The organism is Actinoallomurus rhizosphaericola, from assembly GCF_024055675.1.
Classification (GTDB): domain Bacteria; phylum Actinomycetota; class Actinomycetes; order Streptosporangiales; family Streptosporangiaceae; genus Actinoallomurus; species Actinoallomurus soli.
The window spans coordinates 1-112,441 of record NZ_JAMXMW010000016.1; the positions used below are offsets into that span (position 1 = coordinate 1).

Annotated in this window: 109 protein-coding genes (1 of these 109 cut by a window edge); 60 read left to right on the top strand and 49 right to left on the bottom strand. The window is 71.8% G+C overall.

Going from position 1 to position 112,441, the window contains the following annotated elements:
* Positions 1-89: 89 nt before the first annotated feature.
* The 10 genes from NE234_RS30280 to NE234_RS30320 all read left to right on the top strand — a co-directional run bounded on the left by NE234_RS30280 (position 90) and on the right by NE234_RS30320 (position 16,959).
* The gene (locus tag NE234_RS30280) at positions 90-1,484 is read left to right on the top strand and encodes a cryptochrome/photolyase family protein (RefSeq protein WP_252784183.1); all 1,395 of its coding nucleotides are present in this window, start codon (positions 90-92) and stop codon (positions 1,482-1,484) included.
* Between the two features lie 9 nt (positions 1,485-1,493).
* The gene (locus NE234_RS30285; protein WP_252784185.1) at positions 1,494-2,276 is read left to right on the top strand and encodes an EI24 domain-containing protein; all 783 of its coding nucleotides are present in this window, start codon (positions 1,494-1,496) and stop codon (positions 2,274-2,276) included.
* Positions 2,277-2,378: 102 nt separating this feature from the next.
* Entirely contained in the window at positions 2,379-4,442 is a 2,064-nt protein-coding gene (locus NE234_RS30290; RefSeq protein ID WP_252784186.1) for a hypothetical protein, read from the top strand.
* Positions 4,443-4,552: 110 nt separating this feature from the next.
* Positions 4,553-6,754, top strand: a complete 2,202-nt coding sequence (locus tag NE234_RS30295) for an acyl-CoA dehydrogenase (protein ID WP_252784188.1) — start codon at positions 4,553-4,555, stop codon at positions 6,752-6,754.
* 18 nt (positions 6,755-6,772) lie between these two features.
* The gene (locus NE234_RS30300; protein WP_252784189.1) at positions 6,773-9,046 is read left to right on the top strand and encodes an acyl-CoA dehydrogenase; all 2,274 of its coding nucleotides are present in this window, start codon (positions 6,773-6,775) and stop codon (positions 9,044-9,046) included.
* A gap of 3 nt (positions 9,047-9,049) precedes the next feature.
* Entirely contained in the window at positions 9,050-10,807 is a 1,758-nt protein-coding gene (locus NE234_RS30305) for a hypothetical protein (RefSeq protein ID WP_252784190.1), read from the top strand.
* Positions 10,807-10,938, top strand: coding sequence for a hypothetical protein (locus NE234_RS44600; RefSeq protein ID WP_256513956.1), 132 nt, complete (start codon positions 10,807-10,809; stop codon positions 10,936-10,938). The genes NE234_RS30305 and NE234_RS44600 overlap by 1 nt, the downstream gene beginning before the upstream one ends.
* Positions 10,939-10,941: 3 nt before the next feature.
* The gene (locus NE234_RS30310; protein WP_252784191.1) at positions 10,942-11,715 is read left to right on the top strand and encodes a glycosyltransferase; all 774 of its coding nucleotides are present in this window, start codon (positions 10,942-10,944) and stop codon (positions 11,713-11,715) included.
* Positions 11,716-11,773: 58 nt separating this feature from the next.
* Complete coding sequence (locus tag NE234_RS30315; protein ID WP_252784193.1) at positions 11,774-12,895, top strand: glycosyltransferase family 4 protein; 1,122 nt, start codon at positions 11,774-11,776, stop codon at positions 12,893-12,895.
* A complete protein-coding gene (locus NE234_RS30320; RefSeq protein WP_252784195.1) occupies positions 12,883-16,959 on the top strand; it encodes an alpha-(1->3)-arabinofuranosyltransferase domain-containing protein in 4,077 nt (1,358 codons plus the stop codon). The genes NE234_RS30315 and NE234_RS30320 overlap by 13 nt, the downstream gene beginning before the upstream one ends.
* Here NE234_RS30320 and NE234_RS30325 read toward each other — a convergent pair.
* Positions 16,928-17,854, bottom strand: coding sequence for an MBL fold metallo-hydrolase (locus tag NE234_RS30325; RefSeq protein ID WP_252784196.1), 927 nt, complete (start codon positions 17,852-17,854; stop codon positions 16,928-16,930). The genes NE234_RS30320 and NE234_RS30325 overlap by 32 nt on opposite strands.
* A gap of 79 nt (positions 17,855-17,933) precedes the next feature.
* Between NE234_RS30325 and NE234_RS30330 the strand changes: the two genes are divergently transcribed.
* Positions 17,934-18,605: a TetR/AcrR family transcriptional regulator gene (locus tag NE234_RS30330; RefSeq protein WP_252784198.1), complete on the top strand. Its 672-nt coding sequence runs from the start codon at positions 17,934-17,936 to the stop codon at positions 18,603-18,605.
* Here the strand turns inward: NE234_RS30330 and NE234_RS30335 are convergent.
* On the bottom strand, positions 18,557-19,630 hold the full coding sequence (locus NE234_RS30335; protein ID WP_252784200.1) for an oxidoreductase: 1,074 nt from the start codon (positions 19,628-19,630) through the stop codon (positions 18,557-18,559). The two genes, NE234_RS30330 and NE234_RS30335, sit on opposite strands and share 49 nt — an antisense overlap.
* A 74-nt stretch (positions 19,631-19,704) precedes the next feature.
* Here NE234_RS30335 and NE234_RS30340 point away from each other — a divergent pair, with 74 nt between their 5' ends.
* The gene (locus NE234_RS30340; RefSeq protein WP_252784202.1) at positions 19,705-20,589 is read left to right on the top strand and encodes a sigma-70 family RNA polymerase sigma factor; all 885 of its coding nucleotides are present in this window, start codon (positions 19,705-19,707) and stop codon (positions 20,587-20,589) included.
* Here the strand turns inward: NE234_RS30340 and NE234_RS30345 are convergent.
* The 5 genes from NE234_RS30345 to NE234_RS30365 all read right to left on the bottom strand — a co-directional run bounded on the left by NE234_RS30345 (position 20,558) and on the right by NE234_RS30365 (position 24,950).
* Positions 20,558-21,787: an FAD-dependent oxidoreductase gene (locus tag NE234_RS30345; RefSeq protein ID WP_252784204.1), complete on the bottom strand. Its 1,230-nt coding sequence runs from the start codon at positions 21,785-21,787 to the stop codon at positions 20,558-20,560. The genes NE234_RS30340 and NE234_RS30345 overlap by 32 nt on opposite strands.
* Positions 21,788-21,990: 203 nt before the next feature.
* Positions 21,991-22,641, bottom strand: a complete 651-nt coding sequence (locus tag NE234_RS30350) for a PadR family transcriptional regulator (protein WP_252784206.1) — start codon at positions 22,639-22,641, stop codon at positions 21,991-21,993.
* 307 nt (positions 22,642-22,948) lie between these two features.
* A complete protein-coding gene (locus tag NE234_RS30355; protein ID WP_252784207.1) occupies positions 22,949-23,419 on the bottom strand; it encodes an SgcJ/EcaC family oxidoreductase in 471 nt (156 codons plus the stop codon).
* Positions 23,409-24,353, bottom strand: a complete 945-nt coding sequence (locus NE234_RS30360; RefSeq protein ID WP_252784208.1) for a helix-turn-helix domain-containing protein — start codon at positions 24,351-24,353, stop codon at positions 23,409-23,411. The genes NE234_RS30355 and NE234_RS30360 overlap by 11 nt, the downstream gene beginning before the upstream one ends.
* 213 nt (positions 24,354-24,566) lie before the next feature.
* Positions 24,567-24,950 (bottom strand): ATP-binding protein, encoded by a 384-nt coding sequence (locus NE234_RS30365; protein WP_252784209.1) that lies wholly within the window; start codon positions 24,948-24,950, stop codon positions 24,567-24,569.
* 142 nt (positions 24,951-25,092) lie between these two features.
* Here NE234_RS30365 and NE234_RS30370 point away from each other — a divergent pair, with 142 nt between their 5' ends.
* Both NE234_RS30370 and NE234_RS46110 read left to right on the top strand, forming a co-directional pair.
* Positions 25,093-25,902, top strand: coding sequence for a helix-turn-helix domain-containing protein (locus NE234_RS30370; RefSeq protein ID WP_252784211.1), 810 nt, complete (start codon positions 25,093-25,095; stop codon positions 25,900-25,902).
* 5 nt (positions 25,903-25,907) lie between these two features.
* The gene (locus NE234_RS46110) at positions 25,908-26,015 is read left to right on the top strand and encodes a DUF397 domain-containing protein (RefSeq protein WP_406567094.1); all 108 of its coding nucleotides are present in this window, start codon (positions 25,908-25,910) and stop codon (positions 26,013-26,015) included.
* 36 nt (positions 26,016-26,051) lie between these two features.
* Here NE234_RS46110 and NE234_RS30375 read toward each other — a convergent pair whose 3' ends face one another.
* Positions 26,052-27,008 carry an NAD-dependent epimerase/dehydratase family protein gene (locus tag NE234_RS30375; protein ID WP_252784212.1) on the bottom strand — a complete coding sequence of 319 codons (957 nt, stop codon included), beginning with the start codon at positions 27,006-27,008 and terminating at the stop codon, positions 26,052-26,054.
* Positions 27,009-27,094: 86 nt separating this feature from the next.
* On the opposite strand from NE234_RS30375, the gene NE234_RS30380 reads away from it, so the two are divergent.
* Positions 27,095-27,544, top strand: coding sequence for a MarR family winged helix-turn-helix transcriptional regulator (locus tag NE234_RS30380; RefSeq protein ID WP_252784214.1), 450 nt, complete (start codon positions 27,095-27,097; stop codon positions 27,542-27,544).
* Between the two features lie 56 nt (positions 27,545-27,600).
* Here NE234_RS30380 and NE234_RS30385 read toward each other — a convergent pair whose 3' ends face one another.
* Both NE234_RS30385 and NE234_RS30390 read right to left on the bottom strand, forming a co-directional pair.
* Positions 27,601-28,608 (bottom strand): CU044_5270 family protein, encoded by a 1,008-nt coding sequence (locus NE234_RS30385; RefSeq protein ID WP_252784216.1) that lies wholly within the window; start codon positions 28,606-28,608, stop codon positions 27,601-27,603.
* The gene (locus NE234_RS30390) at positions 28,601-29,098 is read right to left on the bottom strand and encodes an RNA polymerase sigma factor (protein WP_252784217.1); all 498 of its coding nucleotides are present in this window, start codon (positions 29,096-29,098) and stop codon (positions 28,601-28,603) included. Before NE234_RS30390 ends, NE234_RS30385 begins: the two co-directional genes overlap by 8 nt.
* Positions 29,099-29,375: 277 nt before the next feature.
* Here NE234_RS30390 and NE234_RS30395 point away from each other — a divergent pair, with 277 nt between their 5' ends.
* Positions 29,376-31,040, top strand: a complete 1,665-nt coding sequence (locus NE234_RS30395; protein ID WP_252784218.1) for a hypothetical protein — start codon at positions 29,376-29,378, stop codon at positions 31,038-31,040.
* A 96-nt stretch (positions 31,041-31,136) separates the two neighbouring features.
* Here the strand turns inward: NE234_RS30395 and NE234_RS30400 are convergent, their stop codons facing one another.
* The gene (locus NE234_RS30400) at positions 31,137-32,123 is read right to left on the bottom strand and encodes an SMP-30/gluconolactonase/LRE family protein (RefSeq protein WP_252784220.1); all 987 of its coding nucleotides are present in this window, start codon (positions 32,121-32,123) and stop codon (positions 31,137-31,139) included.
* 73 nt (positions 32,124-32,196) lie between these two features.
* Positions 32,197-33,054, bottom strand: coding sequence for an SDR family oxidoreductase (locus tag NE234_RS30405; RefSeq protein ID WP_252784221.1), 858 nt, complete (start codon positions 33,052-33,054; stop codon positions 32,197-32,199).
* A 127-nt stretch (positions 33,055-33,181) separates the two neighbouring features.
* Here NE234_RS30405 and NE234_RS30410 point away from each other — a divergent pair, with 127 nt between their 5' ends.
* Positions 33,182-33,586 carry a winged helix-turn-helix transcriptional regulator gene (locus tag NE234_RS30410; RefSeq protein ID WP_252784223.1) on the top strand — a complete coding sequence of 135 codons (405 nt, stop codon included), beginning with the start codon at positions 33,182-33,184 and terminating at the stop codon, positions 33,584-33,586.
* A 93-nt stretch (positions 33,587-33,679) separates the two neighbouring features.
* On the opposite strand, the gene NE234_RS30415 is transcribed toward NE234_RS30410, so the two are convergent.
* Entirely contained in the window at positions 33,680-34,261 is a 582-nt protein-coding gene (locus NE234_RS30415; RefSeq protein WP_252784225.1) for an SMI1/KNR4 family protein, read from the bottom strand.
* Positions 34,262-34,385: 124 nt separating this feature from the next.
* Positions 34,386-34,961 carry a TetR/AcrR family transcriptional regulator gene (locus NE234_RS30420; RefSeq protein WP_252784227.1) on the bottom strand — a complete coding sequence of 192 codons (576 nt, stop codon included), beginning with the start codon at positions 34,959-34,961 and terminating at the stop codon, positions 34,386-34,388.
* A 113-nt stretch (positions 34,962-35,074) separates the two neighbouring features.
* On the opposite strand from NE234_RS30420, the gene NE234_RS30425 reads away from it, so the two are divergent.
* Complete coding sequence (locus NE234_RS30425; protein WP_252784229.1) at positions 35,075-35,587, top strand: cupin domain-containing protein; 513 nt, start codon at positions 35,075-35,077, stop codon at positions 35,585-35,587.
* 30 nt (positions 35,588-35,617) lie between these two features.
* Here the strand turns inward: NE234_RS30425 and NE234_RS30430 are convergent, their stop codons facing one another.
* Together NE234_RS30430 and NE234_RS30435 are read right to left on the bottom strand one after the other, a co-directional pair.
* Positions 35,618-36,862: an acyltransferase family protein gene (locus NE234_RS30430; RefSeq protein ID WP_252784231.1), complete on the bottom strand. Its 1,245-nt coding sequence runs from the start codon at positions 36,860-36,862 to the stop codon at positions 35,618-35,620.
* Positions 36,859-37,596: a class I SAM-dependent methyltransferase gene (locus NE234_RS30435; RefSeq protein WP_252784232.1), complete on the bottom strand. Its 738-nt coding sequence runs from the start codon at positions 37,594-37,596 to the stop codon at positions 36,859-36,861. The genes NE234_RS30430 and NE234_RS30435 overlap by 4 nt, the downstream gene beginning before the upstream one ends.
* A gap of 131 nt (positions 37,597-37,727) precedes the next feature.
* Here NE234_RS30435 and NE234_RS30440 point away from each other — a divergent pair, with 131 nt between their 5' ends.
* On the top strand, positions 37,728-38,771 hold the full coding sequence (locus tag NE234_RS30440; RefSeq protein ID WP_252784233.1) for a DUF3068 domain-containing protein: 1,044 nt from the start codon (positions 37,728-37,730) through the stop codon (positions 38,769-38,771).
* A gap of 4 nt (positions 38,772-38,775) precedes the next feature.
* Here NE234_RS30440 and NE234_RS30445 read toward each other — a convergent pair whose 3' ends face one another.
* The 3 genes from NE234_RS30445 to NE234_RS30455 form a co-directional block, all read right to left on the bottom strand.
* Positions 38,776-40,149, bottom strand: coding sequence for a M1 family metallopeptidase (locus tag NE234_RS30445; protein WP_252784234.1), 1,374 nt, complete (start codon positions 40,147-40,149; stop codon positions 38,776-38,778).
* A 63-nt stretch (positions 40,150-40,212) separates the two neighbouring features.
* Positions 40,213-42,687, bottom strand: a complete 2,475-nt coding sequence (locus NE234_RS30450; protein ID WP_252784236.1) for a M4 family metallopeptidase — start codon at positions 42,685-42,687, stop codon at positions 40,213-40,215.
* A gap of 156 nt (positions 42,688-42,843) precedes the next feature.
* Positions 42,844-45,591 carry an AAA family ATPase gene (locus tag NE234_RS30455; RefSeq protein ID WP_252784237.1) on the bottom strand — a complete coding sequence of 916 codons (2,748 nt, stop codon included), beginning with the start codon at positions 45,589-45,591 and terminating at the stop codon, positions 42,844-42,846.
* 381 nt (positions 45,592-45,972) lie between these two features.
* On the opposite strand from NE234_RS30455, the gene NE234_RS30460 reads away from it, so the two are divergent.
* A complete protein-coding gene (locus NE234_RS30460; RefSeq protein WP_252784239.1) occupies positions 45,973-47,085 on the top strand; it encodes an NAD(P)H-dependent flavin oxidoreductase in 1,113 nt (370 codons plus the stop codon).
* A gap of 59 nt (positions 47,086-47,144) precedes the next feature.
* On the opposite strand, the gene add is transcribed toward NE234_RS30460, so the two are convergent.
* Entirely contained in the window at positions 47,145-48,158 is a 1,014-nt protein-coding gene (gene add, locus NE234_RS30465) for an adenosine deaminase (protein WP_252784241.1), read from the bottom strand.
* A gap of 130 nt (positions 48,159-48,288) precedes the next feature.
* Complete coding sequence (locus NE234_RS30470) at positions 48,289-48,678, bottom strand: hypothetical protein (protein WP_252784242.1); 390 nt, start codon at positions 48,676-48,678, stop codon at positions 48,289-48,291.
* A gap of 185 nt (positions 48,679-48,863) precedes the next feature.
* Between NE234_RS30470 and NE234_RS30475 the strand changes: the two genes are divergently transcribed.
* From NE234_RS30475 to NE234_RS30490, 4 genes are all read left to right on the top strand, one after another.
* Positions 48,864-49,433 (top strand): hypothetical protein, encoded by a 570-nt coding sequence (locus NE234_RS30475; RefSeq protein ID WP_252784244.1) that lies wholly within the window; start codon positions 48,864-48,866, stop codon positions 49,431-49,433.
* 275 nt (positions 49,434-49,708) lie between these two features.
* A complete protein-coding gene (locus NE234_RS30480; RefSeq protein WP_308206948.1) occupies positions 49,709-51,766 on the top strand; it encodes a protein kinase domain-containing protein in 2,058 nt (685 codons plus the stop codon).
* A 142-nt stretch (positions 51,767-51,908) separates the two neighbouring features.
* Positions 51,909-52,085, top strand: a complete 177-nt coding sequence (locus NE234_RS30485) for a hypothetical protein (RefSeq protein WP_252784248.1) — start codon at positions 51,909-51,911, stop codon at positions 52,083-52,085.
* Positions 52,086-52,271: 186 nt separating this feature from the next.
* Positions 52,272-52,970 (top strand): aspartate/glutamate racemase family protein, encoded by a 699-nt coding sequence (locus NE234_RS30490; RefSeq protein ID WP_252784250.1) that lies wholly within the window; start codon positions 52,272-52,274, stop codon positions 52,968-52,970.
* A gap of 87 nt (positions 52,971-53,057) precedes the next feature.
* Here NE234_RS30490 and NE234_RS30495 read toward each other — a convergent pair whose 3' ends face one another.
* Positions 53,058-54,617, bottom strand: a complete 1,560-nt coding sequence (locus NE234_RS30495; RefSeq protein WP_252784251.1) for an OmpA family protein — start codon at positions 54,615-54,617, stop codon at positions 53,058-53,060.
* 75 nt (positions 54,618-54,692) lie between these two features.
* Complete coding sequence (locus NE234_RS30500) at positions 54,693-55,505, bottom strand: crotonase/enoyl-CoA hydratase family protein (protein ID WP_252784252.1); 813 nt, start codon at positions 55,503-55,505, stop codon at positions 54,693-54,695.
* Between the two features lie 170 nt (positions 55,506-55,675).
* Here NE234_RS30500 and NE234_RS30505 point away from each other — a divergent pair, with 170 nt between their 5' ends.
* The 8 genes from NE234_RS30505 to NE234_RS30535 all read left to right on the top strand — a co-directional run bounded on the left by NE234_RS30505 (position 55,676) and on the right by NE234_RS30535 (position 64,037).
* On the top strand, positions 55,676-57,226 hold the full coding sequence (locus NE234_RS30505) for an acyl-CoA synthetase (protein ID WP_252784254.1): 1,551 nt from the start codon (positions 55,676-55,678) through the stop codon (positions 57,224-57,226).
* A 78-nt stretch (positions 57,227-57,304) separates the two neighbouring features.
* The gene (locus NE234_RS30510) at positions 57,305-58,240 is read left to right on the top strand and encodes a Zn-ribbon domain-containing OB-fold protein (protein ID WP_252784256.1); all 936 of its coding nucleotides are present in this window, start codon (positions 57,305-57,307) and stop codon (positions 58,238-58,240) included.
* Positions 58,237-59,262, top strand: coding sequence for a thiolase domain-containing protein (locus NE234_RS30515; RefSeq protein WP_252784258.1), 1,026 nt, complete (start codon positions 58,237-58,239; stop codon positions 59,260-59,262). The genes NE234_RS30510 and NE234_RS30515 overlap by 4 nt, the downstream gene beginning before the upstream one ends.
* A gap of 3 nt (positions 59,263-59,265) precedes the next feature.
* On the top strand, positions 59,266-60,423 hold the full coding sequence (locus NE234_RS30520; RefSeq protein ID WP_252784260.1) for a thiolase domain-containing protein: 1,158 nt from the start codon (positions 59,266-59,268) through the stop codon (positions 60,421-60,423).
* Between the two features lie 31 nt (positions 60,424-60,454).
* The gene (locus NE234_RS30525) at positions 60,455-62,047 is read left to right on the top strand and encodes an acyl-CoA synthetase (RefSeq protein WP_252784262.1); all 1,593 of its coding nucleotides are present in this window, start codon (positions 60,455-60,457) and stop codon (positions 62,045-62,047) included.
* A gap of 175 nt (positions 62,048-62,222) precedes the next feature.
* Complete coding sequence (locus tag NE234_RS30530; protein ID WP_252784264.1) at positions 62,223-62,696, top strand: MarR family winged helix-turn-helix transcriptional regulator; 474 nt, start codon at positions 62,223-62,225, stop codon at positions 62,694-62,696.
* A gap of 218 nt (positions 62,697-62,914) precedes the next feature.
* Positions 62,915-63,019 (top strand): DUF397 domain-containing protein, encoded by a 105-nt coding sequence (locus NE234_RS46115; RefSeq protein ID WP_406567092.1) that lies wholly within the window; start codon positions 62,915-62,917, stop codon positions 63,017-63,019.
* Between the two features lie 526 nt (positions 63,020-63,545).
* Positions 63,546-64,037 carry a hypothetical protein gene (locus tag NE234_RS30535; protein WP_252784265.1) on the top strand — a complete coding sequence of 164 codons (492 nt, stop codon included), beginning with the start codon at positions 63,546-63,548 and terminating at the stop codon, positions 64,035-64,037.
* Between the two features lie 259 nt (positions 64,038-64,296).
* Here NE234_RS30535 and NE234_RS30540 read toward each other — a convergent pair whose 3' ends face one another.
* Positions 64,297-64,494, bottom strand: coding sequence for a hypothetical protein (locus NE234_RS30540; RefSeq protein ID WP_252784266.1), 198 nt, complete (start codon positions 64,492-64,494; stop codon positions 64,297-64,299).
* 31 nt (positions 64,495-64,525) lie between these two features.
* Positions 64,526-65,575: an NAD(P)-dependent alcohol dehydrogenase gene (locus NE234_RS30545; protein WP_252784268.1), complete on the bottom strand. Its 1,050-nt coding sequence runs from the start codon at positions 65,573-65,575 to the stop codon at positions 64,526-64,528.
* A 93-nt stretch (positions 65,576-65,668) separates the two neighbouring features.
* On the opposite strand from NE234_RS30545, the gene NE234_RS30550 reads away from it, so the two are divergent.
* Entirely contained in the window at positions 65,669-66,247 is a 579-nt protein-coding gene (locus tag NE234_RS30550; protein WP_252784269.1) for a TetR family transcriptional regulator, read from the top strand.
* A gap of 143 nt (positions 66,248-66,390) precedes the next feature.
* On the opposite strand, the gene NE234_RS30555 is transcribed toward NE234_RS30550, so the two are convergent.
* A complete protein-coding gene (locus NE234_RS30555; protein WP_252784271.1) occupies positions 66,391-67,290 on the bottom strand; it encodes a LysR family transcriptional regulator in 900 nt (299 codons plus the stop codon).
* A gap of 103 nt (positions 67,291-67,393) precedes the next feature.
* Between NE234_RS30555 and NE234_RS30560 the strand changes: the two genes are divergently transcribed.
* Positions 67,394-67,930: a cysteine dioxygenase family protein gene (locus tag NE234_RS30560; protein WP_252784272.1), complete on the top strand. Its 537-nt coding sequence runs from the start codon at positions 67,394-67,396 to the stop codon at positions 67,928-67,930.
* A 22-nt stretch (positions 67,931-67,952) separates the two neighbouring features.
* Here NE234_RS30560 and NE234_RS30565 read toward each other — a convergent pair whose 3' ends face one another.
* Positions 67,953-68,480, bottom strand: coding sequence for a hypothetical protein (locus tag NE234_RS30565; protein WP_252784274.1), 528 nt, complete (start codon positions 68,478-68,480; stop codon positions 67,953-67,955).
* A 65-nt stretch (positions 68,481-68,545) separates the two neighbouring features.
* On the opposite strand from NE234_RS30565, the gene NE234_RS30570 reads away from it, so the two are divergent.
* On the top strand, positions 68,546-69,151 hold the full coding sequence (locus NE234_RS30570) for a TetR/AcrR family transcriptional regulator (RefSeq protein WP_252784275.1): 606 nt from the start codon (positions 68,546-68,548) through the stop codon (positions 69,149-69,151).
* A 10-nt stretch (positions 69,152-69,161) separates the two neighbouring features.
* Here the strand turns inward: NE234_RS30570 and menC are convergent, their stop codons facing one another.
* From menC to NE234_RS30600, 6 genes are all read right to left on the bottom strand, one after another.
* A complete protein-coding gene (menC, locus tag NE234_RS30575) occupies positions 69,162-70,262 on the bottom strand; it encodes an o-succinylbenzoate synthase (RefSeq protein WP_252784276.1) in 1,101 nt (366 codons plus the stop codon).
* A complete protein-coding gene (locus NE234_RS30580) occupies positions 70,259-71,026 on the bottom strand; it encodes a GNAT family N-acetyltransferase (RefSeq protein ID WP_252784277.1) in 768 nt (255 codons plus the stop codon). Before NE234_RS30580 ends, menC begins: the two co-directional genes overlap by 4 nt.
* A 49-nt stretch (positions 71,027-71,075) precedes the next feature.
* A complete protein-coding gene (locus tag NE234_RS30585) occupies positions 71,076-72,233 on the bottom strand; it encodes an MCE family protein (RefSeq protein ID WP_252784278.1) in 1,158 nt (385 codons plus the stop codon).
* A gap of 251 nt (positions 72,234-72,484) precedes the next feature.
* Entirely contained in the window at positions 72,485-73,642 is a 1,158-nt protein-coding gene (locus NE234_RS30590; RefSeq protein ID WP_252784495.1) for a lipid-transfer protein, read from the bottom strand.
* A 41-nt stretch (positions 73,643-73,683) separates the two neighbouring features.
* On the bottom strand, positions 73,684-74,097 hold the full coding sequence (locus NE234_RS30595) for a Zn-ribbon domain-containing OB-fold protein (RefSeq protein ID WP_252784279.1): 414 nt from the start codon (positions 74,095-74,097) through the stop codon (positions 73,684-73,686).
* Positions 74,098-74,199: 102 nt separating this feature from the next.
* Positions 74,200-75,420, bottom strand: a complete 1,221-nt coding sequence (locus NE234_RS30600; protein WP_252784281.1) for an MFS transporter — start codon at positions 75,418-75,420, stop codon at positions 74,200-74,202.
* 71 nt (positions 75,421-75,491) lie between these two features.
* Between NE234_RS30600 and NE234_RS30605 the strand changes: the two genes are divergently transcribed.
* A complete protein-coding gene (locus tag NE234_RS30605; protein ID WP_252784284.1) occupies positions 75,492-76,352 on the top strand; it encodes a LysR family transcriptional regulator in 861 nt (286 codons plus the stop codon).
* Positions 76,353-76,421: 69 nt separating this feature from the next.
* Here the strand turns inward: NE234_RS30605 and NE234_RS30610 are convergent, their stop codons facing one another.
* Positions 76,422-77,204, bottom strand: coding sequence for an SDR family oxidoreductase (locus NE234_RS30610; protein WP_252784286.1), 783 nt, complete (start codon positions 77,202-77,204; stop codon positions 76,422-76,424).
* 83 nt (positions 77,205-77,287) lie between these two features.
* Here NE234_RS30610 and NE234_RS30615 point away from each other — a divergent pair, with 83 nt between their 5' ends.
* The 3 genes from NE234_RS30615 to NE234_RS30625 are packed head-to-tail and all read left to right on the top strand — an operon-like array spanning position 77,288 to position 79,429.
* The gene (locus tag NE234_RS30615) at positions 77,288-78,061 is read left to right on the top strand and encodes an SDR family oxidoreductase (RefSeq protein WP_252784287.1); all 774 of its coding nucleotides are present in this window, start codon (positions 77,288-77,290) and stop codon (positions 78,059-78,061) included.
* Positions 78,062-78,072: 11 nt separating this feature from the next.
* Complete coding sequence (locus NE234_RS30620) at positions 78,073-79,017, top strand: LLM class F420-dependent oxidoreductase (protein WP_252784288.1); 945 nt, start codon at positions 78,073-78,075, stop codon at positions 79,015-79,017.
* 25 nt (positions 79,018-79,042) lie between these two features.
* The gene (locus NE234_RS30625; protein ID WP_252784289.1) at positions 79,043-79,429 is read left to right on the top strand and encodes an iron-sulfur cluster assembly accessory protein; all 387 of its coding nucleotides are present in this window, start codon (positions 79,043-79,045) and stop codon (positions 79,427-79,429) included.
* Positions 79,430-79,486: 57 nt separating this feature from the next.
* Here NE234_RS30625 and NE234_RS30630 read toward each other — a convergent pair whose 3' ends face one another.
* The 4 genes from NE234_RS30630 to NE234_RS30645 all read right to left on the bottom strand — a co-directional run bounded on the left by NE234_RS30630 (position 79,487) and on the right by NE234_RS30645 (position 83,054).
* Positions 79,487-79,924, bottom strand: coding sequence for a hypothetical protein (locus NE234_RS30630; RefSeq protein WP_252784290.1), 438 nt, complete (start codon positions 79,922-79,924; stop codon positions 79,487-79,489).
* A gap of 135 nt (positions 79,925-80,059) precedes the next feature.
* Positions 80,060-80,743 carry a maleylpyruvate isomerase N-terminal domain-containing protein gene (locus NE234_RS30635; RefSeq protein WP_252784292.1) on the bottom strand — a complete coding sequence of 228 codons (684 nt, stop codon included), beginning with the start codon at positions 80,741-80,743 and terminating at the stop codon, positions 80,060-80,062.
* Positions 80,744-80,856: 113 nt separating this feature from the next.
* Positions 80,857-81,957: a hypothetical protein gene (locus NE234_RS30640; RefSeq protein WP_252784293.1), complete on the bottom strand. Its 1,101-nt coding sequence runs from the start codon at positions 81,955-81,957 to the stop codon at positions 80,857-80,859.
* The gene (locus NE234_RS30645; RefSeq protein ID WP_252784295.1) at positions 81,954-83,054 is read right to left on the bottom strand and encodes a phosphotransferase family protein; all 1,101 of its coding nucleotides are present in this window, start codon (positions 83,052-83,054) and stop codon (positions 81,954-81,956) included. Before NE234_RS30645 ends, NE234_RS30640 begins: the two co-directional genes overlap by 4 nt.
* 131 nt (positions 83,055-83,185) lie before the next feature.
* On the opposite strand from NE234_RS30645, the gene NE234_RS30650 reads away from it, so the two are divergent.
* Both NE234_RS30650 and NE234_RS30655 read left to right on the top strand, forming a co-directional pair.
* The gene (locus NE234_RS30650) at positions 83,186-83,824 is read left to right on the top strand and encodes an MBL fold metallo-hydrolase (RefSeq protein WP_252784297.1); all 639 of its coding nucleotides are present in this window, start codon (positions 83,186-83,188) and stop codon (positions 83,822-83,824) included.
* A 128-nt stretch (positions 83,825-83,952) separates the two neighbouring features.
* Positions 83,953-84,132 (top strand): PspC domain-containing protein, encoded by a 180-nt coding sequence (locus NE234_RS30655; RefSeq protein WP_252784298.1) that lies wholly within the window; start codon positions 83,953-83,955, stop codon positions 84,130-84,132.
* Here NE234_RS30655 and NE234_RS30660 read toward each other — a convergent pair.
* The 3 genes from NE234_RS30660 to NE234_RS30670 form a co-directional block, all read right to left on the bottom strand.
* Positions 84,113-84,718: a hypothetical protein gene (locus NE234_RS30660; RefSeq protein WP_252784300.1), complete on the bottom strand. Its 606-nt coding sequence runs from the start codon at positions 84,716-84,718 to the stop codon at positions 84,113-84,115. The two genes, NE234_RS30655 and NE234_RS30660, sit on opposite strands and share 20 nt — an antisense overlap.
* A gap of 184 nt (positions 84,719-84,902) precedes the next feature.
* On the bottom strand, positions 84,903-85,217 hold the full coding sequence (locus NE234_RS30665) for an L-rhamnose mutarotase (RefSeq protein ID WP_252784301.1): 315 nt from the start codon (positions 85,215-85,217) through the stop codon (positions 84,903-84,905).
* Between the two features lie 2 nt (positions 85,218-85,219).
* A complete protein-coding gene (locus NE234_RS30670; RefSeq protein ID WP_252784303.1) occupies positions 85,220-85,927 on the bottom strand; it encodes a FadR/GntR family transcriptional regulator in 708 nt (235 codons plus the stop codon).
* Between the two features lie 190 nt (positions 85,928-86,117).
* On the opposite strand from NE234_RS30670, the gene NE234_RS30675 reads away from it, so the two are divergent.
* Genes NE234_RS30675 through NE234_RS30725 form a run of 11 tightly spaced genes read left to right on the top strand, consistent with a single transcriptional unit; the run spans position 86,118 to position 97,167 of the window.
* Complete coding sequence (locus tag NE234_RS30675) at positions 86,118-86,957, top strand: fumarylacetoacetate hydrolase family protein (RefSeq protein WP_252784304.1); 840 nt, start codon at positions 86,118-86,120, stop codon at positions 86,955-86,957.
* On the top strand, positions 86,954-88,237 hold the full coding sequence (locus tag NE234_RS30680) for an enolase C-terminal domain-like protein (RefSeq protein ID WP_252784305.1): 1,284 nt from the start codon (positions 86,954-86,956) through the stop codon (positions 88,235-88,237). Before NE234_RS30675 ends, NE234_RS30680 begins: the two co-directional genes overlap by 4 nt.
* On the top strand, positions 88,238-88,981 hold the full coding sequence (locus NE234_RS30685; protein WP_252784306.1) for an SDR family NAD(P)-dependent oxidoreductase: 744 nt from the start codon (positions 88,238-88,240) through the stop codon (positions 88,979-88,981).
* 7 nt (positions 88,982-88,988) lie between these two features.
* On the top strand, positions 88,989-90,038 hold the full coding sequence (locus tag NE234_RS30690; protein WP_252784308.1) for a sugar ABC transporter substrate-binding protein: 1,050 nt from the start codon (positions 88,989-88,991) through the stop codon (positions 90,036-90,038).
* On the top strand, positions 90,035-91,552 hold the full coding sequence (locus tag NE234_RS30695; protein ID WP_252784309.1) for a sugar ABC transporter ATP-binding protein: 1,518 nt from the start codon (positions 90,035-90,037) through the stop codon (positions 91,550-91,552). Before NE234_RS30690 ends, NE234_RS30695 begins: the two co-directional genes overlap by 4 nt.
* Positions 91,545-92,558, top strand: a complete 1,014-nt coding sequence (locus NE234_RS30700; RefSeq protein WP_252784311.1) for an ABC transporter permease — start codon at positions 91,545-91,547, stop codon at positions 92,556-92,558. Before NE234_RS30695 ends, NE234_RS30700 begins: the two co-directional genes overlap by 8 nt.
* A 2-nt stretch (positions 92,559-92,560) precedes the next feature.
* Entirely contained in the window at positions 92,561-93,559 is a 999-nt protein-coding gene (locus NE234_RS30705; protein WP_252784313.1) for an aldo/keto reductase, read from the top strand.
* Positions 93,556-94,425, top strand: coding sequence for an amidohydrolase family protein (locus NE234_RS30710; protein WP_252784315.1), 870 nt, complete (start codon positions 93,556-93,558; stop codon positions 94,423-94,425). The genes NE234_RS30705 and NE234_RS30710 overlap by 4 nt, the downstream gene beginning before the upstream one ends.
* A gap of 5 nt (positions 94,426-94,430) precedes the next feature.
* A complete protein-coding gene (locus tag NE234_RS30715) occupies positions 94,431-95,129 on the top strand; it encodes a (Fe-S)-binding protein (RefSeq protein WP_252784317.1) in 699 nt (232 codons plus the stop codon).
* A 2-nt stretch (positions 95,130-95,131) separates the two neighbouring features.
* Positions 95,132-96,547 carry a lactate utilization protein B gene (locus tag NE234_RS30720; protein ID WP_252784319.1) on the top strand — a complete coding sequence of 472 codons (1,416 nt, stop codon included), beginning with the start codon at positions 95,132-95,134 and terminating at the stop codon, positions 96,545-96,547.
* On the top strand, positions 96,544-97,167 hold the full coding sequence (locus NE234_RS30725; protein ID WP_252784322.1) for a LutC/YkgG family protein: 624 nt from the start codon (positions 96,544-96,546) through the stop codon (positions 97,165-97,167). Before NE234_RS30720 ends, NE234_RS30725 begins: the two co-directional genes overlap by 4 nt.
* A gap of 15 nt (positions 97,168-97,182) precedes the next feature.
* On the opposite strand, the gene NE234_RS30730 is transcribed toward NE234_RS30725, so the two are convergent.
* The 3 genes from NE234_RS30730 to NE234_RS30740 all read right to left on the bottom strand — a co-directional run bounded on the left by NE234_RS30730 (position 97,183) and on the right by NE234_RS30740 (position 99,658).
* Positions 97,183-98,121 carry an SDR family oxidoreductase gene (locus NE234_RS30730; RefSeq protein ID WP_252784323.1) on the bottom strand — a complete coding sequence of 313 codons (939 nt, stop codon included), beginning with the start codon at positions 98,119-98,121 and terminating at the stop codon, positions 97,183-97,185.
* Between the two features lie 135 nt (positions 98,122-98,256).
* Positions 98,257-99,096: a helix-turn-helix transcriptional regulator gene (locus NE234_RS30735; protein WP_252784325.1), complete on the bottom strand. Its 840-nt coding sequence runs from the start codon at positions 99,094-99,096 to the stop codon at positions 98,257-98,259.
* Between the two features lie 88 nt (positions 99,097-99,184).
* Positions 99,185-99,658, bottom strand: a complete 474-nt coding sequence (locus NE234_RS30740) for a MarR family winged helix-turn-helix transcriptional regulator (RefSeq protein ID WP_252784326.1) — start codon at positions 99,656-99,658, stop codon at positions 99,185-99,187.
* A 121-nt stretch (positions 99,659-99,779) separates the two neighbouring features.
* On the opposite strand from NE234_RS30740, the gene NE234_RS30745 reads away from it, so the two are divergent.
* Both NE234_RS30745 and NE234_RS30750 read left to right on the top strand, forming a co-directional pair.
* Complete coding sequence (locus NE234_RS30745; protein ID WP_252784329.1) at positions 99,780-100,676, top strand: DODA-type extradiol aromatic ring-opening family dioxygenase; 897 nt, start codon at positions 99,780-99,782, stop codon at positions 100,674-100,676.
* A 76-nt stretch (positions 100,677-100,752) separates the two neighbouring features.
* On the top strand, positions 100,753-101,688 hold the full coding sequence (locus NE234_RS30750) for an NADP-dependent oxidoreductase (protein WP_252784331.1): 936 nt from the start codon (positions 100,753-100,755) through the stop codon (positions 101,686-101,688).
* A 168-nt stretch (positions 101,689-101,856) separates the two neighbouring features.
* Here NE234_RS30750 and NE234_RS30755 read toward each other — a convergent pair whose 3' ends face one another.
* Entirely contained in the window at positions 101,857-103,920 is a 2,064-nt protein-coding gene (locus tag NE234_RS30755) for a cellulose binding domain-containing protein (RefSeq protein ID WP_252784333.1), read from the bottom strand.
* Positions 103,921-104,291: 371 nt separating this feature from the next.
* Between NE234_RS30755 and NE234_RS30760 the strand changes: the two genes are divergently transcribed.
* Complete coding sequence (locus NE234_RS30760; protein WP_252784335.1) at positions 104,292-105,602, top strand: extracellular catalytic domain type 1 short-chain-length polyhydroxyalkanoate depolymerase; 1,311 nt, start codon at positions 104,292-104,294, stop codon at positions 105,600-105,602.
* A 330-nt stretch (positions 105,603-105,932) separates the two neighbouring features.
* On the opposite strand, the gene NE234_RS30765 is transcribed toward NE234_RS30760, so the two are convergent.
* A complete protein-coding gene (locus NE234_RS30765) occupies positions 105,933-106,802 on the bottom strand; it encodes a helix-turn-helix domain-containing protein (protein ID WP_252784337.1) in 870 nt (289 codons plus the stop codon).
* A 76-nt stretch (positions 106,803-106,878) separates the two neighbouring features.
* On the opposite strand from NE234_RS30765, the gene NE234_RS30770 reads away from it, so the two are divergent.
* Positions 106,879-107,148 carry a hypothetical protein gene (locus tag NE234_RS30770; protein ID WP_252784338.1) on the top strand — a complete coding sequence of 90 codons (270 nt, stop codon included), beginning with the start codon at positions 106,879-106,881 and terminating at the stop codon, positions 107,146-107,148.
* The gene (locus tag NE234_RS30775) at positions 107,133-107,582 is read left to right on the top strand and encodes an ATP-binding protein (protein WP_252784340.1); all 450 of its coding nucleotides are present in this window, start codon (positions 107,133-107,135) and stop codon (positions 107,580-107,582) included. Before NE234_RS30770 ends, NE234_RS30775 begins: the two co-directional genes overlap by 16 nt.
* Here NE234_RS30775 and NE234_RS30780 read toward each other — a convergent pair.
* The 3 genes from NE234_RS30780 to NE234_RS30790 are packed head-to-tail and all read right to left on the bottom strand — an operon-like array spanning position 107,533 to position 109,163.
* Positions 107,533-108,273: a DUF6082 family protein gene (locus tag NE234_RS30780; protein WP_252784342.1), complete on the bottom strand. Its 741-nt coding sequence runs from the start codon at positions 108,271-108,273 to the stop codon at positions 107,533-107,535. The genes NE234_RS30775 and NE234_RS30780 overlap by 50 nt on opposite strands.
* Before the next feature lie 22 nt (positions 108,274-108,295).
* Positions 108,296-108,901, bottom strand: a complete 606-nt coding sequence (locus NE234_RS30785; RefSeq protein ID WP_252784344.1) for a DUF6879 family protein — start codon at positions 108,899-108,901, stop codon at positions 108,296-108,298.
* Positions 108,894-109,163 (bottom strand): hypothetical protein, encoded by a 270-nt coding sequence (locus NE234_RS30790; RefSeq protein ID WP_252784346.1) that lies wholly within the window; start codon positions 109,161-109,163, stop codon positions 108,894-108,896. The genes NE234_RS30785 and NE234_RS30790 overlap by 8 nt, the downstream gene beginning before the upstream one ends.
* A gap of 461 nt (positions 109,164-109,624) precedes the next feature.
* Between NE234_RS30790 and NE234_RS30795 the strand changes: the two genes are divergently transcribed.
* The 3 genes from NE234_RS30795 to NE234_RS30805 form a co-directional block, all read left to right on the top strand.
* Positions 109,625-110,368, top strand: coding sequence for a C39 family peptidase (locus NE234_RS30795; protein ID WP_252784349.1), 744 nt, complete (start codon positions 109,625-109,627; stop codon positions 110,366-110,368).
* 113 nt (positions 110,369-110,481) lie between these two features.
* Positions 110,482-111,147, top strand: a complete 666-nt coding sequence (locus tag NE234_RS30800; protein WP_252784351.1) for a GOLPH3/VPS74 family protein — start codon at positions 110,482-110,484, stop codon at positions 111,145-111,147.
* Positions 111,148-111,258: 111 nt separating this feature from the next.
* Positions 111,259-112,441, top strand: partial view of a TIGR02679 family protein gene (locus tag NE234_RS30805; RefSeq protein ID WP_252784353.1) — the 5' portion only. 14 nt of this gene lie beyond the right edge of the window; 1,183 of the gene's 1,197 nt are visible here — the first part of the coding sequence; its start codon is at positions 111,259-111,261; its stop codon lies beyond the right edge, outside the window.

Sequence of the window (112,441 nt, forward strand, 5' to 3'; positions counted from 1 at the left end):
CCCTACACCCCCCTGACGGTGGCTGTTGGTTGTCGCTGGGCTCTCTGCCGGTGGTGTTCGGCTTGGCTGGGTGGGCATGGCCTCGGGTGATGACGGTTGCGATCTGTCTCTTCACGGGTGACCTGCGGGTTCACGACAATCCGGTGTTGCGTGCGGCGCTGAGGGCGGCGGATCAGGTGGTGCCGCTGTTCGTCGTCGACGACGGGGTGCGGGCGGCCGGCTTCGCGGTGCCCAATCGGGCGGCCTTTCTGGCCGACTGTCTCGCGGATCTGGACGGCGCGCTGCGTGGCCGGGGCGGTCGTCTCGTCGTGCGCCGTGGGGACGTCGTCGACGAGGTCGCCCGGGTCGCCGAGGAGACCGGGGCCGGCGAGGTGCACCTGGCGCGGGACGTCAGCGCGTTCGCGCAGCGGCGTGAGGCGCGGCTGAGACGGATGCTGGAGGGCTCCCGCCGGCGACTGTGCGTGCATGACTCCGTGACCTTCGTGGTCCCGCCGGGCGCGCTCACTCCGGGGTCCCGCGGCCATTTCGCGGTCTTCACCCCCTACTACCGGAAGTGGGGCGACGTCCCCGTACGGGAGCCGCTGGCCGCTCCGGGCACGGTGCCGGTCCCGGCCGTACGGTCCGAGCGCCTGCCGTCGGGCGCGGAGCTCGCCGACGGCGATCCGTCGCCCGTACTGCCGCGAGGCGGCGAGGACGAGGGGCGGCGGCGTGCGGCCGCCTGGCTGGACGGGCCGATCACGCGCTACGCCGACCGCCACGACGATCTCGCCGGGGACGCCACGTCCCGGCTGTCGCCGTACCTTCACTTCGGATGCCTGTCCGCCGTCGAGCTGACGCGCCGGGCCACCGCGGTGGGCGGCCCCGGCGCCGAGGCGTTCGTACGGCAGCTGGCCTGGCGGGATTTCAACCGGCAGCTGCTCGCGGATCGGCCGGAGGTGGCGCGCGAGGACTACCGGCCCCGGAACGACCGCTGGCGGACCGACGAGGCGCTCGTCGCGGCCTGGCGGGAGGGACGTACCGGATATCCCCTCGTCGACGCGGCGATGCGGCAGATGGCGCGGGAAGGCTGGATGCACAATCGCGGGCGGCTGGTCACCGCGAGCTTCCTGACCAAGATCCTCTATGTCGACTGGCGGGTGGGGGCGCGGCACTTCCTCGACCTCCTGGTCGACGGGGACATCGCGAACAACCAGCTGAACTGGCAGTGGGTGGCCGGAACGGGCGCCAGCACCCGGCCCAACCAGGTGATCGACCCGCTCGTGCAGGCCCGGCGGTTCGACGGGCGCGGTGACTACGTGCGCCGGTGGGTACCGGAGCTCGCCGAGGTCGAGGGGGCCGCCGTGCACCGCCCGTGGCTGCTGCCCGCGGAGGTCCGCCGGCGCCTGGACTACCCGGATCCCGTGATCGGTCTCGACGAGGGCCGCGAGCGGTTCCACCGGGCCCGGGCCGGGAGATCAGAGCCTCAGACCCTGTTCGAGCTCTAATGTGGGCGCGTGCGAGATTCGATCACCGGCGTCCGGTATTTCCTGCGGGGCATGGCATGGGTCGCGCGGCGGCCGCGGCAGTGGCTGTTCGGCCTGATTCCGGCTTTGATCGTCCTCGCGGTCTACGTCGTCGCCCTCGTGTTCCTGGCCAATTACGACTGGGACCTGGCGAAGGCGATGAGCCCGTTCGCCGATCACTGGTCGAAGGGCGCCCGGGACGCCACACGCGGGCTGATCGCCGTCCTCCTGTTCGGGGCCGCGGTCATGATCGCGATCGTCACGTTCACCGCGGTGACCCTGATCGTGGGCGATCCCTTCTACGAGAGCCTGTCCGGGAGGGTGGAGGAGAGCGAGGGCGGGCTGCCGCCGGAGGTCCGGGTGCCGCTCCTGCGGCAACTCACGCGCGCGATCGCCGACGGGCTCGTCGTCGGGGCGGTGACCACGCTGTTCGCCGTGCTGTTCTTCGTCCTGGGCCTTCTTCCGGCCGTCGGCCAGACGGTCGTCCCGGTCATCGCGGCGTTCGTGTCGGGCTACTTCCTGACGTTCGAGCTGACGTCGATCGCGCTGGAGCGGCGCGGCGTACGGCGGCGCGAGCGTTTCGCCCTCCTGCGCCGCCATCGGGGGCTGTCTCTGGGTTTTGGAGTTTCCGTATTCGTGACCTTCCTCATTCCGCTCGGTTCCGTGTTGGCGATGCCCGGTGCGGTCGCCGGCGGTACGCTGCTGGCGCGCGAAAGGCTTGTCGGGCCGGGGATTCCGCCAGATCAGGGCGCTATTGCCGGCACTCCGGCCTGAGACGGACGTCACGCCGTCGCCATGCCGCGGCTAACAAGCTGTGGCCTGAGCGTAATTAGCGTCCGAAGCGAGAAATGTTGATCTTCACGTAACCTGTGCGGCATGTCTGATCAGGGGAGCGCCGGGCAGTGGCGTCCGGCGAACAGCCACAGCGGCCCGTACTCCGAACCGGATGAGCCGACAGGCCCGCTTCCCGAAGTCAGCGGACAGGACTCCGCGGCGTCGGGTGGCCCGCCTGCGAACGGCCGGTCCGGTTCCTGGTCCAGTGACGACGACGCGCCGACGGGCGGGTTCCCCGCGGTCTCGGCGCAGGAGCAGGCTCCGAACGCGACCCGCCGGGAGCGCGCCCCGTTCGAGCCCGCCGATCCGGGGGCCGGTTCCGCCGACGTTCCCGCCGGGCCCGGTGCGCCCGCCGGTTACGACGGCTTCGGCGCGCCCGCCGAGTACGGCAACGGCGCGCCCGGTGAATACGGGGCCGGCCCGTCCGGTGGGTACGGCAACGGTGCGGCCGGTGAGTACGGCGCCGGGTCCTCCGCGGGGCCGCGCGGTTCGTCCGCCGAGACCAGCGGTTCGTTCCCGGCCCCGGGGTCGTTCGGCGCCGAGCCGCAGGACGATCCGGAGATCTCGTTCCAGCGGACCACGGCGTTCCCGTCCGTGCCGGTGCCGGAGGAGGAGACCCCCTCGTTCGGCCGCGGGACGGCGGAGACGTTCTCCGGCGCGGCCGAGCCCGAGTTCCCCGGCACGACGCCGCCCTTCGAGTCCGAGGCCCCCAACGTCGCTCCGTACGACGCGCGGGACGCGGCCTACGGGTACGAGGTGGCGGACCCGTCGTTCGGCTACGGGGCCGCGCATCCGGCTCGGGAGGCCGACACCGGATCCGATGCGCCGGCCGTGAGCCCGGGGCCGGCGTCCGAGCCCTACTCCTTCGAGTCCCTGCTCGGTCCGGCGGACGGCGTCGCCGGTCCGGAGGCGCCGGGTGGTCCCCAGGCGTACGGTGACGCGGCCCCGCCCCGCCCCTACGGCGACGCGGCCCAGGCGCAGCCTTATGGTGACGCGGCCCCGTCCGGGCCTTACGGTGACGCGGCCCAGCCGCAGCCGTACGGCGATCCGGCCCCGACCGGGCCTTACGGCGGGGCGGTGCCGCCGCAGCCGTACGGCGGTCCGGGGGCGTTCGGCGGTGCGCCGGGAGGCATGCCTCCCGCGGGCGGGCCGGTGCCGGCCGAGGACCAGGCCGCCGAGAACGACTTCTTCTCCCACGACGACGACCCGGCGCTGTGGAACAAGCCGCTCGGCCCGACCGGCCCGGTGCAGCCCGGCAAGCCGAGCAGCGGCAACCTGCGGCTGCCGGAGTGGATGCGCGAGCAGGAGGGCGGCGACGGCCACGGGGGACTGACGGCTCCGCCGAACGACGGCTTCGAGGACGAGGGCCGGTCGAAGCGGCCGCTGCTGGCCGGGCTGGGCGTGCTCGTCGTCGGCCTGCTCGCGGCGGGCGGCGCCTACTTCCTGAGTTCGCACGGCGGTTCGGACAAGCACGCCGAGGCCGGGTCGGGCCACACGAAGACCTCCCCGACGAAGGGGACGTCGAAGACGAAGACGGGTCAGCCGGCGGAGTCTCAGCAAGAGAAGCCCCTCCCGCAGTTCAAGGGCGCCCACACGAAGCCGGTGGGGCGCATCGCCGACGCGCACGCCGGCCTGTCGTACCCGAAGCTCGGCAAGCCGTGGCAGATGCAGACCCAGAAGGGCGCCATGGCCGAGCTCGGGTTCAGCGCCGGGCAGTACGCGGTGTCCGAGCCCAAGCGCTGGGGCCGGCTGCTGAGCGCGCAGCTGGGCGGCGCGAACAAGGACGCCTACACCGGGCCGGGCAGCGAGCGCGCCGCCGCGACGCAGGTCGCCGACTACTACGAGAAGCGGATGTACGGCTACACCCACAAGAAGAGGGTGCTGGCCTCGCAGTCGCTGACCGTCGGCGGCCACAAGGGATGGCTGGTCGGCTACTACCTGACCTACCACCAGTCGAAGGTGAAGACGACCGGGGAGATCTTCACGGTCGCGGTGGTCGACACGGGCAAGAAGGCCCCCGGCGTGGTGCTGATGTCGGTGCCGAACACCGCCAAGAAGCTCTGGCCCGACGTCGACTACGTCATGCACTCGATCAAGGTGTCCTGATCCGGTCCTCGGTCCCCGAGAGCCGTGTCACATACCGAATCCCATTCCAATTGGCGTCCGCGGCCATCTAAGGTAGGCCGCAACGGGACGTTGCGGGATGAGGTGGGGACATGGCGATCGGGCTGACCGAGGAGCACGAGGCGCTCGCCGACGCGGTGCGCGGCTGGGCGGAGCGGTACGCGTCCGTCGGCGTCGTACGCGCGACGCTCGACGCCGAGGAGGAGGGCCGTCCGTCCTTCTGGGCCGGCCTCGCCGAGCAGGGCCTGCTCGGCCTGCACGTGCCCGAGGAGCACGGCGGGCAGGGCGCCGGGCTGCTGGAGCTCGCGGTCGCCCTGGAGGCCCTCGGCCGCGCCGTCGTCCCCGGCCCGTTCCTGCCGACCGTGCTGGCCAGCGCCGCGCTGCTGCGCGCCGGGCAGGCGGGCAAGGCGCACTCCGAGCTGCTGCCGGGCCTCGCCGACGGCTCCCTGATCGGCGCCCTGTCCCTCACGGGCGGCCTCACCGGCCGCCGTACGGACGACGGCCTGACGATCAGCGGCACCGTCGAGCCGGTCCTGGGCGCGGGGCTCGCCGACGTCATCGTGCTGCCGGTGGCGGTCGACGACGGCGAGGAGTGGGTGGCCGTCGACGCCGCCGGCCTCACCGTCACGCCCGTCAAGAGCCTGGACCGGACCCGCCGCGTCGCCCGGGTGTCCGCGAAGGACGTCGCCGTTCCGGCCGACCGCGTCCTGACCGGCCTCACCGGCCCGGAGGTCCGCGACCTGGCCGCGCTGCTGCTCGGTGCCGAGGCCGCCGGTCTCGCCGACTGGTGCGTGACCACCGCCGCGGAGTACGCAAAGGTCCGCGAGCAGTTCGGCCGCCCGATCGGGCAGTTCCAGGGCGTCAAGCACAAGTGCGCCCGGATGCTGATCGAGCTGGAGAAGGCCCGCGCCGCCGTCTGGGACGCCGCCCGCGCCGCCGACGACCCCGCCGAGGAGGCCGGCTTCGCGGCGGGCGTCGCCGCCGTGATCGCGCCGGACGCGGCGCTGCGCTGCGCCCGCGACTGCATCCAGGTGCTCGGCGGCATCGGCTTCACCTGGGAGCACGAGGCCCACCTGTACCTCCGCCGCGCCTCGACGCTGCGCGTCCTGCTCGGCCCCGGGAAGGAGTGGGCCGGTCAGGTGGCGCGGCAGGCGCTCGACGGCGTGCGCCGCGCCGTCGAGGTCGAGCTGGACGAGGACACCGAGCCGCTGCGCAACCGCATCCGCGCGGAGGTCGAGGAGCTTGCCGCGATCACCGACGACGGGGCACGCAACGCGAAGATGGGCGACGAGGGCTGGGTGTTCCCGCACCTGCCCGAGCCGTGGGGCAAGGCCGCCTCCCCGGTGGAGCAGGTGCTGATCCTCCAGGAGCTGCGCGCCGCCAAGGTGAAGGGACCGCAGCTCGGCATCGGCGCGTGGGTGGTGCCCTCGCTGGTCACGTACGGCACGCCGGAGCAGCAGGAGCGGTGGCTCGCACCGACGCTGCGCGGCGAGATCGTGTGGTGCCAGCTGTTCAGCGAGCCCGGCGCGGGCTCCGACCTGGCCTCGCTGCAGATGCGGGCCGAGCGGGTCGAGGGCGGCTGGCGGCTCACCGGCCAGAAGATCTGGACGTCCCTGGCCCAGCACGCCAAGTGGGCGATCTGCGTCGCCCGCACCTCCGTCGAGCCGCGCAAGCACGACGGCATCACGTACTTCCTCGTCGACATGAAGGCCGAGGGCGTCGACGTGCGGCCGCTGCGCGAGCTGACCGGCGACGCGATGTTCAATGAGGTGTTCCTCGACGGCGTGTTCGTGCCCGACGACCAGGTCGTCGGCGAGGTCGGCCAGGGCTGGAAGGTCGCCCGCAACACCCTCAGCAACGAGCGCGTGCAGCTGTCCAGTGGGCAGGGCCTCGGTGCCGGCACGCGGGAGCTCCTGAACTCCTTCCAGGGCAAGGACCTCATCACCCCGCCCACCCTGATCGAGCTCGGCCGGCTGCTCTGCGAGGGCCAGGCCATCGACCTGCTCGGCCTGCGCCTCACCCTCAAGCAGATCTCCGGGCACGAGCCGGGCGCGGAGGCCAGCGTCCGCAAGCTGCTCGGCGTGCAGTTCAACCAGGAGGTCGCGGACTTCATCTGGGAGTCGCAGGGCGCCGTGGCGGTCGAGGAGGAGCCCGGCCAGGCGACCGGCATCTGGGCCCGGTACATGCTGTTCAGCCGCTCGATGACCATCTACGGCGGCACGACCGAGGTGCAGCTCAACGTCATCGCCGAACGCATGCTCGGCCTGCCGCGCGACCCGGAGCCGGGCAAGTAGCGGTACGGGGAGCGTCCGGTGGGGATCGGGCTGACCGAGGAGCACGAGGAGCTGGCCGCGAGCGTGCGCCGTTTCGCCGAGCGGCACGCGCCCCGGACGGTGGTCCGGGACGCCGTCGCGGACGAGCAGGGGGTGGTGGGGCGAAGCCACGGGGGTGGAGAGCAGGGGGTGGTGGGGCGAAGCCACGAAGGTGGAGAGCAGGCTCGGCCCGCGTACTGGGCGGAGCTCGCCGGGCAGGGGCTGCTCGGGCTGCACCTGCCGGAGGAGCACGGCGGGCAGGGCTTCTCGGTCCTGGAGCTCGCGGTGGCCGTCGAGGAGATGGGCCGGGCGCTGGTCCCGGGGCCGTACGTCCCGACCGTGCTGGCAAGCGCGGTCATCGCCGCCGCCGACGTACCCCCGGCCCATCGGGAGCTGCTGCCCGGCCTCGCCGAAGGCACCCTGACGGGTGCGGTGTGCCTCGCCGCCGGGCTGACCGGGCGGCGGACGGACGACGGCCTGGTCGTGGGCGGCGGCGCGGGGCCGGTCCTCGGCGGCCCGGCGGCCGGCGTCCTCGTGGCGCCGGTGACCCTCGACGACGGCGGTGAGACGTGGGTCGTGCTGCGCCGCCGGGAGTTCGAAACGGAGGCGCCGGACGCCCTGGACGCGGTACGCGGGGCGGCACGCGTCGCGTCACAGGACGCGGTCGTGCCGGCCGGCCGCGTGCTGACCGGGCTCACCGCACGGGACGTACGGGCCCTCGCGGCGGTCATCCTCGGGGCCGAGGCGTGCGGGGTGGCCGCGTGGGCGGTCGAGACGGCGGCGTCGTACGCCCGGACCCGCGAGCAGTTCGGGCGGCCGATCGGGCAGTTCCAGGGCGTCAAGCACCGGTGCGCCCGGATGCTGATCGAGCTGGAGAAGGCCCGCGCCGCCGTCTGGGACGCCGCCCAGGCCGTCACCGCCGGGGACCAGGTCCCGTACGCCACCGGCGTCGCGGCCGTCGTCGCCCCCGACGCGGCCGTGTTCTGTGCGCAGGACTGCATCCAGGTGCACGGCGGCATCGGGTACACCTTCGAGCACGACGCCCACCTGTACTACCGGCGCGCGTTGACGCTGCGGGCGGTGCTGGGCCGCGCGGCGGACCACCGGGCGTCCGTCGCCGACCTGGCCATGGCCGGGGAGACGCGGGAGCGCGACCTGGACCTGCCGCCCGAGGCCGAGCCGCTGCGGCGGGAGATCCGGGCGCGCGTCGCCGAGCTGGCCGCGCTCGACGGGCCCGAGCGGATCGGGGAGCTCGCCGCCGGCGGCTGGGTGCAGCCGCACCTGCCCCGGCCGTGGGGCCGGGACGCCTCCCCCCTGGAGCAGGTCGTCATCCACCGGGAGCTGCGGGCCGCCGCGATCGAGGGCCCCTGGCTCGGCATCGGCGCGTGGGTCGCGCCGTCGCTGGCCGCGTACGGCACGCCGGAGCAGCAGGAGCGCTTCCTGCCCGCGACGCTGCGCGGCGAGATCGTCTGGTGCCAGCTGTTCAGCGAGCCGGGCGCGGGCTCGGACCTGGCCGGCCTGCGTACCCGCGCCGAACGTTGCGACGGCGGCTGGCGCATCTCCGGGCAGAAGATCTGGACCTCGCTGGCCCAGCACGCCCAGTGGGGGATCTGCCTCGCCCGCACCGACCCGGACGCGCCCAAGCGCGAGGGCATCACCTACTTCCTGGTCGACATGGCCGCGCCCGGCGTGCAGGTGCGGCCGCTGAGGGACCTCACCGGCGCGGAGGTCTTCAACGAGGTGTTCCTCGACGAGGTCTTCGTGCCCGACTCCCTCGTGGTCGGCCCGGTGAACGCGGGCTGGCGGGTCGCGCGGGTCACGCTCACCGCCGAACGCGTCAACCTGTCCACCGGCTGGCAGCTCGGCGCGGACGTGCCCCGGCTCCTGGACCTGGTCCGCGACCTCGGCCTCGCCGGCGACCCGGTCGTCCGCGACGGGGTGGGCGGGCTGGTCGCCGACGCGCACGTGTTCGCGCTGCTCGGCCTGCGCGCCACGCTCAAGCGGCTGTCCGGCGTGGACGCCGGCGCCACCGCGAACGTCAGCAAGCTCGTCGGCATGGAGCACGGCCAGCGGGTCACCGAGTACGGCTTCGGGCTGCTGGACGCCGAGGGCGCGCTGATCGGCCCGCCCGGCGCGGGCCCGCGCGCGGAGTGGACCAGGCTGCTGCTGGCCTCCCGCGCGATGACCATCGGCGGGGGCACCACCGAGGTCAACCTCAACGTGATCGCCGAACGCCTCCTCGGGCTGCCCCGGGACCCCGAACCAGGGCGTTAGCGCGTGACCCGCGGCTCGGTCGTCGCCGCCGGGACGGGGCTGGTCCTGGGGCTGCTCGCGCTCGGGCCCGCGCTGGCCCCGGGGTTCACCCTCGCGTACGACATGGTCTTCGTGCCGCATCCGGTGTTCGACCGGGAGACGTTCGGGCTGGCCGGGATGCTGCCGCGGCACGTGCCGAGCGACGCGGTGGTGACGGCGCTGGCCCAGGTCGTGCCCGCGGATCTCGTGCAGAAGACGATCCTGCTGGCGATCCTCGTGATCGCCTGCGCGTCCGCCGCCGCGCTCGTCCCCTCCGAACGGCTCACGGCCCGGCTGGCCGGGGGCGTCGTCTACGCCTGGAACCCCTTCGTCGCCGAACGGCTGCTGCTCGGCCAGTGGGCGCTGCTCCTCGGGTACGCCGCGCTGCCCTGGGTGGTCCGGGCCGCCGCGCGCGGGGAGCCCCGGCGGCTGCTCCTGGCGCTGGTGCCGGCGGCGATCGGCGGGTTCGCCGCGATGGCCGTGTCCGGGCTGGTCGTCCTCGTCATCGGCCTGCACCGCCCGCGTCCCGGGAGGTCGGTCGGGGTCGGTCGGTCGGGGGCCGGGAGGTCGGTCGGGGTCGGTCGGTCGGGGGCCGGGAGGTCGGTCGGGGTCGGTTGGTCGGGGCGGAAGGGCCTGCCGTGGTCGATCGCGGCGCTCCTCGTGATGAGCCTGCCGTGGCTCGTGCCGTCCGTCGCCCGGTTCTCCGGGGTCCCGGTGGACCCGGCCGGGGTGGCGGCGTTCGCCGCCCGCGCGGACACGCCGTTCGGCGCGGTCGGCAGCCTGCTGCTGCTCGGCGGCGGCTGGAACGCCGAGACCGTGCCGCCCGGGTACGGCGCCGCCGTCACCGCCGTGCCCTGGCTGTGCGTCGTCCTGCTCGCTCTGGTCGCGTACGCGCGCGGCGGCCGGGCGGCCGGGACGCGGGGCCTGGGCGTCGCCGCGCTCGCCGGCCTGGCCCTCGCCTCTCTCGGCGTGGTCGTCCCCGGCCCGCTGCGGTGGGCGATCGGGCTGTGGCCGGGGTTCGCGGTGCTGCGGGACGGCCAGCAGTACGTCGGGCCGCTCGCCGTCGTCGTCGCGGTCGGGGTCGGCCTGGTCGTCGACCGCGTCGCGGGAAGGCGCCCGGAGCTCGCGGCCCTGGCCCTCCTGGTCCCGGTGGCGCTGCTGCCCGGCCTGGCGTGGGGCGCGGGCGGCCGGCTCGCGGCGGTGCGTTATCCGGCCGACTGGTCGCGGGCGCGCGCCGTCGTGGCGGCCGCGCCCGGTGACGTGCTGGTCCTGCCGTGGGAGGCGTACCGGACCTACGCCTGGAACGGCGGGCGCCGGGTGCTCGATCCGCTGCCCCGCCTCCTGCCCGGCCGGGTGATCCTGAACGACGCCGTACGGGTCGGGACGGGCGGGCGGCGGGACCTCCGGATGGCGGTGGAGGACCCGAGGGCACGGGCGCTCGACCCCCTCGTCCGCTCCGGCGCGCCGCTCACCGGCGCGCTGCGCGCCCGCGGCGTCCGGTACGTCGCCGTTGACGCGCCGGAGGAGTTCGCGGCCTGGGCGGGTCGCCTGCCCGGCGCGGAGCCCGTCGTCGCAGGACCGGACCTCGTCCTCTACCGCATCCCCGGTGCCGCGGGGAGCAGAGAGACGCCGATTTCGCAATGGCCTATTGCAATAGCCTGGTTCACTACTTTTGCGGCACTTGTCTGGTCAATCCGGCTACCGGTCGGTAGCCTCTTCGCACTGTCGTCCAAGGAGCCATGATGCGGATCGCCGTCGCCATGCTGGCCGGAATCGTGCTGGCCCTCCTCACCTCGTTCGGCGTCGTGCGCGTCATCACGACCTCCCAGCAGGACCCGGTCGTCAAGCCGCTGTACAACTACGGCACCCGGTGAGCCGTGCACCCGGAGTGCCCGCCCGCCCCCGCGCTGGACGTCGTCATCCCCGCGCGCAACGAGGCGGGGCGGCTCCCGTACGGCCTGGAACGGCTGTCCGCGAAGCTGGCCGGACTGCCGATGTGCGCTTCGATCGTCGTGGTGGACAACGCCAGCACTGATGCCACCGCGCTGATCGCCGCCACCTGGTCCGGGCCGGTGCCCGTGCGCCTCCTCCACTGCCCGGTGCCCGGCAAGGGCGCGGCGGTCCGGTCCGGGCTGCTGGCCACCACCGCCCCGTACGTCGGGTTCTGCGACGCGGACATGGCCACCGACCTGGCCGCCCTCGACCGGGCGCTGGCCCTCCTGCGGGCGGGACGCCAGGTCGTCATCGGCTCGCGGCGGCATCCGGGCTCGACCGTCGAGGTGTACGGGCATCCGCTGCGCCGCGTCGGCGCCCTCGCCTTCAACCGCCTCGTCCGCGACCTCACCGGAGGCGTCGCCGACACCCAGTGCGGGTTCAAGTTCTTCACCGGCCCGCTGGCCCGGGCCGCCGCCGCCGACCTCCGCACGCCCGGCTTCGCCTTCGACGTGGAGCTGCTGCTGCACTGCCGGCGCCGGGGCGCCGATCCCGTGGAGATCCCCGTGATGTGGCGGGACGTCCCGGGCTCGACGTTCTCCGTGCGGCGGCACGCGGCCGGCTGCCTGCGCGACCTGGCCCGCATCCACGCCGACGCCCGGCACCTCACGGCGGCACGACGCCCCCGCGCCGTCGCCGACGAGCTCGGAGCGGGATGAGCGGGCCTGAGCGGGGGCGCGGATGACCGCCGGGCGGGAACTGCGTACGCTCGCGATCGTGAACTGGCGCGACCCCTGGCACCCGGAGGCCGGCGGGGCGGAGCGCTACGCCTGGGAGATGGCGCGGTGGTTCACCGCGCGCGGGACGCGGGTGCGCTTCGTCACCGGGCGGGGCCCCGGCCAGGCCCGGCGCGAGCGGATCGAGGACGTCGAGGTCGTGCGCCTGGGCGGCCGGTTCGGCGTCTATCCGCGCGTGCTGGCCTGGACGCTGTCGCGCCGGCGGGCGTTCGACGCCGTGCTCGACTGCCAGAACGGCATCCCCTTCTTCACCCCGTGGGTGCTGCCGCGCCGTGTACCGGTGCTGTGCGTCGTCCACCACGTGCACGACGAGCAGTTCGGCGTCTACTTCCCGGCGTGGCTGGCGCGGGTCGGCCGGTTCCTCGAAGGGCCGGTGGCCCGGTGGACGTACCGGCGGCACGCCTGCGTCGCGGTGTCCGCGTCGACGGTGACCGCCATGCGGGAACGCCTCGCCTGGACCGGCCCCATCCACGTCGTCCCGAACGGCGTCACGCCGCCGGAGACGATCCCGGAGCCCGGGGACGGCGAGCCGGCGCTGGTGTGCGTGAGCAGGCTCGTCCCGCACAAGCGCGTCGACCGGATCCTCGACGTCGCCGAACGCCTCCGCGTCCGGATCCACGTCATCGGGCGCGGGCCCGAGGAGGCCCGGCTGCGGGCCCGGATCGCCGTGCGCGGCCTCTCCGACCTGGTCGTCCTGCACGGCTACCTGCCGGAGGAGGACAAGAACGCGCTCGTCGCCCGCGCCCGGCTGCACCTCAGCGCCTCCCGCGGTGAGGGCTGGGGCCTCAGCGTGATGGAGGCGGCGGCGCTCGGTGTGCCGACCGTCGCGTACGACGTCGACGGGCTGCGCGACGCCGTGGTCGACGGCGTGACCGGCCGTCTCGTGCGCGACGGCGAGGACCTCGCCGACGTCGTCGAGCGGGAGCTGAAGGAGCTGACCGTGCCGGAGCGGCGCCGCGAGACGGCCGCCGCCTGCCGGGCACGGGCGGCCGAGTTCACGTGGGCGCGCAGCGCCGAGCGCATGGCGGCGCTGCTCGACACCGCCGTCCGGCGCGGGACGGCGCACGGCCTGGAAGATCAGTCGTTCGCATGGCCGCGCTGACCCGCGTCGAACCGTCCCCCGACACCGAGCCGTACCGCCTCGACGAGCGGCTGCGGGACCGCCTGCGGACGGTCCTGTGCTGCGCACTGCTGACACTCCTCGCGACGGCGACCCGGCCGGGCCGGATCGTCGCCGACACCAAGATCGACATGGCGGTGAACCCGCTCGGCTTCCTCGGCCGGGCGCTGCACCTGTGGGACATCGAGCAGTTCGGCCAGCTGCAGAACCAGGTGTCGGGCTACCTGTTCCCGATGGGCCCGTTCTACGCGCTCGGGCACCTGGCCGGCATGCCGCCGTGGATCGTCCAGCGGCTGTGGCTGGCGACGCTGCTGTGCGCCGCGTTCCTCGGCGCCCGCCGACTCGCCGGCCGTCTCGGGATCGGCACGCCGGTCACGCGGCTGCTCGGCGCCCTCGCGTTCGCGCTGGGCCCGCACGGCCTGGCGTCCCTCGGCACGAACTCCTCGGAGTACCTGCCCCTCGCGATGCTGCCCTGGATGGTGCTGCCGCTGGTCACCGCCGCGCACGGCGGGGGGCGGGTCCGCGCGGCGGCCCGGTCGGGCCTCGCCGTCGCCTGCTGTGGCGGCATCAACGCCACGGCCGTCCTCGCGGTCCTCGTCGTCCCGGTCCTGTACGTGCTGACCCGGAGCCCACGGGGACGCCCCCGCCTGTTCCGCACGCGCCTGCTCGCCTGGTGGGCGGTCGCGGTCGGCTGCGCCACCGCCTGGTGGTCCGTGCCGCTGCTCCTGCTCGGCCGGTACGCCTACTCGTGGCTGCTCTACACCGAGAAGGCCGTCACCACGACCGCGACGACCGGCCCGGCCAACGTCCTGCGGGGAACGGAGCGCTGGCACGACTTCCTCGTCGTGGACGGCCGGCCCTGGTGGCCCCTCGGCCACCTCTTCGCGACCGCGACGCCCCCCGTCCTGTGCACCGGCCTCGTCGCCGCCCTTGGCCTGGCCGGTCTCGTACGGGCGCGGCTTCCCGAACGGACCTTCCTCGTCCTCACCCTGCTGACCGGCCTCGTCGTCATGATCGCCGGGCACGCGGGCCCGCTCGCGCCCGCCGTACGGGACCTGATCGACGGGCCGCTCGCCCCGCTGCGCAACCTGTACAAGTTCGACGGCCTGGTGCGGCTGCCGCTGGCCCTCGGCCTGGCGCACCTGCTGTCGGCGCCGTTCCCGAGGCGGAGGTGGACCGCGGCCGGAGCGGCGGCCGCCCTGGCCGGGGTGATGCTGTCCGCGCTGAGCACCGGCCTGTCCGCCGACGGCGACTTCGCGAAGGTCCCGCAGTACTGGCGCGAGGCCGCCGCCTGGCTGAACGGGCGCGCCGGAGACCAGGGCGTCCTTGCCGTCCCCGGCGCGCGCTTCGGCGAGTACCTGTGGGGCCGGCCGATGGACGACATCGCCCAGCCGCTGCTCAACGTCCGCTGGGGCGAACGGCAGCTCGTCCCGGCCGGCTCGGCCGGCTTCACCCGGCTGCTCGACGCCATCGACCAGCGGATCACCACGGGCCGCGGCTCGGCGGGCCTGACCGAGGTCCTGGGCCGGATGGGCGTGCGGTACCTCCTCGTCCGCAACGACCTGCGCCGCGACGACCTGCGCGGCGCCTGGCCCGCCCGGGTGCACCAGGCCCTGGACTCCTCGCCCGGCATCCGGCGGGTCGCCTGGTTCGGCGGCGTACCGGCCGGATCGACGCTGCCCGACGACGCCGTGAGCTCTCCGGACCAGCCGTACGCGCCCGTCGAGATCTACGAGGTGGTGGGCGCGGACGACACCGTCGGCCTGCTCGACGCCGACCGGGCCCTGCGGCTGTACGGCTCGCCGGAGGCCCTGCTCACGATGGCCGACGACGGGCTGCTCGACGGCCGGCCCGTCCTGTTCGGCGGCGACGAGCCCCAGGCGGCCGGCCGCCCCGTCGTCGCCGACACCCTGCGCAAGGTCGAACGCGACTTCGGCGAACTGCGCGGCCACACCTCGCCCACGCTCACCGCGGGGGAAAGGCGCGGCGTGCCCGCGACCCGCCGGGACATCCTCGAACCCGGCTGGGACCGCTACTCCACCGTCGCCGCCTACACCGGCGTCAAGGACGTCACGGCCTCCTCCTCCGCGTCGGACATCACCTCGCCGGCCGAACTCGACCAGCCCGGCGCGCTCCCGTACGCCGCCGTGGACGGCGACCCGCGCACCCGGTGGGAGAGCGGCGGCTGGACCGGCCCCGTCGGCCAGTGGCTGCGCGTCGACTTCGACCATCCTCTGACGCCCCGGAACGTCACGGCGGCGTTCGCGCAGGACGACGGCCTCGGCCCGCCGCCCGCCGAGATCGCCGTCGAGACCGAGACCGGCCGGGTTGTCCAGCGCCTCGCCCGTGCCTCCGCCGCCCAGTCCCTGCGCGTCCCCGCCGGCCGGACCCGCTGGTTGCGGATCCGGATCCGGTCGCTCACCGCACGCCCCGCCGTCCCCGCCGCCGCCCGCGTCGCCGTCTCCGAACTGCACGTCGACGGCGTGCGGGCGGGCCGCGAGTACCGCCTGCCGGCCGTCCCGGCCGGGGCGACGGTCGTCATGTCCCGGACCTCGGACGCGATGCCGGCCTGCATGCAGGGCTCGGTCCGCTGGGTCTGCTCCCCGTACTTCGAACGCCGGGGCGAGGAGCCGTACGCCTTCGACCGCGTGTTCACCGCCGCCCGTACGGGCACCGCGAAGCTGACCGGAACGGCCGCCCTCACCGACCCGGGCCTGATCCAGCGCTACACGAGCACCGACCCCCGGCTGAAGGTCACCGCGAGCTCGACCCTGACCGGGGAGCCCGCGACGCTGCCCCGGTCGGCGTTCGACGCCGACCCCGCGACGACCTGGGTGCCCGCGACGGGCGACCGCGCGCCGTGGCTGTCGCTGTCCTGGGGCCGTACGGTCAAGATCGGGCAGATCACCGTGAAGCGCCCGGCCGGCGCGGCGTTCCTCACCCAGCTCCGCGTGGAGGGCGACGACGGCCAGTGGCGCGAGGCGCCGCTCGACGACCAGGGCCGCGTGTCGTTCAAGCCGATGCGCACGAGCCGGCTGACGCTGCGGTTCTCCGGCCTGCCGCAGATCACCGATGTGACCGTGCCGGGCGTCACGCCGTTCCGCACGCCGCCCGGCGCCCGCGTCCCGCTGCCGTGCGGCTTCGGCCCCCGCCTGCGGCTGAACGGCGTGGACGTGCCGACCAAGGCCACCGGCACGTACGCGGACCTCCTCCAGGGCCGGGCGTTCCGCTTCCAGGCCTGCCGCACGGTCGAAATCGAGGCGGGGGAGGACCGGCTCGGCTCGGCGCCCTCCGACGCCTTCCGCGTCGACTCCGCCGCGCTGGCCCCGCCCGGCGCGGCGGCGACCGGCGACGACGAGCCGTCGCCCGTGACCGTGACGCGATGGACCTCCGAACACCGGGAGGTCGAGGTCTCGGCGCAGCGCGCGTCGTACCTGGTGGTCGACGAGAACGACAACGCCGGCTGGCGGGCGACGATCGGCGGCCGGACCCTGCGGCCCGTGCGCATCGACGGCTGGCGTCAGGCGTGGGCCCTCCCGGCGGGCACCGTCGGCACCGTCCGCCTGTCGTACACCCCCGACCGCACGTACCAGGCCGCCGTCCTGATCGGCCTGAACTCCCTGGTCATCCTGGTGATCGCCGCCCTCTGGCCGTCCCGCCACCGCCCCGCCGACCCGGATCCGCGGCCGGAGGCCACGCGGGGGAGATCCCGTGTCGTCACGGTGCTCACGCCGGTCCTGACGGCAGGCGCGGCGGCGGGCATCGGCTACTGGACCGGCGGCCTCGTCCCGGCGGCCGTGACGGCGGCCGCGGCGGTCGGATTCGCCCTCGCCCCGGCGCGTACGCGGCCGGGTGCCGCGTGGCTCCCGGCGGCGATGTTGCTCGCCGCGACGGTGTCCCTCATCGCCGGCCTGCGCCTGGAGGCGGTACAGAACAGGTCGGCGCAGCTGTTCGCCGAGACCCTGCCGCAGCTCCTCTGCGTGCTCATCGTCGCCCGCCTGATCGCCGCCTTGGTCAGGCGGCCGCGAAGAACGCGCGGACGGTGAAGCCGATCCACTCGGGGTTCGCCCAGGTGCTCCAGCGGGCGCGGGCCTCCCGGTCGAGCCGGGCCACGGCCTCCTCGACGGGTACGCCGCCGCTCCTGAGTTCGGCGACGCGCTCGCGGACGTGGGCGAGGTAGTCGCGCACGTCGCCGATGAGCCCGAGGTCGGTGACCTCGCCGTGCCCGGGCACGACCGTCCGCGGACCGATGGCCGCCAACGCGTCGAGGACCTCGATCCAGCGGCCGCAGTCCACGTCGACGTCGTACGGCGGCATGTAGGGCGCGATGGGGAACATCCGCGTCTCGATCAGGTCACCGCCGAAGAGGACGGCGTCGTCGACGAGCACCGTCTGATCGCCCACCGTGTGCGCCGGGCCCCATTCGCGCAGCACCGCGGTGCGCCCGCCGAGGTCGATCCGCGCCTCGCCCTCGTAGGTGACGTCGGGGTCCACGAACTCGACGTCCGCGAGTTCGGCGGCGACGCGCTCGCTCAGCCCCTTGAACATGTCCAGGTAGGCGGTGCCCTTGCGCCGAAGCTCCTCGTGCTGTGCCCGGTTGTAGATGATCGTGGCCGCGCCCTGGAACGCCTGCGCGCCGAACCCGTGCTCGGGGTGGAAGTGCGTGGTGGTCAGGTACAGCCGCCGGTCGTCCGCCAGCCGCCTGGCCTGGTCGAGCACGTACGCGCCGTTGCGCGGACCGACGCCGGTGTCGACGACGAGAGCCGCGTGCTCGCCGACGACGATCCCCACGTTCGGCACGATCGGGACCCGCCCGTCCGGGATCACGAAGACGCCGTCGGCGACCTGGACGGGCTCGCCCCGCACGATCGGCGCCGGCGCGGAGCCGATGTCGGGAGGCGCCTGGCCTGCGGCCGCTGAGGGGGACTCGGGAACGCCCATCGGGGAACTCCAATCTGAGCAGTGTTCAGTTCGTACTACGAACGTAACACATCAATCTGAACAGCGTTAAGATCGGGGTATGGCCGACCGCCCGTACCACCACGGTGAGCTCCGCACCGCCCTCCTCGACACGGCCGAGGCCCTGATCCGGGAACGCGGCGTCGACGGCTGGTCGCTGCGGGAGGCCAGTGCCCGCGTCGGCGTCAGCCCGAGCGCGGCCTACCACCACTTCGCCTCGCGCGACGCGCTCGTACGGGCCCTGGCACGGCGCGTCCTCGCCCGGCTCGGCGAACGCCTGGCCGACGCGGTCGAGCGTGCGCGCGGCGACGGCGTGGACGGCCTGGTCGCCTACGGTCGCGGGTACGTGCGCTGGGCCCTGGAGGATCCCGCCGTGGCCCGGCACTGGCTGGCGTACAACGCGGGCGGCGGCGACCCGGCGGCCCCCCACCCCCACCGCGTCCTCGCCGCGGAGCTCGACCGGCTGGTGGAGACCGGTCGGCTGCCGGCGGCGGCCAGACCCGGAGCCGACTTCGTCGTCTGGGCGGCCGTGCACGGCCTCGCCGCCCTGCTCGTCGACGGGCTGGTGCGCTTCGCCACCCCCGAGGCCGTGGACGAGCAGGTGGATCGCGTGGTCCGCGCCACGCTGGTCGGCCTGGCCCGGCAGGCACCCCCTCCGCAGGGCTGGCCCGAGCCGCGCTCCAGCTACACCGAGCGGGTCACCGGCGCCGGTGACCCCGGCCAGACCGGGTAGTCGACGTAGCCGCGCGGTCCGCCCGTGTAGTGGGTGCCCGGGCCGTCGGCGGCCGTCTCGTGGCCCAGCGCGAACCGGGCGACCAGGTCGGGGTTGGCCACGAACAGGCGGGCGAAGGACACGGCGTCGGCGAGTCCCGCCTCGACGAGCGCGCCGGCGCTGTCCCGGTCGAAGCCGTGGTTGGCGATCAGAGGACCGTCGAAGAGCTTGCGGTACCGGGCGAAGGCGTCGAAGTCGGGCACGGGACCGCTGGGCACCGGACCGCGCAGGTGAAGGTAGGCGAGCGGACGTTCGCCGAGGCCGGCCACGAGCGCGTCGTAGTCCGCGAGCGTCCGGTCGTCGCCCGTGAAGGGGTACTCGCCGCGCGACCGGTCGGCGGAGGGCTCATCGGCGATGCCCCAGTACGGCGACAGGCGCACCCCGACCCGCCGGCCGTCCCAGGCGGCGGCGACCGCGTCGACGATCTCGAACAGGAGACGGCCGCCGCGGCGACCGTATCCGTCGGTGCGCGTGTTCAGCCGCCGGTTCAGGAACCGCGCGATCAGATGGGTGCCGTTGGCGGCGATCTCCACTCCGTCGAACCCCGCCCGGCGCGCGTTCCCGCTCGCGGCGGCGAACTCCGCGATCACGCGCTCGATCTCCGGAAGCGTCATCTCCCGTACGGGGCGTGCGTCGTCACCCGGATACCAGAGTTGCAGCACGATACGGCCGCCCAGGGCGTGGACGAGGCCGGTGACCCGGCTCCACGCGGCGACCTGCCGCTCGCCGTAGATCCCGGGAACGTGCGGAAGGCCGATCGCCCGCTCACTCACCCAGGTGCCCTCGGCGACGATCAGCCCGGCACCGGCCCGCTGGGCGTAGTACACGGCGTGCAGGTCGGTCGGGACCAGGTCCTCGTTGGTGGCGCGGCACCGTGTCAGGGGCGCCATCACCACGCGGTTCGGCAGCCGCAGATCCCCCAGGGCCACCGGCCGCAGCAACGGCCGGGCCCCGTCGTCGTACTCGCTAGTCTGCTCCTGGAGCATCATCGGTTCCTCTTCCTGTCGGTCCGCTGATCGGTGGCACGAGACAGACGGATCCCGACGCTGGAAGGTGACCGATGGACGAGCACGAGGGCCTGGCCCGGCGCTTCGAGGCGCATCGCGCGCGGTTGCGCGCGGTCGCCTACCGGATGCTGGGCTCGGCGAGCGAGGCGGACGACGCCGTCCAGGAGGCATGGCTGCGGCTCAGCCGCGCCGACGCCCGCGACATCGACAACCTGGAGGCCTGGCTCCGTACGGTCGTGTCCCGGCTCTGCCTCGACATGCTGCGGACCCGCGCCTCGCGCCGGGAGGACGCCCTCGAATGGCAGGTGCCCGCGGCGACCGGGGACGACGGCCCGGAGGACGAGGCCGTGCTCATCGACTCGGTCGGCCGCGCCATGCTCGTGGTGCTGGACGCACTCCCGCCCGCCGAGCGCGTCGCCTTCGTGCTGCACGATCTGTTCGCGGTGCCGTTCGACCAGATCGCCCCCATCGTCGACCGCACCCCGGTCGCCGCCAAGAAGCTCGCCAGCCGGGCACGGCAGCGGGTACGCGGCACCCCGGCCCTCCCCGCCGCCGAGCTGTCCCGTCAGCGGCGGGTCGTCGAGGCGTTCCTCGCCGCCGCGCGCGACGGCGACCTCGCCGCGCTGCTCACCGTCCTGGCCCCGGGCGTCGTACGGCGGGCCGACGCGATCGTGCTGACGCCGGGCCGGCCGACGGTGGCGCGCGGGGCGGACACCGTGGCGCGGGAGACGCTGGTCTTCGGGCGGCGCGCGACGTTCGCCGAACCGATGCTCGTCGACGGAGGAGTCGGCCTCGTGGTCGCCCCGCACGGCCGGCTGCTGCTCGCGATCGCGATCACGGTGGCGGGCGAGCGGGTCACCGAGTACGACATCGTCGCCGACCCCGAGCGCCTCCGGCGGCTGAACCTCAGGGTCCTGCCGTCCCGGCCGGAGCCGTAGAGGGGTGCTCGACCATCGTGGCCGGCGTGTCCCAGTCGATCGTGTGGCGTTGTTCCCAGGAGAGGGACTTCTCCACGTTCATGACCTTGAACGCGAGCGGCATCAGCACCGGAATGATCCTGCGCGCCACCGGGCCCGGAGCCTTCGTGTGGTTGACCTTGGCGCCGCGCGCCGCGATCTTCTCCACCCGGGTGCGGCGCAGGCGCTCGTACGCGGCGAACGCGGATGACGGGTCGGGCAGATCCCGCAGGCAGCGCGCCAGCTCGATCGCGCTCTCGATGGCCAGTGAGGCGCCCTGCCCGGTGCTGTTGGACGGCGCGTGCACGGCGTCGCCGACCAGCACCATGCGCCCGCGGTACCAGTGCGGCACCGGCGGCATGATGTGGAGACCTCCGACGATCTGCAGGCTCTCCGGAGTCGTGCGTCCGGCCAGCTCACCGCCGGGGACGTCGTCCGCGTACGTCTCCCGCAGCCTGCGCAGCCACTCCTCGGCGGGGATCTCCCGCGCCTGGGTGAGCGTCAGGTACGTGCGCGAGGGCAGGTTGGCGCCCCACGCGGTCCCGCCGCCGGGCTGCGGCCAGTACAGGTAGTAGGCGCGCTTGCCGTAGGCGAACGTCGTCGTGCCGGGCGCGACGTCGAGATCGACGTCGGCGAGGCCGCCCAGGCCGAGCAGGCCGGTGTAATCGGGGCCGGGCGCGTCCGGATCGATCAGGGAACGGACGGTGGAGCGGATGCCGTCGGCGCCGATCAGCACGTCGGCGCGGGCGCTGGTGCCGTCGGCGAACCGCGCGGTGACGCCGTCCGGGCCGTCCTCGGCGGCCACCAGGCGCTTGCCGTACGCGAATCGTACGCCGGCCGCGACCGCCCGTTCCCGCAGGACCCGGTGCAGGTCGCCGCGTGCGACCATGTGCAGCGGCGTCACGTCCGGCAGGCCGGGCAGCACCTGAGGTCTTCCGCCGAACGACATGACCATCCGCCGCATGGGGTCGGCGATGGCGCGGACGGCCTCGTCGGCCCCGATGACGCCGAGCGCCGCGAGGCCGTTGGGCGCGAGGCCGAGGGCGCCGCCGATGCCGTCCGACTCGGCGGGGTACGCCTCGTGAACGGTCGCCTCGATGCCCGCCTTGTGCAGTGCGGTGGCCGCGACGGGACCGGCGATCCCGCCGCCGATGACCAGCGCGGTACGTACCTTGGACATGGGTTCTCTCCCGTGAGGATGCGTCGGCGCAGCCCGCCGACGTGCTGATTCGTGGGTGGGCGCGAACCGTCCCCGCGTGAAGAACCCGGATATCCTTCGGTTGCCGCCTTGTGGCCGAGTTCGCGTGCGCGGGCATCGGTTCGAGGTAGGTCCCGGTGGCGGTGTTGGCGCACCGCCGCCGGGACCGGTCTTGAAAACCGGCTTCAGTCCGAGGGCGTCCCCCTCTCGGCGATCTCCGCCATCTCCTCCGGCATCGCGCCGGTCTCATGCCAGGCCCGCCATCCGGCGAGGCCCGGGAACGTACCGGACGTCAATTCGTCGAGCAGCGCGCGGACCCAGGCGGCCTCCGCCTCGAGCATCGCCACGCCGTACTCGTTCTCCACGAGGAACAGCCGGGGAACCCCGCTGTCGGCGACCTCCGCGAGTGCCGCCCGCTGCGTCCTGATCGACTCGTCCAGGTGCCCGAGTCGCTCCTGGAACAGGGCGATCGCCTCCTGCGGGGACAGCGTGGCGAGCACCGAGAGCCCCGCCGCGAAACTCGGGTGTTCGCGCCGAGGGGCCGAGATCAGCTCGCGTGTCCAGTCGACCAGTTCACGTCTGCCCGCCTCGGTGATCGCGTAGATCGTGCGCTCCGGGCGAGCACCGGCGCGGTCGGTGCCGATCGCCTCGAGGAAGCCGTGCTTCTCCATGTTCTGCACGACGGTGTAGAGCGACCCCCACTTGATGTCCATGTCCTGGTCCTTGCCGCGGGCACGCATCACGGAGGCCATCTCGTACCGGTGCATGGGCCGGGTGTACACCGTGGCCAGCACGGCGAGGGCCAACAGGTTGCCGACCTTCCGCTTCTTGACCACGACGCCTCCCGATCCGGTTACTCGTCTACGAATATACGTACACGAGTAATCGATCGCAAGGGTACGGCCGCCGCGGCCTCGTGCTGGATCGCTCCGGCGGCGTCAACGACGGCATCTCCGGTTCGCCATGCCGGACGCCGGTGCGGTTGAGGGGCCCGACACGTGAGTAGTGCGTGCTGATGGGACTGGGGCCGAGGGCGCGGGTGGGGGCATTGTTTTCTGTGGCTGTCCCCTGAGGCGGGACCTTTCCCGCCTCAGGGAACACGCCAGAGAACGAAGGTGCTGGGGCGAGGGTGCTTTCGATCGGTTACTCGGCGACGGCCAGGGATTCCAGGGCCATCGCGGTCTCCAGCGAGATCAAGCGCGAGTTCTGCAGCGCCGCGACCTCCCAGCGGTCGTTCTGCCACACCACGGCGAGCAGTTGCATGAACCTCCGGCTCGGAGGCGGCTCCTCCTCGCCCGGCATCGCCATGACCATGCGGTGGTGAACCACGCCCCAACCCGGCCCGACGATCCGGGCGAACACCACGTCGCCCTGAACGAGTCGGGAACCCTTCATCACCGTGTCGAAGATCGGCTGATGGAATGCGATCATCTGCTCGCGTCCCTTGTGAACGGTTCCCTCGAAGTCCGCGAGTTCGGCGTCGTCCGCGAAATCAGCGAAGAAGGCACCGGCGTCACCGCGGTTCCAGGCCTCGTTCATCCGGGCCGGGATGGCACTCATCTCCTCAACCGACTGTTCCATGCGTTCACCTTTCTGTGCTTTTTCAGCCGCCATCCTCTCCAGGCCGGGCGGGGAGCGCCTTGACCATCCGTGCACGGTTGCTGGACGTGAGTGCCGCCGCGTTGTACCCGAAGGTGGCCTTGAACAGCCGACTGAAGTGCGCCGGATCGGCGAACCCCCAGCGGGCGGCGACGGCCGCGACGGTGCGATCCGTCCCGGCCAGCTCCGCGCGGCACCGCTCCAGACGGCGCCGGCGGATCAGGGCGGCCACCGTCAGCGGCTGGTCCTCGAAGAGCTTGTGCAGGCGGCGCACGGACATGTGGTGCGCCGCGGCGACCTTCGCCGGGGTGAGATCCCGGTCGGACAGCCTCGCCTCGATGAAGCCGACGATCCGGGAGCGCAGCGCCTCGTCGGGGGCCGGACTCGCATCATCCAGCTGAGCCGACAGCGCCACCGAGATCAGCTCGATCACCGCGGCCGCCGACCTGTCCGCCTCGTCCGAGCGGAACCCGGCCAGCGACCGCGCCATGCCGCGCGCGAGCGAGGACACCAGGGCACCCGGGCCGCGGTCGCCGCGAATGCGCACCCCGGCCAGCCGGGCGGCGGCGTCCGGTGCGAGCCGCAGCAGACGCCGCGGCACCAACATGGTCACACTCGTGGTCGCGGTGGTGGCGAAGCGGACCGGCCGCACAGGGTCGATCAGGACGAGATCGCCCGGCTCGAGCACGGCCGTGTTGCCGCCCTGCTCGGCACGCACCCGCCCCCGCGTCACCAGCTCGATCTGCCACAGCTCGCTGTCGGCGTCGCGGGCGGACCGCGCGTCTCGGAAGCACTCGCCCTCCGGGCTGACCAGCTCGGCCAGCCGCAAGGGCCCCAGACCGCGAGTCACGATGCCGCCGCGGAAGTCACCGCCGGGGTGCCGGTGGCCGATCAGGGGCGGCAGATCGCTCTCCGCGAGCATCTCCAGAAAGGCATCGGCGTCAGTCACGACACGACGATATAGGCGAGCCCGGGTAGGTGTTCTCCATTAGTGCCATTCTGCGGTGGAGTTCCGCAGATGATCCGGCGGTCAGCCAGATGCCTGGTCTGCCCAGCATGTAGCCGTGCGCGACATAGCGGTGGGTATACGCGCCGAAAAGGATGAGCCACCCCGGATGGGCGCGCCGGAGGCCGCACAGTTCCGTCTCGATGTCGCCGACCGTCATCGTGCCACCCGGGCCCACACGACCTTTCGCGAGCCCTCTCGGCGGACTCCCCAGCCGGCGGCGAGCGCGTCGACGATCAACAGACCCCGTCCGCCCTCCGCGTCGGAGTCCCCGAACGCGTCTCTGATCCGAGGCTCCTCCGGTGATGAGTCCACCACCTCGATGAGCAGGGCACCGTCCTCCGGGATCAGCCGGAACGCGAACACCTCGCCGAGCCTGGCCGCGTTGGCGACGAGCTCACCCGTGACGGTGCCCGCGTCCTCCAGCAGTTCGGTCAGGCCCCACTCCTGCAACCGATCTTTGAGTACGAGACGGGCGCAGGGCGCCGCCGCCACGTTCGGGCTGAGAGAGATTTCATACGGAAGACGCGATTCGATCACGAGACTTCCTCCGCGGTCGACGATTTCTCCTACCCCTCGCAGGTCGCTGAAGGGATTGCTTCCTCAGCGTGTCGCGCGGCGTTTACCGTCAGTACGGTTTCGCTGCTACAGATTCAAACCGTCGGCACGGGAGGTCGAATCGATGGGACGGGAACGAGAACTCGATCCGCGTGTCTCGGCGATCGCGCAGTACGGCTACCGCCTCCGGTATTACCGGAAAAAGGCCAATCTCTCCCAAGACGCATTAGGAGCACGATTCGGGGTGACCGGCCAGATGATCGGTCACATCGAGACCGCCAAACGGCCGACCACCCCGGAGATGTCCAAGGGCTTCGACGAGCTCTTCGGCCTCGACGCCTACTTCGAAGAGCTCTGGTGGCACGTCCGCCGCGAACAGACCCCCAGCTGGTTCCGCGACTACGTCGCCGCCGAAGCCCGCGCCGCCTCCATCCGCCTCTTCGACCCGCTGCTGATCACAGGTCTGCTGCAGACCGAGGCTTACGCACGGGAGGTGCTGCGCGCAGGGCAGCCGGACGAGAAGCTGGAGCAACTCGTCGCGGCCCGGCTGGCTCGCCAGGAGATCCTCGATCGGAAGGACGCGCCATGGCTGGTGTTCGTCCTCTCGGAATCGGCGCTACGAAGAGTCGTGGGCGGCCCCGAGGTGATGCGAGAGCAGTACGCGCGACTGCTAGAGCTGGCGGAACGACCGAACATCACGATCCACATCCTGCCGGAGGATGCGCCGGTCTATCCGTCCGGAGGCTTCACCATCTTCAGCTTCGATGAAGCGCCTGACCTGGGTTACGCGGAGGCCGTTAACGGCCATGGCCCACTGATCGAGCAGCGCAAGCCGATCGAGGGACTTAAGGTGATGTTCGACCTGATCAGATCCGCTGCCCTGTCTGCGGCCGCGTCGGCCGATCTGATCCGAGCCCTCATGGAAGGGACGTGACGAAGATGGACTCACCCATCCTCGGCTGGCGGAAGAGCGCCCGGAGCGGCCAGGAGGGCGGTACCTGTGTCGAGGTCGCGGTATTCGATGACAGCGATCGGCGCGGAGCCTGACCCCAGGTTCACTTCGTCTGGCTGGGAGTACGGTTCTCAGCGTTCGTGGCCCGCGTTGAGCCAGGCGATGTAGTCCTGGACGGCGCGTTTCGTGTCGTACGCGGGCGTGAAGCCGGTGTCCTGGCGGAGCCGGGTGGTGTCGAGGTACTGGTCCTCGGCGGGAGTGCCGGGGCCGCGACCGGCGGGCAGGTCGATCGCCGCGTCCGGGATGACCGTACGGATCGCGTCGACGACGTCGGCGTTCCTCGTCACGTGGCCGGAGCCGACGTTGTACGTGCGGTGATGCAGGCTCGGCGCGGTCTGGAGCAGGGCGATGGCGCGGCCGCAGTCCCTGACGTAGCAGTAGTCGCCGCCGTCGTCGGCGTACGCGGGTCGGCGCGGCGGGGAGAAGTCGGCGGGCTCGCCCCTCACCGCGGCGTGCACGAGGCGGGGCACCGGGAAGAACGGCGACTCGGGGCGGCCCAGCGGCCCCCAGATCGCCCCGATGCGCAGGTTGACCGCCTCGAACTCCGACCGCTCGGCGATCGTGCCCGCCAGCAGCTCGGCGCTCTTCTTGCCCGCGGGGATCGGGTGCGAGGCGGTCATCGACAGCGGCACGTCCTCGCGGAGCGCGGTGTCGTCCACTCCGAGGTAGACGCCGATCGTGCTCGCGAGGCTCACACGCGGTACGCCCCATTCGGTGGCCGCCCGCAGCACGTTCAGCAGACCGAGCGTGTTGGCCTGCACCTCATCGATAGGGGAAGGGTCACGGAAGAACACCGCGGCGAGGTGCACGATGCCGGTGATGGGGTGGCGCCTGCCGAGCTCCAGCAGTGCTTCCGGGTCGGTGACGTCGAGCGGTTCGACGAAGACCCGCCGGCCGACCTCCTCTTCGAGGAAGGCGGGGATCCGGGCCGTACGGTGCCGGGTGAGCACGCAGGACTCGCCGAGGTCGAGCAGGGCGCGGGCGGTGTGGGAGCCGATGAAGCCGAGCCCGCCGGTGATCAGGATCATGCCAGGTCTCCAAGAAGATCGTTAGCTTGCTAATGAGACCGTAGCGGGCGTGTCATTAGCATGCAACCGACCTTTAGGATCGAGAGGTGGACGACTTCCTGACGCTGCTGGTCCGGGCGCACAAACTGCTGCAGGCGGCCTCCGATGAGGCGATGAGCCGGCACGGCGTCCGGATCGGCCAGAACCTCATCCTGGAGGCGCTCTGGGAGACCGACGGCCTCACGCCGGGCGAGGTGGCCTCACGGGCCCGCCTGCCCATCACCACGCCGACGATCGTGAACACCGCCACGCGCATGGAGGCCGCCGGACTGCTCACCCGGCGCCGTGACCCGAACGACGGCCGGCTCGTCCGCCTCTACCTGACCGATCGCGCCCGCGCCGCCCGGCAGCCCATCAAGGAGGCCCGCCGCCGCCTGGAGGAGCACGCGACCGCCACCCTCACCGACGAGGAACGCGACCACCTCCGTACCGCGCTCACCAAGATCCTTCAGCAGCTCGGCGCGGGCCAGGCCGACTCTGGCGGGGAGCATGGGTGACCCCGGTCATGCCCGGCACGCGGTGCGGTTCCCGCCGCGTGCCGGGCGGCTCGTCGTCAGGTGAGGCGACCGGGGCCGTCGACGATCCTCGTGCTCAGCAGGGCGGCGGCGGACAGCGTTCGGCCCTGCGGGACGCCCTTCAGATCGGCGAAGAGGCGGTGATACGCGGCCGCGTCGGCGAGCACGGTGCGGGAGCCGAGAGGGGCGTACGTCCTCCGGTCGAAGATGATCTCCTCGCGGATGCCTTCCCGGAAGGTGAGGGCCACGGCGACGCCGTGCCGTCCCGCGGCGTCGGTCGAGTCACCGACCAGAGTGATGCCCTTGATCCTCTTCGTCGCCTGGAACAGCGCCGCCTGCAGTGAAGGCGGCAGGTAGCTCTCCGCCACCATTCCCCTGATGCCGTCGAAGACCTGCTCGTCGGCGCTCCGGTCACGAGCCGGGTCGGCGCTGTGCTGCGCCGGATACCGCTGGTGGAGCTGCGCGAGCAGCTTGCCGGGGTCGCGGGAGAGCCGGTCGAGCGAGGTGTAGTTGTTCGGGTCGCCCAGGGGCCCGCCACCCGGCTGCTTCAGCGCCGTGGTGGTCCACCCGCCGGTGGTGGAACCGCCGCCGGCGGTCCTGCGCTCCCGCAGCAGTCCCTCCCGCCGGCCGTCCACGGGAAGCCAGATCCTGCGCCGCATGTCCTGCCACCTGGGCGCATACCCGGGACCGGACGCGTAGCCGCCGTCCAGTGACTCCGCGAAGACGTACTGATCGGCCCGGGGGCGCGGGTCGGGCTGCCGGCGGGCGGCCGTGGCGGCCCTGTCCAGCACCTGCACCGCGGCGGCCGGTACGGCGTTCAGCGTACGACCGTGTTCGCCGTCACCGGTCGCCTGGACGACGACGAGGCCGGTGCAGGCCGCCACGCCGAGGGCGCCGATTCCCAGCGAGAGCCGGCCGAGACGGGGCACCGCCCGACGGCGGGACCGCGCACGCGCCGCGAGCCGTGCCCGCGCCGCGCGGACCGCGGCGGGTGAAGGCGCCGGCTGGGCGTCATGGTGGTCGCGCAGCATGGACATCTCATCCATGGACGTACATCTCCTTACCGAGAGTCGTGCGAAGTCGTTTCTTGGCGCGGTTCAGCCGCGAGCCGACGGTTCCGGCGGGAATGCCGAGGGCGAGGGCCACCTCGTCGTACGCGAGCTGCCCGCATGCGACCAGCAGGAGTACGTCCCGGTCGCCCTTGGACAGGGCGGCCAGCGCGGCGGCCAGCCGTGGCTGCATGCGTTCGGCGCTGACCCTGTCGGCGACCTTGTCGTCGTGGGAGCCGCCGTCGTCACGGACGTCCACCCGCGCCATCGCCCGGTACCGGCGCACCTCGGAGCGCCGATGACGGCCGATGAGGTTGGTGGCGATGCCGAAGAGCCAGGCGCCCGCCTCCGGCCGTGTCAGGTCGTATCGCCGGCGCTGGTCGAAGGCGGCCAGGAAGGTGTCCGCGGCGACGTCGTCGGCGGCGCTGGGGCCGAGCCGGGAGGACACGTACCGGTGAATTCGCGCGTAGTACCGATCGAAGATCACGGAGAATCCCTCGGGCTCGTCCCGGGATCTTTCGATCACCTCCGCGTCGGTGGGCTCAGCAGGCATTCGCGCGGTTCCGGGCGCGGAGGGGTCTGCAACGGCCATGCATCTGGTGCCTTCCGTGTGGTTGCGAGGTCACCGGTCATTGCCCGGACCCGGACTTCGTCTTCACGGCGATTTTTCCGGGGCCGCGCGGCCGAGGCCGTGAGGGCGGCGGTGGCATCGGGCAATCACGGTCGGCCGCGACTCGCGCGGCCACCCTCCAGAGGAGACCTCTTTGATCGTCAGAAGAGCCGCCGCCGTGGGAGCGGTCGCCGCACTGGCCGCCGGCATGGTCGCGGCGTCCCCCGCCGGTGCCGCGCCCGTCGAACGGCGGACGTCCCGCCACGTCCTCGACTTCACGAAGCATCCGGTCGCCGACGGCCCGGCCCGCCGGACCGTGCCCCTCGGTGCCTCCCGAACGAGGGCGGCCGGCGCCGTCTCCGTCACGATCGACGTCCTCGACCGGCACGGCGACGCCCCCGCGACCGCCGACGACTCCAGCGTCACGTTCGCCCCGCTGGCGGGCGGCGACTGGATCGGCGCCGACCTCGCCGACGGGCACACGGCCGGCGAGATCCCCGCGGGCGACTACGCGGTCATGACCTGGGTGCAGACCCACGAGGCGGACGGCGTGACCTCCACGGCGCTCGTCTACCGGCCACGCGTGTCCGTCACCTCCTCGACCAGGGTGCTCCTCGACGCCCGCGAGGCGGTACCGATCAACGCGGTCGTGGATCGTACGGACTCCCGTGTCCTCGGCGGCGTGCTGTCCATCGGACAGAGGATCGGCACCGAGACCGTCGACCCGATCGCTCTCGTCGACGTGGTCCACGGCTACGTCACGCCCACCGTAGCCGAGCCGGGACTGGTCGTCCGCACGCACGCGATGCTGACCAGGGGAGGCGTGGAGAAGGGCAGCCCGTGGCTGTACAACGTCGCGGCGATCGACCGCGACCGGGTCCCGCAGGACCCCGGCGTACGGGCCCGGACCGAGGACCTGGCCGCGGTGCGCACGACGTACGGCGTCCCCCAGGGCGACGGCTGCGCGAGCGAGTACGTCGGCGCGGCCTGGACCGGATTCGGCACGTCCTTCCCCGAGAGCGTCGGCGCGGTGCCGGCCACCCGCACCGAGTACTTCACCCCCGGGGTTCCCTGGGAGATGAACACCGGCTTCACCGGCGCGGACTGCTCCTTCGCCCCGGACGACACGGAGGCGTGGACGCGCGTCGAGACGTTCCCCCGTGCCGGTGCGTACGAGCGGGCGTGGAACGTCGGGCCCTTCGGGTTCGGGCGGTTCGACTCCGCGCCCGCGAGGGCCATCTGGGGAACGGGCGGCGACGACGCCGAACCCGCGCTCGCCGTGTCGGTGCTCGCCACCTCGACGGCCGGCGGGCCCCTCGCGCCCGTCACCGGGATGACGGGCACCTCGGTCCTGCGTGACGCGGACGGCAAGGTCGTGGCCACCAGCGACCAGCCGGGCATGGCCCATGGCTGGCCCGCTCCGAAGCCGGGCCGCTACACCCTCACCATCGACGCCACGCGGAAGGCCCCCCGCTCCGACCTGTCCACGAGGCAGCACGCCGTGTGGACGCTCGCGGTGAAGAACACCGAGCCCCTGGCGCTGCCCACGATCGGTTACGACACACCACTGGACCTGCGCAGCCGCGCCCGGGCCGGCGCCGAGCAACCGGTCACCGTGAAGGTCGACGGCGCCACGCGGCGGCTCACCCTCGACGTCTCCTACGACGACGGCAGGTCCTGGCAGACGCTGCCGGTGGAGAAGAGCGGCACCGCCTGGACGGCGACCGTCCACAATCCCACCACGGGATACGTCTCGTTCCGTGCCACCGCCGACGGTGTCGAACAGACTCTGATCCGCGCGTACGGGATCAAGAGCTGATCACCGGCTCGGTTCGCCCGCCGGCCGGGCCCCGATCGTGGGCCTGGCCGGCCCGAGGTGGAGGTGGCGGGCTCCCACGCCCGGGCAGGGGAGGCGTCAGCGCAGGGGCAGGCTCTCGAGGGTGAACACCGGGCTGGTCAGCGGAGTGCCGTACAGGTAGGTGTCCATCTGGGAGTTGGTCACCAGCAGCCGGTCCCCGCTCACGGCGACGCCGGTGGTCGTGTCGGCACCTGGGTAGGTGCGTTCGGAGACGACGGTGGCCCGGGTGTCATCGCTGGAGAGCCGCACCGTGGCGACCTCGTTGTTCACGGAACGGGCGATGTACAGGGTGTTTCCTCGCCGCGTGATGCCGTCGGCGCTGGTCAGGGCCGGTGCGGCGATCTTGTGGACTTCGCCGGTGGCGAGGGTGAGCCGGTAGAGCGCACCGCTGTACCAGTAGCCGATGATCAGGGACTTGCCGTCGGGGGTGGCGACGATGCCGTTGCCGTTGGACTGGCCGGTCACGTAGTCCGGCAGGTGGTAGGCCGCCTGAAGGGTCCGGTGGGCGCCGGTGGCGGGGGCGTCGACCTCGGCGGCCGGGATCCGGTAGACGACGGCGCGGAAGGAGTCGGTGATGTAGACGTCCCCGTTGGCGGTGACGGCCTCGTCGTTGACGAGGGTCGGCTCGCCCGTGTCGGGGACGGTATAGGAGGAAACGAGCCTTCCGGTGTCGGTGTAGATGAAGAAGCGTCCGGTGAAGGCGCCGGCGACCAGCAGGCGGTTGCCGGTGATCTTGATCCCGGTGGCCTGGGTACGGCCGTCCCGGCCGCCCGGCAGGAAGGGCTCGAGCGTCGTCGCCCCGACGCGCCCGCGGTAGATGGTGCCGTCGTCGATGCTGCCGGTGTAGACGTAGTTGCTGTCGGCCGCGACGCTTTCGGGGAAGGCGTTGTTGCCGTTGAGCGTGATCGAGTAGGCGCCCTTCGCGCGATCTTGGGTCGTCGCGGCGGTGGCGGGAAGCGTGAGGGCGGCCAGTGCGGTGGACGTCGCGGTGAGGGTGAACAGCGCACGCCGCCACGTGGCGCGTGCGGTGGTGCGGGTGGACATCGTGAAAGACCTTCCGGTTGATTCGGGAGACGGCCGGGTGCGCGGTGGTCGCGTCCGGCGCCGGGGACGTGGGTCAGCGCAGCGCGTCGGCGACCGCGTCGGCCAGGGAGGTGGTGGGCCGTCCGATGAGGCGGCTCAGGTCGCCGGAGTCGGTGAACAGCTCGCCGCGGCCCAGGCCGAGGTCGGCGTCGGCGAGGACGTGCGCCAGCTCGGCGGGCAGGCCCGCGCCGGTCAGCGCCTCGGCGAGCTTGTCCGCCGGCAGATCGGTGTAGGCGATCGGCTTGCCGGTGGCGGCCGAGACCGTCGCGGCGAGTTCGGCCAGGGTGAACGCCTGGTCGCCGCCCAGCTCGTACACCGCGCCGGTGTGGCCTTCGGTGGTCAGTACGGCCGCGGCGGCCTCGGCGAAGTCGGCGCGGGACGCCGCGCTGACCCTGCCCTCGCCCGCCGCCCCGATGACGGCGCCGTACCGGAGGACCATGGGCAGCTGGGCGGTGTAGTTCTCCAGGTACCAGCTGTTGCGCAGCAGCACACTGGGGACCTCGCGCTCACGCAGGTACTCCTCGGTGGCGCGGTGGGTGGCGGCAAGGATCGTGGTGGCGGTGTCCGCGTGCGTCATGCTCGTGTACGCCACCAGGGACACTCCCGCGGCCAGCGCGGCGTCGATGGCACGCCGATGGTTGCCGAGGCGCTCGTCCACGGTGGTGGTCGAGATCAGCAGCAGCTTGTCGGCTCCCGCGAAGGCCGCCGCGAGGCTGTCCGGGTCGCCGAAGTCGGCCCGGCGCACCACGACACCGCGGTCGGCCAGGTCCTTGATCCCGGCGGTGTCCCGGCCGGTCGCGACGACGTCCGAGGCCGGCACCCCGCGCCGCAACAGCGCCTCGACGGCGAGCCTGCCCAGATGACCGGTCGCTCCGGTCACAACGATCGACATTGATGATCTCCTTTCCGCCACGGCCTCCCGCGGCGTGACGGATCCAAGGTGACCTGATTGCTCTCTTCTGGGAAGTAGCCACTTTTCGGTAGGGTGGCCACCCAAAGGAGAGCATCGAGGTGAGCGTGTGGCGACCGACCAGGGTGTGACCGAGCCGACAACGTCGTGGGACCCGTACGAGCGTGGCTGCCCGTCGCGGGAGGTGCTTGACCGGATCGGCGACAAATGGACGGTTCTCGTGCTGGGCGAGCTCGGCAGGCACGGGGTGTGCCGCTACACCCAGCTGCGGAAGCAGCTGTCGGGAGTGAGTGAGAAGATGCTCACCCAGACGCTGCGCGCCCTCGAACGCGACGGCATAGTCCGGCGAACGGTGTACCCGACCGTGCCGGCGCGCGTGGAGTACGCGCTGACTCCGCTCGGCCAGACGCTCCGGGAGCCTCTGCGGGCGCTCACGGACTGGTCGGTGCAGCACATCGCCGAGGTCATCGCCGCCCGCGAGGAGTACGACGCCGATACCGAGCGCGTCAGCTGAGTGCGAATGAACGGCCTGGATCGGCCGGGCGGGCCGTAACCGCAGGGGCCTGGCCGCCATGCGGCGTGTTGCCGTACCTCTCGAAGGCGCGAGTCAATTCCCGGCGGCGGCGCTTTCGGCGTCTGCGGCCGTTTCCTGGAGGAAGCGCCGGTTGTTCTGAAACAGGTCGGCGAAACTGGCGAATCTGTACAGCTCGCCGTACTTCGGCTCGAACAGGTAGCCGGCGAACTCGCCGTCCGGGCCGACCTCCGTCGGGTCGAGGAACCAGCAGTCCTCGCCGTTGCTGATCTTCAGCGTCCGCTGAAAGACCGCCACGTAGTCGTCGATCCCCTCCTCGCTGTAAATCTCGATGAACTCCTCGCCCCAGTCGGTGTCGCGCAGCCATGCGACCTCGTCGCAGGATTCGACGGGGCCGATCCAGCGGCCGGCCTCGTCCCAGCCGTCGCTGGTCAGCAGGAAGCTGCGATAGCTCGGCGGGAACCGGACGCCGAGCCGCTGCTCGGCGGCCGCAACGGCCTCCTCGGTGGCCGGCTCGCGGCCCATCCAGCCTCTCGCCTGCTCCGGACCACGGTCTTCGGCCGGATAGGCCCGCAGATAGAGCTCGCTGTAATCACGCAGGTAGCTCCGCCATTCCTGAGGTGTGGTCAACCGGGACGCGTCGTTCGATTCGCTCATGCCGGGCACCCTATTGATCGCCCCGGACGGAAATGGGAGCAATCGCTCGCCGCCGAGACTTTTCGTCGTCAGGACGACCAAAGTCTCGGCGGTCCCGCCGGCGCGCCCGCAGAGGTCACCCGGCTCACGTTTCCGGTAGGAGGTCGCGGATGGCGGCTCGCAGGAGCCATTCCTCCGCTCGATCGAACGTCCACCCCGAATCGCCGACCAGGCTGCACCAGGCGTTCTGGCCGAAATAGAACCACAGCGTGTCCGCCGCCTCGGTCAGGCCGACACCCGTCTTCAGCGCGCCGAGGTCCATCAGGTGTTCGGCTATCGCGGTGAGTGCCTCGCGGCACTTGGCCACCACTTCAGTGACGGCCTCGAGTGCCAGATCGTCCTCGGGCGGGCGGCGCATCAAGCCGTAGACCAGGTCCCAGTAGCGTTCCTGCCCGAGTCGCGCGCCCTTCGCGCACAGGGCGAGGACGTGTCGCGGATCTTCCGCTCGACGGGCTTCGGCCGCGGCCTCGGCCGCCGCAGGATCGTTGATGGCGGGTTTCAGCAACAGGGCGAACAACGCGGCCTTACCGCCCGCGCTCGCGTACACCGTCGGTGTGGCCACCTGGGCGGCGCGAGCGATGTCGGAGACGGTGGTGGCGCCGTAGCCGCGTTCGAGGAACAGGTCGAGGGCGTGGCGCAGGATCGCCTCGCGGGTCGCCACCGCGGCCGAGGAGCGCCGCGGAGAGTGGTATCGGCTCGCCATGACCTCCCCCGCCCAACGTCCGAAGATCCGATTCTAGGGCGGCATTGAATATAGTGTGCTCTAATGAATATATGAGCATCCCTTACCTGGCCCAGGCGGCCGAGCATGAGCAACTGGAGTGGCTCGGCGGCGGGGCCATGCGCATCCTGCTCGACGGAGCCAAGACCGACGGACGGCTGACGATGCTGCGCTCCGAGACGGCAGGAAGAACGGCATCGCCGGTGCACGTCCACGACCGAGAGGATGAAATCGTCGTTCTCCTGAAGGGGAGCGGCATCTTCTGGGTCGGTGAGGACCGCTATGAACTGTCGGAGGGCGGTGTCGCGCTGCTGCCGCGCAACATCCCGCACGCCTACCGGTTCACCTCCGATTCCGTGGACATGCTCGCCATCTGCACCCCCGCAGGCACTGAGGAGTTCTTTCGCGCGGCGGGCTGGGACCTCTCGCGTCCGAAGCCTGACGGTTGGGAGATCACGCCGGCCGTCCTGGCCGCGGCGGCCGAGTCCACCGGCCAGACCATCCTCGGTCCACCACTGGCCGCCGACCAGATGATTCCGCCGACCTATCTCGCCGGCCGAGCCTGATCAGGCGGCGGGATCGTCCTCGGCGGCATTTCACCGAGGCGGCGTGCGTCGTTCGCGTCTCTTGCGAGTGAGGCGGAGGGCGGGCTTCTCGATGGCGTGGAAGCTGAGCGTCGCGGCCGCCAGGGTGATGGCGGTGATGGCGGGGAAGGCGGTGAGGAAGCCGCCGGTGAAGGCGGCGTGGCCGGTGGCGCGGTACCAGGTGACGGAGACCGCGAGCTGCCAGAGGAAGACGCCGTAGGAGATACGGCCGAGGAAGCGCATGACGCGGTTGCCGAGGATGCGATGAACGCCGGCGTCGTCCGGGCCGGCGAGGGCGACCGGGGCGACGAAGAAGGCCGCGACCAGGCCGTACAGCAGGACGCGCAGCTCCGACGTCCAGGTCGAGTCGAGGGTGACCATGTCGGTGGGGCCGGTCAGCGGGGACGCCGCGACGCAGTACAGGACGCCGGCGATGGCCCAGCAGGTGCCCCAGGACCGCGCGATCGTGCGGCAGAACCGGACCGGCGCCTCGGCGCCCGTACGGGCCCAGACCGTCAGGACGGACAGGGCCATGCCGATCGCGAACCAGGCGCAGTAGCGGGGCAGGAAAACGCCGAGCTGGACGGACAGGCGCGGCGTGAACATGAAGATCGTGAAGACGAAGGAGACCGCCGCGTAGACCGCGATGCCGCGGAGCAGGCGCCGGGCCCGAACACCGGTGTCCTCGCCGGCCCGGCGGGCGTACCGGCCGAGGAGGGCGGCGGTGACGGGCAGCAGCGCGTACCAGGCGGCCTCGACCGTGAGGCTCCACATCTGGCCGAGCCCGGACGGGCCGAGGTACGTGTGCCACCACGGGTGCGGGTCGTACGGGTAGGTCAGGGTCAGCAGCTTCAGCCACGTCCACGGGTCGCGCGTGTGGTCCGTCAGGATGGTGACCATCGCGAAGACGACGACGAGCCAGTACGCGGGCAGGATGCGGACGGCGCGCCGCCACAGGAACCGGCCCGTACGCGGCCGGTCGTGGCCGTCGAGCAGCAGGGCGGCGGCCCACGGGCGGTACAGGAGCAGGCCGGACAGGGTGAAGAAGACCGGGACGCCGATCCCGGCGCCGGACACGAGCCAGGCCGTCGGGTCGTCCCTGAGGGTGTGGCCCGTGTCCGCGGCGACGTGGAAGACGAGGACCGCGAGCGCGGCGACGGCCCGTACGCCGTCCAGGGCGTCCTGGTGGCCGGAGATCCTGGGCAGGTCGGCCGGCGGCGGGTCCGGTGTCCGCTCCTCGGTGGTCGTCGTGGTCATGGCGTCTTCTGCAGCACCAGGAGGAGGTTCCAGGTGAGGAACTCACGGACGCCGGGGACGCGGACCACCGGGGCCGCCCAGCCGGGGAGGTAGCGGGGTAGGGCCGCCTCGACCGTGACGTCGTCGCGGCCGCGCGCCCAGGTGAGGGCGGCGCCGACCGAGACGGGGTGGAGGCTGTGGCCGTACCGGTTCTTGGGCGGCCGGCCGTGCCCCCGTTCGTACCGCCGGGCGGCGCGGTGGCCGCCGAGGTAGTGCCAGGGCGAGGTCTCGTGGCCGCCCCAGGGGGACAGCCAGTTCGTGAAGGCGAGGAAGACGACCCCGCCGGGCCGGACCACCCGGATCATCTCCGCGCCCATCCGCCAGGGGTCGGGAACGTGTTCGAGCACGTTCGAGGAGAAGCACACGTCGACGGAGCCGGTGGCGAGCGGCAGGCTGAGCGCGGTGCCGAGCACAGTGCCGGGCGGGGGCGGGCCGTGGAGGGTCAGCTCCCCGGCGTCGCACTCGACGCCGACGCACCGGGCGCCCGCCCTCCGCAGCGCGGTGGTGAAGAATCCGGGGCCGCTGCCGACGTCCGCCACGGTCGCGCCGTCGAGGGAGGCGTACCGGCCGAGCTGGGCGACGGTGTCGGCGGCCAGCAGGCGGTAGAACCCCTCCGGGTCGGACTGCTCGTCGCGGAAGGCGCGCAGCAGGCGCACCGAGCGGGCGAGCGTCGCGCGGTGGGGAGCGGGCGGCACGGGGGGACCTCCGGGGCGGCGAAGCGGCAATCCTACGCCTCGGTAACGTACTCATCACGGCACTTGAGCCCAAGGGTGCGTCGCCCTTTTCGTCCTCTACGATGCGGTTCACGGCGAGCAGGAGGTCAAGTGTGCGGCGCAATGTCGGATTGGTCCTGGTCGGAGTCGCGGCCTTCTTCCTCGCCCTCGCCACGCTGGTGCGGTTCTACGTCGCGAACCAGGTGATCGCCGCCCCGGCGAACTTCTTCCAGCAGTCGACGCTGGAGGCCACCGGCGCCTCGTACCTCGACACCGCCACCCTCAAGATGCGCGACGGCGTGCGCCTGCGGGCGGTGAACACCGTCCGCGGCGACGCGCGCGCCGCCACCAACAAGATCGCCGTGTGGGACTCCTTCACCTCCATCGAGGACCCCGCGACGAAGAAGAGCGTCGAGATCCAGCAGCAGCGCGCCGCCTTCGACCGCCGGACCGGGACGCTCTACAACATCAAGGGCGCGTCGGTGGGCAGCGACACCGGCGTCCGGCAGTCCGGGATCGGGATGTTCTGGCCGATCGGCGTGAAGAAGCGCTCCTACCCCTACTTCGACATCTCGACGAAGCGGACCTGGCCCGCGGTCTTCGAGGGGGAGGAACGGGTCCAGGGCATCAAGACGTACCGCTTCGTGCAGCGGATCCCCCCGACGGGCACCGAGTCCGTCAAGGGCGGCCTGCCCGCCTCGCTGCTGAAGGTGAAGAACCCCAAGAAGCTCCCGGGCTATGACAAGAAGACCGGGAACGTCGCCGTCGACCGCGTCTACGACGCCACCGTGACGCTCTGGGTGGACCCGCGCACCGGCGGCCAGGTGAACCAGGAGCAGAAGGTCCGGACCACGCTCCGCACCAAGGACGGCGTGGACCGGCTCGTCGCCGCGAACCTGGACCTGAGGATGACCGACGCGAGCCAGAAGGCCCTCGCCAAGATCAACAAGGACCAGGCGCTGAAGATCGCGGCGTTCCGGGCGATCGTCCCGATCGGCGGCGCGGCCCTCGGGCTGGTCCTGCTCGTCGTCGGGCTCGTGCTGGCGATCCCCGGACGCGAGACGATCATTCCGTTGCCCGACGGCGCCGACGAGAGCGCGAGCACGACGAAGGCGGACGGCCCGAGCCAGGCCGCCCGCCCTCGGTCCGGAAACTGACCGATCAGCCGTCGATGCGGTGCTGCGTCCAGAAGGACGTCAGGTCGGTCGAGGTCGCGGCCTGGGCCGCCGCCTTGAACTCCGCCGTCGTCGACACGCCGTACCAGTGGGACTGCGCGTAACTGCGCAGCAGGTTGGTCATCGCGGTCGTGCCGATCAGCCGGCGCAGGTCGTGGAGCGCGCACTTGCCGTAGGAGTACACGACCGTGCTGTACCGGCTGGAGTGCGCGTCCCAGTACGCCATGGAGTTGGTGATCTTCTCGGCGGACGACGCCCAGGAGACGTTGTTCCAGCAGCCCGACCCGGTGAGGCCCTGGTACAGGTCCGTGGAGTAGTCGGCGAACGCCTCGTCCAGCCACGGGCTGTTGTACTCGTCGTCGCCGACGATGCCGTACCACCACTGGTGCGCCAGCTCGTGCGCGAGCGCGGTCGAGCTGACCAGGTCCAGGACGAAGCCGGGGTACTCCATGCCGCCGAACCAGTAGCCGTTGTCCAGCACGACGTCGACCTCGCCGTACGGGTACGCGCCGAACCGCCCGCTGTGCGCGTCGATCGCGGACTTGGCCGTGCTCAGCATCGAGTTCGCCGAGCTGGAGCTGATCGAGCTCACCCGGTAGACGTTGATCTTCACGCCGTTCGGCGACGTGCCGGAGACGAGGCCGAACGGCCCGGCCGCCCAGGCGAAGTCGCGGACCTGCTTCGCGGTCGCCGTCGTGACCGTCCGGCCGGAGGAGCCGGGCGTGTCCACCGACGTCCCGGTCGCGGGGACGCTGATCGAGCTCGGGTGGTCCAGCGTGACCGTGAAGTCACTGGCGAGGCTGTAGAACGACTCGCCGTTGTCGGTGTACGGGTCCAGGTGCCAGCCCGACGCGTCCCGGATGGCCAGGACCGGCAGGGCGTTGCCGAGGAAGTTGTACGACCCGTCGCGGCCGAACCGGTCGACGCCGCTCGGGACCACGATGCTCAGGTCGAACCCGATCGAGCCGCTCTGCCCCTGGTTCAGCGGGCTCGGCAGGGTGACCTTCAGCGCGGTGCAGCCGACCTCGAGGGAGCCGGCGGTGCCGCCCGTGACGTTCGAGACCGTGATGGGCGTCGACGGGCAGCTGCCGTGGTAGTTGTCCCACAGCCGCAGGTAGACCTCGGTGAGCGGGGTGGCCGAGGCGTTCGTGAAGCTCACGCTCTCGTGGCCGGTCCAGGTGGAGCCGCTGGAGTTGCTGGTCAGGTTGACCGTGTACGACGGCGACGCCGGCGTTCGTACGCTGTCCGCGAGCGTCGCGGACCCGCCGGGCGCCGTGTGCGGGGCCGCGGCGTGGGCCGCGCCGATCGGGGTCAGCGCCGTCGCCGCCGAGGCGACCAGCGCGAGCAAAGCCTTCTTCAAGGGAACTCCTGGTGATGAAGAGGGCCCCGCGCGGGTGACGCGCGGGGCCCCGATGGATCACGGTCAGGATGCGTTGATGGCGACGTCGTCGATGGTGAAGCTCGTCTGCAGGCCCGAGTCCTCGGTGCCGCTGAACGATAGCGTCACGGTCTGGCCCGCGTAGGACGACACGTCGAAGGTCTTCTGCGTGTATCCGGACGCGGCGTTGACGTTGCTGTAGGTGGCCAGGGTCGTGCTGCCGACCTTGACCGTCAGCTTGTCGTAGACCGTGCTGCCGGTCTCGCTCGTGTCGATGTGCAGCCAGAAGCTGAGCGAGGCGCTGCAGCCGGACGGGATCGTCACCGACTGGGTGGCGCTGTCGGTGTGGGTGGTGCCGTACCCGTCCAGCCAGGCGAAGTAGCTGCCCGAGTGCGGGCTCTCACCACTGCCGCTGGTCGAGACGACGCCGGAGGTCGTCGTCCACGGTGAGGTGCCGCTCTCGAACCCGCCGTTGCTCACCTTGTTGCCCGGCGAGGAGCACCCGCCGCCGACCGGATTCACGGTCCAGGTGAACGTCGTGGTGCCGGTCGCGCCGGAGGTGTCCCTGGCCGTCACGGTGACCGAGGAGGTCCCGGCCGTCGTGGGCGTGCCGGAGATCAGGCCGGTGGAGGAGTTGATCGATAGCCCGGCGGGCAGGCCCGTCGCGCTGTAGGTCAGCGTCTGCCCGTTCGGGTCGCTGGCCTGGATCTGCAGGCTGACCGCGGTGCCGACCGTGGTGGTCTGGTTGCCGGGGTTGGTCACCGACGGGCTTCCGGGCTGGCCGGAGCAGGTGCCGGGGACCGGGTCGGAGCCGGTGACGCTGACCGCCGCCCAGGCGGCGTCCACGGTGTTGTACTCGGTGCAGTGCGCGCCGTACAGGTCGGCGGCGGCCTTCAGCGAGTCGGTCCGCGCCCGGGAGTAGTTCTCACTGCTGCTGGCGTACGATGCGAGCGCCTTGTACCAGATCTTGCCGGCCTTGTCGTTGCCGATGCCGGTGACCGTGGAGTTGTTGCACGTCGGGCTGTTGCCGTAGCCGTGGTCACCGCTGCCGACGGCCAGCAGGAAGAACCAGTGCGCCAGTGGGCCGAGCGAGTAGTGCGGGTCCAGCGAACCGTTGCTGCTCGTGTAGCAGTTCGGGGAACTGCCGTCGAGCGACGGCTGGTACATGTAGCGCAGCGGCTTGCCGTCGCCGTTGATGTTGATCAGCTCGCCCATCGTGTAGTCGGGCGTGTCCTTGGCGTTGTTCGCGTAGAACTCCACCATGGTGCCGAAGATGTCGCTGGTGCCCTCGTTCATGCCGCCGGTCTCGCCGGTCTCGTCCCAGCCGGTGAGCGCGCCGCTGACGCCGTGGCTCATCTCGTGGCCGGCGACGTCGATCTCGACGAGGGGACGGGAGTTGCCGGAGCCGTCGCCGTACGTCATCTGGGAGCCGTCCCAGAACGCGTTGACGTAGGCGTTCCCGTAGTGCGTACGGGACGGCACGCCCGCGCCGTTGCCGAAGATGCCGTTACGGCCCTGGACGTTCTTGTAGTAGTCGAACGTCTCCGCCGCGCCGTAGTGCGCGTCGACGCCGGCCGAGGCCGGGTCGCTGTTGGTCCCGTTCCCGAACGTCCCGGTCGAGTTGCTGAACGTCGTGCCGGTGCCGCTCGTCGCGTGGTTCAGGTTCGTGGTGTACCCGTTGCCGTGCGACGGGTCCTTCATCGTCCACGTGCTGCCGGACTGCGTCAGGTCGATCGGCACCGTGCCGCTGTAGATCGAGTTGCCGGTGCCCGCGGTGAGGGGGCCGACCCCGCCGTTCGGCGCGGCCTTGGCGCGCGCCTCGGCGGCGCGCTGCTGCGCCGGAGACAGGAACGTGTCGATCTCGTCCCGCTTGGTCACGACCTTGCCCTTGGTCGCGTCCACCAGGACGTGCAGCACGCTCGGCGTACGGTCGGCGCGCACGCCGCGTACGACGGTCTCCCACACCAGCTGGGAGGACCGGCCGGTGGCCCACACGGCGAGGTGCGGCGTGCCGACCGAGGACACCGTGCCGGCGAGCTGCGCCCGCGAGGTACGGGCCGCGTCGGCGGCGGCGACGTGCGGCGTCGTGGACACGGCCGAGGCGGGGGTCGCCGTGTTCAGCGCGCGGTACGTGCCGCCCGGCTTGAGGTGGACGATCAGGTCGCCGCCGTAGACCGGCAGGCCGTGGAACGTCCGGTCGAACCGGACGTCGGCCGCGCCGTTCTTGTCGACCACGACCGTGCGCGGCGTGAAGGCGTCACCCGACTTCACGTGCCCGGCGCTCTTGTGCGCCGCGAGGGCCTTACGCGCCTGGGCGACGACCTGGTCGTGGGAGGAGGGGGACGTTTTCACCGTGAAGTCGCTCGGCGTGAACGCCGAACGCCCGGCCGGCTGTGGTTTGGCGGGGGCCTTCACGGGAACCTGGGACGGGGCGGCGGTGACGGCCGGAGCCGTCAGCAATCCGCCTGCGACGGCGATGACGGCCGTGGCCGACACCGTCGCGATGCGTCGTTTGGACATGAGCGGGGAAATCCTTTCGCCAAGGGGGTGGGCCCGCGCCATCGCGGGCAGGCGGAAGGGGCAGGGTCTCGGCCTTCCGGTTTGGAGGACCTTGCGCAGAGTGTCCGATCCTGAAGGGAAGCTGAGAAGAGTTCTCCCGCAGCCGTAGGGAAATCCCTACGCCGGCCGGTCCGCCGCGCGCGGGCTCGTGACGGCCCGGGTCAGGCCGACGCGGGACCGCACCCCGAGCTTGCGGTACGACCTGGTCAGCGCCGCCTCGACCGTCTTGATGCTCACGAACAGCCGGGCCGCGATCTCCCGGTTCGTGGCGCCCTCGGCGACCAGCGCGGCCACCCGGCGCTCCATGCCGGACAGCGCGCGCAGCGGGTCGTCCTCCCCGGCCGCCGTCGGCACGCCCAGATCGAGCCGGTCCAACTCGGCGGTCACCGCCGCGATCCAGGGCGCGGCCTTGGCGCGCAGCAGCACCCGGCGGGCCCCGTGCAGCGCCTCCCGCGCCGCCGGAACGTCTGACGCGCGCAGGTACAGGCGGCCGAGCTCGAGGCGGGCCCGCCCCTCCTCGACCGGGTAGGGGAGCGCCGCCTGGGCCCGTACCGCCCGCTCCAGCGCGGGTACGGCCCCGTCCAGGTCACCGCGCGCGGCGAGGACCAGGGCGGCGGCCCGGTCCAAAGCGGCCAGCACGCTCGGCCGGCCCAGCCGGACGGCCTGCCGCCTCGTCTCGTCGATCAGCTCGTCCGCCTCCGCGACCTCCCCGATCGCCGCGAGCGCCTCGGCGAGGTCGGCGTGCCAGCGTCGCAGGCCGGGCTCGGCCAGGCCCTGCGCCGCCTCCATCGCGCGGACCCGGCGAAGGGCGGCGACGGCGCCGGCCGGATCGCCGCGCAGCAGCCTGATGTGCCCCAGCGCGTGCAGCGTCGTCGGCAGGAACAACAGGTCCCCGTCGTCCTCGCTGTGCCCGACACCGCGTTCGGCGGCGGCCAGGCCACGGTCCACCGAACCGCCGGCGGCCTCGGCGAACGCGACCGCGCACCAGGCGGGCCCCTGGCTCAGCTCGCTGTCCTGCGCCAGCCGCAGACACTGGTAGGCCAGGTCGAGGCCCCGGTCGCAGCGGCCGCGCGCGGTCTCCACGTGCGCGGACCCGTACAGGCACATGAACAGGCTCTCCACCGCGCCCCGCTGGCGCACCGCGTACGTCAGCGCGCGCAGTTCGGCGCGCGCCTCCTCCAGCCGGTCGTGCAGCAGATGGTGCTTGTGGCGCAGGTACACCGGGCCGTTGTGGCCGAGCCGGATCGCCGGATCCTGCGGGCCGGCCAGGGCCCGCGCCATGGTCCGCTCCGCTTCCGGCGACCCGATGTGGAACTCCGCCAGGGCCTGTTTGGCCAGGGCCAGCAGCTCGGTGCTGCGGTCGCCCGCCTCCGCCGCCAGCCGCGCCGCCGTCGCCGCCTCCGCGCGGGCCTGCGGCGCGGAGCCCTTGACCAGCCAGGCCCGCCAGGCGAGGCGGTAGTGCAGCGGCGCGAGCAGCGCCGGGTCGTCCCGCGCGTCGGCCAGCGCGCGGGGGAACACCTCGTCGAGTTCGGCGAGGGCCTGCCCGCACGAGTCCAGCAGCACGATCCACGCCCGCACCCGCTCGGCGGGCAGTACGGCCGCCGCCAGGACGTTCTCGGCGATGCCGCGCGCCATCGCGAACTCGCCGGCGGCCAGCGCGTCCTCGGCGGCGGTGAGCCGCAGCCCCGGCTCCGCCTCCGGCTTGGTGGTGCGCTCGGCGGCCAGGAGCCCCAGCCTCGCGGCGGCGGCACGGGCTCCGCGCCGGCGCGCGGCGGTGGCGGCCTCCGCGAGGGTCTCGGCGACCTGGGCGTCACGGCCCGGCGCGACCACGGCGAGGTGGTGTGCGCGTTCCACCGGGTCGGTGACCGCGTCGGCGAGGGCCGCGTGGGCGGCGAGCCGGTCCCGCTCGGCCGACTCCGCGTACAGCACCGCCGACAGCAGCGGATGCGTGAACCGGATGACGTCCCCGGGCGCGACGATCCCGGCGTGCCGCGCCTCGGCGATGTCCGCGGCGGCCTCCCGCCGGCCCGCGGCGCGCAGCAGCGCGAGCGTCGGCCGCGCCGCCGCGCCGGCGACGAGAAGCGTCTGGCGGGCGCCGGAGGACAGCGCGAGCAGGCGTCCCATCATCAGCGTGCGCAGCCCGTCCGGCACCGGGAGCGGCGCCGCCGGATCGAGCGGCTCCCGGTGGTCGGCGAGCGCCCGGCCCAGCTCCAGCGCGAAGAACGGGTTGCCGTCGCTGGCCCGGTGCACCTTGGCCAGGACCGGACGGGGCAGCCGCAGGTCGGCGAGCAGCCCGCCGATCTCCGTGGTCGTCATCGCGGGCACGGGCAGTGTCAGGACGGGCGGCGGGCAGAGCCCCGGCGGGTCCTGCGGCTCGCCCGGGCCCGCGCGCAGGCCGACCAGGGCGCGCAGGGGCAGCCCGTCGGCGCGCCGGGCGATGAAGGCCAGGAGCTCCGCGCTCGGCGCGTCCAGCCACTGCGCGTCGTCGACGACGAGCAGCACCGGCGCGGCGGCGCAGAGCGTACGGAAGGCCGCCAGCACGGCGACGCGCAGGCCGAGGACGTCGCGCTCGCCGACCGGGTCGTCGCGGCGCAGCAGCGCCGCCTCCAGAACGGCCCGCTGGTGCGTGGGGAGCGTGTCCAGCAGATCGTCGCCGGTCTCGGCCAGCAGGTCGATGAGGCCGAGGAACGGCAGGTGCCGTTCGGTCGCCGACAGGGAGCAGCGCAGCACCCGGTGATCGGTGAACTCCTCGGCCAGTGCCGCCAGCAGAGTGGACTTGCCGATGCCGGCGGGCCCGGTCAGCACGACGCTGCCGCCGACGGCGAGGTGATCGCGGGCGCGGGCGAGAAGAGGGGCACGGTCCACCAGCGCGGGCGGCGAGGGCGCGCCGACCCGCGCCTGCGCCGGTGGGGGCGATGATGGTCCGCCGGCCCACGCCTGCGTCAGGGCAGGCGGCGACGGTCCCCTGACCTGCGGCCGCGCTGCCGCCGGCCGGGAGGCCGTTCCATTGGCTGATCCGAACGGATCGGTCATCCGTGCTGGCCCTCCGGGCTCGCTCCAACGTAGGAGCCCCGAGCGGGCAAGCTAACAATCGGTCATACCGCCGTCAACACCTCTGGTTGGGATGTTCTTCGTATTTGTCTGCTACGCGTTCCAGTGGACGAGGCCGGACATCGCAACGGGCTTCCCGTGGAACCTAACTAGAACCTGTTGCAGTTCGCTGCTGCGGCACCTATGGTCGGGACTGTGCGGACACGGGTAACGGAACTCTTCGGCATCGAATATCCGATCTTCGCTTTCAGCCACTGCCGGGACGTCGTCGCGGCGGTCAGCCGCGCGGGCGGCATGGGCGTCCTCGGCGCCCTCTACTTCACCCCCGAGCAGCTGGAGACCGAGCTGGCGTGGATCGACGACCACGTCGGCGGCAGGCCGTACGGCGTCGACGTGGTCATGCCCGCCAAGTACGAGGGCGCGGACCTCGGCGACGCCGGCGAGCTGCTCTCCAAGCTCCAGGGCATGATCCCCGAACGCCACCGGCAGTTCGTCAACGACCTGCTGGAGCGCCACGGCGTCGACCCGCTCACGGAGGAGGGCGCGGGCCGCTACCTCCTCGGCTGGACCGACGCCACCGCCCGTCCCCAGGTCGAGGTGGCGCTGAAGCACCCGATCGCCCTCCTGGCCAACGCGCTCGGGCCGCCCCCCGCGGACGTCGTCGAGCAGGCGCACCAGCACGGCGTGAAGGTCGCCGGCCTGGCCAGCAACGCCCGCCACGCCAGGAAACAGGTCGAGGTCGGCGTCGACATCATCGTCGCGCAGGGCACCGAGGCCGGAGGCCACACCGGCGACGTGGCGACGATGGTGCTCATCCCCGAGGTCGTCGACGCCGTCGGCCCGGACACCATCGTGCTGGCCGCGGGCGGCATCGGCCGCGGCCGTCAGGTCGCCGCCGGCCTCGCGCTCGGCGCCGAGGGCGTCTGGACCGGCTCGATCTGGCTCACCGTCGAGGAGGCCGACACCCCCGAGGCGTCCCGCGACCGGCTCCTCGCCGCGACGTCGCGCGACACCGTGCGCTCCCGCTCCTGGACCGGCAAGCCCGCGCGGATGCTCAAGACCGCCTGGACCGACGCCTGGGAGTCCCCGGAGTCGCCCGGCACGCTCCCGATGCCGATGCAGTTCATGCTCATCTCCGACGCGCTCCGGCGGATCAACCGCGCCGGCGCGGGGGAACTGACGACCTTCCCGGTCGGCCAGATCGTCGGCTCGATGAACCAGGTCAAGACCGCCTCCCAGGTGATCTACGACCTCATCGAGGAGTACGTCGAGACGATGGAACGCCTGAACGCCCTCACCGAATCCTGACCCTCCGGGTGCCGCCGGCGGGCGCGGGCCCGTGCCCGCCGGCGGCCCGCCACGGCGGCTCAGGCGGGCTGGACGGCGTCGATCTCGGCGAGGATCTCGCGCTTGCGGTCCTCGCCCAGGAAGGACGCGCGGACGCCGTTGCGGGCCAGGTCGGCGAGCTGCTCGCGGCCGAGTCCCAGGTCCCGCGCCGCCACGCGGTACTCGTTGGTCAGCGTCGTGCCGAACATCGGCGGGTCGTCGCTGTTCAGGGTCACGTACAGGCCCTCGGCCAGCATCCGGGGGAGCGGGTGCGCGGAGATGTCCGGCACCTGCTTGGTGCAGACGTTCGAGGTCGGGCAGACCTCCAGCGGCAGCTGCGTCTCCCGCAGGTACGCCACCAGCTCCGGGTCCTCGATACAGGCGATCCCGTGCCCGATCCGCTCGGCCTTCAGCTCCCGGATCGCCTCCCAGATCGTCTCCGGACCGCTCATCTCCCCGGCGTGCGGCACGCTGTGCAGCCCCGCGGCGATCGCGGCGCGGAACGCGTCCCGGATCGACTGCTGGTGCGAGAGCCGGTCCTGCTCGACGCCGCCGATGCCGAAGCCGACGAGCTTCTCCGGCGGGTGGTTCAGCGCGTGGTCGAGGGTCCCGCGGTCGGCGTCCTCCCCGAACTCGCCGGGGATGTCGAAGACGTAGGCGACCTCGATCCGGTCCGCGACCTCACGGGCGGCGAGGTCCAGCGCCTCGGTCACGGCCGGCATCGTCATCCCGACCGACACGTGGGAGTACGGCGTGACGGTCAGCTCGACATAGCGGACGTTCTGCGCGGCCAGGTCCCGGGCCACGCCGGTGACCAGCGTCGCGACGTCCTCCGGCTCCCGGATGAGGCCGTTGACCGCGAAGTAGACCTCGGCGAAGTGCGGGAAGTCGCGGAACTCGAAGAACTCCCGCAGGGCCGCCTCGTTCGTCGGCACGTTGTGGCCGGTGTGCCGCCGGGCCAGCTCCAGCACGGTCGGCACGGACGCCGAACCGACCAGATGAACGTGAAGTTCGACCTTCGGCAGCGCGTGGATGAAGTCATCGGTGACGGTCATGCCGGGGAAGCTAACAGCGCCGAAACCCGCCGAGCCAGAGATTTCCGCCGAACCTGACACCGATTGGTCAATTTCCGCACAAGCGGGGACCGCGGCCCGCCGCGGGCCACGGTCCCGGTGAGGTCGGCCGCTACCAGCGGAGCAGCCAGGCGAGAACGCGGCCGGCGACGAGGTAGACGGCGGCGGCGAACAGCCAGTTCTCGGTGAGCTGCTTGCGCGCGTCGCCGTTGCGGAACACGTCGTGGAACGGGGTCGCCAGCCAGGTGCCGGCCCGCATCACGGTGTGCACCACGTCGTTGGCCTGGTTGGCGCCGCCCCAGGCCAGCGCGATGCCGAACAGCAGGATGAGGGTGATCGTCCAGGCGGCCAGCCACACGAACGCGCTGAGCCCGTCGTGCCGCTGGAACCGCCGGACGCGCGTGGTGTTCCAGCGCCGGGTCCGGGTGTCGCTCACCGCCGGAGCCGAGGCCGTCGTCTCCGCCGCCGAGTCGCGCCGGCGCCGCCATATCTGCGTGGCCATCTGTTCCTCCTCAGAGGCCCGAGTTTTGACGAAGTTGTCCCTCAGAGAAAAGCCACTAAACGGTCACTTCCTGTAATCACCTGCGACGAACCCCGCCGTCCTGACATGGTGAGCAGCCGAATCGAAGGTCCGTTCGCCCTCGACCCGCGGGAAGGAGAGAGGCGCTTCGCGCGGAGGAGGGCGCGTTGTCCTGGTGCGCTTTCGTCGACGAGTCCGAGTCCAACCGCAAACTCGACCCCGACGTCTACATCCTCGCCGCGTCCATCCTGCCGCCCGAATCCAGGGCGGCCGTACGCGAAGCGATGTTGCGGTCGCGCCTGCCGGGTGAGCGCAAGGTGCACTGGTATCACGCAGCAGAGAAGCGTCGACATCTCTTGAGCGATGTCGTCGCCTCCCTGAGCGCGCTCCACCTCGTTGTCGTGCGGAGTGGGATCCCCGGTGAGCCTTCTGAACGCCGACGCCGCAAATGTCTGGAAACGCTGCTGTTCGAATTGGCGTCCGCAGGAGTCAGCGAGGTGATCCTGGAGTCACGGCAGGACAGGCAGAACAAGAGCGATCGTCGACTGATCGACACCCTGCTCGCCAGGAAGGTGATCGCGCCCGAAGTCCGAATCCGTCACGCGTTGGGTCCTGCGGAGCCGCTCCTTTGGCTTCCGGATATTGTCGCAGGCGCGGTCGTCGCAGCACGTTGCGGGCAACCGGAGTGCTTTGATCGAATCAGCGACATCGTCAGCATCTGCGAGATCGGGCCCTGACATGCGCAAGCCCGGGACCCCACCGTCCAGCGGGACCTTCCCGGGCTCACTTCCTGACCCGCTCCGAGAAGCGGCGGCCTTGTCGCTTAGTGTGCCTCGTTCACTGCGAAGCGTCAACCGATATCAGCGGTCAGGGCCTCGGCGAACCCAGGGCATCGAAGGGGTGACGGTCAAGCGGGCGAACCGCTGCTGATCGTCAGGTTTGCCAGTGATCGCTAAGGTGGCGCTCGGAAAGTCCGGTGCCACCTCCGGACGATCGCGTGTGTGGGGGTGTGGTGAAGTCGCTCGCGCCAGGAGATCCCACGCACATCGGCCCATACAAGCTGGTCGGGCGTCTTGGCGCCGGCGGGATGGGGCGGGTCTATCTCGGTCGTGATGTCAACGGCCGGCAGGCGGCCATCAAGGTGGTGCGAGCCGAACTCGCTGACGAGCGGGACTTCCGTCGCCGGTTCGCCCGGGAGGTCAAGGCCGCTCGTGCGGTCGACGGCAGGTACACCGCCGCGGTCTTGGACGCCGACCCCGATGCCGAAACTCCGTGGCTGGCCACCGCCTACATTCCGGGCTCCTCGTTGGCCGACCGCGTCGCCGATCACGGTCGGATGGACGAGGGCGAGTTGCGTCGCCTGGCGGCGGGCTTGGCGTACGCGCTGTCGGCGATCCACACCGCCGGGCTCATCCACCGCGACCTGAAGCCGTCCAACATTCTCCTCGCCGGTGACGGTCCCCGCGTCATCGACTTCGGCATCGCCCGGGCAGCCGAAGCCAGCGCCCTCACCCGCACGGGTGTCACGATCGGGTCCCCGGGCTACATGTCCCCTGAGCAGATCAACGGACAGCCCGTGGAGACAGCCAGCGATGTGTTCTCTCTCGGCGCGGTGCTCGCCTACGCCGCCACCGGCCGCTCTCCGTTCGGCGCGGGTGCCACCCCCGCCCTGCTGTACCGGGTCGTGCACAATCCGCCCGACCTTACCGGCGTCCCCGCCGCGCTGCTGCCGCTGCTCAGCGCCTGTCTGGACAAGCGTCCGGCGGCCCGACCGACCGTCCAGCAGATCCTGGACACCGTCGTGCCACCGGTGATGGTCGCCCCGACTCTCGTCCAACAGCCCGACACCCACGTCGAACAGTCCGACACCCACGTCGCTACCAGAACGCTGCCCACGAGGCCGGTGCTCAGCCGGCGGCGCGTCCTGGCCGCCGGCGGCGCGGCCGCAATCGCCGTGACCGCCGCAGTGACCGCCCCCGCCCTCCTGACCAGCAGCCGCACGAAACCCCGTACGAACGGCCCCAGCCCGGCACCGGTCGACACGCGCCCGGTCAACCCGCCGCAGACCTTGTGGCAGCTGACCGTCACCACCGGAATCAACGCGGTCGAAACCCTCTCGGCCGCGACCCGGGATACGGTCCTGGTGGCCGAGAATGCCGAGGCGGACGGTGGCGAGGTCAGTGGGACGCTGTCCGGCCTGGATCCCAAGACCGGCACGCGCCGTTGGAAGTGGGCTGCTCCCGGCATGCCGGCGATCCGCGCGGTCGCCCAGGATCACAACACGCTCTACGTGGCCGCCGAGTCCCGGTTCTATACGCTTGAGGAGGCCGGCAGGAAGCAGCGATGGTCCGTCAAGGCACCTTTCTCCGTGTTCGCCGTGGCGGACACCGCGGTGGCGGGCTGGACTGATGACTTCTCCGGCTCCTCGACCTTGATCTGCCTGGATCGGGTCGACGGCCACCAGCGATGGACTTACAGTGCCGGCGCCGCCGACACGGACTGGATCAGCGTCTCCGACACGACCGTCGCCTTCGCCGACGGCAGCCAAATGACCGCGCCGAACGTCTACGCCATGGACACGGTCACGGGCAAGCAACGCTGGCAGTTCAACGCCGGCAGGGATTTCGGCCATCCACTGGCCACCAGCGACACCGTGTACGTGGGCGGTCAGGAATCATCGCCGTTCTGCGCGCTCGACGCCAAGACCGGTCAGGTCCGCTGGAAGGCCGCGTTCGGGCAGACCGACGCGGCACCGGTGGTCGACCGGTCGACGGTGTACGTCATCGACGACAGAGCCAACACCCTGCACGCTCTCAACGTCACCGACGGCTCCCAGCGGTGGAAGTTCGACGGCACGGCCTTCAAGGGCGTGTGGGGCCCGTTCAACGGCATCGTCTACCTGACCGGCTACTACGACATGACCTACGCCCTGCACGCCGAAACCGGACGCCTCCTGTGGAGCTACCACGCCATTAAGCCACTGCAAGTCGCCACGACCAGCGACGGCACTCTCATCCTCACCTGCTCCCCGGCCGTGGACAAGAACACCCTGTACGGCCTACGCGCGTAGCAGACCCGCCGCGTACCAGCAGGGACTCGCCGGCGGAAAACGTCGAGCGCCGCACGACCGGCCCGGGCTAAGGCGAAGAGTTGTTCGTGACGCGAACACTCCACGGCGGCGGCGTCCCACAGAGGGTTACAGGCGGTCAGCCATGGTTCCGCGACGACCCCAGGACTACATCGCCGTCGCGAACCGCGTGTCCGGCCGGAACCTGACCGGTCTCTTCGACGCCTGGCTGTACGGCGCGAAGACCCCGCCGATGCCCGGCCACCCCGACTGGACCGCCCGGCAGCCGTCGCCCTCCGCGACACCGCCACCCGCCCACTGAGCGAGCCGCGGTGACCGCTGCGCCCGTGGACGGCCGGATCGCAGGAGCACAGCCGTCCACGTGGGTCGCCACGGAACCGGGGCCGCACAGTCCGGGATGAGCGCGCGGGCCGGGTACGGCCATGCGCGAGCATGGACGCCGGTGTCCTGGCCCGTGCGGGCCGGGCGGTAGGGCGAGGGAGACTCCATGCGGACGATCGGGATGCTGGGCGGCATGAGCTGGGTGTCGAGTGCGGAGTACTACCGGTTGGCCAACGAGGTGGTCCGTGAGCGGCTCGGCGGACTGCACTCGGCGCGGCTGGTGATGGCCTCCGTCGACTTCGCCGACATCGAGGAGCTGCAGATGAGCGGTCGCTGGGAGGACGCCGGGCGGCTGCTCGCGGATGAGGCGCGCAAGGTCGAGGCGGCGGGCGCCGACCTGCTGCTGATCTGCACGAACACCATGCACAAGGTCGCCGACCAGGTTCAGGCCGCCGTCGACATCCCGCTGCTGCATCTGGCCGACACGACGGCGGCGGCGGTCACCGCCGCCGAACTGTCCACCGTGGGGCTTCTCGGCACGGCGTTCACGATGGAGCAGGACTACTACCGCGACCGGCTCGCGAGCCATGGGCTCACCGTGCTGGTCCCGCCTGCCGCCGATCGCGCCGAGGTGCACCGCATCATCTACGACGAGCTGTGCCTGAACGTGATGTCCGCCGAGTCTCGCCGGACCTACCGGCGGGTCATCGCGGGGATGGTCGACGCCGGCGCCGAGGGCGTCATCCTCGGCTGTACCGAGATCGAGCTGCTCGTCGGCGCGGCCGACAGCCCCGTGCCGGTGTTCCCCACCACCCGGCTCCACGTGGCGGCCGCCGTCGACGCCGTCCTGCGGCCCGTGCCCTGACGAACGACTCCGGACGCGCGACACCGGGCCGGACACGCCGTGCGGGATGAACCCGCTGCGCCTTCGAGTTCACCTCCGCACCGGCGTTCACGGCTTCGGTGCCTGGACGGGGACGTTCGCCACCGCCGGGAAGCCCGGGACCCGCACGGTGACGGTCCGGACGCCTGCGGGCAGCCGGAACATGTTCCAGCCGACGAGGCTGCCCTGGGCGCGTACGACGACGTCGCCCTGGTGGAGCGAGTACCCGGGGAACACCGCCTGCTGCCTGGTGTCCGTGACGTTCTTGTACTCGTCCTGGCCGACGCCCAGCACGATGCGACCCGGCCCGGCATTGCGGAAGACGTCCGCCAGGTCGGTGGCGAACCCGGCCGGGATGGGGTGCTTGTTGACGTTGTGAAGCGTCCATGTGAGCACCGCGAACCCGTTCGGCTCGCGAATGAGGCCGGTGACACCGAAGGTCATCGACTTCGGCCACGGCAGCAACGGGATGGGCCTCTTGCCGGCGTGGACCGAGGCGAGCGCCGGAGGCTCGGGCCGTCCGGCCGGGTCCGCGTTCGCGGTGGGCAGTGGCCGCTTGTCCTGCGGCGGCTGGGCGAGCGCGGCGAACGTGATGACGACACGCCGGTTCAGGGCGCGCCCGGCGGGCTTGGTGTTGTCCGCGATCGGGTCGGCGGATCCGTGTCCGGCGGCCGAGTACCGGATCTCCTGCCGTTTCACCAGTTTGCGCAGGGCCGCGCGGACGTTCTCGGCGCGCTTCTTGGAGAGGGGGAGGTTCACCGCGTCGGTGCCGGTGTTGTCCGCGTACCCGTCGACCGCGACGGTGTCGCCCGGTGACTTCTCGATCTTCGCGCTCACCTGCTTGAGGAGGGTCCTCGCCTTCGCGGTCAAGGCCGCGCTGTTCGTCGCGAAGAGCACGTCGGAGGAAAGCCGGACGCTGGTCTTGCCGCCGCCGGTCGCGTCGGTCTCGTCGCCGTGCCGGACCGTGGTGACGAGCGGGTAGCTCTCCGGCGCGGCCGCGGGCGTCGTCACCGGGTTCAACGGCGTGCCGCCCGGCCGCTGATGCAGAACGTACGGGGCGTGCGCCGTGACGGGGACGCCGAGGAACGGCGGCGTGTTCGGGAACACCACGATCATCTTCCCCGCGCCGCCCGGCGCCGCCGGGAAGACGGCGTCCACGTCGACCTGCTGCCCGGCCTTGACGTCGGTCAGTTCCGTGCACAGGCAGGCGCCCGCCTGGGTGCGGAGCACCGGGTACTCGGTGGCGTGGGCCGGGTCCAGGAGGAGGGCGCCGCTCGGCGCGTGGTCCCCGGGGTGCGCCGGAGCGGCCCACGCGGTCGGCGCGACCGCCGATCCGGGCCCTGCGGTGACGCGGAACCGGGCGACGACACGGGCCGGCGCCACCTGGTCCAGTCCCATGAGGTCGACCGTGAACGACTTGCCCGGCCACGACATGTAGTGCGTGCGCAGCGGGGCGCCGTCGACGCGCACCACCCCGTGGGCGGACGGCTTCGCCGTGGGGGACGCCGACGCGTCGCCGCCGGTCTCGTCATTGCAGCCGGCCACCCCGACGGCCACGACCACCGCCGTGACGACCGTCCCCAAGCCGCGGTTGACCCCGCCCATCGCCGCCCCATTCGTGGTGATCACGTCGAATCAGTCGCAGGATGGGACGGCAGGGCGCCCTGCACGGTTCCGCCCTGATCACCGGACGGCGGCGCCCCGCTATTCGCCGGTGAAGACGGCGGGGCGCTTCTCCCCGAAGGCGCGGGAGCCCTCCTTGGCGTCGGCCGAGCCGATGACCGGCCAGCCGAGCTCGTCGGAGATCTTCAGCGCGTCGGCCTCGGGCAGGCCCTCGGTCCTGCGGTAGGTCTCCAGGATCGCCTGGACGGCGAGGGGGCCGCAGGAGGCGATCTCGTCGGCGAGCTCCCGGGCGGTCGCCAGGGCCCGGCCGTCGGGGACGATCCGGTTGATCAGGCCCATCCGCAGCGCCTCCTCGGGGGAGACGGACCGGCCGGTGAGCAGGATGTCCATCGCGAAGGCGTACGGGATCTGGCGGGGGAGCCGGATCGCGCTGCCGCCCATCGGGAACAGGCCGCGCTTCGCCTCGTACAGCCCGAGGGTGGCGCCCTCCGCGACGACGCGGAGGTCGGTGCCGACCAGCAGTTCGGTGCCGCCGGCGACCGCGTACCCCTCGACCGCGCTGATCAGCGGCTTCTTCGGCTGAGAGTCGCGCAGCAGGCCCTTCCAGTGGAAGTCCTGGATCTCGGACGCGCGTCGCCGTACCCGCTCGTCCTCCGACGGCCGGCCCATGGCCTTCAGGTCGGCGCCCGCGCAGAACTGCCCCTCGGCCCCCGTGAGGATGGCGACCCGGACCTCCGGAGTATCGGAGACGTAGGCCCACGCGTCGGCCATGCCGACGAGCATGTCGGTGCTGAGGGCGTTGCGGGCCTCGGGCCGGTTCATGGTCACGATGACGACGTGGCCGTCGCGCTCGACCGTGCAGTGCGGGGTGCTGATGGGCAGTCGTTCCGCCATGGCCGTCCTCCCTGCTCGCGGCCGCGTACGCGTCACGCGACACCGAAACAAGAACGGATTCTAGTGACGTGCATCGCATCCGAACAGGGGTTGTCGATCAAAACGAGAACGTGATCTACTGCGAGCGGAACCTCCGTACGACCGGTGTCGAGACGTACAGGGAGTAGTCCATGGGCTCGTTGGGCTTTTGGCGGCTGGCGGACAAGGACCCGGACTGGGTCGCGGCCGTGGACCCGGACGGGACGGAGTACCGCGCGGCGGAGTTGCTCGCCCGCTGCAACCGGGTCGTGCACGGGCTGCGCGACCTCGGGCTGCGGCCGGGCGACGGGCTCTGCGGGCTGGTGCCCAACGGCGTCGACGGCCTGATCCTCTACCTCGCCGCGCTGCAGGCCGGCTGGTACTACACGCCGATCAACTGGCACCTCACCGGCCCGGAGATCGGCTACATCGTCGCCGACAGCGAGGCCAAGGCCTTCTTCGTGCACGAACGGTACGCCGCCGAGGGCGCCCGTGGGGCGGAGGAGGCGGGGCTCGACCCGCGGCGGCGCTTCGCGTTCGGTGAGGTGCCGGGGTTCCGGGACTTCGGCGAGCTGGTCGCCGGGCGGCCGGACACCCTCCCGGAGGACCGTACGAACGGCGCGACCATGCACTACACCTCGGGGACCACCGGGCGGCCCAAGGGGGTCCGCCGCGCGCTGGCCGGGATCGACCCGGACGACAGCGCCGAGCTGATGACGTTCCTGCTGACGTTCTTCGGCTTCACGCCGGGCCGGCCGAACGCCCACCTCGTCACCTCGCCGAACTACCACACGGCGGTCACCCAGTTCGGCGGATCGGCGCTGCACATGGGGCACACGCTGGTCTACATGGACCGGTGGGACGCCGAGGAGGCGCTGCGCCTCATCGAGCGGTACCGGATCACGAACACGCACATGGTGCCGACCCACTTCAAGCGCCTGCTGTCGCTGCCCCAGGAGGTGCGCGAGCGGTACGACGTCTCGTCGATGCGGTGGGCGATCCACGCGGCCGCGCCCTGCCCGGTGCCGCTCAAGCGGGCGATGCTCGACTGGTGGGGCGACTGCATCTGGGAGTACTACGCGGCGACCGAGGGCGGCGGCACGATCGCCAGCCCGCAGGACTGGCGGGAGCACCCCGGGACGGTCGGCAAGGCCTGGCCGATCAGCGAGCTGCTGATCGTCGACGACGACGGCAACGAGGTTCCCCGGGGCACGCCCGGCACCATCTACATGAAGATGATGAGCGCCTCGTTCGAGTACAAGGGCGACCCGGAGAAGACGCGGGCGAACCGGCTCAAGGACTACTTCACCGTCGGCGACGTCGGCCACCTCACCGAGGACGGTTACCTGTTCCTGTCCGACCGCAAGGCCGACATGATCATCTCCGGCGGGGCGAACATCTACCCCGCCGAGATCGAGAACGAGATCATCGTCCACCCCAAGGTCGCCGACGTCGCCGTCTTCGGCATCCCGGACGACGAGTGGGGCGAGCAGATCAAAGCCGTCGTCGAGCCCGCCGAGGGCGTCGCGCCGGGGCCGGAACTGGCCGAGGAGATCCTCGCCTCCCTGGACGGCCGGCTGGCCCGGATGAAGTGGCCGCGGTCGTTCGACTTCATCGAGCGGATGCCGCGCGAGCCCAACGGCAAGCTCCTCAAACGCAAGCTGCGGGACCCGTACTGGAAGGACCGCGACAATGCCATCTGAGCGGCGAGCCGACGAGCGAGTGGAGTGGCCGGTGAGGGACGAGCCGGCCGCGGAGCGAGTGAGGAGGGGAGCGCGACCATGAACGCTGACCCCCTGGTCGCCGACCATGTCCTGGAGTTCCCCGGCGGGTACACGCGGTCGGTCGGGCCGGTGATCGGCCGGTTCCTCACCGAGCTGCGCGACGGCCGCCTCGTCGGGGTCCGTACGGCGTCGGGCGGGGTGCTGTTCCCGCCGGCCGAGTACGACGCCGACGGCGAAGCGGTCACGGACGAGTACGTCGAGGTCGGGCCCGGCGGCACGGTGACGTCCTGGTCGTGGGTGCCGCGGCCGCGCGCGGTCCATCCGCTGGACCGGCCGTTCGCCTGGGCGCTGATCCGGCCCGACGGGGCCGACACCGCACTCCTGCACGCCCTCGACGTCGGGACGTTCGAACCGGGCGCCGACCCGCCGAAGACCCTGCGCACCGGCATGCGCGTACGGCCGAAGTTCCGCGCCGAGCGCACCGGCTCGATCCGGGACATCGAGTGCTTCCGGCCCGACGTCACGATGATCACGGTGCCGAGCCGGGCGGAGTACCGCCTGAACGCCGGCCGGGCGCTGACCAGGTTCCTCGACGGGGTGTCCGAGGGGCGCCTGCTCGGGCACCGCTGCGACGTCTGCGGCAAGGTCTACGTGCCGATGCGCGGGCTGTGCCCGGTCGACGGCGTGCCCACGACCGAGGAGGTGGAGGTCGCCGACACCGGCACGGTCACGACGTTCGCGGTGAACAACATCCCGGACCCGCGCGCCCCGCAGGTGCCGTTCGTCTCGGCGTACATCCTGCTCGACGGCTCCGACATCTCCCTGCTCGCGTTGGTCGCCGGCATCGACGCCGACCGGGTGCGGATGGGCATGCGCGTGAAAGCGGCCTGGAAGCCGCGCGGGGAGTGGGGCCGGACCATGGAGAACATCCGGTGGTTCGAACCCACCGGCGAGCCTGACGTCCCCTTCGACGCGATCAAGGACTATCTATGAGCAGGGACGTCGCGGTCGTCGCGTTCGCGCAGACGAAGCACACGGGCGAGGACGCCGGGCTGACCGAGGTCGAGCTGCTCGCCCCGGTCATCACCGAGATCAAGCAGGCCACCGGGCTGAACCGCTTCGGGTTCACCTGCTCCGGTTCGCTGGACTACCTCGCCGGGGCGCCGTTCTCGTTCGTGTCCGCGCTGGACACGGTCGGGGCCTGGCCGCCGATCTCCGAGAGCCACGTCGAGATGGACGGCGCGTGGGCGCTGTACGAGGCGTGGGTCCGGCTGCAGCACGGCGACGTCGACACCGCGCTGGTGTACGGCTTCGGCAAGTCATCGCAGGGGTCGCTGCGGGAGATCATGACGCTGCAGCTCGACCCGTACTACCTGGCGCCGCTCGGCCCCGACCAGGTGTCGCTCGCCGCGCTGCAGGCCCGCGCGTTCCTCGACGCCGGGCACAAGGAGGACGACCTGCGCGCCGTGGCCGCCCGATCCCGTGCGGCCGGGCGCGCCAACCCGTACGCCCTCGACCTGCCCGACCCGGCGGACGAGGGCTACGAGGTCGCGCCGCTGCGCCCGCACGACTGCGCGCCGATCACCGACGGCGCGGCGGCGGTCGTGCTGGCCGCCGGCGACCACGCCCGTGAGCTGAGCGAGCGCCCGGCCTGGATCCGCGGCATCGACCACCGGATCGAGGCGCACTCCCTCGGCGTCCGCGACCTGAGCCGGTCGGAGTCGGCGGCGCTGGCGGCCGGGAAGGCGGGCGCGCGGGGCGTCGAGGTGGCCGAGCTGCACGCGCAGTTCAGCCACGAGGAGCTCATCCTGCGGGAGGCGATCGGCCTGGCCGACGACGTCCGCGTCAACCCGTCCGGCGGCCCCCTGGCCGCCAACCCCGTCATGGCCACCGGCCTGATCCGCATCGGCGAGGCGGCGTCGTGGATCCACCGCGGCGAGGCCCGCCGCACGCTCGGGCACGCGGCCGCCGGGCCGTGCCTGCAGCACAACCTCGTCTGCGTCCTGGAGGCCTGAGGCATGGGAAACCCCTGCGCGGTGATCGGGGTCGGCCAGACCAAGTACCGCACCAAGCGCACCGACGTGTCCATCGCCGGTCTCGTACGCGAGGCGGCGCTGAGCGCCCTCGACGACGCCGGGCTCACCCTCAAGGACATCGACGCGGTCGTCATCGGCAAGGCGCCCGATCTGTTCGAGGGCGTCATGATGCCCGAGGCGTACCTCGCGGACGCGCTCGGCGCGCGCGGCAAGCCGATGATCCGCGTGCACACCGCCGGGTCGGTCGGCGGCTCCACCGCCCTCGTCGCGGCGAGCCTCGTCCAGGCCGGCGTGCACGACCGCGTCCTCGTCGTCGCCTGGGAGAAGCAGTCCGAGTCGAACGCGACCTGGGCGCTGTCCACGCACCCGCCGCTGTCCCCGACCATCGTCGTCGGCGCGGGCGGCTACTTCGCCCCGCACATCCGCGCGTACATGCGGCGCACCGGCGCGCCCGACCACATCGGCACGCTCGTCGCGGTCAAGGACCGGCAGAACGCCATGAAGAACCCCTACGCCCACCTGCGCATCCCCGGCATCTCCCGCGAGATGGTCGAGTCGACGCCCATGCTGTGGGAGCCGATCCGCTACCTGGAGACCTGCCCGTCCAGCGACGGCGCGGCCGCGATGGTGCTCGCCTCCGAGGACGCAGCTCGGCGGGCCCCGAACCCGCCCGCCTGGGTGCACGGCACCGCCATGCGCTCCGAGCCGATCTTCTTCGCGGGTCGCGACACCGTGAACCCGCAGGCGGGCAAGGACTGCGCCGCCGACGTGTACCGGCAGGCGGGCATCACCGACCCGCGCCGCGAACTGGATTGCGCCGAGGTCTACGTCCCCTTCTCCTGGTACGAGCCGATGTGGCTGGAGAACCTCGGCTTCTGCGGCGAGGGCGAGGGCTGGAAGCTCACCGAGAGCGGCGCGACCGCCCTCGACGGCGACATCCCCTGGAACGCCTCGGGCGGCGTCCTGTCGTCCAACCCGATCGGCGCGTCCGGGCTCATCCGCTTCGCCGAGGCGGCCCTGCAGGTCCGCGGGCTGGCCGGCGAGCACCAGGTCGAGGGCGCGCGCCGGGCCCTCGGCCACGCGTACGGCGGCGGCGCGCAGTTCTACGCGATGTGGGTCGTCGGCTCCGACCGACCCTGACACCCGGCGACCGGCCCTACGGAGGCCCGCGATGGAGTTCAACCACGCCGACCTGTTCGAGGGACTCGCGGAGGCGATCGGCGACCGCATCGCCGTCGTCGTCTTCGACTCGGCCGGTGGCACGGAGCGCCGGACGTACGCCGAGCTGAACGACGAGGCGGACCGGCTGGCGCACCACCTGCGGGCGGCGGGCGTCGAACCCGGCGGGCACGTCGGGATCCAGCTGTACAACGGCGTGGAGTACGTGGCGGCGCTGCTCGCCGCGCTGAAGATCCGCGCGGTGCCGGTCAACGTCAACTACCGGTACGTCGAGGCCGAACTGGCCTACCTCTACGACGACGCCGACCTGGTGGCGCTGGTGTACGACGCGGAGTTCGAGGACCGCGTCGAGACGGCGGCCGCCGGCGCCTCGTTACTGCGGCACCGGATCGTCGTCGGCGGGCGGTCCCCGCACGCCGTCTCCTACCCCGACGCCCTGGCGGAACGGCCCGCCGCCCGCGACCTCCCGGAGCGGTCCGGTCAGGACGTCTACATCATCTACACGGGCGGCACGACCGGCATGCCCAAGGGCGTCATGTGGCGGTGCGAGGACCTGTTCATGGCGTTCGGCGGCGGCAACCCGTACGGCGAGCCGCGCAGGACGCCCGACGAGGTCATCGAGGCCGCCAAGAGTTCCGGGCCGCTCGTCATGATGGCGGCCGCGCCGCTCATGCACGGCGCCGCGCAGATGGCCACGTTCATCGGCTGGTGGATGGGCGCGACGATCGTCTACACGCGCCGCTTCGACGCCGCGGAGGTGCTGGCCGCGATCGAGGCCGAGAAGGTCTTCACGGTCAACATCACCGGCGACGCGATGGCCCGGCCGCTCGCCGACGCCATCGCCACCGGCTCGTACGACCTGAGCTCCCTCGGCGTGCTCAGCTCCACCGGCGCGATCCTCTCGGGCTCCGTACGGGACCGGCTGCAGGAGCTGCTGCCGAACGTGATGATCCTCGACAACTTCGGGTCCTCGGAGTCGGGCTTCACCGCGTCGGGCGTCGAGGGCTCCTCCCCGGAGTCGGGCATGCGCTACCGGCCGAACAACGCGCGGCTGCGGGTGCTGGATGACGCGCTCAAGGAGGTCGAGCCGGGCTCCGGCGTCATCGGCCAGGTCGCCAAGAGCGGTCACATCGCCTTCGGCTACTACAACGACCAGGAGAAGACGGCGAAGACATTCGTCGAGGTGGAGGGCGTGCGCTGGCTCCTGACCGGCGACATCGCGACCGTGGAGGCGGACGGCACGATCGCGATCTTCGGCCGGGGCTCGCAGTGCATCAACACCGGCGGGGAGAAGGTCTACCCCGAGGAGATCGAAGCGGTGCTGAAACGCCACCCCGCCGTCTTCGACGCGCTGGTCACGGGCATCCCCGACGAGCGCTTCGGCAGCCGCGTCGCCGCCGTCGTCCAGCCGTACGGCGAGCCGCCGTCCGCCGCCGACCTCGACGCCCACTGCCGCGCCGTCCTGTCCGGCTACAAGGTCCCGCGCACGTACGCCTTCGTCCCGGAGATGCAACGCTCCCCGGCCGGCAAGGCCGACTACCGCTGGGCCAAACACATCGCCCAGCAGGCCGCAGACCGGACGTGAACCTCGGGCCGCACTCTGGGGGATGAGGATCGAGCCCGGGCCGCGCGAGGCCTCTGCTCGATGACGCCATCCCGCTCATTGGCCGCGTCGAGGCTCGGGTCTTTCCCGGCCGGGGATAGACTGAGGGCGATAGCTCTAAAAGAGAGCGTCTTCAGTCGGCCGAGAGTGAGGTTCGATGGCGTCGTCCGAGCGTGCGGAGCTCATCGCGGAGCTGAGTCACCAGGCTCGCGTGAGCACGATGTGGACGGTGCTGTTGCACAACGCCATCGCCAGCCGGTCCGGCATCAACGTCACCGACATGCAGTGCGTCAACCTGCTGCAGTTGCAGGGCCCGATGACGCCGGGTCAGCTCGCGGACGCCATGTTCCTCACCACCGGAGGAGCCATCACGGCCGTGATCGACCGGCTGGAGCGGGCCGGGATGGTGCGTCGCCGCCGGGACGAGAAGGACCGGCGCCGCGTCCTCGTCGAGGTGCTGGAGGACGGCCCGTTCACGGAGCTGGGTCGGCGGTTCATGCCGGTGGCCGAGCTGTACGAGAAGGTGCTGGCCGGCTACAGCGACGACGATCTTCGGGTCGTGCTCCGCTACCTCACCCGGAACAACGAGGTCTCACCGGAGGTCATCGAGCGGGTGAAACAACTCGGCTGACCGTCCACAGCCATGCCGTCCCACATCGGCCGACGATCCTGGCCTTCCGGCTCATGCTGGGGCGCGGCGGGCGGAGAGTTCCGCGGTCGTGAGGGTGACGCCTGGGGCTGCGATGACGACGTGGACGGTCTTGCCGCGCGCAGCCCTACGTACGATTGTGCTGATCGCCACTGTTCTCACGGTGATCTAGGTCCCCAATGCGAGCGAGGCAGGTTCTCATGTCCCACGCGAGTACCACCACCTTGACTTGGCGAAAGAGCGTCCGGAGCACTGACAAGGGTGCGTGCGTCGAGGTGGCGATCGTGCCATCAAGGCGCTCTTAGGCGGTGAGCGGCCTACGCTCTCGGAGAGCACCTCGTCGGCTGCTCTCGTCCCCTTCTCGCTAGACGAGGCGTCCTGTACCTCCAAGTGTCCAGGTCGCGGAGGAAAATGCCGAGCCGCGTTCCCGCGTCGCGGGGCGGCTGTCCGATGAGAGCTCCGGCTGGCGGCCCTGTCGGCATGACCGGCGGGCCGGCGTCCACGCCGGACGCCCGTAGGGCGTGCCGGATACGAATCTTCGCCGTCATGTGGCCGTTCTGAATGACGCCGACTATGTCGAGCACCTGAGCGCCGAGAGTTTCGGGTGTGGGAGCAACCAAAAGTCTCGGCAGTGAGCGACTGTAGAGCCCCACGGCGCGCAGCGGCGGAAGCCGGGCCCTGACACGAGCAAGGTCCAAGTCTGGGATCTTCCCCTGGCCTGGGCTTTCTCGGCCAGTCGGACTATAGAGGCCATGATTCCGACTCAAAGCCTTGAAGCACCCGCACGATATGGAAGTGCCGATCAGGTCGGGGAATGCCAGAGTCGCTGTCGTGAACCTGATGGACGTACTCGTCGGCTTCGCCCAAACCGGCCGGATCGGGTCGCTGCAGTGCGGCCTGTCCCTGGCCGAAGCCGAGCAGCTCCTCGGACCTGGACGCCCGCACCCTGCCATCCTCATGAAGGGGCCCGACATCGACGGCTACCCCTACTCGTGGGACGGTTTGAAGCTGGTCATCACCCAACGGGCCGTCAGCGGCATTTGGATCGACCTTTGGCCCGGCTCGACGGCGAAACTCCCGCCTCTCGTCCTGCCCGATTCCGAGTCATTCGAGGCCACCGTCCTTCGCGAGGACCTGATCAGAGCCCTGGACGAGGCAGGGTGCCATCACGAAGTCAATGGCACCCTCACCTTCGGTGAGCAGTCGAGCCTCACCACCCGACCCGCCGATGTGTGCGCGGTCTTCAGCCTTCCGGGCCGGGGCCAGCCCGTGCCTCATCGCGACCGGCATTACCTCGACGTCATTCACAAGCACGTGACTTGATGCTCTGGCCGGCAAGCGCACAGCGCTCTCGCCCGAGGCCACGCGGGAGGCGTCTTGTCGAGCGCATTTTGAGCAGTGCGCCCCCTCGCTGATTGAGATGATGTCGGAGTCCCGACAACAGGTGTTCCGGGGCACCCGAGGTCTGAAAGGACCGAACCGGCAGGAGTAAGAGGAAGCGCACGGGGCGGCTTCACGCGTGGCACTCGATCGGTGCCCTGAGTAGGCCCTGCCGGACCCGGTCCTGGCGGCGGTGCCGTGATCAGATCCGTACGGTGAGGGAGTGTTGCCTCATGGCGGCGCGGCGAGCGAAGCCGCCTTGATCGGGGGCGGGCATCGCCCGGTGGTCGGCGTCGACGACGGTCAGGCGCACGTATCGGGCGATGACCAGCAGCGCGGCCTCGCCGCACCGGCGCCCCGGGCCCGGACGCCTGGCGGTTGGACACTTCGTCGCCGCCATCCACCGGCTGAAAGCCCGGGGCTGCGGTTCCTCAGCCGGCGGGCTGGTCGAGGTCGGACAGGTCGAGTACGAAGCGGTAGCGGACGTCGCCGCGGCCGAGGCGGTCGAGTGCCTCCTGGACGCGTGCCGAGGGCAGTACCTCGACGTCGGCCGTGATGGCGTGGTCGGCGCAGAAGTCCAGCAGCTCGGCGGTGTGGCGGCGGCCTCCGGTGCCGGAGGAGGTCAGCTTCTTGCGGCCCTGGACCAGGTCGAGGACCCGGACCGGCTGCTCCAGGGGGTGGCCGAGCAGGGCGAGGGTGCCGTCCAGGGTCGCCATGCGCAGCAGCGGGGACAGGTCGTGCGCGAGGGGGATGGTGTCCAGGATGAGGTCGAACCTGCCGCGTGCCCGCTGAATCTGCTGGTCGTCGGTGGTCACCAGGGTGTCGGCCGCTCCGAGCTTGTGGGCGTCGCCGGCTTTGGCGGGGGTGCGGCTGAGGACGGTGACCTCGGCGCCGAGCGCGGCGGCCAGCTTCACCCCCAGGTGCCCCAGCCCGCCGAGGCCGGCCACGGCGACCCGGCTCCCGGACCCGATCCCGGCCGCGCGCAGGGGCTCCCAGACGCTGATCCCGGCGCACATCAGCGGGGCGGCGGCGGCCGGGTCGAGCCCGTCGGGCAAGGGGTAGGCGAACCGGTCGCGTACCACGTATTCACGGCTGTAGCCGCCCTTGGTCCTGGTGCCGTCGATGCGGTCGGTCCCGCCGTAGGTGGTGACGGGGCCCTCGTAGCAGAAGTTCTCCTGCCCGATCCGGCACATCGCGCAGACGCCGCACGAGTCGACGATGGTCCCGACGGCGACCCGGTCACCTGCCGAGAACGCGGTCACCGCGGCGCCGACGGCGGTGACCGTGCCGGTGAACTCGTGGCCGGGCACCAGAGCGCCCTCGCCGAGAAGGCCGCCGATCCGGTGCAGGTCGCTGTGGCACACGCCGCAGTAGTCGACGCGGACGGCGAGGTCGTCGTCGCGCACGTCTCGGCGCTCGATCCGGACACGCCGCAGCGTGGTCGTGCCCTCGGCGCTCATCCAGCCGGTGGTGGTACGCATGGATTCCTCCAAACAGACTATTCGGTCTGTTTCTACGGTAGGGCACGCTCGACCCAGAAGTAAACCAACTAGTCTGTCTGCTAGGCTGGGATCATGCCCGAGCTGCCGACCACCCCGAAGGGCGTCGCGACCAGGCGCCGGATTCTGGACGCGGCCGCCGAGGAGTTCGCGCAGTGGGGCATCGCCGGCGCAAGGATCGACCGCATCACCGCCGCCGCGCGCACCAACAAAGCGCAGGTCTACGGCTACTTCGGCAGCAAGGACGGCCTGTTCGACGCGGTGATCGCCGACCACGCCGACCGCCTCATGAGCGCCGTCGCCTTCGACGCCGACGACCTGCCCGGCTGGGCCGTGGGGATGTACGACGAGAACCTGCGCCATCCCGAGCTGGTCCGCCTCATGGCCTGGCTGCGGCTGGAACGACGCCCGGCGGGACGCCTCACCGAGACCCCCGACGACGAGCCGAAGATCACCGCCATCGCCGCCGCCCAGGCCGCCGGACGGCTCCGCCAGGGCGACCCCCTCGACCTGATCGCCCTGGTCATCGCCATGGCCTGTGCCTGGTCCCCGGCCAGCGGCTTCTACGCCGCCACCGCGGATGAGCCCGCCACCGACCACGACCGCCGCCGGGCCCTCCTACGCGAGTGCGTCGCCCGCGCCCTCGCTCCCTGACCGAACACCCGCCTACCGCGCAGGAAGGGCGGGCGACCACCGGCCGCGGGCGTACATGAGGGGCGGGGGCATCGCGAAGACGTCCCGTTCGGCGGAGTGCAGGGGCAGCCGACGGCCGGCGGCCTCGTCGCCCGGGCCGGCCGCTAGGTACTGGCGATGGCGGGCTCCGGACGGAACTCCGCGTCAGTGGTCTCGCGGAGCGCGTCGAGGAGGGCGGTGGTGGCCGGGGGCTCGGGCGGCTCGCCGTACGTGGCGGCGAGGACGTACCGGGTCGAGCCGGGCAGTGCGACGGTGTGGACGTCGGGGTTGCGGGCCGCCTGGAGCGTCAGCGCCGGCAGCGCCGTCACGCCCAGGCCGGCCGCGACGAGCGCCTGAACGGCGACGAAGTCGTCGGTGGTGAACGACACGCGGGGGCTGAACCCCGCCCGTTCGCACATCTCCAGCAGGTGCAGGCGGCAGCGGTCGCAACCGGCGATCCACTCGGCGTCGGCGTACGCCGCCAGGTCCGGCTCGGCGGCCTCGGCCGTCACCAGGTGGCTCGGCTCGTCCAGCAGCCGCCACGTGCGGATGTCGTCCTCCTCGGCGCCGGGGTCGTACCGGAAGATCACCGCGACGTCGACGTAGCCGGCGCGGAGCATGCGGACGGCCTCCGGCGGCTCGGCCTCGGTGAGGCTCACCCGGAGGCCGGGATGGCGCTCGGCCAGCAGTGACGCCGCCCGTGGCACGAACGTGCCGAGCGCCGAGGGGAAGGCGGCCAGCCGTACGCGGCCCTGGTCGAGCCCGACGTGCGCGGACAGCTCGGCCTCGGCCGCGTCGAGCCGGCCGAGGATCTCCGCGCCCCGCTCGGCGAGCGTCCGGCCCGCCTCGGTGAGGCGGATGCCCCGGCCGACGCGTTGCACCAGCTTGGTGCCGGTCTCGGTCTCCAGCCGCGCGAGGTGGTGACTGACCGACGGCTGGGAGTAGTGCAGCTCCTTCGCGGCGGCCGTCACCGAGCCCGTACGGGCCACCGCGACCAGCACCCGGAGCCGGGAAACGTCCAGCATGCGGCCAATATATCGACCTCGTCTATGGGAGCGGCCAGGCATTGGCATTGGACCAATGATTGCGTCTTCCGGCAGCCTGGAGGGGATTGAGGAGGTGGCCGAGATGACAGCCGTTCTTGAGACCATGCGCCCTGGCCTGGAGGATCTGGTGACGGGGGTGCGCGCGGCCGTGGACCGCCACGCCGACTGGCGGGAGACCGCGCGGCTCGTCGCGGCCGAGTTGCGGCGTCACATGCCCACGCCGGACGTGCTGACCGCCGAGGAGCGGCTGGGCGACCCCGACCGGTACGTCAGCCACACGCTGTACGTCGAGCCGGGCGGCACGTTCTCGCTGGTGGGGCTCGTGTGGCGACCCGGGCAGACGACGCCGATCCACGACCACGTCACGTGGTGCGTCTTCGGCGTGCTGCAGGGCGTGGAGCACGAGGAGCTCTACGTGCAGCGGGACGACCACCTGGTCCGCGTGGGGGTCAACGACAACCGCGTCGGCGAGGTCAGCGGCTTCGCGCCGCCGGGCGACATCCACCGCGTACGGAACTCCGGCGACGACATCGCGATCTCCCTGCACATCTACGGCACGGACATCTCCCGCGTCGAGTCCAGCGTGCGGCGCGTCTACGACCTGCCCGTACGGGACTGACCGGCTGCGCTCGCCGGACGTCTCATCGCCTGCGCGGGGCGATGGTGTAGCTGAACGAGATCACGAAGTCGATCGCGAGCACGAGTCCCCAGGGAACCATCACCGCCCACAGCTTCAGGGTGCGGTGGACGTCGCCGACCAGCACCGTGAAGACGCCCAGTACCGCCGCCCCCACGATGTAGGCGAGCAGGTGGCGAAGCCACTGGCCGCGTTCACGGGCGGCGTGGGCGCGCCCGGTCCTGGGCGCCTTCACGGGGGCGGGGCCGCCCGCGAAGCGATGGGCGAAGCGCCGGTCGGCCCAGCGGATCATCTGATGGCCGAAGGCGAGCGAGACGCCGATGTAGATCGCGGCCAGGCCGTGTGCGGGTGAGGCGGGCGCTCCGCGCCGAAGGTCGACGACGGAGGCCGCGAGCAGGACGAGGTCGACCATCGGAACGCCGACCAGCAGGACGTTGCCGAGCCTTCGGGCGTGAAGGAGATAGCGGGCCGCGAGCCCGGTCATCAGCAGCACCCAGAAGCCGATCTCGCATCCGACGATCAGAAAGATCACAGCGCCTCTTTATTTCGCACGACTGTATGAAAACATATTTAGCACGACTGTGTGATAATGACCATGTGCCGAAGATCGTGGACCACGAGGCGCGCCGGACGGAGCTCGCCGACGCCGTCGGCCGGGTCATCGCCAGGGACGGGGTGAACGAGGTCTCGATACGCTCGGTCGCCGCGGAGGCCGGCTGGTCGCCAGGTGCGCTGCGGCACTACTTCACCACCCGTGCCGAGCTGCTGGCCTTCGCCTGCGAGCAGGTGATACAGCGCGTCACCGACCGGATCACCGAGCTGCGACACACCGGCACCATCCAGCAGGCGGTCCGCGACACGCTGCTGGAGACCATGCCGGTCGACGCGCGGCGTCACACCGAGGCCACCGTCGCCTTCGCCTTCCTGGCGCTCGGTCTGAGCGATCCGCGCCTGGCCGAGGTTCAGCGGACCCACTTCAACGGCATGTACGGGCTCTGCCTTCAGCTCATCGAGAGCCTGGACACCGAGGGCCTCCTGACGCCCCGGGGCCCCTCGGCCGAGATCCTCGCCCGGCGCCTGCACGCCGTCGTCGACGGTCTGTCCATCCAGCGACTGGCCGGCCACCTGACGCCGGAGAGCATGATCACCCAGCTCGACGCCTATCTGGGCGAGATCATCCACGGCACCGATGCGACCCGCTGACTCACGGACGTCAGGGGAGCCGTACGACGTCGGTCCGCTCGGTGAACTCGTGCAGGACGTCCGGGAGCGGGGCCACGCCGAGCCCCGGGCCGGACGGCACGCTCATCAGGCCGTCCACCAGCCGGAACGGCTCGGTGAGGTCGCGCGTGTAGTACCGGTCCGACGCCGAGACGTCGCCCGGCAGCGTGCAGCCGGGCAGGGCCGCGAACGCCAGGTTGGCGGCCCGGCCCAGCCCGGTCTCCAGCATCCCGCCGCACCAGACCGGGACGCCGTGCGCCGCGCACAGGTCGTGGATCCGCCGGGCCTCCAGGTACCCGCCGACGCGGCCGGCCTTCACGTTGACGATCGAGCACGCGCCCAGGGTGATGGCGTCGGCGGCGGCTCGCGCCGAGACGATCGACTCGTCCAGGCAGATCGGGGTGGCCAGCGCCTGGGCGAGGCGGGCGTGGCCGAGCAGGTCGTCCTCGGGCAGCGGCTGCTCGATCAGCAGCAGGCCGAAGGGGTCCAGCGCCGCGAGGTGCCGCAGGTCCGCCCGGCGGTACGCGGCGTTGGCGTCCACCTGCAGGAGGATGTCGCCGAACCGCTCCCGTACCGCGCGCACCGGTTCGAGGTCCCAGCCCGGCTTGATCTTCAGCTTGATCCGCGCGTACCCCTGCTGGAGGTAGGCGGCCACGGCGTCGAGCAGTTCGGGGATGGAGTCCATGATCCCGACGGACACCCCGGCCGGCACTCGCGTCCGCGTCGCGCCCAGGTACGCCGCGTACGACATCCCCGACAGGCGCAGCTCGGCGTCCAGCACCGCCATCTCGACGGCGGCCTTCGCCATCGGGTGGCCGCGGACCGGTTCGAACACCGCGCCGAGCCCGCGGGCGGTGACGTCCGCGGGCAGCCGGGGGAGCAGGAAGTCACGGATCACCTGCTCGTCGCCGTTCACGTACTCGGCGGAGTAGAGGGGGTCCACGGCGGCGACGCACTCGCCCCAGCCCTCGACCTCGTCGCCGAAGACCCGGACGAGCAGGACCTCCCGGTCGATCTCCGTACCGAAGGACGTGCGGAACGGCGTGACCAGGGGCATGTGGATCCGCCGCAACTCCACTCCGGCGAGCTTCATCTCGGGCGCTCCAGGAGGTAATAACCGGCGCGGGTGAAACCGCTCACACGGTACCCCTCGGCGAGCGCGCCGCCGAGCGCCGCCCGCTGCGCCCGGCGCCACTCCCGGGCCGCGTCCGGGTCGCCCGCGCGCAGGGCGGTGACGTCGGCCGGCGTGCCGACCGCCAGGGTCGCGGCGCCCGCCGCGCCGTGCGTCTCCGGACGGTCGGTCGCGTCCGCGCGCAGCACGATCGGCGTGTCCGGCCCGGGTTCCGGCGGCGTCGCGGGCCGGCCCGCGATGGCCGCGGCGACCTCCGGGCTCTCGATCGGCCAGGTGAGGAGGAGGCGGTCGCTCGGATCGCCCATGTTCAGCTCGTCGGGCATGTCGCCGTAGAAGTCCTCGAGGTACGCGGTGGCGCGCGCCGCCAGCTTGACCAGGTTGAAGTACGCGTTGCGCCGGGTCAGCGGGTCGAAGGTCCAGCCGATCGTCGTGATGCCCCGGGCCAGCGCCCATTCGCGCTGGTGCACCTTGATCGCGTACCCGACGCCCCGGCCCGGGACGGCGACGCCGGTGATGTGGGAGTGCAGGCCGCCGTCCGCCGTCGGGAAGGCCGCGCAGGCACCGATCATCGTGTTCCCGTCGAACGCCCCGGCGACGTACCCGCCGATGTGCCGCGTCACCTGGAGCATCTCGTACGGCATCGGGTCGGTCGGCCGCCAGACCTCGGCGAGCAGCGAGGATGCGGCGAAGAGCTCCTTCGGAGTCGTCAGCTCGCGTACGTCCATAGTCCGATCGTGGCCCCGGACCGGCCGCCCGCGCGCACCGGGGTCACGGTCACGGCGGGAACGGGAAGGGATTTCCGGTCTTGGACGGGGAGGGGCTGCCGCTCCTGGACGGGGACGGGCTGCCCGTCTTCGAGGGGGACGAGCCGCCGGTCTTCTTCGTCTTGGCCTTGCGGCCCGCCGTGCCGGTGTCGCCGGCGGACTTCTTGCTCGTCCCCGGCGTCGGGGTCGGCTGCGGGGCGTCGCCCTGCGTGCTGGGCGGGGCGATCGAGAGGGGCAGCGGGATGAGGTTCTGGATGTAGACGTCGAACCACCGGCCGCTGGCGGTGATGTCGGTCAGCTCGTTGCCGAACGGCCCCATCGCCTCGAACGACTTCTCCAGGTTGCTCTGGTTGCGCAGCAGGATCTGCTCGACCTTCTGCAGGTTCTGCAGGGCCGGGTTGAGGGTGGCCTGGTTCTCGTGGATGGTCGCGGTGATCTGCTGGGACAGGGAGACCGTGCCGGTCAGCAGCTGGTCGATCACCGCCCGCCGGTCGTTGATCTCCTGGAGCAGCAGGCCGCCGTTCTGGACGAGGACGGCGAGGTCGCCACTGCGGGAGGCCAGCAGCGAGGTGACGTTGCTGGAGTGCTTCAGCAGCTCGTTCAGCTCGTCGTCGCGGGAGGACACCGCACGGGAGATCTTCTGCAGGCCCGCCAGCGTGCGCCGGACGTTGTCCGGCGAGCCCTCCATCGTCTGGGTCAGCGTGTTCATCGCCTTGGCCAGCTGCTTCGTGTCGATCTGGCCGAGCTGGGAGCTGGCGTCCTGGAGGGCGGGCACCACCTCGTACGGCGCCGTGGTGCGCGAGATCGGGATCTCCCGGCTCGTGGGCTGCTGCCCCGGGCCCTTGGGGTCGAGGGAGAGGAAGTGAGAGCCGAGCAGCGTCTTGATCTTGATCTGGGCCCGCGTCTGCGTCCCGAACCGCGCGCTGCTGGTGAACTTGACCTTCACGTGGTCGCCGTCGAGGTCCACGCTCTCGACCTTGCCGACCTTCACACCGGCGATCCGCACCTCTTCGCCGGGCTTCAGGCCGCCCGCCTCGCTGAACGCCGCGGAGTACGTCGTGCCACCGGCGAAGTGCTGCAGGTTGAAGGCCAGAAGTGTCGCCAGGCCGGCGGTCGCCAGGCCGGCGATGCCGATCGGCAGCGGATTACGCTCCCGGAATGGACGCATCAGCGCGGCACCTCGCGTCGAATCTCGGCGGACTGGGCGCGCGGTCAGGGTGGGACGCCGCCGTCCACGCGACACGCGTGCGACACGGAGTGAACCCTGGCGCGTCAGTGAAAGGTACTGACGCGTAGCGTGGCCGACAAGAACCCACTGTGCCCGATCCGCCGCCTACCTGCGCACAAAGCGGCATCCACGCAGGTCAGCAATGCCTTACTGGCAGCGGTGAGTGACGTAACTCACGTCACCCGCGTTCTTCACGTCCGGGCGATGATCGCCGAGCCGTGCCCGAACAGCCCCTGGTTGACCGCGATCCCGGCGCGGGCCCCCTCCACCTGCCGCGCTCCCGCCCGGCCGCGCAACTGCCAGGTCAGCTCGCAGACCTGGGCGATCGCCTGCGCGGGGATCGCCTCGCCGAAGCTCGCCAGGCCGCCGCTCGGGTTCACCGGGATCCGGCCCCCGAGCGCGGTCGCCCCGTCGCGCAGCAGCCCTTCCGCCTCGCCCGGCTTGCACAGGCCGATGTCCTCGTACCAGTCCAGCTCCAGCGCCGTGGACAGGTCGTAGACCTCGGCGAGCGACAGGTCCTCCGGTCCCAGTCCCGCCTCCTCGTACGCCGCCGCCGCGTTCGCCGACCGGAACGGCCGCTCGGGCGGGTCGACCGCGAGGCCCGAGTCGGTCGCGAAGTTCGGCAGTTCGAGCGCGGTGTTCGGGAAGGTCGGGGTGACGGTGGCGATCGCGCCGATCCGCACCGGGGTGCCGTGTCCGCGTCGACGCGCGTACTCGACGCTGGACAGCACGACGGCCGCGCCGCCGTCGCTGGTCGCGCAGATGTCCAGCAGCCGCAGCGGGTCGGCGACCACCGGCGACGCGGCCACGTCCGCCGCGGTGACCTCCGCGCGGTACCGCGCGTACGGGTTGTGCCGGCCGTGCCGGGCGTTCTTCACCTTCACGGCGGCGAAGTCGTCACGCGTCGCGCCGTACCGGGCCATGCGGCGCCGGGCGTACAGCGCGAAGTACACCGGGTTGGTCGCGCCGAGCAGCCGGAACCGCAGCCAGTCCGGGTCGTCGGGCCGGTCCCCGCCGACGGGCGCGAAGAAGCCCTTCGGCGCCGCGTCCGCGCCGACGACGAGGGCGACGTCCACCAGGCCCGCCAGGATCTGCGCCCGTGCCACGCTCATCGCCTGCGCGCCCGACGCGCACGCGGCGTAGCAGCTCGAGACGCGCGCCCCCGACCAGCCCAGCGCCTGGGCGAACGTCGCGCCCGCGACGAACCCCGGATAACCGTTCCGGATCGTGTCCGCGCCCGCGACGTACTGAACGTCGGTCCAGGCGAGCCCGGCGTCGTCCAGCGCGTCCCGCGCCGCCGCGAGGCCGTACTCGACGAAGCTCCGCCCCCACTTGCCCCACGGATGCATGCCCACGCCGAGGACGGCGACGTCTCTGCCGTTTCCGTGCTTCACAGCGGCCGCCACTTCCAGACGAGGTGGCCCGGGTCGAGCTCCTCGACGATGAGTTCGGCCTCCATCCCGACGGCCAGGTCCTCGACGCTCACGCCGCGCGCCACCTGGCCGAGGACGATGATCCGCTCGGCCGCCAGCTCGACGGCGGCGACGGCGTACGGCTCGAAGTCCTCGCCCGAGACGTACGGCGGCGGAGGACGGTAGCGCGCGTCGGCGTACGACCAGATCCGGCCCCGGTCCGACAGCGGCGTGGTGACCAGGTCGCCGCCGTCGCAGGCCGGGTTGCGGCAGGTCAGCGTCTGGGGCGGGAAGTACACGGTGCCGCAGGCGGTGCAGCGGGTGCCGGTCAGACGGGGAGGGTCGACGGTGAACCAGCCGTCGACCACGGGCTCGGGTGCGGGCTGCGCCACCGGCGACCTCCTATTTGACCAAGCGACCGCTCAAATCTATAACGTGTTCTAGTCGCAGGGAAGGGGCCGCCGGTCGGGAGGTGCACGTCCCCCCGGATCCGGTCAGGCGGCGGGCGGCGCGGCCGGCCGGGAGGCGGGTTCGGTCAGGCGGATCGCGGCGAGGGCGGCGATCGCGAGCAGGACCAGGGCGTAGCCGACCGTGGCGGGCCAGCGGCCGTGCTCGTACGCCAGGCCGCCCGCCGATCCGCCGAGGCTGCTGCCCGCGTAGTAGGCGAACAGGTACAGCGCCGAGGCCTGCGCCTTGCCGCCGACGGCGCGCCGCCCGACCCAGCCGCTGGCGACCGAGTGCGCGGCGAAGAACCCCGCCGTGAACACCAGCAGTCCGGCGCCCATCACCGGCAGCGTGTCCGGCAGCGTCGCCAGCAGCCCCACGGCCGTCAGGGCGAACGCGCCGTACACGACCGGGCGGCGCCCGATCCGGTCGGCCAGCGACCCCGCCGCCGGAGAGCTGAACGTGCCCGCCAGGTACATCAGGAACACGAGGCCGGTCAGCCACTGCGGCAGCCCGAACGGGGCGGCCAGGAGCCGGTAGCCCAGGTAGTTGTAGACGGTGACGAACCCCGCCATCAGCACCAGCCCGATCAGGTACAGCCGCCGCAGACCGGGGTCGCGGAGGTGGCGGAGCAGGACCCCCTGCCCGGTCCGTGCGGGACGGAAACAGCGCGACGGGGGGAGCAGGGCCCAGAAGGCGAGCGTGAGCAGCAGCGCGCCGGCCGCGGTGACGCCGAGCGCCCACCGCCAGCCCGCCAGGTCGGTGACGAAGCCGGGGATGAGCCGCCCGAGCAGGCCGCCGATCGTGTTCCCGGCGATGTACCGGCCCATCGCGCCGCCCAGCGCCTCGGGATGCACCTCGTCGGCGAGGTAGGCCATCGCCACGGCCGGTACTCCGGCGAGCGCGATCCCCTGCGCCGCGCGGATCAGGCAGAGCACGGGGAACGACGGGCTGAGCGGCAGCAGCAGGCCGAGGAGCGCCGCCGCGACGGACGACACCAGCATGACCCGCGTACGGCCGAGGCGTTCCGACAGCGAGCTCACCGGGATCACCGCGAGCGCGAGGGCTCCGGTCGACAGCGAGACGAGCAGGCTGGAGGCCGTCGGGGAGACGCCGAAGACCCGCGAGAGCACCGGCAGCAGCGCCTGGGGCGAGTACAGCGACATGAAGGTCGTCAGGCCCGCCGCGAACAGCGCGAGGTTCACCCGGCGCAGGCCGCGCGAGCCGCGCCGATGGCGTAGGTCCAGGTCGGGGGGAGAGGTGACGAGCACCGTTCCAGGCTGCGCCGTACCCGACCGATGCGTCCAATGAACGATCCGGCGGAGACCTATGCTGATGAGTCATGGACCTGCAGACGGTGCGCTGGTTCCTTGCGCTCGCCGAGGACGGGCACGTCACCCAGACCGCGGCCGAGCTGCGGATCTCCCAGCCCGGCCTGTCCCGCGCCGTCGCCCGTCTCGAACGCGAACTCGGCGTGCGGCTGTTCGACCGGGAAGGCCGGACGCTCCGGCTCAGCGCGTACGGCGCGATCTTCCGCCGGCACGCCGAACGCCTGGTCGCCGAGGAACGGGCGGCGCGCCACGCCCTCGCCCAGGCCGCCGACCCCGAGCGGGGCGAGGTCGGCCTGGCGTTCCTGCACACCCAGGGCACCGCGCTGGTCCCGGAGCTGCTCCGCGACTACCGGCGCGAGCACCCGCGTGTGACGTTCCGGCTGAGCCAGGGCAGCAGCGAGCACATCGCGGCCGCCGTCACCGAGGGCCGCGCGGACCTGGCGATCACCAGCCCGCGCCCGGCGGACCTCGCCTGGCACCCGCTCACGACCGAACGCCTCCGCCTCGCCGTTCCCGCCGGGCACCGGCTCGCGAGGCGCAGCCGCGTACGCCCGTCCGACGCCGCCGGCGAGCCGTTCATCCTCATGCGGGCCGGGTACGGGCTGCGCTCCATCACCGACGCGCTCTTCCGCGAGGAGGGCGTCCGGCCCGACATCGCGTTCGAGGGCGAGGAGGCCGCCACGCTCCGCGGGCTGGTCGCCGCCGGGCTCGGCGTCGCCATCGTCCCCCCCGGCGAGCCGGTCCCCGGCGTGGCCGAGGTCGTCCTCGCGGGGGCCCGGCGGACGATCGGCCTGGCCTGGGTGGACGGCCGGACCCGCCCGCCCGTCGTCGAGGACTTCCGCCGCTTCGTCATCTCCCGCGCGGCGACCTGACCCGCTCAGGCGCGCACGGAGGAGACCATCCGGCGCATCAGGCGTGGGCGGCGGAGGCCGTCAGCCGCATCAGGCGCGGACGGAGGAGACCATCCGGCGCAGTCCGGCGAGCCAGCGGTCGCGGTCGGCGGCCTTGCGGCGCTCGAACTCGGCCACCTCGGGGTGGGGCAGGATGAGGAACCTCTCGGCGGCGAGCCCCGCGACGGCCACATCGGCGACGTCGTCGGGTTCGAGGACGGCGCCCGCCGCGGCCACGACCTGGCCCGCCACGCCCTCCAGGGCCTCACGGAGCAGCGGGGTGCGCACGCCCTGCGGGCACAGCGCGCTCACCTTGACGCCCTGGTCGCCGTACGTCAGCGCGAGCCACTCGGCGAAGGCCACCGCCGCGTGCTTCGTCACCGCGTACGGGGCGTCCCCGGGCTGGGTGAGCAGGCCCGCGGCCGAGCACGTGTTCAGGAAGTAGCCCTCGCCGCGTTCGAGCATCCCGGGCAGCGCGGCCCGCGCCGCGTACACGTGGGCCTGGACGTTGACCGCCCAGACGGCCGCCCACTGCTCCGGCGTGGCCTCCAGCCCGGCGCCGGTGCCGATGCCCGCGTTCGAGCACACCAGGTCGATCGGGCCGGCCTCGCCGGCGCGGTCGATCATCGCCCGCACCTGCCCCTCGTCGCCGACGTCGACGCGGAACGCGAGAGTACGGCACTCCAGCCCGGCGGCGACCCGCTCCACGGCGTCCCCGTCGAGGTCGGCCAGGCAGAGCGCGGCCGCGCCCTCGGCGGCGAACCGGCGGGCCAGCGCGGCTCCGATTCCGCTCCCGGCTCCGGTGATCACGATGTTCTTCCCGGCGATCTGCATGGCAGGAACGTAACATCCGAGACTAGGCTGAACCCGATTCGGTTGTCAGAAAGATCCGGGTGTCGGGACGAAAGGCGAATCTGATGGGACTCGAGACCGGGCTGGCGGGGAAGACCGCCCTGATCACCGGCGCGTCGCGCGGCATCGGACGCGCCACGGCCGAGGCGCTGGCCGCGGAGGGCTGCAACGTCGTCCTGTCCTCGCGCAAGCAGGACGCCCTCGACGAGGTCGCGCAGGCCATCCGGACCGCGTACCCGCAGGTCGGCGTGCTGCCGAAGGCCGCCCACGTCGGCGACGAGGACGCCGCGCGGGCCTGCGTCGAGGCCGCCGTCGCCGAGTTCGGCGGCGTCGACGTCCTCGTGAACAACGCGGGCACCAGCCCGTACTTCGGCCCGATGGTGGACATCGACGCCGCGCGAGCCGACAAGACCGTGCAGGTCAACCAGTTCGCCGTCGTGCTGTGGACCCAGCTCGCCTGGAAGCTGTCCATGCAGGCGCGCGGTGGGGCGATCGTCAACATCTCCTCTGTCGGCGGCATGGTGACCGAGCACGGCATCGGCTACTACAACGCCACGAAGGCCGCCGTCATCCACCTCACCCGGCAGTTCGCGATCGAGCTGGCGCCCTCGGTGCGCGTCAACGCCGTCGCCCCCGGACTCGTCAAGACCCAGCTCGCCCGGGCGCTGTGGGAGAACAACGAGGAGCAGATCGCCAAGTACATGCCGCTCGGCCGCCTCGGCGAACCCGAGGACATCGCCAAGGCGGTCGTCTTCCTCGCCGGGGACACGGCGAGCTGGCTGACCGGGCAGACCCTCGTCGTCGACGGCGGCTCGACCGTCCGTCCGTCCATCGCCTGAGGAGGATCCGCATGTCCCGATGGGGAATCACCATCCCGCTCATGGGCCTGCCCCTGGCCGAGCACCGCAAGGTCGTGGAGAGCCTGGCCGGCCTCGGATACACCGACGCGTGGTCGGCGGAGAGCAACGGGGTGGACGGCTTCACACCGCTGGCGCTCGCCTCGCAGTGGGCCCCCGACCTGCGGCTCGGACCGGCGATCGTGCCCGTCTACACCCGCGGTCCCGCCCTGCTCGCCCAGCAGGCCGCCACCCTCGCCGACCTGGCCCCCGGCCGGTTCGTGCTCGGCCTCGGCACGTCCTCGCAGGTCATTGTTGAACGCTGGAACGGCATCCCCTTCACCGAGCCGTACCAGCGGGTCCGGGACACGCTGAGGTTCCTGCGCCGGGCGCTGGCGGGGGAGAAGGTCACCGACGAGGCGCTCGGCGTGTCCGGCTTCCGGCTGGACAACCCGCCGAAGACACCGCCGCCGATCGTGCTCGCCGCGCTCCGGCCCGGCATGCTCCGGCTCGCCGCCCGCGAGGCCGACGGGGCGATCACCAACTGGCTGGCGCCGGAGGACGTCCGCACGGTACGGAGCGTGTTCGGTACGGAGAAGGAGCTGATCGCGCGGATCTTCGTCTGCCCGACGTCGAACGCCGACGAGGCGCGGACGCTCGGCCGCCGGCTGATCGCGGCGTACCTCACCGTGCCCGTCTACGCGGCCTTCCACGAGTGGCTCGGCCGCGGTGCGCGGCTCGCCGCGATGAACGAGGCATGGGCCGCCGGAGACCGCCGGGCCGCCCTGGACGCGATCCCGGACGACGTCGTCGACGAGCTCGTCGTCCACGGCTCCCCGGACGCGTGCCGGGCACGCGTCCGCGATTACGTCGAGGCCGGTCTGGACACTCCGATCCTCGCCGTCCTGCCGAACAGCGAGCTCTCGATTCCGGACGCCGTGCCCGCTCTCGCTCCCTGATTTCCGGCCAATCGCCGGATCCCGGATGTTTGCCGACATGGAGCGTCGGGCATGGCAGGGCGCATGCACGGGGCCCGTGCGCCGTGCTGACCTGCAATCCAGACCGAAGGAGCTGTCGACAGTGCTGACGCTGACCGATTCGGCGGTCCAGGTGATCCGTACCGTCACCAGCCAGCCCGAGCTTTCGCCGCAGACCGGCCTGCGGATCGCCACCCAGGGCCAGACGGAGGAGACGGGCACGCTCTCCCTCGCGGTGGCCGAGGGGCCGCAGGCCGGCGACGAGATCGTCGAGGAGCATGGCGCCCGTGTCTACCTGGAACCGGACGCGGCGACGATCCTGGACGAGATGACCCTGGACGCGAGTGTCGACGAGAACGGGGACGTCACCTTCCGCCTAGCCGAACAGACCTGACCGAGTGAACCGACCGGCCCCGGGCCCGCACCGACGAGCCCGGGGCCTTCGGTGTCCTCAGGCCGCCAAGCGGTCCAGGATCAGATCCAGCTTGGCGTCCATACCGCCGAGCCGGTCGTCGACGGCGGTGAGCCGGGTCTCGACCCGGGTGAGCCGCTCCTTGACGTCCGCCATCTCGGTCTCGAGCCCGTCCAGCCGCGACTCGACCCGTTCCAGCCGGGACTCGACCCGTTCCAGCCGGGACTCGACCCGCTCCAGCCGGGACTCGACCCGCTCCAGCCGGGACTCGATGGCGGTGAAGCGCTCTTCGTGGCGGGCGAGCGTCTCCTTGATCGAGGCGATCTCCCCGTAGATCAGGTTGAGCAGCTCAGGCACGCCACCGACCTTACGGTCGGCGGCCACCGCGACCTCCGCCCACCCGTGGGTCGCCATGCGGAGGATCTGTACGTCTTTCTCGAGCGCGCTGACCCGCTCTTCGAGGCTCGACACGAGCATGACCGTAGCACCTTCCCCTCGGCCCGTCCTGACGATGGGCGACGGAGTGACTACACCATGTGGTGCCGACAGAACGCGTCCTTCCGCAGACTTTTCCGAGTTCTAGCCACGCCTCGAACGTCCGCACGCCAAGGGTCAGCCGAGGGCCAGCCACTGCAGGTTCATGTCGGCCAGTCGCCGGTCCTCGGCCGGGGTGAGCGGCTGACGTCCGGTCGCCTTCTCCAGGAAGGTGGCCTGGTCCCATCCCAGCGTCCGCCGGTCGGCGCCCTCGGGACGGCCCGTCAGGAGTTCCTCCACCACGGAGCCCGCCTCAGGTGTCAGCCACGGGGTGTCTCCCCGCGCGGCGGCCAGGTCCAGCCCGTGCACGGCGACCTCGACCACTCTGGTGACCAGGAACTCGGACAACAGCATCGCGTCGCCGTGCCGCGTCCGCACCACCCGGCCGGCGGGTTCCGCGCTGCACAGTCGGTGAACGTTCTGCCAGGTGGCGATGAAGTCCTCGGCGAGCGCGCGACCGTCCGGGAAGCCGGCGGCATGTCCCTGGGCCAGCGAGATACGCGTGTCGTTCGTAGCGGCCGAGAACCGCTCGTCGGGCCGGTAGTACTGCCGGGCCGACACCTCGGCCTGGTCCGGCGATGCTCCGGCGAGCATCCCGGGCAGCCAGGCGAGCGCCACCCGAACATGGCCGAACAGATCGCGAACCCGCCACGGCTCGCATCGGGTGGGCAGGGCCCAATCCCGATCCGTCCAGCTCAAGGCCACCTCGCCCAGGCGGGCCGACTCCGCTCTGAACGCCTCCATCACCCGATCACGATTCATGATCGCCAAACTACCGGGCGGCCGGGCGGACCCTACGCCGGTGAATCCACCCGATGATCGCGTCACGCCCAGGCGGTAGCAACGCTGCCGCAGCGACCGCCACCGATTGCGGGTCAGGGGTTGGGCGTATCGCCGGTGAAGGTGGGGTGGGGGCCGAGGGCCCAGTATTCGAAGAGGCCGTGGCCGACGCCGCCCTCGTAGTCGAAGCGGGCGACGGAGTCGACCATGCCCCACATCCGGGCGGCGTCCTCCGGGCGCCGCAGGTCGTACGTCACGCCCTGGACCTTCAGGTCGGGGCCCTGGTACATGCCGTGCCGCCAGTCGGGTTCGAGGCCGTAGCCGCTGCCGACCATCAGGTGGACGGGCAGGAGCGGGGTGACGCGCACGTCGATGGGCTCGCCCCCCGGCGGTGCGAAGGAGATCACCGCCTCGGTGACGTCGCGGGTGCCCTGCGCGTACGTCGGGAGGTAGTCGGGGCGGCCGAGGTACTCCGGCTCACGGTCGTCCGGCCACACGCGCACGGCCTCTTCCAGGATCCGCCGCCCCTGCGCGTCCTCCTGGAGGATGCACAGGATCGCGTGGTCCTCGAACTGCATCGGCGCGTACACCCAGTAGAAATTCGAGTCGGCATCCTTCGCCTGGATGCCCGGCGGCTCGGGCTCGCCGACCGGGCGGATGCCCCAGGACCGGTCGCGGCTGCCCCACCAGCGGTCCGGGGTGACCGGCAGGGTGGTGTCGTCCACGGTGATCGAGCCGGTCCACCGGCCGGTCTGGGCGAGCCGCCGGGAGTCGAACACCACCCGTTCCCGGGCGCGGACGAAGTGCGGCGGCTCCAGTTGCGCCGGGATCGCCCCCTCCCAGGTCAGGTCGAAGGACAGCCCGTGGTCGTTCGGGCCGAGGACGACACGCAGGCGTTTCAGGCCCGCCAGCACCTCGACGCTGAACGGCCCGACCGTCGTGTCCATCCGGTCGGCGCCCAGTTCGCGGGAGGCGCGGACGACGCGGTGCAGCGGGCCGTACCGGACCAGGGCGAAGGCGTCGGTGACGCCCAGGTTCGGGTACTGCCCGAGCCCGACGATCAGCATCAGCTCGTCCGACCGGGAGTGGCAGTTGAAGTAGTACCGGTCGTAGAAGTTGCGGTCGGAGGTGCCCACGTGGCGCATCACGTCGGGGACCTGGTGGACGGGGTAGTCGTCGAGCGGCGAGAGCGTCATCGCGGGCCTCCGGAGGGCGGGCCGGTCACGGTGGGACGGGGTGCGCGGAGGCCGAGGAGCGCGGCCAGGAGCCGCGAGGCGGTGTTGTCGACGGGGAAGTCGCTGTCGGGCGGCACCAGGCCGAAGTCGATGAACGCCTGTCCGATCCGCGCCATGATCACCGCGAACTTGAACGCGGACAGGACCTCGTAGTAGGCCAGGTGCCGCATCCGCCGGCCGGTCAGCTCCTCGTAGTACGCGACGGTGTCGGCGTAGGACGGGAAGCCGGGGAGGCGGGGCACTCCGATGCCCTCCGAGTGGTGCCGGTCCAGGAACATGTACCAGGCGAGGTCCTCCTCGGGCGCGCCGAGGGTGGCGATCTCCCAGTCCAGCGCGGCGAGCGGCTCGCCGCCGTCGTCGTACAGGATGTTCCCGATGCGGGAGTCGCCCCACAGCAGGACCGGCGGGTCGGGCTCGGGCGGCCGGTTCTCGCGCAGCCACCGCAGCGCCGCGGCACAGGTCGGCTGCGGGCGGTGGTAGGCCCAGCTCATGTAGTGCGTGTAGTAGCCGAGCCGCTGGTCGAGTCCGGCGCGCCCGTACCTGGTCCGGTCGAGGAACGCGAAGGGCGCCGGGTCCAGCCGGTGGACCTCCGCCATGATCTCCAGGCCCGCGGTCCACATCCGGCGCCGCCGCGCGGGCGGGGCCTCGGCGACCCACCCCGCCTGGTGGTACGGCGGGTTGTCCTCGGGGGCCCGGCCGTCCACCCGGTCGATGACGTAGAACGGCGCGCCGAGAAGCGTCGTGTCGGCCTCGTACCAGCGCATCGGCGGGACGGGGATCGTGGTCCGCTCGTCGAGGATGCGCAGCAGCCGGTACTGGTCGGCGTACGGCAGCGGGTCCGGGAACACCTGGTAGCGCACCGGCGCCACCTTGGCGACTAACCGCTCGGTACGGCCGCCGTACGCGACGTCGAACAGGAGCGTCTCGGCGGAGAACCCGGTCGTGCCGGGGATCTCGAGGTCGGACAGCGTCACCTCGCCGCCGGACAGCCGGTCCGCCAGCCATCGGGTCAGCACCGCACGGGTCACCTCGGGATCCCGCTGGTCGGGAACGGGCATGTCCGGCCTCCTCGTACGCCCCCGCCAGTGGTGTCCCCGATGTCGATCAAGGTTTACCAAGCTGTTACTTGGTCCGTCAATGGCGCCGCCGGGCGCGGAGACGTCCGGCGGTCGCGTGGCACGATCGGAGGATGAGGCTGACGAAGCTCGGGCACTCCTGTGTCCGCCTCCAGAAGGACGACCGGACCATCGTCATCGACCCGGGATCCCTCACGCCGGAGGGTGACGCCATCGCGGGCGCGGAGGCCGTCCTGATCACCCACGAGCACTTCGACCACTACGCCGCGGAACGACTGCGCAAGGCCGTCGCGGACGACCCGCGCCTCACCGTCTACACCTGCCGCGCCGTCGCCGCCGACCTGGGCGACCTGGGGGGCCGGGTCCGTACGGTCGGCGAGGGGGACGCGCTGACGATCGCGGGATTCGAGGTCGCCGTGGCCGGTCAGCGGCACGAGGTGGTCCATCCCGACGTCCCGCCGGTGGAGAACATCGGGTTCCTCATCGACGGGGAGGTCTTCCACCCGGGTGACGCGTTCACCGTCCTCGAGGCGCCGACGCTCCTCGTGCCGGGGCAGGCGCCGTGGATGAAGGCTCCGGAGATGATCCAGTACCTGCGGGCGGTGGCGCCGCGCCGCGCGTTCGCGGTCCACGACGGCCTGCTCAACGACGCCGGACTGGGGCTGCTGGACGGTCAGCTCGCCGGGGAGGGCGAGCGCCAGAAGCGGGAGTTCCGCCGGCTCCGGCCGGGCGAGTCGGTCGACATTCCGTAATCGGTCGACCTTCCCCTAAGGGAAGGACCCGTAGGTCCACGGGACGAGCCCGGATCGGCCCTGGGAGCGATGTGACGCGCCGGGCGCGCGGCCTAGCGTCGGAGACAGGCAACCGAAGGAGTGTCGCAATGAACGGTCTGTCCCGTCCGCGCCACGGTCGTGTCATCGCCGGCGTCTGCGCCGGGCTCGGCCGCCGGTACGGCATGTCGGCCTGGACGGTCCGGCTGCTGGCGATCCTGTCCTGCCTGCTCCCCGGACCGCAGTTCTTGCTCTACATCATCCTCTGGGTCATGATGCCGGGTGAGTGAGACGCCTCAGGCGGCGGCGGTGTCGTTCGTCCTCCGGCGCGGGCGCGACCGCGCGCCGGAGCACGCCGGCCCGGACGCGCTCCAGCACGGTGTGACGGTGCCGCGCGTACCGGGCCAGGCCGCCGACGACCGCGCCGGTGAGGCCGTACCCGACGATCACGGCCACCGGCCGCTCCGCCGACAGGGGGATCGCGGTCAGCGCGCAGGCGCAGGCCGCCTGAGCGGGGGCGGTCAGCCGGGGCTCGGCCCCGCGGCGGCGGATCGGCGGGTCGCTGGGACCCCACGGGTCGGCGCGCAGGACGCGGAGCAGGCCGCCGAGCAGGGGCAGCGACCACCACAGCGCCGCCGCCGACGGCAGCACGAGCAGTGGGGCCGCGGCCAGGAAACGGGAGGGGGACAGTACGGCGAGCGCGGCGGTCAGGGCAAGGGCCGCCGCCGTGCAGGCGATCACGGCGGCCCGTGCTCGCGTCGCGCCCCGCAGGACCGCCCGCCGGCCGCGCCGGAGGGCGAGGAGGTACGTCTCGGCGGTCGCGTAGGCCCAGCCGGCGACGAGGGCCCAGGCGACGGCGTCCAGCGGACTCATCATGATGTGAGGATGAGCGGCGCGGGCGACGGTGAGAAGACGACAACGTTCATACCCGGGAAAGCTACGGATTCGACTCCGGCGGGTCCCTGAGGGTCGCCCCCGGACCGGCGGTGGAGCCATCCCCACCACGCGATCCCGGGGCCGTCGCCCGTACGCCCGTGCCGGGCCGCCGGCGGACGCCCCTCTAGGCCAGGCGCCAGACGGCGGGGAGGCCCTTGGCGGCGCCGTCGCCGGAGTAGTCGTGCACGACGTCGAGGTAGCCGGCCATGCGCGCCTGCCAGGCGACGTTGACCGGCAGGTCCGCCAGGGCGGACAGCAGGGCGGCGTAGTCGTCGCAGTCGATGACGTGGAACAGGTCGAGGCCGCTGCGCCAGATCGTCCACTCGTGCGCGCCGGCGTCCTTGATCGCCTGGACGAGGTCCGGCGGGACCTCCCGGTGCGCCTGCTCGTACTCCTCCTCGCGGCCGGGTTTGAGCCGGGTGTGCAGTGCGACGCGCAACGTCACTCCTCCTCTTCCTGCTGACGGCGGGCCCACTCCTCGACCGCGCCGATGTGGACCGCGGCGGCGACGCGGGCGCCGTCCGGGTCCCGCTCGACCAGCGCGCGGTAGATCGCGTCGTGCTCGCGGTACGTGCGCGCGAAGACGCCCTCCTCGCGGTAGCCGCGCCAGACGCGGGCCCGGAACGTACGGCTGTTCAGCCCGCCGAGGATCGCGGAGAGCACCGGGTTCCCCGCCGCCTCGGTGATGATGCGGTGGAACTCCAGGTCGTGCCCGACGATCTCCTCGGCGTTCGCGCCCCGCTCCATCGCCGTCATCTCGGCGCGCAGGCGGGCGAGCCCCTCGTCGTCGATGCGGGCCGCCGCCGCGGCCGCGGCCGCCGGCTCGAGGATCTTCCGCACCTGGACGAGGTGCAGCAGGGTGTCGCCGCGGGAGATCTCCGCGACCACGCCGAAGGTCTCCAGGAGGTCGCCCGGCTGCAGCTGGGTGACGTAGATGCCGGCCCCGTGGCGCGCCTCCAGGACCCCCATGACGGTCAGGGCGCGGATGGCCTCGCGCATCGAGCTGCGGGACAGCCCGAGGTCGGCGGCGAGGTCGCGTTCGGTCGGCAGGCGCTGGCCGGGCGTGAACGCACCCATGGCGATCCGGGTCTTGATCTCCTCGATCGCCCGCTGGGTGACGGTGGTCCTGGCGCCGGCGTCGTCCGTCACGCGCTCCCCCTCCTCCGACTGTGGGTCACATCCTGCCGGACGGAGAGTGGTCGTACCAATTTTCAGTAAGTAACAACTATGTAACGGGGTATTGCCAGGAGATTGCCCCTTAATGGTCTTATGTCCGCACAAGAGGTCCGATGAGTGCAGGAGAGGTCGGACCAACCGTACGAGCAGGGAGTGCGACCACGTGAAGCTGCTGCGTGTCGGACCGGAAGGCGCCGAACGCCCCGCGGTCCTGGCAGAGGACGGCTCGCTCCTCGATCTGTCCGGCCTGACCCGTGAGATCGACGGCGACTTCCTCGCCACCGGTCTGGACCGGGCCAGGGTGGCGTACGCGGCAGGCGAACTGCCGCCCATCCAGAAGACCGGGCGGATCGGCGCACCGCTGGCCCGGCCCGGCAAGGTCGTGTGCATCGGCCTGAACTACCGCGACCACGCGGCGGAGACCGGCGCGGACATCCCGGCCGAGCCGATCATCTTCATGAAGGCGTCGAACACGGTCGTCGGCCCGGACGACGACGTGCTCATCCCCCGGGGCAGCGAGAAGACCGACTACGAGGTGGAACTGGCCGTCGTCATGGGCGGCCGCGCCCGCTACCTGGACTCGCCGGCGGACGCCCGCCCGCTCATCGCCGGGTACGCGATCAGCAACGACGTCTCGGAGCGGGAGTTCCAGCTGGAGCGCGGCGGCCAGTGGGACAAGGGCAAGTCCTGTGAGACCTTCAACCCCCTGGGGCCGTACCTCGTGACCGCCGACGAGATCGACGATCCGCAGGACCTCGGGCTGCGCCTCTGGGTCAACGGCGAGCTCCGCCAGGACGGCACCACCAAGGACATGATCTTCCCGGTCGACCACCTGATCTGGTACCTCAGCCAGTTCATGGTCCTGGACCCCGGGGACGTCATCAACACCGGGACCCCGGCCGGCGTGGCGCTGGGCGGTCCGGGCCTCCCCTTCCTGCGCCGCGGGGACGTCATGGAGCTGGAGATCGACGGGCTCGGCCGGCAGCGGCAGAGGCTCGCATGAAGGTCATCGCCCTCGAGGCCCACGACATCCGGTTCCCGACCTCCCGGCAGCTCGACGGCTCGGACGCGATGAACCCGGACCCGGACTACTCCGCGGCTTACGTGGTGCTGCGCACTGACGAGGGCGGCGAGGGCCACGGGTTCACGTTCACGATCGGGCGCGGCACGGAGGTGTGCGTCGCGGCGATCGAGGCGTACGCGCCGCTGGTCGTCGGCCTCGACCTCGACCTGTCCGACCTGGGCGGATTCGCGCGGCGGCTGCTCCACGACTCCCAGCTGCGCTGGCTCGGCCCGGAGAAGGGCGCGGTCCACATGGCCGCCGCCGCGATCATCAACGCCGCGTTCGACCTCGCCGGGCGCGTCGCCGGCAAGCCGGTCTGGCGGCTGCTCGCGGACCTGCCGCCCGAGCAGATCGTCGACCTGGCCGACTGGAGGTACCTCACCGACGCCCTCCGTCCCGAGGAGGCCGTGGACCTGCTGACGGCGGCCCGCGCCGGCCGGGAGGAACGGGAGGCCGCCCTGCTGGCCACCGGCTACCCCGCGTACACGACGACGCCCGGCTGGCTCGGGTACACCGACGACAAGCTCGTGGCCCTCGCCCGGGAGGCCGTCGCGGAGGGCTTCACCCAGATCAAGCTGAAGGTCGGCGGTGACCTGGCCGACGACGTGCGCCGCATGGAACTGGCCCGCCAGGCGGTCGGGCCGGACATCCGCGTCGCGATCGACGCCAACCAGCGGTGGGACGTCGGTCAGGCGATCGAGTGGGTCGAGGCGCTGAAGCGGTACGACCCGTGGTGGATCGAGGAGCCGACCAGCCCCGACGACATCCTGGGCCACGCGGCCGTGCGCCGGGCCGTCCGGCCCGTGCGGGTGGCGACCGGCGAGCACGTCGCGAACCGCGTCGTCTTCAAGCAGCTGCTGCAGGCCGAGGCGATCGACGTGCTGCAGATCGACGCCTGCCGCGTCGCCGGGGTGCCGGAGAACGTCGCGATCCTCCTGCTCGCCGCCAAGTACGGCGTCCCGGTGTGCCCGCACGCCGGCGGTGTCGGGCTGTGCGAGGTGGTGCAGCACCTGTCGATGTTCGACTACCTCGCCGTCAGCGGGAGCACCGAGGACCGCGTCATCGAGTACGTCGACCACCTGCACGAGCACTTCACCGACCCGGTGCGCATCCGGGACGGCCACTACCTCGCGCCGACGGCTCCGGGGATGTCGGCCCAGATCAGGCCCGAGAGCCTGCGCGAGTACGCCTACCCCGACGGCGCCGCCTGGAGGTCTTGAGTGGAATTCGACGGCATCAGGGCGATCGTCACCGGAGGGGCCTCCGGCATCGGCCTCGCCGCCGCCCGGCTGCTCACCGAGCGCGGCGCGACCGTGACCTGCCTCGACCTGGCCGAACCGCCCGCGCCCCTGCACGGGGTACGGGCCGACGTACGGGACGACGCGTCCGTCCGCGCGGCGGTCGCGGCGGCGGCCGGCCACCTCGGCGGCCTGGACGTGCTGGTCAACAACGCCGGGATCGGGGCGCAGGGCACGGTGGAGGACAACGACGACGACGAGTGGCGCGACGTCTTCGACGTGAACGTGTTCGGCATGGTGCGCGTGACCCGCGCGGCGCTGCCGTACCTGCGCCGATCCGAGCACGCCGCGATCGTCAACACCTGCTCGATCGCGGCCACCGCCGGGCTGCCGCAGCGGGCGCTGTACTCGGCGACCAAGGGAGCCGTGCAGTCGCTCACCCTGGCGATGGCGGCGGATCACCTGCGCGACGGTATCCGGGTGACCTGCGTCAACCCGGGTACCGCCGACACCCCCTGGATCGGCCGGCTGCTCGCCGCGACCGGCGATCCGGAGGCGGAGCGGGCCGCCCTGGCGGCCCGGCAGCCGAGCGGCCGGCTGGTCAGCCCGGAGGAGGTCGCCGCGGCGATCGCCTACCTGGCCAGCCCGCTGGCGTCGGCGACGACAGGAACGGCGCTGGCGGTCGACGGGGGCATGGCCGGCCTGCGACTTCGCCCAGAGAGATGAGGACGCGATGAAGCGAGGAATGCTGGCGGCGGGTGCCGTCTTCGCGGCGGCCGCCTGCCTGACGGCCGGGTGTAAGAGCAGCAGCGGCGGCGGCTCGGCCGGAGGCGGCGCCGTCGGCGTGGACTACCCCCGGTCCGACACCGACTTCTGGAACTCCTACATCAAGTACGTCCCGCAGTACGGCAAGCAGGACGGCCTGGACCTGAAGACCACCAACTCCGAGAACGACATCGCCAAGCTCGCCGCCAACGTCCAGTCGCTCATGGGCCAGGGCGTGAAGGGCATGGTCCTGGCGCCGCAGGACACCGCCGCGGTGGCGCCGACGCTGAACCAGCTCAAGCAGAAGAAGATCCCGGTGGTCACCGTCGACACCCGCCCGGACAAGGGCGACGTCTACATGGTGGTCCGCGCCGACAACCGCGCGTACGGCGAGAAGGCCTGCAAATTCCTCGGTGACACGCTGAAGGGCAAGGGCAAGGTCGCGATGCTGGAGGGCGACCTGGCCTCCATCAACGGCCGGGACCGCACCGAGGCGTTCGACCAGTGCATGTCCCAGAACTACCCGGGCATCAAGGTCATCGGCCTGCCCACCGAGTGGAAGGGCGACGTCGGCGCGAACAAGCTGCAGACCACGCTCGCCGCGAACCCGGACCTGAACGGGATCTACATGCAGGCGGGCGGCGCGTTCCTCGCCCCGACGCTCAACGTGCTGAAGCAGAAGGGCCTGATCTTCCCGCCGGGGAACCCGAAGCACATCACGATCATCTCCAACGACGGCATCCCGGAGGAGCTGAAGGCGATCGGGGCCGGGCAGATCGACGCGACCGTCTCCCAGCCCGCCGACCTGTACGCCAAGTACGCGCTGTACTACGTAAAGGCCGCCCTCGACGGCAAGAAGTTCGCCCCGGGCAAGACCGACCACGACTCGACGATCGTCGCGCCGCGGCCCGGCCTGCTCGAGGACCAGCTGCCCGCGCCGCTGGTCACCAAGGACGGCACCTACGCGGGCTCGCTGAAGGCGACGGACCCCCAGCTCTGGGGCAACCAAGTCAAATGAGCCATTCCGCCAGCGCCGCGGCCGGCGTACGGCCGGTCGCGGCGGCCCACAGGATCAGCAAGCGGTTCGGCGTGACCGTCGCGCTCGACGACGTGTCGCTCGCCGTGGACGACGGCGACATTCACGCCCTCGTCGGCCGCAACGGCGCCGGGAAGTCGACCCTCGTGTCGATCCTCACCGGCCTCGTCCCCCCGGACTCCGGAACGGTGGAGTTCGGGGGCGAGCCCGCCCCGCCGCTCGCGGACCGCGAGGCGTGGCGGCAGCGGGTCGCCTGCGTCTACCAGAAGCTCACCGTCATCCCCTCCCTGTCCGTGGCCGAGAATCTGTTCTTGAACAGGCAGGGCCGCGGCCTGATCTCCTGGGGCTCGCTGCGCCGCCGCGCCCGCGAGCTGCTGGACGCCTGGGAGGTCGACGTCGACGTACGGGCGCCCGCCGAGCGCCTCACCGTCGAGCAGCGGCAACTGGTGGAGATCGCGCGGGCGCTCTCGCACGGCTCGCGGTTCATCATCCTCGACGAGCCGACCGCCCAGCTCGACGGCCAGGCGATCGAGCGGCTGTTCGCCCGCATGCGGTCCCTGCGGGAGTCGGGGGTGACGTTCCTGTTCATCAGCCACCACCTCGACGAGGTGTACGAGGTCTGCGACACCGTCACCGTGATGCGCGACGCCCGGCACATCGTGACCTCCCCGGTCGCGGAGCTGGGCAAGGAGGCGCTGGTCACCGCGATGACCGGCGAGGCCACCGGGCTGATCGACCTCGGCGCCGGCCGGCCCGCGCCGGCGGGCGGCGCCGCGCCCGCGCTGACCGTGACCGGACTCGGCGTCCCGGGCGTCTTCGAGGACGTCTCGCTGACCGTCAGGCCCGGCGAGATCGTCGGGCTGGCCGGCGCCGGCGGCTCCGGCAAGATGGCCGTCGGCGAGTCGATCGTCGGCCTGCGCCGGGCGGCCCGCGGCACCGTCGAGATCGGCGGTACGACGCCCCGGCCGGGCAGCGTGCCGGCCGCGCTGCGGGCCGGTCTCGGGTTCGTTCCGCAGGACCGGCACCGGGAGGGTCTGGTCCCCGGTCTGTCCATCGCCGAGAACACCACCCTGACCGTCCCCGAGCGGCTCGGCCGCTTCGGGTTCGTCGGGCCGCGGCGGCGCGACGAGCTCGGCGCCAAGGCCATCGGCGACCTGGACATCAAGGCGGCCGGGCCGGAGCAGCCGGTGTCCGCGCTGTCCGGCGGCAACCAGCAGAAGGTCGTCATGGCCCGTGCGCTCGCGGGCGACCCCCAGGTGCTGGTGCTCATGCAGCCCACCGCCGGGGTCGACGTCAAGGCGAAGGAGACGCTGCTCGGCACGGCCTCCGCGGCGGCCACCGGAGGCGCGGGCGTCCTGATCATCTCCGACGACCTCGACGACCTCCGCCCCTGCGACCGGGTGATCGTCCTGTTCAAGGGCGCCGTCGTCGCCGAGATGCCGACCGGCTGGGCCGACCACGAACTGATCGCCGCGATGGAGGGCATCCGTGACTGAGACACAGACGGCCATGGCCGCGCCGGCCCGCGGCCGGATCACCGCGCCACGGCTGGCGCGCCTGCGCGACCTCGCGCTGGTCCCGGCGATCATCGTGATCGCCATCGTCGGCTACTTCGTCAACCCGGTGTTCCTGCACTGGGACAACCTGGTCAACGTCCTCCAGCAGCAGTCGGAGATCTCGCTGCTCGTCCTGGCCGAGGCGCTCATCCTCATCTGCGGGAGGATGGACCTGTCGCTGGAGTCGACGTTCGGCCTCGCGCCGGGCGTCGCCGCCTGGCTCGTGCTCGCCCCCGGTGTCACGCACGGCGTCGGCTGGCTGTCCGGCGCGTGGTCGATCCCGGTCACGCTGGTGATCGGCGCCGTCATCGGCTGGGTCAACGGCCTGCTCATCGTGCGGTTCCGCCTGAACGGCTTCATCGTCACGCTGGGCATGCTGATCGTGCTGCGCGGCCTGCTGACCGGGATCAGCGGCGGCAAGACGTTCTTCAACCTGCCGTCCTCCATGATCTACCTGGGCAACGCCGTCTGGCTGGGCCTGCCCGCCTCGATCTGGATCTGCCTGGTCCTGTACGCGCTGGCCATCGTGGTCACCGGCTACACCCGCTGGGGCCGGGCGCTGTACGCCATCGGCGGCAACGCCGACGCGGCCCGCGCCGCCGGCATCCGCGTCGACCGGGTGCTGTGGGGCACGCTCGTGCTGGCGAGCATCCTCGCCGCCCTCGGTGGCCTGCTGCTCACCGGACGGCTCGCCTCCGTGGCGGCCAGCCAGGGCAACGGCGCGATCTTCACGGTCTTCGCGGCGGCGGTGATCGGCGGCGTCTCGCTCAACGGCGGCAAGGGCACGATCTTCGGCGCCTTCACCGGCATCCTGCTGCTCTACATGATCCAGAACGTGCTCACGCTCGCCGGCGTCCCGGCGCAGTGGATCGGTGCGCTGAACGGTGGGATCATCCTCGTCGCGCTGATCATCAGCCGGATCACGTCGGGTCAGGCACAGGAGTAGCGATGGAACGACGCAGACTCGGAAGGTCGCCCGTCGAGGTGACGACGCTGTCGTTCGGCGGCGCGGCGATCGGCGGCCTCTTCGCCCCGGTCTCCGACGCCGACGCCACGGCGGCCGTGCACCGTGCCCGCGAGCGCGGTATCGGATACTTCGACACCGCGCCGCACTACGGCGCCGGCCGGAGCGAACGCCGCCTCGGCGCCGCACTGACCGGCGCGCCCGCCGGTGCCGACCGGAGCGGCGAGTCCGCCGGTGCCTCACAGACCGGCGCGTCCGCCGGGGCGGTCGTGGCCGGCGGGTACGTCCTGTCGACCAAGGTCGGGCGGCTGCTCGTCCCGCTCGGGCCGGGGGAGCCGCCCGAGCCGGAGGGGTTCGCCGACCCACCGCCGTACCGGCGGGTCTGGGACTGGAGCGCCGACGGCATCCGCCGCTCCCTGGAGGAGTCGCTGAAACGCCTCGGTGCCGACCGCGTGGACGTCGTCTACCTGCACGACCCGGACGAGCACGAGGAGGAGGTGTACGCGACGGCGTACCCGGCGCTGGCCGCGCTCCGCGACGAGGGCGTGATCGGCGCGATCGGCGCGGGGATGAACCAGACCCCCATGCTCACGCGGTTCGTCGAACGCCTCGACCTGGACGTCGTGCTGTGCGCCGGCCGGTACACCCTCCTCGACCGGTCCGCCGAGGAGGATCTGTTCCCCGCGTGCGCCCGGCGCGGGACCTCGGTGGTCGCCGGCGGCGTGTACAACTCCGGGCTGCTGGCCGGCGGCACCACGTACGACTACGCGCCGGCCTCGCCGGAGCTGCGGGAGCGCGTCGCCCGGCTGGAGCGGGTCTGCGCCGGGCACGGCGTGCCGCTGCGCGCGGCGGCGCTGCGGTTCCCGCTCCGGCACCCGGCCGTGGCGAGCGTCCTCGTCGGCTGCCGGAACGCGGCCGAGGTCGACGACAACTGCGACCTGTTCGAGCTGGACATCCCCGAGGCGCTCTGGGAGGCGCTTTGAGCGAGAGTGCACTGGTGGACGCGCACCATCACCTGTGGGACACCGGCGTTCGCGACTATCCCTGGATGGACGGCCCGTGGGCCGATCCCATCCGTGGCCGGTTCGACGCGGCCCGCTACGCCGGGCTGGCCGGGTCGTACGGCGTGCGCGACTCGATCGTCGTGCAGGCGCTGCAGGACGTCGGCGAGACCTACGACCTGCTGGCCGTCGCGGCCGACCCGGTTGAGCTCGAGCACGGGGACGAGCCGGGCCCGATCGCGGGCGTGGTCGGCTGGGTGGACCTGACCGCGCCGGACGTGGCCGACCGGATCGCCGAGGTGCGGGAGAGCCCGGCCGGTCACCTCCTCGTCGGGATCCGGCACCTCGTCCAGGACGAGCCGGACCCCGCGTGGCTGCTGCGGCCGGACGCCCTGCGCGGCGTCGAGGCCGTCGGGGCCGCGGGCCTGGTGTACGACGTGCTGGTCCGGCCGCCGCAGGCCACGGCCGCCCTGGAGGCCGTGCGCCGGCTGCCGGAGGTCTCGTTCGTCCTCGACCACGCCGGCAAGCCCGACATCGCCGGCGGCGCCTGGGAGCCGTGGGCGGGTTGGATCACGTCGCTGGCCGCGCTGCCCAACGTGACGGTCAAGCTGTCCGGCCTCGTCACGGAGGCGGCACCCGAGTGGAAACCGGCCGACATCCTGCCGTACGCCCGCCACGTGCTGGACTCCTTCGGCGCCGACCGCGTGATGTACGGCTCCGACTGGCCGGTCTGCACACTGGCCGCGTCGTACGAGCAGGTCCTCGACCTGGCGCGGGACGCGGTCCCGCCCGGTGACCGGGAGGCGGTGTTCGGCGGAACGGCCCGCCGCGTGTACGGACTAAGTTGAGTGTCATGCGGGTCGCCCTGTTCGTCACCTGCGTGAACGACACGATCTTCCCCGGCACCGGGAAGGCGACCGTACGGCTGCTGGAGCGCCTCGGCTGCACGGTCGACTTCCCGATGGAGCAGACCTGCTGCGGGCAGATGCATTTCAACACCGGCTACCGCGAGGACGCGCGGCCGCTGGCCCGCCGCTTCGCCGCGGTGTTCGACGGCTACGACGCGGTCGTGGTGCCGTCCGGGTCGTGCGCCGCGATGGTCCGCGAGTGGTACCCCACGCTCGGCGTCACGCCGCCGTCCGGGGTGTACGAGCTGTCGGAGTTCCTGGTCGACGTGCTGAAGGTCACCGACGTCGGCGCGTACTTCCCGCACACGGTCACCTACCATCCGACCTGCCATTCGCTCCGGTCGCTGAAGGTCGGCTCGCGGCCGCTCGATCTGCTGTCCCGGGTGCGCGGCCTCACCCTCGTTCCGCTGGGCGGCGCGGAGGAGTGCTGCGGGTTCGGCGGCACCTTCTCGCTCAAGAACCCCGCCGTGTCGGCCGCGATGTGCGCCGACAAGGTCCGCAACGTCCTGGACACCGGCGCCGAGGTGCTCTGCGCGGCCGACAACTCCTGCCTCATGCACATCGGCGGTTCGCTGATCCGTCAGCGCGCCGGCGTCCGCGTCCTCCACCTCGCCCAGATCCTCGCATCGACGGAGGAGGATTGACCATGGCCACCTTCGTGGGGATGCCGGCCTTCCCGGAGGCGTCGGCGCGGGCGGTCGGCGACGCGCAACTGCGCCACAACCTGCGCAAGGCCACGCAAACGATCCGCGCCAAGCGCGCGGCCGTCGTCGGTGAGCAGCCCGACTGGGCGGAGCTGCGCGCCGCCGGTGCGGCGATCAAGGACCGTACGCTCCGGCACCTCGACGTGTACCTCGAACGGCTGGAGTCCGCCGTCACGGCCGCCGGCGGGCACGTGCACTGGGCCGAGGACGCCGCCGAGGCCAATCGGATCGTCGTCGACCTGGTCAGGGCGACCGGGGAGACGGAGGTCGTCAAGGTCAAGTCGATGGCCACCCAGGAGCTCGAGCTGAACTCCGCGCTGGCCGCCGCGGGCGTCCGCGCGTACGAGACGGACCTGGCCGAGCTGATCGTGCAGCTCGGCGACGACCTGCCCTCGCACATCCTGGTCCCGGCGATTCACCGCAACCGCGCGGAGATCCGGGAGATCTTCCGCGGCCGGATGGCCTCCTGGGGCCGCCCCGCGCCCGAGGGACTGACGGACGATCCCCGCGCACTCGCCGAGGCCGCCCGGCTGCACCTGCGCGAACGCTTCCTGCGCGCCAGGGTCGGCATCTCCGGGGCCAACTTCGCGGTCGCCGAGACCGGCACCCTCGTCCTCCTGGAGTCCGAGGGGAACGGCCGGATGTGCGTGACGCTGCCCGAGACGCTGATCTCCGTGGTCGGCATCGAGAAGATCGTGCCGACCTGGCGCGACCTCGAGGTCTTCCTGCAGCTGCTGCCCCGTTCGTCGACGGGGGAGCGGATGAACCCGTACACCTCGACGTGGACCGGGGCGAGCGAGGGCCAGGAGTTCCACCTCGTCCTCGTCGACAACGGGCGCACGTCGGTGCTCGCCGACCGGGTCGGCCGCCAGGCGCTGCGCTGCATCCGCTGTTCGGCCTGCCTGAACGTCTGCCCCGTGTACGAGCGAGCGGGCGGCCACGCGTACGGCTCGGTGTACCCCGGGCCGATCGGCGCGATCCTCACGCCGCAGCTGCGCGGCCTCACCGGGCCGCTGGAGGAGTCGCTCCCGTACGCCTCGACGCTGTGCGGCGCGTGCTACGAGGTCTGCCCGGTCGCGATCAACATCCCCGAGGTGCTGCTCGACCTGCGCGCCAAGGTCGTCGCGAAGGACCATCGGGTCGAGCGCCTCGCGATGGCCGCCGCCCGCCGCGTCCTGGACGATCCGAGGTGGCTGGCCCTGGCCCAGCGCACGGCCGGCCGGCTGCGCCGCTGGACCCCGCGCCGCCTGCCCGGGCCGCTGTCGGCCTGGTCCGACACCCGTGAGGTGCCCGTACCGCCCCGCGAGTCGTTCCGCGACTGGTGGGCGCGGCGGGCGGACGAGGAAGGTGATCGATGAGCTCGCGCGACCGGATCCTCGCCCGCGTCCGCGCGGCGCTCGCCGACGTCCCCCGTACGGAGGCGCCGGAGGACGTCGAGGTGCCGCGCGCCTATGACCGGAGCCGGACCGGCCCGGACGTCGTCGAGTTGCTGATCGACCGCCTCGTCGACTACCGCGCGGTCGTGCGCGAGGTCACCGACGTGGCGGCGGCCGTCGCGGACGCGCTGGCCGGGCGCGGGGCCCGCCGGGTCGCCGCGCCCGCCGGCGTCCCCGCCGCGTGGCTCGGGGGAGTGGAGGCGGTCCGCGACGACCCCGCCCTGTCCGCGACGGAGCTCGACGCCCTGGACGGTGTGGTGACCGGCTGCGCGGTCGCGATCGCCGAGACCGGCACGATCGTCCTGGACGGCGCCGCGGACCAGGGCCGTCGCGCGCTCACCCTGATCCCCGACTACCACCTGTGCGTCGTCCGGCGCGACCAGATCGTCCGTACGGTCCCCGAGGCGCTGGGGCGCCTCGACCCGGCGCGCCCCCAGACCTGGATCAGCGGCCCGTCGGCGACCAGCGACATCGAGCTGAACCGCGTGGAGGGCGTCCACGGCCCCCGCACCCTGGAGGTCCTCATCGCCCCGGCCCCGTGAGACGTGCGGGGGAGTTCACACGGGGAAGCGCACGCCGACCAGCCGCTCGGATGCCTCCCAGAGCCTGCGGGCGTCGTCCATGTCGCGCAGCGGAGCCCACGGCTCCTGCCGGGCGGGAGCGCCGCCGAGGCCGCCGGGTCCCTTGGGGCCGTAGAACCGGCCGCCCTGCGAGTCCGGGCCGGTCGCGGCCAGCAGCGCGGGCAGGGCGGCGGTGTCGACGGTGCCGACGATGAGGCCCATGCGGGAGAGCGTGCGGATCACGCGGACCGCGCCGGTGTCCTTCTGCCGCCCTATGCCGGGCTGCGCGGCCAGCAGATTCGTGGGGGAGATGCCGGGGTGGGAGAGATTGCTGGTGATGCCCCACCCTGCCGCCTTGCTGCGCGCGTCGAGCTCGCGGGCGAACAGGCCGATCGCGATCTTGGACTGGCCGTATGCCTTCCGCACGTCGTAAGTGCGCTCCCAGTTCAGGTCGTCCCAGTTGATCGCACCGCTGCGCGCGGCGATGCTCGTCTGGTGCGTGACCCGGGCCCTGCCCTCGCGAAGCAGCGGCAGCAGACCCAGGGTGAGGGCGAAGTGGCCGAGGTGGTTGGTGCCGAACTGCAGCTCGAATCCGTCCTTGGTGACCTGGTGGCTGGGCGGTGTCATCACGCCGGCGTTGTTGATGAGGATGTCGATCGGGCGACCCTCGCTCACGAGCCGGTCCACGAGGGCGGCCACCGAGTCGAGCGAGGACAGGTCGAGGGCGCGGGTGGCGATCTTCGCGCCCGGGACGAGGTCGCGGATGCGGTCGGCGGCCTTCTCGCCCTTGGCCGGGTTGCGGACCGGCATGATCACCTCGGCGCCCGCCTGGGCGAGGCGGGTGGCGATGACGAACCCGATGCCGTCGCTCGCACCGGTGATGACGGCGAGCCTTCCGGCCAGGTCGGGGATGGCGATGTCGATGGTGCGGGCCATGAGAGGTCTCCTTCTTCCCGCGGCGAATCCGCTGCGGGTCGGCGTGTGAAGTCCATGCTCGAACCTCGCCGCCCGCGGATTCAGGGCCCGGCTATCCACGGATCGCCGATCCACCTGATGGGAATCGGAGCGGGCTCATCGCAGCGCCTGCGCTCCGATGACGGACAGCACCTGCAGCTTCTCGTGGCTCTCGCTGCCGGGGACGGCGGTGTAGACGAGCAGCGAGTGCCCCTGGTCGGGGTCGACCAGCCGCTGGCACGTCAGCTCCAGGGCGCCGACCTCCGGGTGGACGAAGTGCTTGACGTGGTGGGGGCGGATCCCGACCTCGTGCTCCTCCCACACCCGCTTGAACTCCTCGCTGCGGGCGAGAAGCAGGTCGGCGAGGTGCGCGGCTCGGGAGTCCCGGCCGCGGAGGGTGGCGATCTCGCGCAGCCCCGAGGCGTACATGCGGGTGAGGAACGGATGCTCCTCGGGCGCGTAGAGCCGCCGGACGGCCGGGTCGGTGAACCACCGGTACCCCACGCTGCGGGCGGGTCCGGTGTACCGCGTCGTGTCGCCGGTGAGCGCGACGCCCATCGGGGTCTGCCGCAAGGTCTCGCCCAGCTCGGTGACGATCTCCGCGGGGGTGTCGATCAGGCGATCGAGAATGCGCAGCAGGCCCGGACTGATGTGTTCGCTGAACGCTCCCCTGGGCGGCGGGTTGTGCCCGGCGAGGCGGAACAGATGGTCACGCTCGTCGAGCGACAGGTGCAGCCCCTGCGCGATCGACGCGAGCATCTGGCTCGACGGCTGCGGCCCGCGCTCCCGTTCGAGCCGGGAGTAGTAGTCGGTCGACATGAGGCACAGCGCCGCGACCTCCTCGCGCCGCAACCCGTCGGTCCTGCGACGAGGACCGCGTGGCAGGCCGACATCCTCGGGTTGCAGCGCCCCCCGGCGACTCCGCAGAAACTCCGCGAGCCCGGTGCGATCGATCATGGATTTCCCCTCATCTCGCGGTGACAGTCCGTTTCTACCGCCTGCGGTCAGAGGCATCCATGGACCACCGATCCCCCCATACCGGCGCTCAGCCTCCTTCGAGTTCCCGGCGCACGGTAGCGGCGATGCGGGTGAGTGCGGCCCCGAGGTGGCGGCGCTGAGCGGCGCTGAGCGGGTCGAACACGAGCCGCTTGACCTGTGCGACGTGTTCCGGCGCGCTCTCGACGAGCTTCTGCCGGCCGGCGTCGGCCAGGGTGGCGAGAGTGTATCGACCGTCGCTGGGGTCGGGTCGGCGGGCGACCCAGCCGCGGGCTTCGAAGCGATCCATCACCTTCGACAGGCGGGGCTGGGTGCTGTCGCAGACCCGGGCCAGCTCGCTGAGCCGCATCGTGGCCTCGTCGGCCATGGACAACCGGGCCAGAACCCCGTACTCGAAGTTGGAGATGCCCGCCCCTCGCTGCAGCTGGCGGTCGAGGGCCGCCGGGAGTGCGATGACGACTGTGAGGAGCGCCTGCCACAGGTCCTGCTGGTCGTCGTCGAGCCAGGCCGACTGGGTGTTCATGAGCCCCATCATACTTGCCCAGGCAACTCGTATCACTTGCCTGGGCAAGTCATGATGGACTACCTTTCACTTGCCTCGGAAAGTGAAAAACTTGCCGAGGCAAGTGAAGGAGCTGATTTCGATGACCACCAGGAGCAGCCTGGCCTCCCCGAACGGCCTGACGTCCCCCTTCCCGTCGTCCCCACCGGCCGCGGCGTACGACGACCTCCTCGCTCGGGTCCTGCCACAGGCGCGCGAGCAGCGGGTGTGGAACCCCTCCGACGGTCCCCTGCCCAGCCTCTTCGTCAGCCACGGGGCCCCGTTCACCCTCGACGACCCGCAGTGGCTCGGCGACCTGTTCGACTGGGCCCGGTCGATGCCCAAACCCCGGGCCATCGTCGTCATCTCGGCTCACTGGGAACGGGCGCCGGTCGCGATATCCGGAGCCGCGGCCGGCACCCCGCTCTTCTACGACTTCAGCGGCTTCCACCCCCGCTACAAGACCCTTCCCTACGCGACCCCGGACGCCACCGACCTGGCCCGGCGGCTCACCGGCCTGCTGGGCCCGACGCCGGTGCACGAGTTCGCCGGCCGCGGCCTCGACCACGGCGCCTTCATCCCGCTCATGGCCATGTACCCCGCGGCCGACGTCCCGGTCGTGCAGCTGTCGATGCCCAGCCTCGACCCCAGCGCTCTGCTCGAGCTCGGGGCACGCCTGCGGCCCCTGCGCGAAGAAGGCATCCTCGTTCTCGGCTCGGGCTTCATGACGCACAGCTTCGCCGTCTTCCGCCACCCGGAGCTCGCCGCCGACACCAGGGCCTTCGACGAATGGGCCGTTGACGCCCTGGCCCGGGGCGACGCCGACGCCCTCACCGACTACCGCAACAAGGCACCCAGCGCCGCAGTCGCCCATCCGACGGCCGACCACTTCGTCCCGCTGCTGCTCACCGTCGGCGCCGCCGATGACCCCGGCAGCGCCGTGAGCGCCATCGACCGCATGGTGATGGGCAACTCAACCCGGTCGGTGCAGCTCACCTGAGCACCTTGACGTGCCTCACCTTTCTGATCGCCTCATCCCTTGGCGATGACATCAATACACCCTGGAGGAAAGTGCCATGAAGGCAATGCGTTTCCACGAGTTCGGCAGCAGCGAGGTCCTGCGCTACGAGGACGTCGACCGTCCCGCTCCCGGCAGCGGGCAGGTACTGGTGCGGGTGGCGGCCACGTCGTTCAATCCGGTCGATGACCACATCCGCGCCGGTGTCCTGGCCGAGATGATCCCGATCACTCTCCCGTACGTGCCGGGGATCGACCTGGCGGGCACCGTCGCTGAACTCGGCGCGGACGTGACGGGCCTGGAGGTCGGCGACCGGGTCGTGGCGATGCTGCCCCTCGACTCCGCCGGCGGCGCCGCCGAGTATGTGCTCGCCCCGGCCGAGTCCCTGGCCCCGGCGCCCCGGACGACCGAGCTGGTCGACGCCGCGGCGCTGCCGTTGACCGGCCTGGCGGCCTGGCAGACGGCGTTCGAGCTGGCCGAGCTGAAGCCCGGTCAGACCGTTCTGGTCAACGGGGCCGGGGGAGCGGTGGGCGGCCTCGTGGTGCAGCTCGCCGTCGACGCGGGAGCGCACGTGACCGCGGTGGACGCGCCGCAGCACGCCGACCGCCTTCGGGACTACGGCGCGGACCAGGTCGTCGGCCCCCTCGACCTCACCGCGGGCCCGGCCGCCGTGGGCGGTCCGTTCCAGGTCGTGGTGAACCATGTGCGCGTCTCCCCGGAGGAGCTCGCGCAGCTGACGAACTACGTCGCCGATGGCGGGGTCGCCGCCAGCACGGCCGGCCCGATTCCCGAGGACCCCGCCCGGGGGGTGCGCAGCGCGAACCTGTGGGTCCGCAGCGACGGAGCCCAGCTGGCCGAGCTCGTCGCCAAGGTGGATGCCGGCAGGCTCCGGCTCCACGTCGCCGCCCGCCGCCCGGTGGCCGAGCTGGCCGCCCTGCATGAGGACGCCGGCGCCGGGCGGCTGACCGGCAAGACGGTCGTGCTCGCTCCCTGATCACACCTGACCGGGCCGCCCACCGTTCGTTCCCGCCGGTGGCCGGCCCGGAAGTTCGACGGCGGCCGCACCCGCGACCCGTCGACACCGGCGAGGCCATGCGGCAGGTCCTACGCTCGGCCCGGCCGGACGGTGACGTCGGCTTCGTCGGTGCCGGCGTTCCTGCGGTCACTCGGCGGTCGTGCAGACCGTGCCGTTCAGGCGGAAGACGCCTGGGGGGATGTTCGGGCCGGTGTAGGCGCCGACGAAGCCGATGCTCACGCTCGCACCCGCGGCGAGCTTCCCGTTCGTGTCGAGGCTGGTGGCCTTGACGTCCCGGCCGTCCTGGGTCCAGCTGGCGTTCCAGCCGCTGCTCACCTGCTGCCGGCCGGTCGGCCAGGTGAAGGTGAGGGTCCAGCCGTCGAGCGGGTCGGGACCGTTGTCGGTGACGTCGACTCCGGCGACGTAACCGCTGGCCCAGTCGTTCTGGTCGGTGAGGCGGACCGTGCACGCGCTGGTCGCGGGGCTGCCGGTGGTGAACGTCAGCGGCGGCGAGGCCCAGGACACCTTCCCGGCCGTGTCACGGGCCAGGACGTTCACCGTGTACCGGGTGCCGGGGCCGAGGTTGCCGACGGTGAGCGAGGTGCCCGCGGTCTCGCCGAGTTCCTCGCTGACCGCGCCGTTCTGGCGGTACACCTCGTACTTGGCGATCGGGTGCGTCCCCGCGGCGGCCGCCGGCCAGGAGATCGTCGCCGCCTGGTCGGTGACCCCGGAGGCGGCCGGGAGACCGGGCGCCGAGGGCGCGCCGGCGGGCGTGCTCGCCGGGTGCAGGACGAGGGCGGTCAGCGAGTACGGCGGCAGGGTCTGGCTCGTCGCGCTGCCGGTCTGGGCCGAGTGGACGGAGGTGTCGCCGTTGCCGAACGAGTACACGGTGGGCGCGGCGTCGGCGGGGGTGTAACCGGCGTAGTCGATGCTCACGGGGTGGGCGTTGTCCGGGTCCTTGTTCACCAGCAGCACCGCGAGGTCCCCGTTCGGACGGCGCGCGGCGTGCGCGGTGACCAGGGCCTCGTCGGTGCCGGCCCGTACGAACTGATCCCCGGGCCGGGCGAACTGGTTCATCATGGACAGGCCGTAGTACGGGGCGAACGGCGTGTTGAGCGGCGGCTCGCAGGTCGCGCCGTCGGACGTGCACCCTCCGCTGGAGAGCATGCCGAAGTCGCCGTAGTCGGTCTGGCCGGCAACCGTGGAGACCGTGCCGATGCCGTTGTGGACGTCCCACCAGTCGACGGTGAAGACGCCGTTCGCGAGCAGTCCGCTGTACGCGTCGGCGAGGAAGAGCGCGCCGGGCTGGGTGTCCTCGCCCACGCCCACGTTCGTCTCGGTGAGGCTGATGCCGATGCGGTCGGCGCCGGCCCCGGCGTAGCGGGAGATCTGCCGCCGCAGCAGGTAGACGGCGTCGTCGATCTGCTCCGGCTTGGCCAGGGCCTCGCCGGCCGTGGTGCCGCCCGGGTACCAGTGCACGTCCACGAAGTCGATCTTCGACCCGGCGATGGAGAGCACGGTCTGGTTCCAGTTGGCCGCGTCACCGTCGCCGACCACCGCGTCCGGCCAGTTCGCCGGCATGGTGAGCACCGCGCCGACCTTGATCGTCGGGTCCGCCGCCTTCATCGCGTCGGCGTACGCGACGACGCCCTTGGCGTACGCGGCCGGGCTCTTGTCGGCGTGGTCGTCGGCCTCCCAGCCGGACCCATAGTGGCCGTTGCCGTAGTTCTCGTTGCCGATCGTCCAGTACTTCGCGCCGTACCCCTTGGTCACGTTGGCGTACCGGACCCAGTCGGCCGCCTCCTCGGGCGTCCCGGTGCCGTAGTTGGCGATGATCATCGGCTGGGCGCCGATCCGCCGGACGGAGGCCATGAAGGTGTCGAAGTCGGTGTTCGGGGCGACGTACCCGCCGGGGGCGGTGTTGGTCTTCCAGTGGTAGATGTCGCCGTACGAGCCGCCCGGATACCGGATCATCCGCACGCCGGCCGCTCCCAGCCGGTCCGACACGGCGGTGGTGCCGAGTTCGGCGTCCCAGATGGCGTCGTTCACACCGAGCCCGGTGCCGGGCATGGTCGCCAGCCCCGCGCGGGCGTTCACGGTGACCTTCACGGGCGTGTCGGCCGCACTCGGGCGGGCCGAGGTGAGTCCGGCCGGTGAGACGGCCGCGACCAGTGCGGTCAGCGCCGCGGCGACGGCGGGACGTAGGCGCATCCTCATCAGGGGTCCAATCACCGGTGATCAAGGTCGCCTCATGCTGAGATCCCGCCCCAGGACTGTCAACGGACCTCGTCGGCATCCGGGAACGGCCCGAACGGGCGCCGTCGAGGAGCCGGGGAATCCGGCCTGGTACCGGGGCCGGGAGGCCCGTGACGGCTCCCCGCCCCATACGCCGGGTCCGGCCCGCCGGGCATGAAACTTTCGCGCGGGACACCAGGTCGGGGGCGCCTCCCCGCCCACGGCGTTGACCGTTCCGTCGAACGGTTCTTACCGTTCGACGCGTCCGGCATACCGAACGGATTTCCGTATACCGCACGGCGCTGTCCCACCCAGCCCACCGCATCGTGAGGAGGATCGACGCGGTCATGAAGCTGAAGACAAGGGGTCTGGCGACGCTGCTCGCCGCACTGCTGGCCGCGGCCGGTGGGCTGGCGTCCATGCACCAGGCGTCGGCGGCGTCACTGGTCGAGGTGACGAACTTCGGCAACAACCCGACGAACCTGCGCATGTACGAATACGTGCCGAACTCGGTCGCCGCACACCCGGCGATCCTCGTCGTCTCGCACTACTGCACCGGCTCGGGCCCGGCGATGTACTCGGGCCGTCCGGAGTTCCCCCAGCTCGCGGACAGGTACGGGTTCATCATCGTCTACCCCTCGGCGACCCGCAGCGGCTCCTGCTTCGACGTGTCGACGGCCGGGGCGCTCAAGCACAACGGCACCAGCGACCCCGCCGGCATCATGTCGATGGTCCAGTGGGAGGAACAGCACCGGAACGCCGACGCGAGCCGGGTGTACGCCACGGGCGAGTCCTCCGGCGCGATGATGACCAACGTGCTGCTCGGCGACTACCCCGACGTCTTCAAGGCCGGAGCGGCCTTCGCCGGGGTACCGTTCGGCTGCTTCGCCACCACCGACGGCTCGCTGTGGAACAGCGCCTGCGCGAACGGCCAGATCAGCAAGACGCCGCAGCAGTGGGGCGACCTCGTCCGCGCCGCCTACCCCGGCTACACCGGGCCCCGTCCGCGCATGGAGGTCTGGCACGGCACGGCGGACGCCACGCTGAACTACAACAACTTCGGCGAGGAGATCAAGGAGTGGACCAACGTGCTCGGCGTCAGCCAGACGCCGAGCTACACCGACCACCCGCAGTCGTCGTGGACCCGCACCCGGTACGGAGCGACGGGCACCACCGCGCCGGTCGAGGGGATCAGCGTTCAGGGCGCCGGCCATGGCGTCTACCAGACCGGAATGGGCGAGCTGGCCCTGCGCTTCATGGGTCTCATCGGCGACGGCTCGACGCCGACTCCGACGCCCACCCCGACCCCCACCCCCACGCCGACTCCGCCGGGCGGGTCGGGCCCGTGCACGGTCAGTGACACGGTGAGCGCCTGGAACACCGGTCTGACCGAGAACATCACCATCAAGAACACCGGCAACTCGGCGATCAACGGCTGGTCCCTGGCCTTCACCCTGCCCGGCGGCCAGACGATCACGTCCGGCTGGAACGCGACCTTCACCGGTTCGAGCGGCCAGGTCACCGCGGCCAACGTCTCCTACAACGGCTCCCTGGCACCGGGCGCGTCGACCAGCTTCGGCTTCCAGGCGAACCACACCGGGAACGCCGCCGCGCCGTCCGCCTTCACCCTCAACGGAACCGCCTGCACGGTCTCCTGACCCGGAGACCCCGAGAACGGCTGATCCCTGGCGCCCGCCGAGCGGAGAGATAGGGCGGACGCCAGGGATCAGCACTGCCCGCACCGAGCGCCATCCCGCGTCGCAAGCGGCCGCGTTCGACCGCTGCGTACCGGCCGGCCCCGTGCCCTTACCGGCATGACTCCGCGATCCCATAGCGGGATTCGTTAATTTCTTCGCTTCTACTTTGTGACGTTCGTTGCCACTGTCACCTCGACGCATGAGTCGCTTTGAGTTTGGCTGGAAGTCGATTTTCGCCAGACGGCACGACTGAGATCGGGGTTTCTCGTCGCCATCGGTCTCCTCTTCCGGTCATTCGTACGTCTCCGCAATGCGGATGATCAAGTCATCTGACTCTGCCGCGCTGAGCGCCGACGCGCGGAGGTGATCGAAGCCGATTCTAGCCGTGCGGACGTCAGTCCCTCGATCGAGGAAGAGATTGCCGGCGAGGGTGTCAACGAAGACAACGTCTCCAGCATCTGCTTCCGGGAACGAAAAGATGCCGAAAGCGCCAGCCAGAGATGCGTGCGGGCCAACGGTGTAGGGAATGACTTGGACCGTTACCGGCCGACGTCGTGCCTCGCTGCTGAGATGTCGGAGTTGCTTACGCATGATCTGTGGACTACCGATCACGCGGTGTAGCGCGGCTTCGTCGATCACGACCCATAGGCCGTGCATGTTGCCTCCTTCGGCCAGCACGGCCTGACGCTCCATGCGGAGTTCGACGCGTCGTTCGATCTCAACGTCGTCGAGGGCGAGGGGGCCGCTGCGTGCGATGATCGCGCGAGCGTAGTCCGGCGTTTGAAGCAGGCCGGGCACCATGAGCGGATGGAATAGGCGTGCTGAGGAGGCTGCGGTCTCCAGGTCGATGACGGTGGCGTATTCCTTGTTGTCCAGCAGGTCGCTGTAAGGCTGCCACCAGCTCTTCTCCTTCGACCGGCGGGCGAGCGTGATGAGGCGGTCGCGGATCTCGCCAGGGCCTACGCCGTACAGGTCGAGCATGGCGGCGACGTCGTTCCAGGTGACCGAGATGCGGCCGTTCTCGATGCGGGAGATCTTGGAGTTCGACGCCCAGCCGAGGCGTTCGGCGGCCTCGTAGCTGGTGAGGCCGGCGGCCTCGCGGAAGCGGCGCAGCTCCGCGCCGAGCCGGCGACGACGGGCGGTGGGGGATGTCTCTCGCATGGTGGGGATCCTCCGAAAAATCTTGGAGCTGTCGACTCAAAGCAGTTGCAGGATTACCTACAGCTACCGCATGCTCATGGCCATGCAGGATACCGCTCTATGCCGCGTCATGTTGCGCCGTCTGGCGGACAAGCTCCTCGTTCGGGGTCTGGTGGCCGTGCCGGTCACCACGAGCGGTGGCGCGGCGCTGTTGCGGGTGACCCGCGGCCGACGCGTGCTGTTCGTCGCGTGCCTGCTCACGTCCGACGGCCGCTGGGCGTACATGTGGCAGCGGGGATACGCGCTCACCGACGACCGGCGCGCGCCGGCCATGATCCAGAAGGAGCTGGCGTGGTACAGACGCTGACGAAAACACTCCCCGGCACGCCGGACCAGGTCCGCAGGGTGCGGCGCATTGTGGGTGCTGCGCTCGGCGACGCTCATCCCTGCCTCGACGATGCCGTCCTGCTCTGCAGCGAAACGGCGACGAACGCCATCAACCACTCCGACAGCGGGGCCGAGGGCGGTACGTTCACGGTCTGCATCGAGTACACCGACGCCTGGGCGCGGGTCAGTGTCCGCGACGACGGCTCGGCCCGGCTGCCCTGCTGGTGTCGCGCCGGTCTCGGTGCCACCAACGGGCGGGGGACCGAACTTCTGGACAACCTCGCGGCCCGCTGGGGTGTCCTCCGCCAGGGGGCCGGCAACACCGTGTGGTTCGAACTCGAGCGCTGTTCGTCATCCGCGCGTCTTATCGTCGACCAGAGCCCCGGCGGATCATCCGGAGAAGCGCGACTGTAGCGGCGCCTGTGCTCATCCAGAACAAACGTTCCTTCACCGGAACCTTAGGTTCGACGATGGGTGACGCGGCGATGCGTCCGGTGCTCACCGGTGGCTGGGCGCGCTGGTACTCCTCATCGAGGATCTCGTGGAATCGCCGCTCGCGGCGGCTCGCCGACGTGGAGAGCCGGGTCTCTCGGGCGTTGCTCCAGTACTCACGCCCGACGTGCCCCTGGAACATCTCGTTCGCGATGACGCGTAGGCGGGCTTCCGGGAGAGCCCTGGTCTCGAAGGACAGCGACCACTCAGCGATGATCATGTTGGTGTAGAGCAGTTGCTTCCGCGTTTTCGGATCGTCGGGTTCTGGCACCGGGCCCCAGCACTCGTCGAGGTCGGGGTCCTCCATCGCCATCTTGAGGAGATCGCCGATGGTTTGGCGGCGGGTCTCTTCCCGGGCGAGTTTCGTCTCCCGTGCCTGATAGCTCAAGGTAAGGACGATGCCGACAAGCGCCAGCACCGAGATGATGGCGGACGCCGCGCCGTACGTCTGGCCGATGAAGCTCAGCCGCTCCCATCGATCCGTGGCACCGTGGAAGGCGCCCAGCGCGATCGGGGATATGCCGATCAGGGCGACGGCCGTCAGGGCGATGAGCAGGAGAAGGGTCGTGGTGAGCGCCCCTCTGACGCTTCGGTTACCGGTGCTTCGGCTCATACCTCTTGATGGGTCCGGCTGGTCACGGGGCCGACGGCAGGAGCGTCATGATCTCACGGGTGAAGTAACCCGCGAATGGCTCCGCCGACTCCCAAAGTGCCGCGATCTCCCGGGTGGCTTCACGCATCACGTGGGGATCGTGGATGCGTCTGGCGCCGCAGGCCCGCCAGTCCTCGTCATAGCTGACGTGGTAGAGCGCGTGCTCGTCGACGACGATCTCGGGGAGAACGGCGTCGCGTTCAAGGGATTCGATCTGCCTTGCGTCAAGGACGCGAATCAAGGTTCCTTCGTCGGCCAGGATCCTGAACCATTGCATCTCCCACAGCAGGTACGGCGACACGGGCCGCTCGACGACGCGTAGGCGTCGAAGCTCGCTGCCCTGCCGGGCGTAACTCTCCACCTCGGCCCGTGCCTCGGCTCGTTCGCTCTCGAACACGGCGATGACGCGTGCCCAGTCATTCTCGACGAAGGCCCGCCAGCTGGGGTCGTCGTCGGGTTCGTGGAAGTACTGGGAGCGCTCGAGTTTCCAGATCGGCCCGGTAAGGTGCTGAGTCTCTTGTCGCCGTAGGGCGTGATAGGACGCGACGTCCAGCGTCTGTCCCGGAATCCTGCGAATGCGATCAAGCATCCCGAATATCCGGTTTCGCGGCGCTCAGCATGTTGCCGGGGATGACGATCAAGCGTTCGTCAACGCCGATGCGGACGTCTGCGGGCAGCCGGTCGGCGAACGCCGTCGTCATGTCGCGCCCGACGATTGCGATGTCACCGTTGTCCAGTTCCCAGATGTCCGGACAGTCGTTGGTGGTGCGGCTGTTTCCTAATTCGGCTGCGGTCTTGCCGAGTCGGCGCCTGAACCGCGCTTCGCTGTCCGCTTCCCAGGGACGTTGCACGGCGATCTCCTTCGGCCTGCGACGGTGACTCGCCAGAACTGTCGCACGCCGTAGAAGGGTGACACAACCTCTGTCGAGGTGCGTCACTCCTTCCGTCTGGTTGAGGCGCAGCGCTCTCGGACGAGGAGGGTAATCCGACCGGGAACCCCTTGGTGCATGGAGTCGAACGAGCAGAGACCTTGGCCGCCTGCCACACGAACGGGCGCTGGATGTCAGGAAGGGCGATAGCGCCACGTTGGATGTCTTCGATGAGCCGTCCCACAGAGTAGGTCGCGTCCTTGAAGAGAGGAACGGGTTCTGTAGTCAGCTGGCTCGTCACCGAAGGATCGCGTGACTCCGGCCGGCGATTGGGGCGTCGGTCATGGCGGTGATTGAACCCTGGGTCACTGTCGGGCCGGATCGGGGGGTGGAACGATCATCCGAGTCTCAGCCCCCCATCCCCCCTCTTCCAGGGAGAAGACGTGGCGCGTACCCCTGTTCGTGTCGCTTCCGTACTGATCGCGGCCGGTGTCGTGGCGGCGAGCCCTTCGGTCGCCTCCGCCGCTCCGAAGGCTCCCGCCGCCGGAACCCCGCAGGCGGCGGCTCCCGCCGCCGCGCAGGTCACCGAGGGCGGCCATCACTACAAGCTGCTCGCCGAGCCGCCGTCGGACGTCACCGCGGCGGCCCACTACTGGAAGTCCATGTCCATCAAGGGCCAGAAGCAGAAGAAGGGCAACTGGTGCGGCCCGGCCGCCGCCGCCTCGGCTCTGACATACCAGACCGACGTCAAGGTCACGTCGAGCACCCAGAGCTATCTGGCGAAGAAGATGGCCACCGACAAGATCGGCTTCACCTCGCCCATCGCGATGGGCCGGGAGATGACCAACTACATCAACAAGGCGTGGCACCGGAAGGGCACGAAGTACAAGGCGTACCGGAGCATCACGAACCCGAACCTCTGGGACGGGGTGCGCGGCGCCTACTACTACGGTGAGGGACCGGTCGTCATCACGGTCTACTCCAGGAAGAGCTGGTACCCGAAGGCGCCGAAGACCATGGCCCACTACGTGGTGATCTACGGCTTCGACGACACCACGAGCTGGGACCAGTCGACCTACCTCATCTGGGACCCCGCGCACGGCAAGCGCACGCTGAAGGCGACCCAGTGGCAGAAGATCGCCTATGCGGGCCGGTTCGTCGTCGCGTGGAGCGGCCTGCCGTTCTGACGACGACGGGAGGCGGGCTCCGTCCGTCTCCCGTCGCCCCGGCCGGGCCAGTGCCGGAACCTCTGGGAGGCCGGCGGCGTCGAAGATCGCATCAGGTGGTGAGAGGTGAGTGGATGCTGACACTGGCCGATGAGCTTCTGCTGCTGGCGCTGCGGGAACAGGACGGAAGCGCGATGATCGGGTCGACCGACCTGGCCTGCGGTATGGCCGGCGCGTTGCTGGCCGAGCTCGCGCTCGCCGAACGCGTCCAGCTCGTCGACGGGCGCGTCGTCGCGGTCGACCCGTCTCCGCTCGGCGATCCGGACCTGGATGCTCTTCTGGCGAGGATCACGGCGGACGGCAGACGCCGCAAGGCCGAGCAGTGGGTGGACCGGGCGCGCGCCGGGATCCGGAAGCGACGCCTGGCCCGTCTCGTGGCGATCGGCATCTTGGGAACACGGGAGCACAGAGTTCTCGTTTTCCGGCACACCACCTATCCGGAGCGTGATCCCCGGCCCGAACAGGAGCTCCGCGCCCGACTTCGAGCGGTGCTGGGCGGCGCTCCGGCCGACGAACGGTCCAGCGCTCTGCTCGCGATCGTCCACGCCTGTCGTCTCGACCGGAAGGCGTTCCCAGACGTCGACAGGCAGGTCCTGCGCCGGCGCGTCAAAGAGATCACCGAGGAGCAGTGGGCGGGGCGGGCCGTGGCGAAGGCCATCGCGGCGATCCAGTTAGCGGTCGTCGCCGCGACGTCCGCCGCGGTCGCCGCGACCAACGCCAGCACCGTGGCCGGCGGCTGAGACGGCCCGCTCTGCCGCGTCACGCGGGGCCGCCGGGCGCTCCCCGGCCCCGGCGGTCGGCGATGACGGCGGTGATGCCGTCCGGCGTTCGTCCGGGGCAGACTCACTTTCATGGGGACGCTCGACGAGTTGCGGGACGCGGAGTGGCGGCGGCTGCTGGCCGCGGCCCGCCGCCGGCTGCTGAAGACCGGCGGAGAGCCGGTCGGAGTCATCACGCTCACCGATCCCTCCGAGGACGAGCGGCGGATCGTCGCCCGGATCACCGATTCCACCGCGGACGGGACGCGCGCGCGGCGGCTCACCGTCTCGATGAGCGACCTGGACCGTATGCTGCGCCGGGCGTACGGCATCGGCCTGCTGGCCGTCCTGGCGTGGATGGACGCGCCGCAGCCGCCGGCGGGCATGGCCGCGGCGCTGCAGGCCGCGTTGCGCGGTCGGCACGCGGGCGAGGGATGGTACTCGGCGTGGCTGGGCCAGGTCTCGCGGGACGGGACCGCCGCCCGGCTCGTACGGGAGGGGCGTGGTGAGCTCTTCGCCCAGGCCGGGGCCGTACTCGACCGGCTGCCCGCCGAGGACGTGCCGCTCCCCGTGCTCGCGGAGTGGGCGACGGGCGATGCGACGGCGCTGTACGCCACTCCGCTGGCCGACCTGGTGCTGCGGGCGCTGCGGCTCTGGCAGGGGGCGTCGCAGCCGTCCGACCGGGCGGCCGAGCGCCGGATCTGGAACGACGCCGGCGTGCTCGTCGATGACCTGACGAGCCAGGTCCTGGTCCTCAACCTGCGCGTGGCCGAGGAGCACGCGGTCGCCCGGTGGCTGGGTGAGGCGGCGGCCGGGGGGATGCCGTTCCGCGCCACTCTGCAGCAGCTGATGAGCGGTCCGCTGACGCCGCAGGCGCGGGAGGTCTTCGTCTGCCAGAGCCCGGCGGTGGTCCGCGCGGCGGCCGCCCGGCTGGGCGCCGGGTGCGCCGCGCTGGTGTGCACGGAGGGCCGGGCGTCCGTGGCCTGCCGCCGTCTCCTCACCGCGGCGGTCGCCGCCGGGGCGCGGATCCGGTGGCACAGCGACTTCGACTGGGCGGCCCTGCGCATGACGGCCGCGGCCGTGCACCGGTACGCCGCGCTGCCCTGGCGGATGGGCGCCGAGGACTACCTGGAGGCCGTGCGGACGGCCCGCGACCCGCTGCGCGGCGTCCGCGCCGCCACTCCCTGGGACGAACGCCTCGCGGTCGAGATGGCCAGGGAGGGGTGCGCCGTCCGCGAGGACCGACTCGTGCCGGTGCTGCTCGACGACCTGCCGG

What these genes read in the sequence shown, in the direction of transcription:
- NE234_RS30755 (WP_252784333.1), bottom strand. Translation starts at nt 103,920, where the DNA reads ATGCGCCTACGTCCCGCCGTCGCCGCGGCGCTGACCGCACTGGTCGCG.
- NE234_RS30695 (WP_252784309.1), top strand. Translation starts at nt 90,035, where the DNA reads ATGAGCCATTCCGCCAGCGCCGCGGCCGGCGTACGGCCGGTCGCGGCG.
- NE234_RS30745 (WP_252784329.1), top strand. Translation starts at nt 99,780, where the DNA reads ATGACCACCAGGAGCAGCCTGGCCTCCCCGAACGGCCTGACGTCCCCC.
- NE234_RS30560 (WP_252784272.1), top strand. Translation starts at nt 67,394, where the DNA reads ATGACAGCCGTTCTTGAGACCATGCGCCCTGGCCTGGAGGATCTGGTG.
- NE234_RS30690 (WP_252784308.1), top strand. Translation starts at nt 88,989, where the DNA reads ATGAAGCGAGGAATGCTGGCGGCGGGTGCCGTCTTCGCGGCGGCCGCC.
- NE234_RS30335 (WP_252784200.1), bottom strand. Translation starts at nt 19,630, where the DNA reads ATGCTCCAGGAGCAGACTAGCGAGTACGACGACGGGGCCCGGCCGTTG.
- NE234_RS30485 (WP_252784248.1), top strand. Translation starts at nt 51,909, where the DNA reads ATGGTTCCGCGACGACCCCAGGACTACATCGCCGTCGCGAACCGCGTG.
- NE234_RS30655 (WP_252784298.1), top strand. Translation starts at nt 83,953, where the DNA reads ATGAACGGTCTGTCCCGTCCGCGCCACGGTCGTGTCATCGCCGGCGTC.
- NE234_RS30740 (WP_252784326.1), bottom strand. Translation starts at nt 99,658, where the DNA reads ATGAACACCCAGTCGGCCTGGCTCGACGACGACCAGCAGGACCTGTGG.
- NE234_RS30325 (WP_252784196.1), bottom strand. Translation starts at nt 17,854, where the DNA reads ATGGGCGTTCCCGAGTCCCCCTCAGCGGCCGCAGGCCAGGCGCCTCCC.
- NE234_RS30590 (WP_252784495.1), bottom strand. Translation starts at nt 73,642, where the DNA reads ATGCATCCGTGGGGCAAGTGGGGGCGGAGCTTCGTCGAGTACGGCCTC.
- NE234_RS30470 (WP_252784242.1), bottom strand. Translation starts at nt 48,678, where the DNA reads ATGGCCACGCAGATATGGCGGCGCCGGCGCGACTCGGCGGCGGAGACG.
- NE234_RS30355 (WP_252784207.1), bottom strand. Translation starts at nt 23,419, where the DNA reads ATGGCGGCTGAAAAAGCACAGAAAGGTGAACGCATGGAACAGTCGGTT.
- NE234_RS30540 (WP_252784266.1), bottom strand. Translation starts at nt 64,494, where the DNA reads ATGGCGGCGACGAAGTGTCCAACCGCCAGGCGTCCGGGCCCGGGGCGC.
- NE234_RS30280 (WP_252784183.1), top strand. Translation starts at nt 90, where the DNA reads ATGACGGTTGCGATCTGTCTCTTCACGGGTGACCTGCGGGTTCACGAC.
- NE234_RS30415 (WP_252784225.1), bottom strand. Translation starts at nt 34,261, where the DNA reads ATGAGCGAATCGAACGACGCGTCCCGGTTGACCACACCTCAGGAATGG.
- NE234_RS30320 (WP_252784195.1), top strand. Translation starts at nt 12,883, where the DNA reads ATGGCCGCGCTGACCCGCGTCGAACCGTCCCCCGACACCGAGCCGTAC.
- NE234_RS30345 (WP_252784204.1), bottom strand. Translation starts at nt 21,787, where the DNA reads ATGTCCAAGGTACGTACCGCGCTGGTCATCGGCGGCGGGATCGCCGGT.
- NE234_RS30770 (WP_252784338.1), top strand. Translation starts at nt 106,879, where the DNA reads ATGGCCATGCAGGATACCGCTCTATGCCGCGTCATGTTGCGCCGTCTG.
- NE234_RS30780 (WP_252784342.1), bottom strand. Translation starts at nt 108,273, where the DNA reads ATGAGCCGAAGCACCGGTAACCGAAGCGTCAGAGGGGCGCTCACCACG.
- NE234_RS30400 (WP_252784220.1), bottom strand. Translation starts at nt 32,123, where the DNA reads ATGTCCACCCGCACCACCGCACGCGCCACGTGGCGGCGTGCGCTGTTC.
- NE234_RS30555 (WP_252784271.1), bottom strand. Translation starts at nt 67,290, where the DNA reads ATGCTGGACGTTTCCCGGCTCCGGGTGCTGGTCGCGGTGGCCCGTACG.
- NE234_RS30375 (WP_252784212.1), bottom strand. Translation starts at nt 27,008, where the DNA reads ATGATCCTGATCACCGGCGGGCTCGGCTTCATCGGCTCCCACACCGCC.
- NE234_RS30500 (WP_252784252.1), bottom strand. Translation starts at nt 55,505, where the DNA reads ATGGCGGAACGACTGCCCATCAGCACCCCGCACTGCACGGTCGAGCGC.
- NE234_RS30290 (WP_252784186.1), top strand. Translation starts at nt 2,379, where the DNA reads ATGTCTGATCAGGGGAGCGCCGGGCAGTGGCGTCCGGCGAACAGCCAC.
- NE234_RS30330 (WP_252784198.1), top strand. Translation starts at nt 17,934, where the DNA reads ATGGCCGACCGCCCGTACCACCACGGTGAGCTCCGCACCGCCCTCCTC.
- NE234_RS30765 (WP_252784337.1), bottom strand. Translation starts at nt 106,802, where the DNA reads ATGCGAGAGACATCCCCCACCGCCCGTCGTCGCCGGCTCGGCGCGGAG.
- NE234_RS30385 (WP_252784216.1), bottom strand. Translation starts at nt 28,608, where the DNA reads ATGGATGAGATGTCCATGCTGCGCGACCACCATGACGCCCAGCCGGCG.
- NE234_RS30405 (WP_252784221.1), bottom strand. Translation starts at nt 33,054, where the DNA reads ATGTCGATCGTTGTGACCGGAGCGACCGGTCATCTGGGCAGGCTCGCC.
- NE234_RS30650 (WP_252784297.1), top strand. Translation starts at nt 83,186, where the DNA reads ATGAGGCTGACGAAGCTCGGGCACTCCTGTGTCCGCCTCCAGAAGGAC.
- NE234_RS30660 (WP_252784300.1), bottom strand. Translation starts at nt 84,718, where the DNA reads ATGATGAGTCCGCTGGACGCCGTCGCCTGGGCCCTCGTCGCCGGCTGG.
- NE234_RS30450 (WP_252784236.1), bottom strand. Translation starts at nt 42,687, where the DNA reads ATGTCCAAACGACGCATCGCGACGGTGTCGGCCACGGCCGTCATCGCC.
- NE234_RS30635 (WP_252784292.1), bottom strand. Translation starts at nt 80,743, where the DNA reads ATGAATCGTGATCGGGTGATGGAGGCGTTCAGAGCGGAGTCGGCCCGC.
- NE234_RS30515 (WP_252784258.1), top strand. Translation starts at nt 58,237, where the DNA reads ATGAGCAGGGACGTCGCGGTCGTCGCGTTCGCGCAGACGAAGCACACG.
- NE234_RS30490 (WP_252784250.1), top strand. Translation starts at nt 52,272, where the DNA reads ATGCGGACGATCGGGATGCTGGGCGGCATGAGCTGGGTGTCGAGTGCG.
- NE234_RS30370 (WP_252784211.1), top strand. Translation starts at nt 25,093, where the DNA reads ATGGGACGGGAACGAGAACTCGATCCGCGTGTCTCGGCGATCGCGCAG.
- NE234_RS46110 (WP_406567094.1), top strand. Translation starts at nt 25,908, where the DNA reads ATGGACTCACCCATCCTCGGCTGGCGGAAGAGCGCCCGGAGCGGCCAG.
- NE234_RS30545 (WP_252784268.1), bottom strand. Translation starts at nt 65,575, where the DNA reads ATGCGTACCACCACCGGCTGGATGAGCGCCGAGGGCACGACCACGCTG.
- NE234_RS30715 (WP_252784317.1), top strand. Translation starts at nt 94,431, where the DNA reads ATGCGGGTCGCCCTGTTCGTCACCTGCGTGAACGACACGATCTTCCCC.
- NE234_RS44600 (WP_256513956.1), top strand. Translation starts at nt 10,807, where the DNA reads ATGCGGATCGCCGTCGCCATGCTGGCCGGAATCGTGCTGGCCCTCCTC.
- NE234_RS46115 (WP_406567092.1), top strand. Translation starts at nt 62,915, where the DNA reads ATGTCCCACGCGAGTACCACCACCTTGACTTGGCGAAAGAGCGTCCGG.
- NE234_RS30620 (WP_252784288.1), top strand. Translation starts at nt 78,073, where the DNA reads ATGTCCCGATGGGGAATCACCATCCCGCTCATGGGCCTGCCCCTGGCC.
- NE234_RS30680 (WP_252784305.1), top strand. Translation starts at nt 86,954, where the DNA reads ATGAAGGTCATCGCCCTCGAGGCCCACGACATCCGGTTCCCGACCTCC.
- NE234_RS30295 (WP_252784188.1), top strand. Translation starts at nt 4,553, where the DNA reads ATGGCGATCGGGCTGACCGAGGAGCACGAGGCGCTCGCCGACGCGGTG.
- NE234_RS30615 (WP_252784287.1), top strand. Translation starts at nt 77,288, where the DNA reads ATGGGACTCGAGACCGGGCTGGCGGGGAAGACCGCCCTGATCACCGGC.
- NE234_RS30425 (WP_252784229.1), top strand. Translation starts at nt 35,075, where the DNA reads ATGAGCATCCCTTACCTGGCCCAGGCGGCCGAGCATGAGCAACTGGAG.
- NE234_RS30525 (WP_252784262.1), top strand. Translation starts at nt 60,455, where the DNA reads ATGGAGTTCAACCACGCCGACCTGTTCGAGGGACTCGCGGAGGCGATC.
- NE234_RS30705 (WP_252784313.1), top strand. Translation starts at nt 92,561, where the DNA reads ATGGAACGACGCAGACTCGGAAGGTCGCCCGTCGAGGTGACGACGCTG.
- NE234_RS30760 (WP_252784335.1), top strand. Translation starts at nt 104,292, where the DNA reads ATGAAGCTGAAGACAAGGGGTCTGGCGACGCTGCTCGCCGCACTGCTG.
- NE234_RS30605 (WP_252784284.1), top strand. Translation starts at nt 75,492, where the DNA reads ATGGACCTGCAGACGGTGCGCTGGTTCCTTGCGCTCGCCGAGGACGGG.
- NE234_RS30750 (WP_252784331.1), top strand. Translation starts at nt 100,753, where the DNA reads ATGAAGGCAATGCGTTTCCACGAGTTCGGCAGCAGCGAGGTCCTGCGC.
- menC (WP_252784276.1), bottom strand. Translation starts at nt 70,262, where the DNA reads ATGAAGCTCGCCGGAGTGGAGTTGCGGCGGATCCACATGCCCCTGGTC.
- NE234_RS30505 (WP_252784254.1), top strand. Translation starts at nt 55,676, where the DNA reads ATGGGCTCGTTGGGCTTTTGGCGGCTGGCGGACAAGGACCCGGACTGG.
- NE234_RS30530 (WP_252784264.1), top strand. Translation starts at nt 62,223, where the DNA reads ATGGCGTCGTCCGAGCGTGCGGAGCTCATCGCGGAGCTGAGTCACCAG.
- NE234_RS30730 (WP_252784323.1), bottom strand. Translation starts at nt 98,121, where the DNA reads ATGGCCCGCACCATCGACATCGCCATCCCCGACCTGGCCGGAAGGCTC.
- NE234_RS30735 (WP_252784325.1), bottom strand. Translation starts at nt 99,096, where the DNA reads ATGATCGATCGCACCGGGCTCGCGGAGTTTCTGCGGAGTCGCCGGGGG.
- NE234_RS30430 (WP_252784231.1), bottom strand. Translation starts at nt 36,862, where the DNA reads ATGACCACGACGACCACCGAGGAGCGGACACCGGACCCGCCGCCGGCC.
- NE234_RS30640 (WP_252784293.1), bottom strand. Translation starts at nt 81,957, where the DNA reads ATGACGCTCTCGCCGCTCGACGACTACCCCGTCCACCAGGTCCCCGAC.
- NE234_RS30550 (WP_252784269.1), top strand. Translation starts at nt 65,669, where the DNA reads ATGCCCGAGCTGCCGACCACCCCGAAGGGCGTCGCGACCAGGCGCCGG.
- NE234_RS30800 (WP_252784351.1), top strand. Translation starts at nt 110,482, where the DNA reads ATGCTGACACTGGCCGATGAGCTTCTGCTGCTGGCGCTGCGGGAACAG.
- NE234_RS30580 (WP_252784277.1), bottom strand. Translation starts at nt 71,026, where the DNA reads ATGGACGTACGCGAGCTGACGACTCCGAAGGAGCTCTTCGCCGCATCC.
- NE234_RS30510 (WP_252784256.1), top strand. Translation starts at nt 57,305, where the DNA reads ATGAACGCTGACCCCCTGGTCGCCGACCATGTCCTGGAGTTCCCCGGC.
- NE234_RS30610 (WP_252784286.1), bottom strand. Translation starts at nt 77,204, where the DNA reads ATGCAGATCGCCGGGAAGAACATCGTGATCACCGGAGCCGGGAGCGGA.
- NE234_RS30630 (WP_252784290.1), bottom strand. Translation starts at nt 79,924, where the DNA reads ATGCTCGTGTCGAGCCTCGAAGAGCGGGTCAGCGCGCTCGAGAAAGAC.
- NE234_RS30585 (WP_252784278.1), bottom strand. Translation starts at nt 72,233, where the DNA reads ATGCGTCCATTCCGGGAGCGTAATCCGCTGCCGATCGGCATCGCCGGC.
- add (WP_252784241.1), bottom strand. Translation starts at nt 48,158, where the DNA reads ATGACCGTCACCGATGACTTCATCCACGCGCTGCCGAAGGTCGAACTT.
- NE234_RS30340 (WP_252784202.1), top strand. Translation starts at nt 19,705, where the DNA reads ATGGACGAGCACGAGGGCCTGGCCCGGCGCTTCGAGGCGCATCGCGCG.
- NE234_RS30725 (WP_252784322.1), top strand. Translation starts at nt 96,544, where the DNA reads ATGAGCTCGCGCGACCGGATCCTCGCCCGCGTCCGCGCGGCGCTCGCC.
- NE234_RS30520 (WP_252784260.1), top strand. Translation starts at nt 59,266, where the DNA reads ATGGGAAACCCCTGCGCGGTGATCGGGGTCGGCCAGACCAAGTACCGC.
- NE234_RS30720 (WP_252784319.1), top strand. Translation starts at nt 95,132, where the DNA reads ATGGCCACCTTCGTGGGGATGCCGGCCTTCCCGGAGGCGTCGGCGCGG.
- NE234_RS30645 (WP_252784295.1), bottom strand. Translation starts at nt 83,054, where the DNA reads ATGCCCGTTCCCGACCAGCGGGATCCCGAGGTGACCCGTGCGGTGCTG.
- NE234_RS30625 (WP_252784289.1), top strand. Translation starts at nt 79,043, where the DNA reads ATGTTTGCCGACATGGAGCGTCGGGCATGGCAGGGCGCATGCACGGGG.
- NE234_RS30785 (WP_252784344.1), bottom strand. Translation starts at nt 108,901, where the DNA reads ATGCTTGATCGCATTCGCAGGATTCCGGGACAGACGCTGGACGTCGCG.